This is a genomic window from Pseudomonas sp. C6002 (genome assembly GCF_013385805.1).
In the GTDB taxonomy this organism is placed as follows: domain Bacteria; phylum Pseudomonadota; class Gammaproteobacteria; order Pseudomonadales; family Pseudomonadaceae; genus Aquipseudomonas.
Map to the genome: position 1 here is coordinate 110,075 of NZ_JACAPH010000018.1, position 95,059 is coordinate 205,133.

General features: G+C 60.7%; 92 protein-coding genes and 1 riboswitch (1 of these 93 only partly in view). Of the genes, 57 read left to right on the forward strand and 35 right to left on the reverse strand.

Translation table 11 applies throughout. The features are described from left to right. The 6 genes from HX817_RS12910 to HX817_RS31310 form a co-directional block, all read left to right on the forward strand. Positions 1–612, forward strand: the 3' portion of a protein-coding gene (locus tag HX817_RS12910; protein WP_003210665.1) for a class I SAM-dependent methyltransferase. It extends 39 nt beyond the left edge of the window; the window shows 612 of its 651 coding nt (coding positions 40–651); the start codon falls outside the window, past its left edge; its stop codon occupies positions 610–612. A 122-nt stretch (positions 613–734) separates the two neighbouring features. Further along, positions 735–1,868, forward strand: a complete 1,134-nt coding sequence (rnd, locus tag HX817_RS12915; protein ID WP_177040334.1) for a ribonuclease D — start codon at positions 735–737, stop codon at positions 1,866–1,868. After that, entirely contained in the window at positions 1,865–2,158 is a 294-nt protein-coding gene (locus tag HX817_RS12920; protein WP_003210667.1) for a YcgL domain-containing protein, read from the forward strand. The genes rnd and HX817_RS12920 overlap by 4 nt, the downstream gene beginning before the upstream one ends. 117 nt (positions 2,159–2,275) lie before the next feature. After that, positions 2,276–3,208 carry a D-2-hydroxyacid dehydrogenase gene (locus HX817_RS12925; protein ID WP_003210668.1) on the forward strand — a complete coding sequence of 311 codons (933 nt, stop codon included), beginning with the start codon at positions 2,276–2,278 and terminating at the stop codon, positions 3,206–3,208. A 209-nt stretch (positions 3,209–3,417) separates the two neighbouring features. Next, a complete protein-coding gene (locus tag HX817_RS31305; protein ID WP_256348726.1) occupies positions 3,418–5,457 on the forward strand; it encodes a hypothetical protein in 2,040 nt (679 codons plus the stop codon). Beyond that, positions 5,427–6,803 carry a hypothetical protein gene (locus HX817_RS31310; protein WP_256348727.1) on the forward strand — a complete coding sequence of 459 codons (1,377 nt, stop codon included), beginning with the start codon at positions 5,427–5,429 and terminating at the stop codon, positions 6,801–6,803. Before HX817_RS31305 ends, HX817_RS31310 begins: the two co-directional genes overlap by 31 nt. A gap of 80 nt (positions 6,804–6,883) precedes the next feature. On the opposite strand, the gene HX817_RS12935 is transcribed toward HX817_RS31310, so the two are convergent. Then, positions 6,884–7,483, reverse strand: a complete 600-nt coding sequence (locus tag HX817_RS12935; RefSeq protein WP_008437924.1) for a nitroreductase family protein — start codon at positions 7,481–7,483, stop codon at positions 6,884–6,886. Between the two features lie 153 nt (positions 7,484–7,636). Here HX817_RS12935 and HX817_RS12940 point away from each other — a divergent pair, with 153 nt between their 5' ends. Beyond that, positions 7,637–8,086, forward strand: a complete 450-nt coding sequence (locus HX817_RS12940) for a YcgN family cysteine cluster protein (RefSeq protein ID WP_003210671.1) — start codon at positions 7,637–7,639, stop codon at positions 8,084–8,086. 12 nt (positions 8,087–8,098) lie between these two features. Next, positions 8,099–9,337 (forward strand): hypothetical protein, encoded by a 1,239-nt coding sequence (locus HX817_RS12945; RefSeq protein ID WP_177040335.1) that lies wholly within the window; start codon positions 8,099–8,101, stop codon positions 9,335–9,337. 106 nt (positions 9,338–9,443) lie between these two features. On the opposite strand, the gene HX817_RS12950 is transcribed toward HX817_RS12945, so the two are convergent. The 3 genes from HX817_RS12950 to HX817_RS12960 all read right to left on the reverse strand — a co-directional run bounded on the left by HX817_RS12950 (position 9,444) and on the right by HX817_RS12960 (position 10,941). Beyond that, positions 9,444–9,794 (reverse strand): DUF2892 domain-containing protein, encoded by a 351-nt coding sequence (locus HX817_RS12950; RefSeq protein ID WP_003210673.1) that lies wholly within the window; start codon positions 9,792–9,794, stop codon positions 9,444–9,446. Between the two features lie 69 nt (positions 9,795–9,863). Beyond that, positions 9,864–10,331 (reverse strand): RNA methyltransferase, encoded by a 468-nt coding sequence (locus tag HX817_RS12955; protein ID WP_003210674.1) that lies wholly within the window; start codon positions 10,329–10,331, stop codon positions 9,864–9,866. Positions 10,332–10,566: 235 nt separating this feature from the next. After that, positions 10,567–10,941 carry a YajD family HNH nuclease gene (locus tag HX817_RS12960; protein WP_003210675.1) on the reverse strand — a complete coding sequence of 125 codons (375 nt, stop codon included), beginning with the start codon at positions 10,939–10,941 and terminating at the stop codon, positions 10,567–10,569. Positions 10,942–11,089: 148 nt separating this feature from the next. Here HX817_RS12960 and HX817_RS12965 point away from each other — a divergent pair, with 148 nt between their 5' ends. Then, entirely contained in the window at positions 11,090–12,004 is a 915-nt protein-coding gene (locus tag HX817_RS12965; RefSeq protein ID WP_177040336.1) for a ParB/Srx family N-terminal domain-containing protein, read from the forward strand. Positions 12,005–12,577: 573 nt separating this feature from the next. Beyond that, the gene (gene rarD / locus HX817_RS12970) at positions 12,578–13,462 is read left to right on the forward strand and encodes an EamA family transporter RarD (RefSeq protein ID WP_023659097.1); all 885 of its coding nucleotides are present in this window, start codon (positions 12,578–12,580) and stop codon (positions 13,460–13,462) included. A gap of 22 nt (positions 13,463–13,484) precedes the next feature. Here rarD and HX817_RS12975 read toward each other — a convergent pair whose 3' ends face one another. After that, positions 13,485–14,171 carry a spermidine synthase gene (locus HX817_RS12975; protein ID WP_003210678.1) on the reverse strand — a complete coding sequence of 229 codons (687 nt, stop codon included), beginning with the start codon at positions 14,169–14,171 and terminating at the stop codon, positions 13,485–13,487. A gap of 78 nt (positions 14,172–14,249) precedes the next feature. Between HX817_RS12975 and HX817_RS12980 the strand changes: the two genes are divergently transcribed. Beyond that, positions 14,250–14,537 (forward strand): hypothetical protein, encoded by a 288-nt coding sequence (locus HX817_RS12980; RefSeq protein WP_003210679.1) that lies wholly within the window; start codon positions 14,250–14,252, stop codon positions 14,535–14,537. Here HX817_RS12980 and HX817_RS12985 read toward each other — a convergent pair. Continuing rightward, positions 14,534–15,007, reverse strand: a complete 474-nt coding sequence (locus tag HX817_RS12985) for a cyclic nucleotide-binding domain-containing protein (RefSeq protein WP_177040337.1) — start codon at positions 15,005–15,007, stop codon at positions 14,534–14,536. The two genes, HX817_RS12980 and HX817_RS12985, sit on opposite strands and share 4 nt — an antisense overlap. 82 nt (positions 15,008–15,089) lie before the next feature. Then, on the reverse strand, positions 15,090–17,144 hold the full coding sequence (locus HX817_RS12990) for a S9 family peptidase (protein WP_177040338.1): 2,055 nt from the start codon (positions 17,142–17,144) through the stop codon (positions 15,090–15,092). Between the two features lie 21 nt (positions 17,145–17,165). Here HX817_RS12990 and HX817_RS12995 point away from each other — a divergent pair, with 21 nt between their 5' ends. From HX817_RS12995 to HX817_RS13005, 3 genes are read left to right on the forward strand one after another with little or no spacing between them, the layout of a single operon-like run. After that, entirely contained in the window at positions 17,166–17,714 is a 549-nt protein-coding gene (locus tag HX817_RS12995) for a hypothetical protein (protein ID WP_003210682.1), read from the forward strand. Between the two features lie 30 nt (positions 17,715–17,744). Continuing rightward, positions 17,745–18,521, forward strand: coding sequence for a class II glutamine amidotransferase (locus tag HX817_RS13000; protein ID WP_003210683.1), 777 nt, complete (start codon positions 17,745–17,747; stop codon positions 18,519–18,521). Positions 18,522–18,532: 11 nt separating this feature from the next. Then, positions 18,533–19,075, forward strand: coding sequence for a DUF2937 family protein (locus HX817_RS13005; protein ID WP_177040339.1), 543 nt, complete (start codon positions 18,533–18,535; stop codon positions 19,073–19,075). 110 nt (positions 19,076–19,185) lie between these two features. Here the strand turns inward: HX817_RS13005 and HX817_RS13010 are convergent, their stop codons facing one another. Beyond that, on the reverse strand, positions 19,186–20,124 hold the full coding sequence (locus tag HX817_RS13010; RefSeq protein ID WP_008437943.1) for a LysR family transcriptional regulator: 939 nt from the start codon (positions 20,122–20,124) through the stop codon (positions 19,186–19,188). A gap of 176 nt (positions 20,125–20,300) precedes the next feature. On the opposite strand from HX817_RS13010, the gene HX817_RS13015 reads away from it, so the two are divergent. The 3 genes from HX817_RS13015 to HX817_RS13025 are packed head-to-tail and all read left to right on the forward strand — an operon-like array spanning position 20,301 to position 22,665. Further along, positions 20,301–21,044, forward strand: a complete 744-nt coding sequence (locus tag HX817_RS13015) for a 5-oxoprolinase subunit PxpA (protein WP_102368327.1) — start codon at positions 20,301–20,303, stop codon at positions 21,042–21,044. Further along, positions 21,041–21,745 carry a 5-oxoprolinase subunit PxpB gene (pxpB, locus tag HX817_RS13020; protein ID WP_177040340.1) on the forward strand — a complete coding sequence of 235 codons (705 nt, stop codon included), beginning with the start codon at positions 21,041–21,043 and terminating at the stop codon, positions 21,743–21,745. Before HX817_RS13015 ends, pxpB begins: the two co-directional genes overlap by 4 nt. Beyond that, entirely contained in the window at positions 21,742–22,665 is a 924-nt protein-coding gene (locus tag HX817_RS13025; RefSeq protein ID WP_177008940.1) for a biotin-dependent carboxyltransferase family protein, read from the forward strand. The genes pxpB and HX817_RS13025 overlap by 4 nt, the downstream gene beginning before the upstream one ends. 136 nt (positions 22,666–22,801) lie before the next feature. Here the strand turns inward: HX817_RS13025 and HX817_RS13030 are convergent, their stop codons facing one another. The 3 genes from HX817_RS13030 to HX817_RS13040 form a co-directional block, all read right to left on the reverse strand. Beyond that, a complete protein-coding gene (locus tag HX817_RS13030) occupies positions 22,802–23,980 on the reverse strand; it encodes a VWA domain-containing protein (RefSeq protein ID WP_003210689.1) in 1,179 nt (392 codons plus the stop codon). Between the two features lie 11 nt (positions 23,981–23,991). Further along, complete coding sequence (locus tag HX817_RS13035) at positions 23,992–24,837, reverse strand: MoxR family ATPase (RefSeq protein ID WP_003210690.1); 846 nt, start codon at positions 24,835–24,837, stop codon at positions 23,992–23,994. 142 nt (positions 24,838–24,979) lie between these two features. Continuing rightward, positions 24,980–26,056 (reverse strand): DUF748 domain-containing protein, encoded by a 1,077-nt coding sequence (locus tag HX817_RS13040; protein ID WP_134325912.1) that lies wholly within the window; start codon positions 26,054–26,056, stop codon positions 24,980–24,982. Positions 26,057–26,179: 123 nt separating this feature from the next. On the opposite strand from HX817_RS13040, the gene cysK reads away from it, so the two are divergent. From cysK to HX817_RS13055, 3 genes are all read left to right on the forward strand, one after another. Continuing rightward, positions 26,180–27,154: a cysteine synthase A gene (gene cysK, locus HX817_RS13045; RefSeq protein WP_008437962.1), complete on the forward strand. Its 975-nt coding sequence runs from the start codon at positions 26,180–26,182 to the stop codon at positions 27,152–27,154. A gap of 186 nt (positions 27,155–27,340) precedes the next feature. After that, entirely contained in the window at positions 27,341–28,279 is a 939-nt protein-coding gene (locus tag HX817_RS13050) for an aspartyl/asparaginyl beta-hydroxylase domain-containing protein (RefSeq protein WP_003210693.1), read from the forward strand. A gap of 416 nt (positions 28,280–28,695) precedes the next feature. Next, complete coding sequence (locus HX817_RS13055) at positions 28,696–29,556, forward strand: DMT family transporter (protein WP_023659095.1); 861 nt, start codon at positions 28,696–28,698, stop codon at positions 29,554–29,556. A 31-nt stretch (positions 29,557–29,587) separates the two neighbouring features. Here the strand turns inward: HX817_RS13055 and HX817_RS13060 are convergent, their stop codons facing one another. Together HX817_RS13060 and HX817_RS13065 are read right to left on the reverse strand one after the other, a co-directional pair. Further along, positions 29,588–30,484, reverse strand: coding sequence for a DMT family transporter (locus HX817_RS13060; RefSeq protein WP_177040341.1), 897 nt, complete (start codon positions 30,482–30,484; stop codon positions 29,588–29,590). Positions 30,485–30,556: 72 nt separating this feature from the next. Next, on the reverse strand, positions 30,557–32,182 hold the full coding sequence (locus HX817_RS13065) for a methyl-accepting chemotaxis protein (protein WP_177040342.1): 1,626 nt from the start codon (positions 32,180–32,182) through the stop codon (positions 30,557–30,559). Positions 32,183–32,593: 411 nt separating this feature from the next. On the opposite strand from HX817_RS13065, the gene aceK reads away from it, so the two are divergent. From aceK to HX817_RS13095, 6 genes are all read left to right on the forward strand, one after another. Further along, positions 32,594–34,315 carry a bifunctional isocitrate dehydrogenase kinase/phosphatase gene (aceK, locus tag HX817_RS13070; RefSeq protein ID WP_177035901.1) on the forward strand — a complete coding sequence of 574 codons (1,722 nt, stop codon included), beginning with the start codon at positions 32,594–32,596 and terminating at the stop codon, positions 34,313–34,315. A 70-nt stretch (positions 34,316–34,385) separates the two neighbouring features. After that, positions 34,386–38,297 (forward strand): ATP-dependent RNA helicase HrpA, encoded by a 3,912-nt coding sequence (gene hrpA / locus HX817_RS13075; RefSeq protein WP_008437986.1) that lies wholly within the window; start codon positions 34,386–34,388, stop codon positions 38,295–38,297. 355 nt (positions 38,298–38,652) lie between these two features. Then, entirely contained in the window at positions 38,653–39,774 is a 1,122-nt protein-coding gene (locus HX817_RS13080) for a beta-ketoacyl-ACP synthase III (protein ID WP_003210699.1), read from the forward strand. Between the two features lie 25 nt (positions 39,775–39,799). Then, positions 39,800–40,414, forward strand: coding sequence for an RNA polymerase sigma factor (locus tag HX817_RS13085; protein WP_008437987.1), 615 nt, complete (start codon positions 39,800–39,802; stop codon positions 40,412–40,414). Further along, a complete protein-coding gene (locus tag HX817_RS13090; protein WP_003210701.1) occupies positions 40,408–40,641 on the forward strand; it encodes an anti-sigma factor in 234 nt (77 codons plus the stop codon). Before HX817_RS13085 ends, HX817_RS13090 begins: the two co-directional genes overlap by 7 nt. A 339-nt stretch (positions 40,642–40,980) precedes the next feature. Then, entirely contained in the window at positions 40,981–42,315 is a 1,335-nt protein-coding gene (locus tag HX817_RS13095; protein WP_177040343.1) for an OprO/OprP family phosphate-selective porin, read from the forward strand. 34 nt (positions 42,316–42,349) lie between these two features. Here HX817_RS13095 and HX817_RS31315 read toward each other — a convergent pair whose 3' ends face one another. Beyond that, positions 42,350–42,505: a hypothetical protein gene (locus tag HX817_RS31315; RefSeq protein ID WP_157222855.1), complete on the reverse strand. Its 156-nt coding sequence runs from the start codon at positions 42,503–42,505 to the stop codon at positions 42,350–42,352. A 39-nt stretch (positions 42,506–42,544) separates the two neighbouring features. On the opposite strand from HX817_RS31315, the gene HX817_RS13105 reads away from it, so the two are divergent. Continuing rightward, complete coding sequence (locus HX817_RS13105) at positions 42,545–43,669, forward strand: GNAT family N-acetyltransferase (protein ID WP_177022936.1); 1,125 nt, start codon at positions 42,545–42,547, stop codon at positions 43,667–43,669. Between the two features lie 11 nt (positions 43,670–43,680). Here the strand turns inward: HX817_RS13105 and aqpZ are convergent, their stop codons facing one another. The 5 genes from aqpZ to HX817_RS13130 form a co-directional block, all read right to left on the reverse strand. Then, a complete protein-coding gene (gene aqpZ / locus HX817_RS13110; RefSeq protein ID WP_087692558.1) occupies positions 43,681–44,379 on the reverse strand; it encodes an aquaporin Z in 699 nt (232 codons plus the stop codon). Positions 44,380–44,558: 179 nt separating this feature from the next. Beyond that, positions 44,559–46,391, reverse strand: a complete 1,833-nt coding sequence (locus HX817_RS13115; RefSeq protein WP_003210707.1) for an ABC transporter ATP-binding protein — start codon at positions 46,389–46,391, stop codon at positions 44,559–44,561. An 83-nt stretch (positions 46,392–46,474) separates the two neighbouring features. Next, the gene (locus HX817_RS13120) at positions 46,475–47,038 is read right to left on the reverse strand and encodes a peptidylprolyl isomerase A (RefSeq protein WP_003210708.1); all 564 of its coding nucleotides are present in this window, start codon (positions 47,036–47,038) and stop codon (positions 46,475–46,477) included. Positions 47,039–47,041: 3 nt separating this feature from the next. Beyond that, positions 47,042–47,845, reverse strand: coding sequence for an alpha/beta fold hydrolase (locus HX817_RS13125; protein WP_008437992.1), 804 nt, complete (start codon positions 47,843–47,845; stop codon positions 47,042–47,044). A gap of 13 nt (positions 47,846–47,858) precedes the next feature. Continuing rightward, a complete protein-coding gene (locus tag HX817_RS13130; RefSeq protein ID WP_003210710.1) occupies positions 47,859–48,782 on the reverse strand; it encodes a LysR family transcriptional regulator in 924 nt (307 codons plus the stop codon). Positions 48,783–48,831: 49 nt separating this feature from the next. Here HX817_RS13130 and HX817_RS13135 point away from each other — a divergent pair, with 49 nt between their 5' ends. The 3 genes from HX817_RS13135 to HX817_RS13145 all read left to right on the forward strand — a co-directional run bounded on the left by HX817_RS13135 (position 48,832) and on the right by HX817_RS13145 (position 50,982). Then, positions 48,832–49,146 carry a hypothetical protein gene (locus HX817_RS13135; RefSeq protein WP_032899698.1) on the forward strand — a complete coding sequence of 105 codons (315 nt, stop codon included), beginning with the start codon at positions 48,832–48,834 and terminating at the stop codon, positions 49,144–49,146. 151 nt (positions 49,147–49,297) lie between these two features. After that, positions 49,298–49,897 carry an FMN-dependent NADH-azoreductase gene (locus tag HX817_RS13140; protein WP_003210712.1) on the forward strand — a complete coding sequence of 200 codons (600 nt, stop codon included), beginning with the start codon at positions 49,298–49,300 and terminating at the stop codon, positions 49,895–49,897. 203 nt (positions 49,898–50,100) lie between these two features. Further along, positions 50,101–50,982: a carboxylate/amino acid/amine transporter gene (locus HX817_RS13145; protein WP_177040344.1), complete on the forward strand. Its 882-nt coding sequence runs from the start codon at positions 50,101–50,103 to the stop codon at positions 50,980–50,982. Here the strand turns inward: HX817_RS13145 and HX817_RS13150 are convergent. After that, positions 50,927–51,832 carry a LysR family transcriptional regulator gene (locus HX817_RS13150; protein ID WP_177040345.1) on the reverse strand — a complete coding sequence of 302 codons (906 nt, stop codon included), beginning with the start codon at positions 51,830–51,832 and terminating at the stop codon, positions 50,927–50,929. The two genes, HX817_RS13145 and HX817_RS13150, sit on opposite strands and share 56 nt — an antisense overlap. A gap of 153 nt (positions 51,833–51,985) precedes the next feature. Here HX817_RS13150 and HX817_RS13155 point away from each other — a divergent pair, with 153 nt between their 5' ends. Next, positions 51,986–52,630 carry a hydrolase gene (locus HX817_RS13155; protein WP_008437999.1) on the forward strand — a complete coding sequence of 215 codons (645 nt, stop codon included), beginning with the start codon at positions 51,986–51,988 and terminating at the stop codon, positions 52,628–52,630. 50 nt (positions 52,631–52,680) lie between these two features. On the opposite strand, the gene HX817_RS13160 is transcribed toward HX817_RS13155, so the two are convergent. Then, entirely contained in the window at positions 52,681–53,979 is a 1,299-nt protein-coding gene (locus HX817_RS13160) for a mechanosensitive ion channel family protein (RefSeq protein WP_003210716.1), read from the reverse strand. A gap of 193 nt (positions 53,980–54,172) precedes the next feature. On the opposite strand from HX817_RS13160, the gene HX817_RS13165 reads away from it, so the two are divergent. After that, positions 54,173–55,519, forward strand: a complete 1,347-nt coding sequence (locus HX817_RS13165) for a DEAD/DEAH box helicase (protein WP_063034035.1) — start codon at positions 54,173–54,175, stop codon at positions 55,517–55,519. Between the two features lie 46 nt (positions 55,520–55,565). On the opposite strand, the gene HX817_RS13170 is transcribed toward HX817_RS13165, so the two are convergent. After that, positions 55,566–55,841 carry a hypothetical protein gene (locus HX817_RS13170; protein WP_102368338.1) on the reverse strand — a complete coding sequence of 92 codons (276 nt, stop codon included), beginning with the start codon at positions 55,839–55,841 and terminating at the stop codon, positions 55,566–55,568. 154 nt (positions 55,842–55,995) lie between these two features. Here HX817_RS13170 and HX817_RS13175 point away from each other — a divergent pair, with 154 nt between their 5' ends. After that, positions 55,996–56,385, forward strand: a complete 390-nt coding sequence (locus HX817_RS13175; protein WP_003210719.1) for a hypothetical protein — start codon at positions 55,996–55,998, stop codon at positions 56,383–56,385. Positions 56,386–56,388: 3 nt separating this feature from the next. Here the strand turns inward: HX817_RS13175 and HX817_RS13180 are convergent, their stop codons facing one another. The 3 genes from HX817_RS13180 to HX817_RS13190 all read right to left on the reverse strand — a co-directional run bounded on the left by HX817_RS13180 (position 56,389) and on the right by HX817_RS13190 (position 58,435). Further along, positions 56,389–57,255 carry a DUF6279 family lipoprotein gene (locus HX817_RS13180; protein WP_003210720.1) on the reverse strand — a complete coding sequence of 289 codons (867 nt, stop codon included), beginning with the start codon at positions 57,253–57,255 and terminating at the stop codon, positions 56,389–56,391. A 66-nt stretch (positions 57,256–57,321) separates the two neighbouring features. After that, a complete protein-coding gene (locus HX817_RS13185) occupies positions 57,322–58,047 on the reverse strand; it encodes a TorF family putative porin (RefSeq protein WP_003210721.1) in 726 nt (241 codons plus the stop codon). Positions 58,048–58,255: 208 nt separating this feature from the next. After that, on the reverse strand, positions 58,256–58,435 hold the full coding sequence (locus HX817_RS13190) for a hypothetical protein (protein WP_003210722.1): 180 nt from the start codon (positions 58,433–58,435) through the stop codon (positions 58,256–58,258). A 323-nt stretch (positions 58,436–58,758) separates the two neighbouring features. Between HX817_RS13190 and HX817_RS13195 the strand changes: the two genes are divergently transcribed. The 3 genes from HX817_RS13195 (at position 58,759) to HX817_RS13205 (ending at position 61,710) form a co-directional block, all read left to right on the forward strand. Then, on the forward strand, positions 58,759–59,595 hold the full coding sequence (locus HX817_RS13195) for a S1 RNA-binding domain-containing protein (RefSeq protein WP_008438162.1): 837 nt from the start codon (positions 58,759–58,761) through the stop codon (positions 59,593–59,595). A 53-nt stretch (positions 59,596–59,648) separates the two neighbouring features. Beyond that, entirely contained in the window at positions 59,649–60,056 is a 408-nt protein-coding gene (locus tag HX817_RS13200; protein ID WP_177040369.1) for a DUF2177 family protein, read from the forward strand. Between the two features lie 211 nt (positions 60,057–60,267). After that, positions 60,268–61,710, forward strand: a complete 1,443-nt coding sequence (locus tag HX817_RS13205; RefSeq protein ID WP_008438164.1) for an NCS1 family nucleobase:cation symporter-1 — start codon at positions 60,268–60,270, stop codon at positions 61,708–61,710. Here HX817_RS13205 and HX817_RS13210 read toward each other — a convergent pair. Continuing rightward, a complete protein-coding gene (locus tag HX817_RS13210; RefSeq protein ID WP_177040346.1) occupies positions 61,622–62,830 on the reverse strand; it encodes an MFS transporter in 1,209 nt (402 codons plus the stop codon). The genes HX817_RS13205 and HX817_RS13210 overlap by 89 nt on opposite strands. Before the next feature lie 104 nt (positions 62,831–62,934). On the opposite strand from HX817_RS13210, the gene HX817_RS13215 reads away from it, so the two are divergent. From HX817_RS13215 to HX817_RS13220, 3 genes are all read left to right on the forward strand, one after another. Beyond that, positions 62,935–63,828 carry a LysR family transcriptional regulator gene (locus HX817_RS13215; RefSeq protein ID WP_003210727.1) on the forward strand — a complete coding sequence of 298 codons (894 nt, stop codon included), beginning with the start codon at positions 62,935–62,937 and terminating at the stop codon, positions 63,826–63,828. A gap of 137 nt (positions 63,829–63,965) precedes the next feature. Further along, the gene (locus HX817_RS31320; protein WP_003210728.1) at positions 63,966–64,088 is read left to right on the forward strand and encodes a PA1414 family protein; all 123 of its coding nucleotides are present in this window, start codon (positions 63,966–63,968) and stop codon (positions 64,086–64,088) included. A gap of 441 nt (positions 64,089–64,529) precedes the next feature. Next, positions 64,530–66,629 (forward strand): FAD-dependent oxidoreductase, encoded by a 2,100-nt coding sequence (locus HX817_RS13220; protein ID WP_177040347.1) that lies wholly within the window; start codon positions 64,530–64,532, stop codon positions 66,627–66,629. 60 nt (positions 66,630–66,689) lie between these two features. Here the strand turns inward: HX817_RS13220 and HX817_RS13225 are convergent, their stop codons facing one another. The 4 genes from HX817_RS13225 to speB form a co-directional block, all read right to left on the reverse strand. Beyond that, the gene (locus HX817_RS13225; protein WP_003210730.1) at positions 66,690–68,072 is read right to left on the reverse strand and encodes a sodium:solute symporter; all 1,383 of its coding nucleotides are present in this window, start codon (positions 68,070–68,072) and stop codon (positions 66,690–66,692) included. 111 nt (positions 68,073–68,183) lie between these two features. Further along, the gene (locus tag HX817_RS13230; RefSeq protein ID WP_177028531.1) at positions 68,184–69,689 is read right to left on the reverse strand and encodes a cytosine permease; all 1,506 of its coding nucleotides are present in this window, start codon (positions 69,687–69,689) and stop codon (positions 68,184–68,186) included. A gap of 21 nt (positions 69,690–69,710) precedes the next feature. Then, on the reverse strand, positions 69,711–70,136 hold the full coding sequence (locus HX817_RS13235) for a nuclear transport factor 2 family protein (RefSeq protein WP_003210732.1): 426 nt from the start codon (positions 70,134–70,136) through the stop codon (positions 69,711–69,713). Continuing rightward, on the reverse strand, positions 70,136–71,086 hold the full coding sequence (speB, locus tag HX817_RS13240; protein ID WP_003210733.1) for an agmatinase: 951 nt from the start codon (positions 71,084–71,086) through the stop codon (positions 70,136–70,138). Before speB ends, HX817_RS13235 begins: the two co-directional genes overlap by 1 nt. Before the next feature lie 244 nt (positions 71,087–71,330). Between speB and HX817_RS13245 the strand changes: the two genes are divergently transcribed. The 7 genes from HX817_RS13245 (at position 71,331) to HX817_RS13275 (ending at position 79,120) form a co-directional block, all read left to right on the forward strand. Continuing rightward, on the forward strand, positions 71,331–72,224 hold the full coding sequence (locus tag HX817_RS13245) for a LysR family transcriptional regulator (protein WP_003210734.1): 894 nt from the start codon (positions 71,331–71,333) through the stop codon (positions 72,222–72,224). Between the two features lie 6 nt (positions 72,225–72,230). Beyond that, entirely contained in the window at positions 72,231–72,827 is a 597-nt protein-coding gene (locus HX817_RS13250) for a tRNA-uridine aminocarboxypropyltransferase (protein WP_003210735.1), read from the forward strand. A 100-nt stretch (positions 72,828–72,927) separates the two neighbouring features. Then, positions 72,928–73,830 carry a cysteine synthase CysM gene (cysM, locus tag HX817_RS13255; RefSeq protein ID WP_003210736.1) on the forward strand — a complete coding sequence of 301 codons (903 nt, stop codon included), beginning with the start codon at positions 72,928–72,930 and terminating at the stop codon, positions 73,828–73,830. Then, the gene (gene rlmD / locus HX817_RS13260; RefSeq protein WP_008438175.1) at positions 73,830–75,182 is read left to right on the forward strand and encodes a 23S rRNA (uracil(1939)-C(5))-methyltransferase RlmD; all 1,353 of its coding nucleotides are present in this window, start codon (positions 73,830–73,832) and stop codon (positions 75,180–75,182) included. Before cysM ends, rlmD begins: the two co-directional genes overlap by 1 nt. Positions 75,183–75,318: 136 nt before the next feature. After that, positions 75,319–77,562 carry a GTP diphosphokinase gene (gene relA, locus HX817_RS13265; RefSeq protein ID WP_003210738.1) on the forward strand — a complete coding sequence of 748 codons (2,244 nt, stop codon included), beginning with the start codon at positions 75,319–75,321 and terminating at the stop codon, positions 77,560–77,562. A 153-nt stretch (positions 77,563–77,715) separates the two neighbouring features. Next, positions 77,716–78,549 carry a nucleoside triphosphate pyrophosphohydrolase gene (gene mazG / locus HX817_RS13270; RefSeq protein WP_177040348.1) on the forward strand — a complete coding sequence of 278 codons (834 nt, stop codon included), beginning with the start codon at positions 77,716–77,718 and terminating at the stop codon, positions 78,547–78,549. 25 nt (positions 78,550–78,574) lie between these two features. Next, positions 78,575–79,120, forward strand: a complete 546-nt coding sequence (locus HX817_RS13275; RefSeq protein ID WP_177040349.1) for a DUF2058 domain-containing protein — start codon at positions 78,575–78,577, stop codon at positions 79,118–79,120. A gap of 204 nt (positions 79,121–79,324) precedes the next feature. Here the strand turns inward: HX817_RS13275 and HX817_RS13280 are convergent, their stop codons facing one another. The 4 genes from HX817_RS13280 to purM form a co-directional block, all read right to left on the reverse strand. Continuing rightward, positions 79,325–79,513, reverse strand: a complete 189-nt coding sequence (locus HX817_RS13280) for a hypothetical protein (protein WP_003210741.1) — start codon at positions 79,511–79,513, stop codon at positions 79,325–79,327. A gap of 253 nt (positions 79,514–79,766) precedes the next feature. Next, positions 79,767–80,480 (reverse strand): DUF3108 domain-containing protein, encoded by a 714-nt coding sequence (locus HX817_RS13285; RefSeq protein WP_003210742.1) that lies wholly within the window; start codon positions 80,478–80,480, stop codon positions 79,767–79,769. Positions 80,481–80,488: 8 nt separating this feature from the next. Further along, positions 80,489–81,139 (reverse strand): phosphoribosylglycinamide formyltransferase, encoded by a 651-nt coding sequence (purN, locus tag HX817_RS13290; RefSeq protein WP_087694819.1) that lies wholly within the window; start codon positions 81,137–81,139, stop codon positions 80,489–80,491. Then, positions 81,139–82,197 (reverse strand): phosphoribosylformylglycinamidine cyclo-ligase, encoded by a 1,059-nt coding sequence (gene purM / locus HX817_RS13295; RefSeq protein ID WP_008438191.1) that lies wholly within the window; start codon positions 82,195–82,197, stop codon positions 81,139–81,141. The genes purN and purM overlap by 1 nt, the downstream gene beginning before the upstream one ends. A gap of 359 nt (positions 82,198–82,556) precedes the next feature. Between purM and HX817_RS13300 the strand changes: the two genes are divergently transcribed. From HX817_RS13300 to HX817_RS13320, 5 genes are all read left to right on the forward strand, one after another. After that, on the forward strand, positions 82,557–83,597 hold the full coding sequence (locus HX817_RS13300) for a DUF2066 domain-containing protein (protein WP_003210745.1): 1,041 nt from the start codon (positions 82,557–82,559) through the stop codon (positions 83,595–83,597). A 53-nt stretch (positions 83,598–83,650) separates the two neighbouring features. Then, positions 83,651–84,724 carry an AI-2E family transporter gene (locus tag HX817_RS13305; RefSeq protein ID WP_003210746.1) on the forward strand — a complete coding sequence of 358 codons (1,074 nt, stop codon included), beginning with the start codon at positions 83,651–83,653 and terminating at the stop codon, positions 84,722–84,724. Between the two features lie 217 nt (positions 84,725–84,941). Beyond that, positions 84,942–85,646 carry a DnaA regulatory inactivator Hda gene (hda, locus tag HX817_RS13310; RefSeq protein ID WP_003210747.1) on the forward strand — a complete coding sequence of 235 codons (705 nt, stop codon included), beginning with the start codon at positions 84,942–84,944 and terminating at the stop codon, positions 85,644–85,646. 213 nt (positions 85,647–85,859) lie between these two features. Then, positions 85,860–86,489, forward strand: coding sequence for a C40 family peptidase (locus tag HX817_RS13315; RefSeq protein ID WP_003210748.1), 630 nt, complete (start codon positions 85,860–85,862; stop codon positions 86,487–86,489). Between the two features lie 144 nt (positions 86,490–86,633). Beyond that, entirely contained in the window at positions 86,634–87,176 is a 543-nt protein-coding gene (locus HX817_RS13320; protein ID WP_003210749.1) for a C40 family peptidase, read from the forward strand. 133 nt (positions 87,177–87,309) lie between these two features. On the opposite strand, the gene HX817_RS13325 is transcribed toward HX817_RS13320, so the two are convergent. Continuing rightward, complete coding sequence (locus HX817_RS13325) at positions 87,310–88,623, reverse strand: sorbosone dehydrogenase family protein (protein WP_177040350.1); 1,314 nt, start codon at positions 88,621–88,623, stop codon at positions 87,310–87,312. A 99-nt stretch (positions 88,624–88,722) separates the two neighbouring features. Continuing rightward, positions 88,723–88,960: riboswitch (cobalamin riboswitch) on the forward strand. A gap of 79 nt (positions 88,961–89,039) precedes the next feature. Here HX817_RS13325 and cobO point away from each other — a divergent pair. The 6 genes from cobO to HX817_RS13355 are packed head-to-tail and all read left to right on the forward strand — an operon-like array spanning position 89,040 to position 95,021. Continuing rightward, positions 89,040–89,651, forward strand: a complete 612-nt coding sequence (gene cobO / locus HX817_RS13330) for a cob(I)yrinic acid a,c-diamide adenosyltransferase (RefSeq protein WP_003210751.1) — start codon at positions 89,040–89,042, stop codon at positions 89,649–89,651. Further along, complete coding sequence (locus tag HX817_RS13335) at positions 89,648–91,039, forward strand: cobyrinate a,c-diamide synthase (protein ID WP_177040351.1); 1,392 nt, start codon at positions 89,648–89,650, stop codon at positions 91,037–91,039. Before cobO ends, HX817_RS13335 begins: the two co-directional genes overlap by 4 nt. Then, positions 91,036–91,686 carry a 5,6-dimethylbenzimidazole synthase gene (gene bluB, locus HX817_RS13340; RefSeq protein WP_003210753.1) on the forward strand — a complete coding sequence of 217 codons (651 nt, stop codon included), beginning with the start codon at positions 91,036–91,038 and terminating at the stop codon, positions 91,684–91,686. Before HX817_RS13335 ends, bluB begins: the two co-directional genes overlap by 4 nt. Beyond that, positions 91,683–92,591 (forward strand): adenosylcobinamide-phosphate synthase CbiB, encoded by a 909-nt coding sequence (gene cbiB, locus HX817_RS13345; RefSeq protein WP_177040352.1) that lies wholly within the window; start codon positions 91,683–91,685, stop codon positions 92,589–92,591. The genes bluB and cbiB overlap by 4 nt, the downstream gene beginning before the upstream one ends. Beyond that, complete coding sequence (cobD, locus tag HX817_RS13350) at positions 92,584–93,573, forward strand: threonine-phosphate decarboxylase CobD (RefSeq protein WP_177040353.1); 990 nt, start codon at positions 92,584–92,586, stop codon at positions 93,571–93,573. The genes cbiB and cobD overlap by 8 nt, the downstream gene beginning before the upstream one ends. Further along, entirely contained in the window at positions 93,570–95,021 is a 1,452-nt protein-coding gene (locus HX817_RS13355; RefSeq protein ID WP_177040354.1) for a cobyric acid synthase, read from the forward strand. Before cobD ends, HX817_RS13355 begins: the two co-directional genes overlap by 4 nt. Positions 95,022–95,059: the final 38 nt, after the last annotated feature.

A 95,059-nucleotide genomic window follows, 5' to 3' on the forward strand; every position in this document is an offset into this window, starting at 1 on the left:
GCCGAACGCGCTGGCCAGCAGCATGCCCTGGTCTGCGCCGACACGCGTCCGCCGGGGCTGTTGCGGCGCCTGGGGTTGTGGCGCGATGAGCAATTGGTGCGCCGTGCACTGAAGATCGCCGGCGAGCCAGGGCTGATTCTCGACCTGGCGTGCGGCTCCGGGCGCTTTTGGCCGGTGCTGGCCGAGCACAGCAACCGGGTGATCCTGGCGTCGGACAATTCCCAGGACATGCTCGACCACGCCCGTACCCACCACGCGCCGGGCTTGCTCAAGCGGATCAAGACCTTTCAGGGCTCGGCATTTTCCATCGGCCTTTCGGCCAACGCGGTGGACTGCATTTTTTGCCTGGAGTTGTTTCGCCATGTGCCAACGGCAGAAGGGCGCCTGGCCCTGCTCGGTGAGTTTCATCGGGTAAGCCGCGACACGGTAATTGTTTCGGTCAACAGCGACAGCGGCTACCGGGCGTTGCAGCCTGGCCCGGCGGCAGTTGCCAGCCACCGGGCGCAAGTGGAGGCGGAGTTTCGCCTGGCGGGTTTCAAGGTCCTCGGTCAACAGGAGTTCATGCCCGGCTCAGCCATGTGGCGGGTGTATGTCCTGCGTAAGAGAGGATAAGTACCGACTGTCGGACTATTCTTCAGCTCCTATAAGAGTTTTCATGGCGGATGCTGTACTGCGAATGCTCGCAACTCCCTTTCGCGATATATACTGCGCGCCATTCTTCAAGGGAGAGCCGTGTGGCCATCGATATTCACTGGATCTGCGACAACGATAGCCTCGGCCAGCACTGCGCCAAATGGCAGCAGTTGCCATTCGTCGCCCTCGACACCGAATTCATGCGGGTCGACACCTTTTATCCCATTGCCGGGCTGATCCAGATCGGTGATGGCGTGCGCGCTTACCTGATCGACCCCCTGACCATCGACAACTGGCAACCCCTGGCCGCCTTGCTGGAGAACCCGGCGGTGATCAAGGTGGTACACGCGTGCAGCGAAGACCTGGAAGTGTTGCTGCGCCTGACCGGCAGCCTGCCGGTGCCGTTGTTCGACACGCAACTGGCGGCGGCCTACCTGAACCTCGGTTTCTCCATGGGCTATTCGCGGTTGGTGCAAGCCGTCCTCGATATCGAGTTGCCCAAGGGCGAGACCCGCTCCGACTGGTTGCAGCGGCCATTGTCCGAGACGCAAATCAGCTACGCCGCCGAAGACGCGGTGCACCTGGCAGAAGTCTACACACGCCTGCGCCCGAAGCTTTCCGACGACAAATACGCCTGGGTCCTGGAAGACGGTGCCGAACTGGTGGCCAACCTGCGCCGCGAAGTCGACCCGTACGAGGTTTATCGCGACGCCAAGCTCGCCTGGAAACTCTCCCGTGCCCAGCTCGCCGTATTGCGCGAACTGTGCGCCTGGCGCGAACAGCAAGCCCGTGCCCGTGACCTGCCGCGCAACCGGATCATCCGTGAGCACTCGTTATGGCCCCTGGCCAAATCCCAGCCGGATAACCTCGCCGCGCTGGGCAAGATCGAAGACATGCACCCGCGCACCGTGCGCCAGGACGGCGAGTTCCTGCTGGGCCTGATCAAGCGCGCCGGCAGCGTGCCCATGGACCAGTGGCCACCGGCGGTTGCCGAGCCATTGCCGGTGGACGCCGCCACGCTGATCAAGCAACTGCGCGCCCTGGGCCAGGCCGAGGCCGAACGCCTGGACATGGCGCCGGAACTGATGCTGCGCAAGAAAACCCTTGAAGCCCTGGTCAAGAGCGGCTACCCCGAGGGGCCTTACCAATTGCCAGATTCGCTGCGTGGCTGGCGCCGCGAACTGATGGGCCAGGCGCTGCTGGACAGCCTGGCCACTGCCGGAGAACAGCCTTGAAACGTATCTGCTCCATCTATCGCAGCCTCAAACGAAACGAGATGTACCTCTACGTGCTGAAAAGCGATGCACTGGAGCGCGTGCCGGAAAGTCTGCTGGCCGCCTTCGGCAAGCCGCACCACGCCTTCGACCTGGTGCTGAGCCCGGAGCGCAAGCTGTCCCGCGAGGACATCACCGTGGTTCTGGAGAACCTCGAAAAGCAGGGTTACCACCTGCAAATGCCGCCGGCCGAGGACGAGTACATCGAACACTTGCCCGAAGAGCTGCTGCGACGCAATGACCCGATGTGATCGGTCAGTGCCCCGTCCGGGGCACATTCATCAATGGAATTCAATTTTTGGCGGCGGCCGCACGGTACAGTGAACTGGACCGGCGGCCGCCTGCAGTGTTTTTGAAAGGTTTGAACCATGCGCGTTCTGATTGCTGAACACGATCACCCGCTGTACGCCCGGCTGCTGCGCGAAGCGGCGCCGGACCTTGAGGTCATGACCAGCGGCGACTCCGCCGAATTGTCGCGCCTGGCGGCCGATTGCCCGGTGTGGCTGGGCCAGCCGGATCTTCTGGCCACCTTGCTGCGCCAGGGGCACCAGCCACAATGGCTGCAATCCACCTGGGCCGGCATTACGCCGCTGCTGGCCGACGGCCTGCCGCGGGATTACCGCCTGACCCGCGCCGTGGGCATTTTTGGCCAGGTGATGGCCGAATACGTGCTGACTTACATGCTTGGCCATGAGCGTGAAGTGCTGGCGCGGCTGGTCAGCCAGGTCGAGCGCAAGTGGGATAACCGCATGGGCCAGAGCCTGGCGGGGCGCAAAGTGCTGATCGTCGGTACCGGTGATATCGGCCGCAGCGTTGCGCAATTCCTGCAGCCGTTTGGCGTTGAGCTGTACGGCATTGCCAGTGAGGCCCGTGAGCAGGCGCCGTTTGTCGAAGTTGCCGGCCTCGACGCGTTGCCGCGCCTGGTGGGTGAGGTGGACTACGTGGTCAACCTGCTGCCTAACACACCGAACACCCACGATTTGTACAATGCGGCGCTGTTCAAGCAATTCAAGCCGACCGGGTTGTTCATCAACGTCGGGCGCGGCGTGGCGGTGGTCGATGCAGACCTGGTGGAAGCGTTGAAGGAAGGCCATCTGGCCGGCGCGGTGATTGACGTTTGCCGTCAGGAACCATTGCCCCAGCGCCATCCGTTCTGGACCGCCTGGGGCTTGCTGCTGACCGGGCACAGCTCGGCGCCGACTTCGCCGGGGATGATGGTGCAATTATTTGTCGAGAATTTGCGCGCGTACCAGGCGCAGGAAACGTTGCGCGGCGAAGTGAGTTTCGAGCGCGGTTACTGACAGCGCGAAGGCCCGGCAACGCGTGTTGCCGGGCGCTTACAAATTTCTGCAAACACTAATCAGATGTTCGTTTCGCAGGCCGTATGTGAGGCTCGTACCCCTCTCCAGATGGGTACATTCTCATGTTGAATGCTGGCACTGTGTCTCTCCCTCCACGGGTAACTCCGCAACTTTCCCCGCTTTCTACCGAGCCGGCGGCGCTCCCTCTATTGCCCTCTGCTCTGGGTGCTACGGCCGATCGCAATACGCAGGCCCTCGCTCCAGTCCCCCGGCAATCCGGTCTCACCGCGGCGTTGGGCGACCGCGAGAATCTGCGGACACTGGGCCAGAAGCTCAACGAAATCGCCAGCCGTCTTGGGGTGAATGCCAGCCCTCAAGCGGTGCTGGCCGCGCTGCAAACGACACCGATGCAAATACACCCCGACTCGTCCTACCCGACCCAGGCGGGTAAAGCGGCGACGGTAGAGACCTTTCTCGGAAGTATCGGCTTGGGGTTGCCCACCAATCATTTTCAGCTGACCGGTCATGCCCATGCGGTGAGTGACAGGGCACTGGAGCATCCGCTCGGCAATTTTGGCGGTGGGTTGTCCTGGCCTGTTCCCTTGAGCGCCGCTGAACAGCGCAGGGTACTGGCGGCGGCTACCGACTATGGCAGCCAGAACCCCAATGCACCACACATCGGCGCAAGCGTGGGTGTACTGGAATATCTGAACGCGAACCAGCCGTTGTCGGGCGAGGCATTGGCTGATCCTGCCAAGGCACTCGAAACCCTCGTCGGCTCCACCCGCGGGCAGGCACTGGGGCAAGCCATCCGGGATCAGCTCGGGGGCGTCGCCACCGATGCCAGCGTGAACGAATACGTACTGAGCGCAATCCACCTGCTGCTGGATCCCGAGTCCATTACGGCGCCGCACCGTAACCGTGTGGCAGGTTTCGACCTCGCGCAACACGCCCACTGGGGCAGGCCGGCTTCGGCAGTGCTCGAGCGCCTGAGCACTTTCCTGCACGAAAATCACCAGACCAGTCCCGAGATGGCCAAGGCCGGCGCCTATTTGTTACTGGCACGAAAGGCGCCCGAGTTTTTGATCAAGGACATCCCCGACCGCGTGACCTACGGCAGCCCGGCCTGGGTAAGTCTCGCGGTCGCAGCGGCGGCCATAGAGGCGCAGTTCCCCGGAAAGGTGGCGCACATGACCTTTGCCCAAGTCATGTCCAGCGCGGAAAACGCGATCCTGACGAATCGAGCCGCCGCCGAACATGCACAAAAGGCGGCATTGGTGGACTGGGCCGTGGTCAACGGGATCGTCACATGCCAGCCAGGTGATCGTTACAGCGACGATGAGATAGACCGTGCAAGGACGGCATTCAACGCACAACTGAAGTCGACGCTTGCGGCTACCGGTTTGTTGGAAGCGGAGATTCCAAGCCGTAAAGACATTGCGTTGGCCCATTTGAAGGAGCGGTTTGGCGAACACGTACCTTTTGAAGAGAAACGACTGAAGGTCGTTGACTCGAAACAACCGTCAGCCCAACCACTTTATGATCCGAACCGGGCGCCCGGCGGGCTTTTCTCGTTGTTGGACATCGCCATGAGCGGACTTGGCCAATACCCATGGGAAACCAGGGACCCGAGCATTGCCGAGGCAATCAAAGGCAAGAGCCTGGATTTCAGCGTGAACAAAATCTTCAACGAAGAATTTGAACAAGCAATCACTTCTCGCCAGCAAGGGGTTCGCAGCGTCATCAGGCACCTTGTCGCAACACTGCCCTTGGTTGACCGGGAAAACCTGGAGTTTGCAAAGCTCGAGTTTTTTCAGAAAAACACTTATGAACTGGGCCTCGACTTCACCTCTAAAAAACGCCAGGGCGCGGAAAACAAACTGTGGGTCAAGGCCACCGGAAGGAATGGCAACACTGTTTATGAAATTGATTTGAACGCAGGTGCAATCAAGTCGGTGCCGACCTCGGAGTTAACAACAAAACGCGAGCGGCAGGCCAACAAGGAGTTCAAGACGGAGCCCTTCAAGCCCAAGACCGTGAGCGAGGCTGCCCTTGGCCAAAAGAGCCAGGACGGCTTGTCAACGCCGCCCCCCAGTTTTTCCAGTGCGCGAACCCAGCACATCGCCGATGCCTTTGTTGAGCATCTTGATCTCGACAGTGATGATATAAAAACCTATGCCCGGGGTGTCACCTCATTCGATAAACAAATGGCAACCGAGTGGAACGTCACCCACTTTTTCTTGACCTGATTCCGCTCAGGTCAGCCATCGTGAATTTTTCCAGGGGCAACCACCTGGAAGGGGCCAGTGACCTGGCGCTGGATGTCTTTGGTTTTGTCACGGCGGGCGCGGGTGTGGCGGCGAAAGTCACGAAGGCGGGAGCCAAGGTCGCGAGCGCCGCCGCCAAGGCCATTCAAGTGGCAAAAGTCATCGGTGTGGCTGCCATTCAAGCATTCAACCCATTGGATGGCTTCAGCGAACTGGTCGCGGGCGGTGCCCGGTTGCTGGGCAAAGGCGCCAACTTTGTACGCGCCACGGGTGCAGAGGTGGTCAACAAGCTCAGGGGCGCGAGCGGCAGCTATGACCTGTTGAAGGCTGCCAGTAAACACTATGACGCAGCAGCGACGGGTACCTTCAAGGTCGCCGGGCAAAGCGTTGATGGAGGCGCGGTACTCCAGAACGGTCGATGGTATGCGTTTGATGTGGACAGGATCCGGCCTTACGGCAGCCCTCTTGAAGGCTTCACCGCAAAAACGAGTGCGATGGATGGGGCGATCATCACCACGCCTGCCGAGCCGGGCAGCGCCCTGAACAACCGGTTGCTTGGCGACTACAGCGTGGCCGAATCGAAAATAGCCGGGCTTGCGCGCAACAGTCAGGGGATCTATGTGGCGGCGGACGGTCACTTGTCCCACATCCGCCATACCGATACTGCCGGCAACACTGCGGTCTACGAAGTGCGGCAAGTGACTCGCACCGCCGACGGTGCCGTACAGGCGCAGATTTATCACAACAACCGGCAAACGCCGTTGCTGGTGCAGCACCTTCAGGGGGACCAATGGCAGCGCCTGGGGGCACGCGGCGGTAACCGGCCTTCTGTGGCATCAGACCTGGGGCCGGAAATTGGCGGGGGCGGTGAGGGGACGATCTACGACAGTCTCGACGGGAAAAGTGTCTATAAGGACTATGGCCCTTCATCCATGACTTCTGCCGACGACTTTGTCGATAACGAGACCCTGTGCCTGAACAGCTATTACGGTGACGGCTTTGCAACCACGATATTTGAAAATGGTCGCCGTTATTTGAAAATGGGCAAGCTGGACGGGGTGGATGTAAATACCCTGGCAAGGGGAAGTTTGCCCCCAGAGGCCAGGCTTTTACTGGATGACGCATTTCGGCGCATGGAACAGAAAAATCTTTACCACAACGATCTGCAGTTAAGTAATTTCCTGTATTCAGCGAGGGATAATAAAATCTATCCAGTGGACTTGAACGCAAACGGTCTTGAAGACATGACACCGTTTCTCGCCAGTATGTACAAGCGTGATCGAGACGAGCTGCGCAGGGCCTATTACGCGCTGATCGCCAAGGCATAGCTGCACTTGTGGCGGGTGTACCCTGCTGTGATCGCAGCAGCAGGGTTTTGACGTGACCGTCAACGACTGCCAGAGCGTGTTCAGTCCTGGTGGTTGAAGTCGCCTTCGGACACCAGCTCGTTCAATGGACGACGCGGGCTCGGGGTTTCCCGGGCTTGCAGGTAGTCGGCCAGGGTCGATTTGTCGCCGAGCTTGCCAATCGCCACCGCAGCGTGCAGGGCGTAACCTTCAGGAATCTTCAGTTCCTTGCGGGTCAGTTCCTGGTCGAAACCGGCCATGCCGTGGGTGTGCCAGCCGCTGAGGCTGGCTTGCAGCGCCAGGTGGCCCCAGGCCGAGCCGGTGTCAAAGGTGTGCCACAGGGCCGGGGTTTCTTCGGTGGCACCAGGCACGGCAAAGGTCGTCTTCGACGCGACGATCACCAGGGCCGAGGCATGCTGTGCCCAGCCACGGTTGAATTCGTTCAGCAGGCCCAGGAAACGTTCCCAGTTCGGCGTGTCGCGGCGCGCATAGAGAAAACGCCATGGCTGCGAGTTGTAGGCCGAAGGTGACCAGCGCGCGGCTTCGAAGAAGCTCAACAGGGTGTCCACCGGGATGCTTTCGCCGGTGAAGGCGCGCGGCGACCAGCGGTCGGTGAATTGTGGGTGGATCGGATAGTCGGCGACGCGTGGGTTGCTGCTCATTGGGCTGATCCTGATGAAAAACCGGGGTTCAAAACTACTTCGCCGCCGGGTGGCTGACAAGTCTTGTTCTACCGACAGTCGTAAGCGCTTGGCCCCGGGGGCCATGGGCACTAGACTGGCGGCCTTTTAACATACCGATATTGATGTAGAGCCATGGCCGCCAAAGTCGAACCTTTCTGGATCCGCAAAACCCTCGAACAACTCGACCAGGATGAGTGGGAGTCGTTGTGCGACGGCTGCGGCCTGTGCTGCCTGCAAAAGCTCGAGGATGAAGACGACAACAGCGTCTACTACACGCGCATCGCCTGCAAACTGCTGGACCTGAAAACCTGCCAGTGCACCGATTACCCCAACCGTCGCGCCTCGGTGCCCGATTGCATCCAGCTCACTCCGGGCCAGGCCGACCAGTTCAAATGGCTGCCGCCCACCTGCGGTTACCGGCTGGTCAGCGAGCGCAAGGACTTGCCGCTGTGGCACCACCTGGTCTGCGGCGATCGCGACGCTGTGCACCAGGAACGCATTTCCCAGTCCGGGCGCATGCTCAGCGAAGGCAGCGTGCCCGAGGATGACTGGGAGGATTACCTGATTTTTCGAGCAGGCTGAGAAGGAGTGTGTATGACGGTTGGAGCCAGGCTGGCGGCGAGCCTGCTGTTGTTGGTATTGAGTGCGCCGGCGTGGGCGGCGAAGAAAGTTGACCTGGACTATCACGTCAAGCTGTTGCCCCAAAGTGATCAGGCAGAAGTGCGCCTGAGCCTGTCCCAGGGCTCGGCGGTGCGCAGCCTCAACTTCGACCTGGGCCGCGACGGCGACTACAGCGACTTCAAGGCCGATGGCCAGTGGCAAGTGTTGCCGGGCAATACCCCGGGTGACAGCCGCGGCCTGTGGCAACCGAGTGCCGACAAGGCCAGCCTGACCTACCGTGTACGCCTCACCCACGCCCGCAAGAAAGGCGTCTATGAAGCGCGGATGACCCCGAGTTGGGCGCTGTTTCGCGGCGAAGACCTGGTGCCCACTGCACGTCTGGATCAACAGGACGGTATTGAACTGGTGTCGCGCCTGGTGTTTGAACTGCCTGCCGGCTGGAAAAGCGTCGAGACGTCCTGGCCGCGCATCGGCAAGAACAAATTCCGCATCGATAACGTTTCCCGCCTGTTTGACCGGCCCACCGGCTGGATGCTCGCGGGTACGCTGGGCAGTCGCAGGATGCGCCTGGGGGAAACCGAAATCACCGTGGCGTCGCCCAAAGGGCAAGGCATGCATCGCATGGATGTGCTGACCTTGCTGACGTTTGTCTGGCCGCAAGTGCAAGCGGCATTCCCACGGCACCCGGCGAAATTGCTGGTGGTGGGCGCCAGTGACCCGATGCGCCGCGGTGCGTATTCGGCGCGGGACTCGATCTACCTCAACAGCCGTACGCCGTTGGTCAGCGAGAACGGCAGCAGCCCGTTGATCCGTGAAGTGGTGCAGGCTATCGGCCGCTTCAACGACCATCAGGGCAGCGATTGGATCAGCGAGGGCTTGGCGCAGTACTACGCCATTGAGCTGATGCGCCGCGCAGGGGGGATCAGCGAAGATCGTTATGCCGCCCTGCAGGCCCGGCTGGCCAGCGAAGGCAAGGACGTGACCACCCTGCGGGTCGAGCACGCCAATAGCGCGACCGTCTCACGAGCGGTGGTGTTGTTGCAGGAGCTGGACCGCGAGATTCGTGTGAAAACCCACAACAAGCGTTCGCTGGATGATTTGACCCAGGCGGTGATGCGCCTGAACAGCATCAGCACCAAGGAATTCGTGCAGCTGGGGGAGAGCATTATTGGCGAGTCGTCGGTAGTACTCGATACCAAACTGCTGCACTGAAACCAAGGTGGGAGCGGGCTTGCTCGCGAAAGCGGTGTATCAGAAACACAGTCAGTGACTGACACTCCGCTTTCGCGAGCAAGCCCGCTCCCACTTTTGATCGGGGTTAACCCACAGTTTTGCTGGCGTTTTCAGCCGCCACTTCAGCCTTGGTCTTGAGGTTTTTCAGTTCCTCACCGGCGCGTTCGATCTTGGTTCGCACGCTGTTCATTTCCTGGCGGCTGCGCTCCAGCAACTCTTTCGCCGAGCTATGCCCGCTGATCCCGCGTGCCAGCGCTACGCCGCCAATCGCCACCTGGATCAAACCGAAAAAGCCGCCACGGCGCAGGCCTTTGCCCATCATCACCACACCGCCAGCCAGGGAGCCGATGCGTTCCCAGCCCTGGACGTTTTGCGTGGGTTGGGGCTCGAACGGGGTGGACCGGATAACGGGTCGCAGGGTTTTGCTGTCGCTCATGATCTGTCTCCAACAAGGGCTGATTGATATGCAGCTGACTGCACACAGGCCGCGGATGTTCCCAAAAAATCAGTATTTGGGGCCCGAACGGGTGTTGTTGCCCTTGGCCAGACGGTCGTAAAGCACCACGTTGACGGTGGCGGCGAGGTTCATGCAACCGGTGGTCGGGATGTAGATCACGTCTTCACACCAGTCGCGAATCTCTTTGTCGAGGGAGCCGTCTTCCGGACCGAAGATATACAGCGCACGGTCCGGATGGGTGTATTCGGGGAGAGGGCGGGCGCCTTCCACCAGCTCGACGGCGACCGGGATGCAGCCCAGGGGCAGGATCTTTTTCAGGTCGTCGATACCGATCAGCGGAATGTCGTGGTGGACCTTCTTGGTGTCGGTAATAAAGTCCCGGGCCCGCTCATAGCGCTTGCCGGTGTAGAACACCGAGGCCACGCCGTAGCAGCCGGCGGCGCGCATCACCGAGCCGACGTTTTCGGGGGATTTGGGGTTGTACAGACCGATGCAGCTGTAGCGTTTATTGCCCACGGGAAAGGGTGCCTTCGAGAAAAACCGCGATTATACGGGGATTGCTCGAAAGGCGGTCAGTTTGAGCGGCACGTGTTGCAACACTGTGGCGAGGGAGCTTGCTCCCGCTGGAGTGCGAAGCGCTCCCAAAAAACGTGGGGCCGCTACGCAGCCCAGCGGGAGCAAGCTCCCTCGCCACAACAAGCCTTCTCCCACTGCGAGCCATCTCCCACAGCAGGTCGTTCATTACATCGCTTCAGTCGTCTTTCTTCATCAACCCGGCCAACGCCGCAAACGGGTTGTGCGTCGCCTTGGCGATCGTCGGGCTGCTGGTGGAGCCTTCGCCGAAATACTGCTGGTCGGTATAACGCGAGTGTTCGTTGTCGTGGCAATACAGGCACAGCAACTCCCAGTTGGAGCCGTCCTGGGGGTTGTCGTCATGGTTGTGGTTGCGGTGGTGCACGGTCAGTTCGCTCAGGCGCTTGCCGGCGAATTCACGGGCGCAGCGGCCACACACGTGGGGGTACATCTTCAGGGCTTTGTCGCGGTAGCCCATTTCCCGGTCGCGCTGGGCATCGGCGAGGATGCGGTCCAGCTTGGCGGTGTGGGAGGGCGGGTTGGTCGAGCTCATCATGGCTCCTGTCTTTTAGTGGATCACGGATAGCGTTGATTCTAGCTGCTTGCGGGCTAATAAACCTCCGGCTTTTTCAGGCGCAGTCATGCCGGTGAGGGGGATTGTTTGTAGTATCGACGAACTGAATTCATAAGGAGCGGTACTCATGCGGATGCATTCATGGTTGTGGGCGCTGCTGTTGTGCGCCGTCAGTGTTCAGGTCCAGGCGTTTTCCACGCCCCAGCCAGGCCAGGTGATCAATGTGGCGCTGGAGCAGCTCCACCCTACCCAGGCCGTCATCGGTTTTGATCAGATACATTACAAGCTGGGGGTATTTGCCGAGTCGCCCAAAAAAGTGTTCGACGAATACTGTGAAACCAACGGCCAGGGCGGTGTCGACAAGGTGCCTGAAGATGCCGATCTGCATAAGCCGGGCAGCTTCACCTGCAAAGACCCGGTAGGCGCCCACCCGGCGGACATGAAAACCGTGGTGGTCGGCCCCGCTGGCCAGTTGTACCTCACTGACGGCCACCACTCGTTCAGTACCTTGTGGGAGCAGCCAGGTGCCGGCGCCAAACTGAAGATGTGGGTGCGGGTCACCGATAACTTCAGCGACAGTCCCGACCTGGTGACTTTCTGGAAACGTATGGAGCAGGGCCGCAAGGTCTGGCTCAAGGACGGCCAGGGCAAGACCATCACGCCTGAGCAAATTCCGACACACCTGGGCTTCAAGGACCTCGGCGACGATATGTTCCGCAGCCTGGTTTACTTCTCCCGCAAGGCGTCCTACGGCAAGCCGACCTCTGGTGAGGTGGTGCCGGAATTCCTGGAGTTTTACTGGGGAGGGTGGTTGCGCACGCAGATTGACCTCGGCGCGTTCAACCTGAACAAGCAAGGCGGGTATGAAAAGGCAATCGAGGCGGTAGCCAAGCGCATGGTCAGCCTGGCGCCCGAGGCACCGGTAGGAGACAGCGGCTTCAGCGCCCGGCAGTTGGGCGGCTTCACGTCACTTGACCGCAAAGAACTGAACGATACGTTCAAGAAGAAAGTGCCCTACGTTATCGACAGTAGAAGTAACTAAGTGACGAACCGGCAGGGGCGGCCTTGTGCTGTTTCTGTCGGGCGTATAACGGCTGAATATACAGTAAAGATCCGGCAGATATCGATTTAAATGCCGTGGGGCATTTAATTGGCTTCAGGGTGATAAAGTGTTGGACTAACTTTGCCAGTTTGTTTAATGTGGCGCCTCTTGGCCTACTGCCGTTAGTGTGTTCTGTGGTGGCGTCAGGTAGTCAATACGTCAGGTCTTTCCTGGCGACTGTCAGTTTCCCGCAAGCCGGGCTTTCCTTTCACGATATCAACCCCCATGGTTGACGTTGTGGCGTTTCAAATCAGAAGCGCTCATCCAGAGCGTACTGCTTCCAATAACCGAAGTCGGGTGGTTGAAGTGTCTGATGATCGTCGTGCAAATAATAAAAAATCGACGCGTTACCCTGTTGTTATAACTTGATGATTCGGGATAAGTGTCCTGTGCAAGTTATAAGTTTATGGTGCCCGTTAATAAACTTCTGATGTTCATCTCGCTGACATTCACACTGCGTGAATGCAACGGCCCGCTTCAATTGAATACATGCAATTTTTTGTAGAGGCTGTTGTGTCTAAAGGCGTTGTTCTGGCGGTTTCCGCTTCCTTCCTGTTTGGTGTGCTGTATTTCTTTACCTCCCTTCTTGAACCCTTGAATGGCCAGCAGATATTTGGCTGGCGAATGCTCATCTCGTTGCCCTTCATGACGTTGCTGCTGTGCCTCTCCGGAGACTGGAAGTGGGTGCCGTTGATCTACAAGCGTCTGCGGGAGAAACCCGCATTGCTGCCTTGTGTCGTGCTCACCAGTGCCCTGGTGGGTGTGCAGTTGTGGATCTTCATGTGGGCGCCCCTCAATGGCCACGGCCTGGATGTGTCGCTGGGCTATTTCCTGTTACCGCTGACCATGGTCATCACCGGGCGCATCGTTTACGGCGAACGCCTTTCCCATCTGCAAAAAATTGCCGCTGCGCTGGCGGCGGTGGGCGTGGCCAACGAGCTGTATCGCACGGGCGGGTTCTCCTGGACCACCCTGGTGGTGTGCGTCGGTTATCCGCTGTATTTCGTGCTGCGCAGGCGTTGTGGCACCGACAACCTCGGCGGGCTGTGGCTGGACATGATGCTGATGATTCCGGTCGCGCTGTGGTTCGTCCTCGGTAGTGAGCCCATCAACGAGACCCTGGCGCAGCGCCCGGCGCTCTATTGGCTGGTGCCACTCATGGGGTTGGTCAGCGCGGCGGCGGGTTATTCCTACATCCTGGCCAGCCGGCTGTTGCCGTTCAGCCTGTTCGGTTTGCTCAGTTACGCGGAACCGGTGCTGCTGGTGGCCGTGTCGCTGATGCTGGGAGACGCTCTCAAACCGGGCCAATGGATGACCTACCTGCCGATCTGGCTGGCGGTGGTGGTGTTGGTGCTGGAAGGCTTGAGGCATTTGAATCGACTGCGCCGGTCGATCTGACTTCAACCCACGCAGTTAATGCTTAGCCCTTGAGCTTTTCAGCAATCCAGATGGTATGCCGCGTGCCCTTGTTGCCATGGGCAAACACTTGCACTTCCTCGGCCTTGAAGCCGGCCTTGCGCAGTTTGTCGCTGAACTGCTTGTCGGCGCTGGCCGACCATACCGCCAGCACGCCCTTGGGCCGTAGCGCCTTGGCGCAGGCGCTTAGGCCACCGGCGGAATACAGCCAGCTGTTGGCTTTTTGCGTCAGGCCTTCGGGGCCGTTGTCGACGTCCAGCATGATCGCGTCAAACCCCTGGGGCTCGGCCTGCAGCACCTTGGCCACGTCTTCCAGACGGATCACGGTGCGCGGGTCCAGCAGCGGGCGGCCGGACTTTTCCCCCAGGGGCCCGCGATTCCACTCGACCACGCCGGGCACCAGCTCGGCAACCACCACTTCGGCAGTCTTGCCCAAATGCTTGAGCGCTGCCGCCAGGGTAAAACCCATGCCCAGGCCGCCAATCAACACCCTGGAGCCGGGCCGACCGGCGACTTTGCGGCACGGAATCTCCGCCAGCGCATCCTCGGAACCGTGCATGCGCGTGTTCATCAACTGGCCACCGTCACCGCCCTGAATCTTGATGACAAAATCCTCACCGTATTCGAACAGGCACAAGGCACCGCCGTTGTCGGGGATCGGGGTGGTGTCCAGCAGAACGAAACGTTTCATGGAAATCTCATTGGGAAGGGCATTCTTGCGCGGTTGGGAGTAGCCTTACGACTTTACGGTCAGGCCATGGAGCCATCGATGAAGTGCAGCATTCTAACGGTCATTGTGTGGAGCGCGCTCGCCCTTGGCGGTGTGGCCCAGGCTCAGGAGTCGCAAACCGTGCCGATTACCCCCGCGCCCACGGCGGGTTCACCGGGTACTGCAACGCCCACGCCTTACCCGCAAGTCACGCCACCGGCGACACCAAAGGCGGCCGGCAGCGGTGAGCCATTGTTGGCGCCGATCGTGCTGCCCGCGCCGCCGAAGGACCAGACGATCCCCGGCTTGCAGCAAAACGACATCAAGCCCAAGACCCCAGGCGGCTAAAACTGCTGGGACAGCAATTGCCCGTCTGCCATGCGCAGGCGCCTGGACAGGGCGATAGCAATCGCACGAATGATCTTGGCCGCGATTTTCGGTGCATCGTTGAGCATCTTTTCCAGGGAATCCTTGCCCAGGTTCAACAGCACGCAATCGCTGGCCGCCATACAGCTGGCGGAGCGGCGCTCGCCGTCCAGCACAGCCATCTCGCCAAAGGTCCGCCCGCTGCGCAAGGTGGCGATAGTCAGGCGCTGGCCTGCATGGTTGGTCTTCTGCACCGCCACCTGGCCTGAGTGAATGATGCACATGAAGGTGCCCGCGTCGCCCTCGAGGAAAATCACCTCATCGCGGGCGATGCTGCTGATGTTTAAATAGCCCGCCGCTACGTGGAAGTCTTCCGGCAGCAACGGGTCGAACAGGCCGCAATCCATCAGCATGTCGCGGATTTCGTTATTGAGTAAGGTCGGTTCTGGCATGAGGCTTACAGTCTTTGTCCATAAATCGTGCAGGGCGCGCCCGGCGGTCAAGTGTTCAGACCGGCCCGCCAGGCGGAGTTCCTTAAATCAGCCCCAGCGCCTTGAAAACAAATGCATATTCGAGTGCTACGTCACGTAATCCCTGGTAACGACCACTCATGCCGCCGTGGCCGGCGCCCAGCTCGGTCTTGAGCAGCAACAGGTTGTCGTCGGTCCTGGTGTCGCGCAGCTTGGCCACCCACTTCGCCGCTTCCCAGTACTGCACGCGGCTGTCGTTGTAGCCGGCGATCACCAGCGTGGCCGGATAGGCCTGGGCGCTGACGTTTTCGTACGGCGCGTAGGCCTTGATCCGCTCATACACCTCCGGCTCTTCAGGGTTACCCCATTCGTCGTATTCGGTGATGGTCAGCGGCAACTCGGGGTCGAGCATGGTGTTGAGCACATCGACGAACGGCACTTCGGCAATCGCCGCCTGGAACAGCTCCGGGCGTTGATTGAGCACCGCGCCGATCAACAGGCCACCGGCGCTGCCGCCGCTGATGGCCAGTTGCTTGGAGGTGGTCAGGCCCTGGGCGATCAAGTGTTCGGCGCACGCGATAAAGTCGCTGAAGGTGTTTTGCTTGTGCTCCTGCTTGCCGCCGCGATACCAGGCCTCACCCAGTTCGCCACCGCCGCGTACATGGGCAATGGCGAAGGCCACGCCACGGTCCAGCAGGCTCAGGCGGGCGTGGGAGAACCACGGGTCGAGGCTGTGGCCGTAGGCGCCGTAGCCGTACAGATACAGGGGCGTCGGCTTACCCAACTGATCGCGTCGGACGACAAGACTGATCGGCACCTGAGTGCCATCGGCCGACGTTGCCCACAGGCGTTGGCTGACGTAGTCGTCGGCGTTGAACACACCCAGCACCGGGGTTTCCTTGAGCACTTGTTGTGCGCCGCCGGCCAGTTCCAGCTGACGAACCTGGGCCGGGCGGTTCAGGGCCTCATAGCGCAGGCGGATCTTGTCGCTGGCAAATTCCAGGCTGTTTTGCACATAGAGGCTGTAGGCCGCGTCCGGTAACTCCACGCGATAAGCGGCTTGCCCCTGTGGGTGCACTTCGATGATCGGCAGGCCGCCGATCCGCAGGCTCAGGGTCATGGCCCGGGCATTGAGGCTTACGCCATCGAGCATTACCGCGTCGTCGTGGGGGATCAGGTTCAGCCAGTCGTCCTGGGTCGGCACACTGCCGGTGTCGGCCGCCTGGAACAGCGCAAAGTTGATGCCGTCACGGTTGCTGCGGATAAACCAGGTCCACTGGTCGTCCAGCTTGCCGTGGTCGACGTCATATTCATGGCCTTCGACCCGTGGCGCCATGCAGGTAAACGCCTGCTGCGGCTTTTCGGCGTCCAGGGCCCAGATCTCGCTGGTGGTCTTGCTGCCCAGGGCCAGCAGCAACTGACGCTCGGAGCTGGAGCGGTAGCAGTGCAGGAAGAAACGTCCGTCAGGCTCGTGGAACACTTCTTCGGCGGCAGTGCCGTCCAGGCGATAGCGATACAGCTTGTGCGGGCGATGGGTGTCGTCCAGTTCGGTGAAGAACAGGGTCAGGCTGTCGTTGGCCCAGGTCATGCTGCCATCGCAGTCTTCAAACTCCAGTTCGCTGACCTTGCCGGTGGCCAATTCCTTCACGTAGAGGGTGTAGATCTCTTCGCCGCTGGTATCCAGGCTGTAGGCCAGGCGCTGGTGGTCCGGGCTGATGCTGAAGGCGCCGAGGGAGAAAAAGCCGCCATTGGCCAGTACGTTCGGGTCCAGCAGCAGCTCTTCCGCGCTTTCGTCGACCTGTTGGCTGTCGTCCGCCGGGCGCGGGCAGCGGTAGTGGCGGGCGTATTCGTCGCCGGCGGTGGTGCGGGTGTAATACAGGTACGGGCCCCAGGGCGAGGGCAGGGACAGGTCGGTTTCGAGAATGCGGCCCTTGATCTCCTCGAACAGGGTCTCGCGCAGCGCCTGCTGGTCGGACAATTGTGCTTCTTGCCAGGCATTTTCCGCCTTGAGGTAATCGAGCACCTCGGCGCTGTCACGCGCTTGCAGCCAGGCATACGGGTCGGTGCCTGGGGCCTTGCGGGCGATCGGGGCGGCAGTGATGTGGGTCGATGGGGGCATGGATCACTCTCTGTCTGGCGGTTGGCCGACGGCATTGCAGCCTCGGCACTGAAAAGCCGTTATCATAGCGGCCTGTTTGCCTACCTTGCCATGGACACCATGACCGAGAACGACTATCTGATCGCTTGGGGCCTCTACGCCTTCGCAGCCCTGGGTTGCCTGTTGGTGTGGTTTGCCATGACCCGCTGGATGTGGCGCTGGCTGCGCGAGCCACTGCGGTTGCTGGTGGCGGTGCTGCTGTTCAGCCCGACCATCGTCGATCCGGTGAAGACCCAGTTCGCCCCGGCCGTGGCCATCACCGCCCTGGACCTGGTGCTCAAGGTCGGCAACAACGCCTGGCGGGCGATTTCCGATCTGTTCATGTATTGCATGATCGCGTTCGGCGTGTACCTGGTGTTCGTGCTGATCCGCTGGCCCATCGAGCGTGCCGCCAGGGTTCGTCGTGAGCAGAAGGCCGCCGCTGCGGCAGCCGCTGCTGCCGAGCCGGAGGATGACGACGAACCCTTCGCCGATGAGCGTTACGGTCGCCCGGCACCTGTCAGCGGTATGCGGGTCGAACCGCGCCTTTAACGTTGTACGCCCTGTATCGAGAAGCCTGGCATGTGTGAATTATTGGGCATGAGTGCCAACGTACCGACCGATATCGTCTTCAGCTTCACCGGGCTGATGCAGCGCGGCGGACGTACCGGGCCCCACCGCGACGGTTGGGGCATCGCCTTCTACGAGGGCCGTGGCCTGCGGTTGTTCCAGGACCCGGCGGCCAGCAGCGAATCGGAAGTCGCGCTGCTGGTGCAGCGTTATCCCATCAAGAGTGAAGTGGTGATTGGCCATATCCGCCAGGCCAATGTGGGCAAGGTGTGCCTGTCCAATACCCATCCGTTCGTCCGTGAACTGTGGGGCCGCAACTGGTGCTTTGCCCATAACGGTCAACTGGCGGACTTCAACCCCCGCGCCACGTTCTACCGCCCGGTGGGCGATACCGACAGCGAAGCGGCGTTCTGCGATTTGCTCAACCGAGTCCGTGAAGCGTTCCCGGAACCGGTGGACATCGAACAGGTGCTGCCGGACCTGATCGCCGCCTGCAGCGAATACCGCAGCAAGGGCGTGTTCAACTGCCTGCTCAGCGACGGTGACTGGCTGTTCTGCTATTGCTCGACCAAACTGGCACAGATCACCCGGCGTGCGCCATTTGGCCCTGCACGGTTGAAAGATGTCGACGTGATCGTCGATTTTCAGGCCGAAACCACCCCCAATGACGTGGTGACGGTAATTGCCACCGAACCCCTGACCGAAAACGAGACCTGGACCCGCTACGAACCGGGCCAGTGGAGCCTGTGGCGACGCGGCGAATGTGTCAGCCAAGGTAAAACGGAATAAGGACGTCGAATATGTTGCTCAGCTATTTGCGACTGGTGTTGTTTGCCGTGGGGCTGTTGGTCGGTGTGCAGGTGCCGGGGTTTATCAGCGACTACGCCAAGCGCGTCGAAGCCCACTTGATCGAAGCCCAGACCGGCTTGCGCGGCTTCGATGCCACGGCGCAACAGTTCTTCAACGGTGACTTGCAGGCGCTGGTGGCCCATTACCGTGCCAGTGACGACCCGGTGTTTCGCAGCGATGCCAACAGCCTGGGCACCTTGCTCGACCGCCAGGCAGCGCTGGATAAGCAGTTCCAGGCGATGCAGGGCCCGTGGTACATCCGCGCGCTGCAAGTGGCGGTGGCCGCCGACCCGGCGATTCGCCAGGAAACCTGGAACGGCTACAGCTACATGCTGTTGCTGACCCCGGAAGCCATGGGCTGGGGCCTGGGCGGGGCGATGTTGTTGTCGTTCGGCATCGAGTGCCTGTTCCGCCTGATCGACTGGGTGGTGTTGGGCGGCAAGCGCCTGCGCCAGAGCCGACCGATTGAAGAGCGGGACCTCAAGGGGCTTTAAAGGCTGACGCGGTCAAATTGTGGGAGCGGGCTTGCTCGCGAATGCGGTGCGTCAGTGACATAGGGGTTGGCTGGCACACCGCATTCGCGCGCAAGCCCGCTCCCACAGTTTTAAATCGGTTCCTTCAGTGGCATGGGTTTGCTCAACACCATCAAGTCCTCGCCCACCTTCTGCGCATACTGCTGCACCACGCTCTGGCACAGCGCCACAATCTCCTCCACCAACTCCACGCCCACTCGCCACGACACCACCACCTGCAGGTTCGGCGGCCGTTGTTCCATGGGCAGCATGGTCAACTCACCTCGTGCCAGCTCTTCACTGACCAATACGGGCGGGAACGCACCAATCCCGAACCCGTCCCGCAGCAGGCGGGTGATCGCTGACACCGAGTTCACACAGTTCATCCGTGGGGCGGATACGCCGTTAGCCTGCATCAGGCTGAGCACGTCCTGGTGCGGACAGGAGTTTTTCGAGTAGGTGATGATGCGCTCCTGGGCCAGTTCGGCGAGGGACGCGTAGTCGCGGTTGTAGATCGAGTGGCTGGCGACGATCCAGCCCATGGGGTGGCTGGCCAGTTCCAGGCTGCGCAAGGTTTCCTGGCGCAGCAGGTCGGTTTGCAGGATCAGGTCGAGAAAGCCTTTTTGCAACTGATCGCTGAGGTTCAGCGCGGTATCGGCGACCAACTCGATTTCTACCCGCGGAAAGTTGTCCGTCAGTTCTGCCACCAGCGCGCTCAGCCAGGTGTGGATCACCGTGTCCATCACTCCGATGCGGATACGCCCGACCTTGCTGCTGGTGGTTTCCAGGGACTGCTTGAGCCCTTGCATGGTCGCCATCATCTGCTCGGCATAATCGAGCACCTTCAAGCCTTCCGGCGTCAGGCTCACACCTCGGGAATCGCGCAGGAACAGCTTCACCCCCAACTCGCTTTCCAGCACGGCGATGCGGCTGGAGATCGAGGCCTGGGTGGTGAACAGCTTCTCTGCCGTGAGGCGAAAGCTCTTGAGCTTGGCCACCCAGACGAAGGTTTCGAGGAACTTCAAATTCATGGGATCAACTTTTCTTATGCATGGATTGTTTTTTATTAGTTGGACGCAGCGTGCCGCAACCGCCAAAAATCGAGCTGTCTCACGATAAGCGTCGTTGGGGCTCGGGACAACATCGTTGCGAGATCTTGGTAAAAGATCCCACACTACAAAAAAATAAAGCCTACAGGAGCCCTACCGTGAGCCGCCTGCTATTGAACTGCGACATCGGCGAAAGCTTTGGCAACTGGACCTTGGGTCTGGACGCCGAAGTCATGCCGTTCATTGATTGCGCCAACGTAGCCTGCGGTTTCCACGCCGGCGACCCGAGCATCATGCGCAAGACCGTCAGCCTGGCCTTCGAGCATGGCGTGCAGGTGGGCGCGCACCCGGCGTACCAGGACCTGCAGGGTTTCGGCCGCCGCTCCATGGCCTACACCCCGCAGGAAATCCAGGACCTGTTGCACTACCAGGTCGGTGCCCTCGACGGTATTTGCCGGGCCCAGGGCGGGCGGGTCAGCTACGTCAAACCCCATGGCGCGATGTACAACGACATGATGGCCAAGCCTGCGCAATTGCGAGCGGTGATCCAGGCCGTCGCGGCCTACGACGCCAGCCTGCCATTGATGCTGATGGCCACCCGTGACAACAGCGCCGCCCAGGCCCTGGGTGACGAATATGGCGTGACCCTGTGGTTCGAAGCCTTTGCCGACCGTGCCTACGACAGCGCCGGCCATCTGGTCTCCCGCCAGTTGCCGGGCGCGGTGCATCATGACCCGGAAAAGATCATCCAGCAGGCCTTGATCATCGCCCGGGGAGAACAGTTGGTCGCCAGTGATGGCAGTCCGTTGCACCTGCAAGCCAATACCTTGTGCGTGCATGGCGATAACACCAGCTCAGTGGCTGCCGTGCAGCGCATCCGCGAGGCGTTGACCCCAGCATGAAGCCACGGATTGAAGTGGTGGCCATCGACTGCCTGATGGTGCGCCTGTTTGAGGTGATCGCCGAAGACAACATGCCCTGGATGCTCGCCGCCACCCGCCGTTTGCGCGAAGGTTTTGGCCCGGCGCTGGTGGACCTGGTGCCGTCCTACACGACCCTGATGGTGCACTACGACCTGCTGGCGCTGGACCCTGGCCAGGCACGGGCGTTGATCGACCAGGCGCTCAAGGAATTGCAGCCCGAACCCAAGGGCAGCGGGCGATGCCATGTGTTGCCGGTCTGGTATGACCTGAGTGTCGGCCCGGAGTTGGCGTTGCTGGCGCAGCGCAGTGGCCTGGCAGTGGAGGAGGTGATTCGCCGTCACAGCCAGCATGAGTACCAGGTATTCGCCTTGGGCTTCGCCCCGGGGTTTGCTTTTATGGGGCTGGTGGATGAACAGCTCGCGACACCGCGGCTCAACACCCCGCGCAAGCGGGTGGCGGCGGGCAGCGTGGGCATCGCCGAGCGGCAGACGGCGGCTTATCCGGTGGTCTCGCCAGGCGGCTGGAACCTGATTGGCCGCACGCCGGCCAAGCTGTTTGACCGTGAACGCGAGGGCTACAGCCTGATGCAGCCGGGGGATACCGTGCGCTACGAAGCGGTCAGCCATCGCGAATTCATCAACCTGGGCGGCGATGACACGCCGTTGGAGGCGCAGGCATGAGCCGCTTGCTGATCGAGGCCAGCACGCCGCTGTGCCTGTTGCAGGACGCCGGACGTTTTGGCGTCAGGCATTTGGGCGTGACCCAGGGCGGCGCGCTGGATTGGGTGTCGATGTCGTGGGCCAATTGGTTGCTGGGCAATGCCCTGGATGCGCCGGTGGTGGAAATCACCTTGGGTGGCTTCACCGTGCAGGCCGAGGCCTATTGCCTGCTGGCGCTGGCCGGGGCGGACTTGGGCGCGTATGTCGACGAGCGCGCGATCAGCCCGGGGCGCAGCTTTATTCTGCAAAAGGGCCAGCGCTTGCGTTTTACCCAGCCTTTCAGCGGTGCGCGGGCTTACCTGGCAGCGCCGGGCGGGTTTGATGCGCCGCAGGTGCTGGGCAGTTGCGCCACGGTGGGCCGTGAAGAACTGGGCGGGCTGGATGGCTTTGGCCGGTCACTGGCCGAAGGTGCGCAATTGACCTATTCGGGCGTGGGCGGTGCGATGCAGGTGTTGTCCGCCGGGCAATTGCCGAAGCTGGATTCCAAGGCGCCACTGGAGGTGATCCTCGGGGCGCAGATCGGTCAGTTTGGCGGGCAGAGTCTGTTTGATGTGTTCAACAGCGAGTGGACCCTCGACAGCCGTGCCGACCGCATGGGCATGCGCTTGCTTGGCATGCCGCTGGAGTATCAGGGGCCGTCGCTGATCTCGGAAGGCATCCCGTTGGGGGCGATCCAGGTGCCGCCGGACGGGCAGCCGATTGTGTTGCTCAATGACCGGCAGACCATTGGCGGCTATCCGCGACTGGGGGCGTTGACGCCATTGGCGTTGGCGCGGCTGGCGCAGTGCTTGCCGGGGGAGAAGGTGAGGTTGGCGCCGGTGGTGCAGGAGACGGCGCATCGCCAGCAAGTGGAGTATTTGCAGTACCTTGCCAGAAACTAAAGACCGCCGCAGGACAAAATGTGGGAGCGGGCTTGCTCGCGAAGGCGGTGTATCAGCCAATATATTCGGTGACTGACACTGCGCTTTCGCGAGCAAGCCCGCTCCCACATTTGATCGTGGTTGTCTGGGAAACAACTTACTTCGACAAAAAGCGCATCCCTTCCTCAAGCCCACGCAACGTCAACGGAAACATCTGGTCTTCGATCAAATCCCGGACAATCCCGGTGGACGCCGTATAGCCCCAGGTATCCTTCGGGTACGGATTAATCCAGATCAGCTTCTTGTACTTCTCCATGAACCGCTGCATCCACACATACCCGGGCTCTTCATTCCAGTGCTCGACGCTGCCGCCGGCCTGGGTGATTTCATACGGCGCCATGGCCGCATCGCCGATAAAGATCACTTTGTAGTCGGCACCGTACTTGTGCAGCAAATCCTGGGTCGAGGTGCGTTCCGAGCCCCGGCGCATGTTGTTCTTCCACACCGATTCATAAATGAAATTGTGGAAGTAGAAATACTCCAGGTGCTTGAACTCGGTCTTGCACGCCGAGAACAACTCTTCGCAAGTCTTCACATGGGCATCCATCGAGCCGCCGATGTCGAACAGCAGCAACAGCTTGATGGTGTTGCGCCGCTCCGGGCGCATCTGGATATTCAGCAGCCCGGCATCGCGGGCCGTATGGTCGATGGTGCCGTCAATGTCGAGCTCTTCCGCCGCACCCTGGCGTGCGAACTTGCGCAGGCGGCGCAGGGCGATCTTGATGTTGCGCGTGCCCAGCTCCACCGAGTCATCGAGGTTCTTGTACTCGCGCTGGTCCCAGACCTTGACGGCCTTGCCCTGGCGCTTGCCGGCATCCCCCACGCGTATGCCTTCGGGGTTGAAGCCGCCGGAGCCGAAGGGGCTGGTACCGCCGGTGCCGATCCACTTGTTGCCGCCGGCGTGGCGTTCTTTCTGTTCTTCCAGACGTTTCTTGAATTCTTCGATCAGCTTGTCCAGCCCGCCGAGGGACTGGATCTGTGCGCGCTCTTCGTCGGTCAGCGAGCGTTCGAATTCCTTGCGCAGCCAGTCTTCGGGGATCAGCGCCTGCAGGTGATCGTCGAGTTTTTCCAGGCCATTGAAGTAGGCGCCGAAGGCCCGGTCGAACTTGTCGAAATGCCGTTCGTCCTTCACCAGGATCGCCCGGGCCAGGTAGTAGAACTCGTCCATGTCGGCGAAGGTCACGCGCTGTTTCAGCGCGTTGATCAGGTCCAGCAGCTCACGCACCGACACCGGCACCTTGGCTGCACGCATTTCATTGAACAGGTTGAGCAGCATGGCAATCGCCCTTATCGGTTACCGCGACGGCTCATGAACGCCAGGCGTTCCAGCAACTGCACGTCCTGCTCGTTCTTCACCAGGGCACCGGCCAGGGGCGGGATGGCCTTGGTGGGGTCGCGCTCGCGCAGCACCGCTTCGCCGATGTTGTCGGCCATCAGCAGTTTCAGCCAGTCCACCAGTTCGGAGGTGGACGGTTTTTTCTTCAGGCCCGGTACTTTGCGCACGTCAAAGAATACGTCGAGGGCTTCGCTGACCAGGTCTTTCTTGATGTCCGGGTAGTGCACGTCGACGATCTTTTGCAGGGTGGTGCGGTCCGGGAAGGCGATGTAGTGGAAGAAGCAGCGGCGCAGGAACGCGTCCGGCAGCTCTTTTTCGTTGTTGGAGGTAATGATGATGATCGGGCGCTTCTTGGCCTTGATGGTCTCGTCGATTTCGTAGACGTAGAACTCCATCTTGTCGAGTTCTTGCAGCAGGTCGTTGGGGAACTCGATGTCGGCCTTGTCGATTTCGTCGATCAGCAGGATGACCCGCTCCTCGGACTCGAAGGCTTCCCAGAGCTTGCCCTTTTTCAGGTAGTTGCGTACGTCGTGCACCTTGTCCACGCCCAGTTGCGAGTCTCGCAGGCGGCTCACCGCGTCGTACTCGTACAGGCCCTGGTGCGCCTTAGTGGTGGACTTGATGTGCCAGGTGATCAGCTTGGCGCCAAAGGATTCGGCCAGTTGCTCGGCGAGCATGGTCTTGCCGGTGCCCGGTTCGCCCTTGACCAGCAGTGGCCGCTCCAAGGTGATGGCGGCGTTGACGGCCAGTTTCAGGTCATCGGTGGCAACGTAGGCCTGGGTGCCTTCGAACTTCATCTATCAATCCTCGAACGTGACGCCGAACGGTGCAGGACCGAAGCGGGCGAGTAATCAGCTTGGCCCGACTATACCGCGCAGCCCCGGCGACTGTGAACGCAGACGGGCTATTCAGTCTCTGAATGGGCAGTCACGTTGAAGATCAATCTGTCGAGGGCTTGGGTTGTTCATAGCGGGCGTTGAAGGCCTGGACAAAACCATTGCGCAAAATCTGCAAAAACGCCTGGAACGCGCTGATATCTTGCTGGTGCACGTTGCCGCTGAGCTCCACGCGGGTGGCGAACTGGTTTTTCTGCTGGTTCTTCAGCACGGTTTCGCTGACGCCAACCACCGCCTCCCAGATCGACCGGAAGATGCCCTTGTCCTTGTTCTCGACATCCTGCTGCCAGTTGAACACTTCGACATTGCGCAGCAAAGGCTTGATGTAGCCGGTCAACTGGCCTTTTTCGGCCTGGGCTTCCACCACCAGGTCGCCGGTGCCGGCATTGAAGTCGAACTTGCCGTAGGCCGAGGCGAAGTCATTCATGCGCTTGAGTTCGATATCCCGGGCCCGGAAGCGGAATTCGAAGTTTTCGAAATTGCTCAAGGGGTCGAACGTGGCGGTGGCTTCCAGCGGTGCCTGGCCCAGGAACAGCGCCTTGCCGTCGAAGCGCGCGTCGCGCTGGCCTTTGACATCCACCACGTTGGTCAGGTTGTAGAAGCTGGCGTTGACCTGGGTCGCGTACATATTGACCGGCGGTTTCGAACTGAAGTTATGGAACGCGATCTTGCCGTCGTTGATGCGCACCTCATTGAGGGTGATCGGCAACAGTTTGCTCAGTTGGGCCCGCCAGTCGGTGCCCTGACCGGTCTGGGACGCCTGTTTGTTGGTGCCGCCGTCGACGAAGTTCAGCTCCGGCTTGATGAACTGTGCCTCGGCCACCACCGCGTGGTCGTACCACAGCGAATGCCAGCTGACCGACAGGTCGATCACCGGCGCCTTGACGAACGGTACCGGCACCTTGCCGTCGACCTTGACGATCTGCAGGCCGTTGATCCGATAGGCGCCGCGCCACAGTGCGAGGTCGACATCGGTGACCTGGCCGCGGTAATCGCCCATGTCGGCGAGTTTGTCATTCAGGTAATTGCGCACCAGATAGGGCAGGGCGATATCCAGGACGACCAGCAGTACCACGACCCCGACGAGGGTCCAGAGCGGCCAACTGTAGCGACGTTTCATAGGAAAATTCTCCATCCGTGTAGGCGATTGACTGCTGGCGCCGCCGGACGTTCGCTTGACTGGACGCCTTGCAACACGAGGCATACCCTTGGGGCCTTCCTGAAATTGCCTTAAGGACCCGTCATGAGCCGCATTTTTGCAGACAACGCGCACTCCATCGGTAACACGCCCCTGGTTCAGATCAACCGTATCGCGCCGCGTGGCGTGACTATCCTGGCCAAGATCGAAGGGCGTAACCCGGGGTATTCGGTGAAGTGCCGGATTGGCGCAAACATGATCTGGGATGCCGAAGGCAGCGGCAAACTCAAGCCGGGCATGACCATTGTCGAGCCGACTTCCGGCAACACCGGGATCGGCCTGGCATTTGTTGCCGCCGCCCGTGGTTACAAGCTGTTGCTGACCATGCCCGCCTCCATGAGCATCGAGCGCCGCAAGGTGCTCAAGGCCCTCGGTGCCGAACTGGTGTTGACCGAGCCGGCCAAGGGCATGAAGGGCGCGATTGAAAAAGCCGGCGAAATCCTTGCCAGCGACCCGGCCAGGTACTTTATGCCGGCCCAGTTCGAAAACCCGGCCAACCCGGCGATCCACGAGAAAACCACCGGTCCGGAAATCTGGAATGACACTGATGGCGCGGTCGACGTGCTGGTAGCGGGCGTGGGCACTGGCGGCACCATCACCGGGGTGTCGCGCTATATCAAGAACATCCAGGGCAAGCCGATCCTGTCGGTGGCGGTGGAGCCGATCAGTTCGCCGGTGATTACCCAGGCGCTGGCCGGTGAAGAGATCAAGCCCAGCCCCCACAAGATCCAGGGTATCGGCGCCGGTTTTGTGCCGAAGAACCTCGACCTGTCGATGGTCGACCGGGTCGAACTGGTCAGCGACGAAGAATCCAAGGCCATGGCGTTGCGCCTGATGCAGGAGGAGGGGATTCTGTGTGGTATCTCCTGCGGCGCGGCGATGGCCGTGGCGGTGCGACTGGCGCAGAAGCCGGAAATGCAGGGCAAGACCATCGTCGTGGTGCTGCCGGACTCCGGTGAACGCTACCTGTCGAGCATGCTGTTCGCCGATTTGTTCACCGATCAGGAAAACCAGGCTTGATTCAAATCAGCGCGATGGCGTGGCCCTTATGCATAATTGGCCCGTTATCGCGCACCGCTAGATGCTGATTGTTGGAGTGCGCGGGTTTTTCCCGAGGCCCGGAGTGTTTATCATGGCCGGCTGCTACGTCTGGTTTCCCCTTAACGGGAGGCTAATGGCCAGACGCCTATTTCCAGGAGTTGCTGCATGACCTTTTCTTTGGCCGCCAAACTGTCGGTGTTGCTGCTGTTTATCGGCAGCACGCTGTATGTGCATTTGCGTGGCAAGGCCCGTTTGCCGATGTTGCGTCAGTTCGTCAACCATTCAGCGCTGTTCGCCCCGTACAACGCCTTGATGTACATCTTCTCCGCCGTGCCGTCCAAGCCGTACCTGGACCGCAGCAAGTTCCCGGAGCTGGACGTGCTCAAGGACAACTGGGAAGTGATTCGCGAAGAGGCCATGCACCTGTTCGACGAGGGCTACATCCGCGCCGCGGAGAAGAACAACGACGCCGGTTTCGGCTCGTTCTTCAAGAAGGGCTGGAAGCGTTTCTACCTCAAGTGGTACGACAAACCGTTGCCGTCGGCTGAACTGCTGTGCCCGAAAACCGTGGCCCTGGTCAGCAGTATTCCCAACGTCAAGGGCGCGATGTTCGCCCTGTTGCCAGGTGGCAGCCACCTCAACCCGCACCGTGACCCGTTTGCCGGTTCCCTGCGTTATCACCTGGGGCTGTCCACGCCGAACTCCGACGACTGCCGTATTTTCGTCGACGGCCAGGTGTACGCCTGGCGCGACGGTGAAGATGTAATGTTCGACGAGACCTACGTGCACTGGGTGAAGAACGAAACCGAGCACACCCGGGTGATCCTGTTCTGCGACATCGAACGCCCGCTGAGCAACCGCCTGATGACCCGCATCAACCGTTGGGTCAGCGCGCAACTGGGGCGCGCCACCGCACCGCAGAACCTGGATGACGAACGCGTTGGCGGGATCAACCAGGCGTATGCCTGGAGCAAGCGCTTCAGCGACAGCTTCAGTGGCGTGGTCAAGCAGTGGAAGCGCAAGCATCCGAAGGCTTATCGCATCCTGCGGCCAGTGCTGGCGGTGGTGGTGCTGACGGCGCTGGGGTATTGGTTGTTTGGTTAAGGCTTTTGCTGGCACGAAAAAACCGCTCCGATGAGCGGTTTTTTTATGCGCTGGATTTGTGCGGGCGAAGTTATTGCAAAGCATGTCCCCAGCTGGTTATAGTCGGCCGCAGGTGTTTCAAGACACCTTGTTCATCCCTTCATAAAAGATCAGCACATGCCAGCTTCCCTGCGCATAGCGGTAGTCGATTCAGCGGTCAACGCTGCGGTCGTGCCGTGCGGGAGCCAGCAGCCTGCGCAGATCAGTCACTACCCCCCACCTGTCAGTAGCACGCCGGTGTACGCAGTCGTATCACCGCCGGGTGTTGGCATTTCGGGCTGATCAGCTGATGGCTGTTCCCCTGTGCCCGCCTGAAAAAACCTACTGAATTTCAGCTGTTGCTGAGTTGGCTTTTTGCCTGATCACAGGTGGTATCCATGTCTGTTCTTTCGAAACAATCCGTGGCCGCGGCGGCCTCGACGAGCCTGTTTGTCTTGCTGTGGAGCAGCGGGGCGATTTTCTCCAAATGGGGCCTGGCCCACGCTTCACCCTTTGCGTTTCTGCTGATCCGTTTCGCCATCGCCCTGGCGGGGTTGGTGATACTGGTACCGATCCTCAAGCTGAAGTTGCCGCGTCCCGGCAAGCCGATGCTTTACGCGGCGGCTACCGGGCTGGTGCTGTTGGGGGCCTACCAGATTTTCTATCTGCTGGCCCTGGACCTCAAAGTCACGCCCGGCATGATGGCAACCATCATGGGCGTGCAGCCGATCCTGACCGTGGTGTTGATGGAGCGCCGGCGCTCCTGGAGCCGGATGTTCGGCCTCGCGCTGGGATTGGCGGGGTTGATCATGGTGGTGTACCAGGGCATCGGGATGTCCGGCATGTCCCTGGCAGGCATGCTTTTTGGCCTGTTGGCCCTGGCCAGCATGACCTTTGGTTCGATCATGCAGAAGCGCATCACCGATAACCCGTTGGGCACGCTGCCTGTGCAATACCTGGCAGGCTTGCTGTTGTGCTCGGTGTTTGTGCCGTTCCAGCCGTTCCACTTTGAACACAACACCGGCTTTTTCGTGCCGGTGCTGTGGATGGGGCTGGTGGTGTCGTTGCTGGCGACGCTGTTGCTGTACCGGCTGATTGCCCGGGGCAACCTGGTGAATGTCACCAGCTTGTTCTACCTGGTGCCCGCGGTGACGGCGGTGATGGACTACCTGATCTTCGGCAACAAGCTGGCAATGTTGAGCTTGCTGGGGATGGGCTTGATCATCGTCGGATTGGCTTTTGTGTTCCGTAAGGGCTGATAAACCCAATGCTGTAGGAGCCAAAAAGCTCCTACAGCTTGCTGGCCAATTTCCCCGGCCGAAGCACCAGCCACAACGCCCCCGCAATCAACAACCCGCCATACAGATGCGCCATGGACAACGGCTCATCCAGCAGCAACGCGCCCCACAACACCCCGAATGGCGGAATCATGAAGGTCACGGTCATCGACTTCACCGGGCCGATGGACGTCAGCAAGCGGAAGTACAGGATGTAGGCAAACGCCGTGCATACCAGCCCCAACCCCAGCAGCGACAACCAAACAGGCCAGCCACCCCAGCTGACCGGTGGATGGCTGATGGCACTCCAGGCAAACAGTGGAAACAGGAACAGCGTGGCCCCGAGCATGCTGCCCAGGGCCGCCAGGCGACTGTCCAGCCCGCCCTGTTGATCGAGCCAGCGGCGTGCCAAAAAGCCGGCAAAGCCATAGCAGGTGGTCGCCAACAGGCATGCCAGCGCACCCATCAACAATTCCATGTCGAAGGCCACCGGCCCGGCGCGGGTCAGGATGCCAACGCCGAACAGGCCCAGGCATACCCCGGCGATTTTCGATGGCGTGAGGCGCTCACTGAAGAACAACCCGCCAATCAGCACGCCCATCAGTGGCGTCGTGGCATTGAAGATCGCCGAGTAACCGGCCGGCAGCACTTGGGCCGCCACTGAATACATGGTCGCGGGAATGCCCGAGTTGATCACCCCGAGCAACAGGACTGTCTTGAACTTGCCCTGGAAATCCCAACTCACCCGCATCATGGCGAGGATCACCAGCAGGCCGGTGGCAGCAATCGACACCCGGAAAAACGCGGTAGGAAGGGTGCCGATTTCCGGCGCGATAATTCGCATGAACAAAAAACTCGCGCCCCAGATAGCGGCCAGCACCAACAGGTGCAGGGTGTCGACAGGTCTCACGGAGGAACTCCAGTTTGATAAGGGCGGAAGTGTTGCCCACCGACCTGTCTGACACAATCGCTAATACATGTTTTACAGCACGAAACGCGTCACCAAGCCATTGAGGTCCACCGCCAGCCGCGACAGTTCCTGGCTGGCCGCCGAGGTCTGGGTGGCACCGGCGGCGGTTTGCGTCGACAGGTCCCGGATGTTCACCAGGCTGCGGTCCACCTCACGAGCCACCAACGCTTGCTGCTCGGCGGCGCTGGCGATCACCAGGTTGCGCTGGCTGATCTGCGAGATCGCCGCCGTGATTTTCTCCAGTGCACTGCCGGCGCTGTTGGCCCGCTGCAAGGTCTGGCCGGCGTGTTCGGCGCTGCTGTTCAGGGCGCCGACGGTGTCCTGGGTACCTTGCTGGATACCGTTGATCATCTGCTCGATTTCTTCGGTGGAGTCCTGGGTGCGTTGTGCCAGGGAGCGCACTTCGTCAGCCACCACGGCAAAACCACGACCGGCCTCGCCCGCGCGGGCCGCCTCAATCGCCGCGTTGAGTGCCAGCAGGTTGGTCTGCCCGGCAATCCCGCGAATCACTTCAAGCACCTTGCTGATGTCCTGGGCCTGCGCCGCCAGGCCCTCGGCCTTGGTCGAGGCACCGAGGACTTCGTCCACCAGGTTCTGGATCGAGCTGATGGTTTCGCTGATCTGGTAGTGACCGTGCTTGCTGTCTTCGTCGGAGGCCTTGGAGGCTTCGGCGCTGGAAACCGCATTGCCCGCCACTTCATCGACTGCTGCGCTCATCTGCGTCACGGCGGTGGCAGCCTGTTCGATCTCGTCGTTCTGCGCTTGCAGGCCGCGGGTGCTCTGCTCCATTACCGAACTCATCTCTTCCGCCGCCGAGGCCAACTGCTGCGACGATTCGCTGATGCCACGGATGGTTTCCTGCAGGTTGGCCTGCATGGTGGCCAGCGCGGTGAGCAGTTGCGCCGGCTCATCCTTGCCCTCCACGACGATCGGCCGGCTCAGATCGCCGGAGGCGATGGTGCGGGCCACTGTCAGTGCCTGACCAATGGGCGCGGTGATGCTGCGGGTCAGCAGCCAGGCCAGCAGCAAAGTTGCCATCAGGGCGGTGACGATGATGGTGCCGACCACCCATTGGGCGCTGGTGTACATCTGCGCCGCCGATGTTGCGGCGTCTTCCACACCTTTTTGGTTGAAGGTGATCATGTCTTCCAGGCTTTTGTTGAGGACCATGCCTTGGGGAGCGAGGCGGCTGTTGAGCAGGTCCATGGCGTTTTGCTGCTGGTCCTGGTCGACCAGTTGAATCATCTGGCCGACGATCGTCATATAGCTCGCAACGTTGGCTTTCAACTGTTTGAGCAGGTCGCGTTCCTGCTCGTTGCTCAGCAGGGTTTCGTGACGGTTCAGCAGTTCTTCAAGGTCGCCACGCTGGCGGGTGATCAGGTTTTTGCTGTTGTCACGCACCCGGGACTCATCGGTGGTGAGCAAGCGCAACGCTTCCAGACGGATGCTGGCGACGTAGGCGGCGCTGTCGTGAATGTTTTCAATACTCGGCATCCACGCCTCTTCGATGATCAGTGCGCTTTCCCGCAGCTTGGCCATCTGGCCTAAACCAAACAGGCCGACCACGATCAACAGGCTGGCCAAAACCCCAAAACTCAGACTGGCGCGCAGGCCGATCCCCATATTCCTCAATGACATCTCAATGCTCCTTTGGCGGTTAGAACCTGTTCCCGGATCGGTCTTCTGACCTTGTTAGGTGGGAGAGGGCGCGCTATATAGCAAAGTGCCACTATCTAGGGTAGTCAGGGTTTCCCTTACGTTGGATCCAATGGTCGAGAAGCCACCAGTACCGGAGCAGTAGAGCAAAGACTCTTATTTACCCCGGCTCGCACAGGCAGGCCACGTCACACAAGGCCTGTAGATGAAACGTTTAATGCCGGGAGGGTGACGCGCGGGTTTTTTGTTGACCAGTTAGTCGAATTAAATAAAGAGTAAATAAATGTACGAAATGAACAATCTTGTACAAGTCTGAATGAAAAATGATCCTTCTCCTGTTCCCGCACACTGGCTAAGCTCAGCTCACTCCAAATGCCCGCAGAGGTTTCCCGAATGCCGCAGCCAACGCCCGCCCTCGACATTGCGCAGATGATCCTCGACGGCTTCGACGACTACCGCGAGCACTTCCGCCAGATCACCGACGGCGCCCGGGAGCGCTTTGAAAAGGCGCAGTGGCAGCAAGGGCAGGCGGCATCGGCTGCGCGCATCAATCTTTACGAAGAGAAGGTCAGCGAAGTCACGGCGCGGCTGCGGGCGGCTTTCGATGAAGCCGTGTTGCTCGACATTGCCGCCTGGCCGCTGGTGAAAAGTGCCTACATCAGCCTGATCGACCTGCGGTTTGACGATGAGCTGTCCGAGACCTGGTACAACTCGACGTTTTGCGGCCTGTTCAGCCATGACCTGATCAGCGATGGCTGCATGTTCATCCACACCACCCGGCCCAGCCTGCGCCGCGCCCGGGCGGCGCAAACCCGCACCTACAAGCCGGGCGGCAAGCTGGCGGGCATGCTGGAGCAGATTTTCGCCGACTACAGCTTCAGCGAACCCTACGCCGACTTGCCCGCCGACCTGCGCCGCCTGGAGGCGCAATTGCGCGAAAACCTGCCGGACTGGGTGTGCAAGGACCCGGACCTCAACGTCGAACTGTTTTCCTCGGTGCTGTACCGCAACAAAGGCGCGTACCTCGTCGGACGCATCTACACCCGCGACGAACAGTGGCCGCTGGTGATCCCGCTGCTGCACCGCGAAGGGCGCGGCATCCAGATCGACGCGCTGATCACCGACGAGGCCGATGTGTCGATCATCTTCTCGTTCACCCGCTCCTATTTCATGGTGGACGTGCCGGTGCCGGCGGAGTTTATCGGCTTCCTCAAGCGCATCCTGCCGGGCAAGCACATCGCCGAGTTGTACACCTCCATCGGCTTCTACAAACACGGCAAATCCGAATTCTACCGGGCGCTGATCAACCACCTTGCCACCACCGATGACCAGTTCATCATGGCGCCGGGCGTGCGCGGCATGGTCATGAGCGTGTTTACCCTGCCGGGCTTCAATACCGTGTTCAAGATCATCAAGGACCGGTTTTCACCGTCGAAAAACGTCAACCGCGCCACCGTGATCGAGAAGTACCGGTTGGTGAAAAGTGTCGACCGGGTAGGGCGCATGGCCGACACCCAGGAGTTCGCCGACTTCCGTTTTCCGTTGAGCAAATTCGAGCCTGAATGCCTGGCCGAACTGCTGGAAGTCGCCGCCGGTACCGTCGAAGTCGAAGGCGATACGGTACTGATCCGCCACTGCTGGACCGAGCGGCGCATGACCCCGCTGAACCTCTACCTGGAAAACGCCAACGAAGCCCAGGTGCGCGAAGCCCTGGAAGACTACGGCCTGGCGATCAAGCAACTGGCGGCGGCGAATATTTTCCCGGGCGACATGCTGCTGAAGAATTTTGGCGTCACCCGCCACGGTCGCGTGGTGTTCTACGACTATGACGAAATCTGTTTCCTGACCGAGGCCAACTTCCGCCACATCCCGGCGCCGCGTACCCCGGAAGATGAAATGGCCTCCGAGCCCTGGTATTCCATCGGTCCGCTGGACGTGTTCCCCGAGGAGTTCCCGCCATTCCTGTTTGCTGATTCCGGCCAGCGCCGCCTGTTCGACGAACTGCACGGCGAGTTGTACAACGCCGACTACTGGAAAGGCCTGCAAGAGGCGATTCGCGCCGGCAAGGTAATCGATGTGTTTCCTTACCGGCGCAAGGGCCTGGACAATGAATGAGGGGAGCGCGCGGCGGCGCTTTTCTGCGACAATCCGCCCCCTGCCTACATAGACGACCTTTGCGTACCTGATGACTGACCAAGCGCCCGCTATCGACCAACTGCTGAAAAACCTCGATCACGCCATGCTCGCCGACCGCCACCGCTTGCGGCGGCAGCTGCTTGAGCTGCGCAAGAAACCCGATGAGGAAAAACTTGCGCAGTGGGTGACGCGGATGCAGGCCTCCTGCGCCCAGGTGACGGCGCGGCGCGCCAGCCTGCCGGTGATTCGCTACGACGACAGCCTGCCGATCGCCGCCAAGCGTGACGAGATCAAGGAAGCGTTGCTCAAGCATCAGGTGCTGATCATTGCCGGTGAGACCGGTTCGGGTAAAACCACCCAGTTGCCGAAAATCTGCCTGGAAATCGGCCGCGGCCAATACGGCCTGATCGGCCACACCCAGCCGCGGCGGATTGCGGCGCGCAGCGTGGCGAGCCGGGTCGCGGAAGAGTTGGCGACGCCGCTGGGTTCCCTGGTGGGTTATCAGGTGCGGTTTGAAGACCAGAGTGATTCCAACACCCTGATCAAGCTGATGACCGACGGTATCCTGCTGGCCGAAACCCAGAACGACCGCTACCTCGAACGCTACGACACGATCATCGTCGACGAAGCCCACGAACGCAGCCTGAACATCGACTTCCTGCTGGGTTATCTGAAAACCCTGCTGCCGCGTCGCCCGGATCTCAAGGTCATCATCACCTCGGCCACCATCGACCTGGAGCGCTTTTCCAAGCACTTCGACGATGCGCCGATTGTCGAGGTGTCGGGCCGCACCTTCCCGGTGGAAACCTGGTATCGCCCGCTGACCCTGGAGCAGGACGAGGAGGGCAACCGCGTCGAGGACGACCTGACCGTCGACCAGGCGATTCTCGCCACTCTCGATGAGATCGCCGCCTTCGAGCGCAGCGAGCGCAAGAGCCCCGGCGATGTGCTGGTGTTCCTGCCCGGCGAGCGCGAGATTCGCGACGCCGCCGACATGCTGCGCAAGGCCCAGCTCAAGCACACTGAAATCCTGCCGCTGTATGCGCGCCTGTCGCCGGCGGAGCAGCAGCGGATCTTCCAGTCGCACCCGGGCCGGCGTGTGGTGCTGGCGACCAACGTCGCGGAAACCTCGCTGACCGTGCCAGGCATTCGTTATGTGATCGACAGCGGCACCGCGCGCATCAGCCGCTACAGCTACCGGGCCAAGGTGCAGCGACTGCCGATCGAAGCGATTTCCCAGGCCAGTGCCAACCAGCGTAAAGGCCGGTGCGGGCGGGTCGAACCCGGTATCTGCGTGCGCTTGTACAGCGAAGAGGATTTTATCGGGCGCCCGGAATTTACCGACCCCGAGATTCTTCGCACAAACCTCGCGGCCGTAATCCTGCAGATGCTGCACCTGCGCCTGGGCGAGATCACCGATTTCCCGTTTATCGAGCCGCCGGACGGCAAGGCCATCAGCGACGGTTTCAACCTGCTGCAAGAGTTGTCCGCCGTTGACCGCAACAGCCAGCTGACACCGATGGGCCGCCAGTTGGCGCGTCTGCCGGTGGACCCACGCATGGGCCGCATGTTGCTGGAGGCGGCCAAGCTTGGCAGCTTGCAGGAAGTGCTGATCGTCGCCAGCGCCATGTCGATCCAGGACCCGCGCGAGCGTCCGCCGGAGCGCCAGCAAGCCGCCGACCAGGCTCACGCACAATGGAAGGACGCGGATTCGGACTTCGCCGGGTTGGTGAACCTGTGGCGTGGTTTTGAAGAGCAGCGCCAGGAATTGACCGCCAGCCCGCTGCGCAATTGGTGCCGCAAGAATTTCCTGAACTACCTGCGCCTGCGGGAGTGGCGTGACTCCCACCGCCAGTTGAGCCTGATCTGTCGCGACATGCAGTTGACCGTCAACAAAGAACCGGCGGACTTCCCCAAACTGCACAAGGCGGTGCTGTCCGGCCTGCTCAGCCAGATTGGCCAGAAGACCGAAGAGGGCGATTACCTCGGCGCGCGTCAGCGGCGTTTCTGGATTCACCCGTCGTCGGGTATTGGCAAGAAGCGTCCGCAATGGCTGATGACCGCCGAGCTGGTGGAAACCACCAAGCTGTACGCGCGGATGGTGGCCAAGATCGACGCCGACTGGATCGAGCCGTTGGCCGGGCACCTGATCAAGAAAAACCACTTCGAACCCCATTGGGAAAAGAAGCGCGGCCAAGTGGTGGCGTTTGAGCAGATCACCCTGTTCGGGTTGATCATCGTCGGGCGCCGGCCGGTGCATTACGGGCCGATTGATCCGGTGACGTCTCGCGAGCTGTTTATCCGCGAAGGCCTGGTGCGCGGCGAGATCCAGTCCCGGGCCCGCTGCCTGACGGCCAACCAGCAATTGCTGGAGCAGCTTGACGAACTGGAAGCCAAGGCCCGCCGGCGCGACATCCTGGCGGACGAGGAAACGCTGTACGCCTTCTACGATGCGCGCCTGCCGGCGGAGATTCACCAGACTGCGACCTTCGACAGTTGGTACAAGGTCAACAGCCAGAAAGACCCGCAACTGTTGATCATGCGCGAAGAAGACGTACTGGCCCGCGAGGCCAGTGAAGTCACCGCCGCCCATTACCCCGACACCTTGCACCTGGGCGACCTGGCCCTGGCCTTGAGTTATCACTTCGAACCCAACCATCCACGGGACGGTGTGACCCTGCGCGTGCCGGCGCCGCTGTTGCCGGCCTTGCCACCCGAGCGCCTGGAATGGCTGGTGCCGGGTGTGATCGAGGCCAAGTGCATTGCCCTGGTGCGCAACTTGCCCAAGGCCCTGCGCAAGAACTTCGTGCCGGTGCCGGATTTCGTCAAGGCGGCGTTGCAACGTATCGAGTTCGGCCAAGGCTCGTTGCCTCAGGCCTTGGGGCGTGAGCTGCTGCGCATGACCGGGGCACGGGTCAGCGATGAAGCCTGGGCCGAGGCTGCGCAGCAGGTGGAGAGCCACCTGAAGATGAACCTGGAAGTAGTCGACGGCCAGGGCAAGTTCCTCGGTGAAGGCCGCGACCTGGCCGAGTTGACCGCGCGTTTCGCCGAGGCCAGCCAAGCAGCGTTGGCGGTGCCGCAGACTGCGAAGAGCCAGCAGCCGGTGGAGGCCAAGGTGTTCGCGGCGGTGGCCGAGAAAACCCAGCAAAACATCGCCGGGCTTTCGATGACGGTGTATCCGGCCTTGGTCGAAGAAAACGGCACGGTCAAGGAAGGGCGTTTCTCTACCGCTGCCGAGGCTGAGTTCCAGCACCGTCGAGCCTTGCAGCGCCTGCTGCTGCAACAACTGGCCGAGCCGGCAAAGTTCCTGCGGGGCAAATTGCCGGGCCTGACCGAGTTGGGGTTGATGTACCGCGAGCTGGGGCGTATCGAAGCCCTGGTGGAAGACATTCTGTTGGCCAGCCTCGACAGTTGCGTGCTGGAAGGCGAAGCCAGCCTGCCGCGGGACGGCGCCGGCCTGGCCGCCCTGGCCGAGCGCAAGCGTGGCAGTTGGACCGAGCACGCCGAGCGCCAGGCGCGCCTGACCCTCGAAATTTTGAAATTGTGGCATGGCCTGCAAAAACGCTTCAAGGGCAAGATTGACCTGGCCCAGGCGGTGGCGCTGAATGATATCAAGCAGCAACTGAGCAATCTGGTGTACCCCGGTTTCGTACGGGAAACCCCGGCGCAATGGTTCAAGGAACTGCCGCGCTTCCTCAAGGCCATCGAGCTGCGCCTGGAGAAATTGCCAAGCCAGGTGCAGAAGGACCGGGTCTGGAGTACCGAGTTGGGCGGCTTGTGGAGCCAGTATCAGAACCGCCTGAACAAACACGCCCAGGAAGGTAAGCGCGACCCTCAGCTGGAGCTGTATCGCTGGTGGCTGGAGGAATACCGGGTATCGCTGTTTGCCCAGCAGTTGGGCACCAAGGTACCGATTTCCGACAAGCGCCTGAGCAAGCAATGGAGCCTGGTCGAAGCGTGACCGACGTGCGGCAAGCAACGGTGGCGAGCGAGCTTGCTCGCGCTGGGCTGCGAAGCAGCCCCATAAGGTCTCTCTGAAACACCCGGGTCACTTTATTGGGGCCGCTTCGCGATCCAGCGCGAGCAAGCTCGCTCGCCACAGGGAAGGTGTTTGCGCGGGATAGGCGCCAAGTGTCCGATGTTGTGGCAAACTTCGCGGTTATAAATGCCGGGATCGTCGAGTTGGGCTGGTGCAGCCGTGGCGCGATGGAATAAAGCGTTTCCAGTTTGAAGGCCGCTGGGCGGCATAAAACTACTTACGGTTTGGTACGACGGTACCAATACCCTTCTGCCTGAACAGATTTAGAGGAACGACCGTGCATAACGTCGTCATCAGCGGCACAGGCCTGTACACCCCGGCCAACAGCATCTCCAACGAAGAGCTGGTGCAGTCTTTCAATGCTTACGTGCAACAGTTCAACCTGGATAACGCCGCCGCCATTGAACGCGGTGACGTGGAGGCCCTGACCGAATCCAGCGCCGCCTTTATCGAGAAGGCCTCGGGCATCAAGAGCCGCTTTGTCATGGACAAGGCCGGCATTCTCGACCCGCAACGCATGGCGCCACGCCTGCCCGAGCGCTCCAACGACGAATGGTCGATCCTCTGCCAGATGGCCGTCAGTGCTGCCGAGCAAGCCTTGCAGCGCGCCGGCAAGACCGCCGCCGATATCGACGGTGTGATCGTCGCCTGTTCCAACCTGCAGCGGGCGTACCCGGCGATTGCCATCGAAGTCCAGGAAGCGCTGGGTATCCAGGGTTTTGGCTTTGACATGAACGTGGCGTGTTCCTCGGCGACCTTCGGTATCCAGAACGCCGCCAACAGCATCCAGCTGGGCCAGGCGCGGGCGATCCTGATGGTCAACCCGGAGATCTGCACCGGCCACCTGAATTTCCGCGACCGCGACAGCCATTTCATCTTTGGCGATGCGGCTACCGCCGTGATCCTGGAGCGGGCCGACCTGGCCACTTCCGAGCATCAGTTCGACGTGGTGAGCACCAAGTTGCTGACCAAGTTCTCCAACAACATCCGCAATAACTTCGGCTTCCTCAACCGCGCGGCGGAAGAGGGGATTGGTGCCCCGGACAAGCTGTTCGTGCAGGAAGGCCGCAAGGTCTTCCGTGATGTCTGCCCGATGGTCGCCGAGTTGATCGGCAAGCACCTGTCGGAAAACCAGCTGAATGTTGGCGATGTGAAGCGTTTCTGGCTGCACCAGGCCAACCTCAGCATGAATCACCTGATCGTGAAGAAACTGCTGGGCCGCGAGGCTTCTGTGGAAGAGGCGCCGGTGATCCTCGATACTTACGCCAACACCAGTTCGGCGGGTTCGGTGATTGCGTTCCACACCTACCAGGACGACTTGCCCAAGGGCGCTGTGGCTGTGCTTAGCTCGTTTGGCGCAGGGTATTCGATTGGTAGCGTGATCCTGCGCAAACGCTGATCATGTTTTGAAATCGAGGTCTTGAATGGCAGCAGCGGACGACGCGCACCTGCTTGAACGATTGCTCAAGGGTGAGCAGCGGGCCTACAAGGAGTTGGTCACCACCTACCAGAGCGCGATGCGTGCCGTGGCCTATGCCATCGTTGGCCAGCGCCATGCCGATGAGGTGGTGCAGGACGCTTGGCTGTCGGTGGTGCGTAACCTGGCGAAGTTCGAGGGGCGTTCCAGCCTCAAGACCTGGCTGCTGACCATCACGGCCAACTCGGCAAAGGGCCGCTACAAGCAGAACCGCCGGGAAGTACTGCTCGATGACTTGCCGGCGCCCCATGGCACCATCGGTGATGATCGCTTTGTGCCCGACGATGGCCACTGGGCGGTCGCGCCGTTTGCCTGGCATCAGGACACTCCCGAAGCGCTGCTTACCGAAGACGAACTGCGTAATTGCCTGGAGCACACGCTGGCCAGTCTTTCCGAACTGCAAAGCAGCGTACTGCTGCTGCGTGAGCGCCAGGGGCTGGAGTTGGAGGAGATTTGTAATCTTCTGACGCTATCGCTCTCCAATGTTCGTGTGCTGTTGCATCGAGCACGGCTTAAAGTCTTCGCCACGGTGGAGCATTTTGAGGAAACCGGCGAATGTTGACCTGTAAGGAACAAGTGGCACGTTCCAGTGACTATCTCGATGGGCAACTGACCTTTCGCGAGCGCCTGCTGGTGCGCCATCACCTGATGTTCTGCCCCAACTGCCGGCGCTTTATCCGGCAGATGCGCTTGATGCAGGCGACGCTGAAGATCCTGCCCGAGCCGCCTATCGCCGATGTTGATGCGTTGGCCGAACGCCTGGCCGCCGAGCGCTCCCGCGACCAATAATATCCATCACTTTTCACACTTAAACGAAGCCCGCATCGACAAAAGATGCGGGCTTTTTTTTGCTCAAAAAACAACCAAGATGAAAAATATTTCATTTTTATCAGATGTTTTTACATTTTGTATCATCTGCCATTTTCACCAGTTTTCAGGGCTGTAGCCTTGATTTCCGTAGACTCTGGCTTATTTCGAATGGCTATTAAAAAGTTCCCAAGTAACAAAATCTTTATGTTCCGGCAACCCAGCTGAAATATCCCCTCGCCAAGATCGCCCCCCAACACCAGCGGCTCTAAACCGCGTGTTTTACCAATGCACAAGACCATCAATTAGGGGAATTCTTCGATGATCCGCAAGCACTTCGCCGGTTTCGCGGCCAGCGCCTTGGCCCTGGCTGTCACCGCCCAGGCTTTCGCCGGTACTGTCACAACTGACGGCGCCGATATCGTTGTCAAAACCAAGGGCGGCCTTGAGGTTGCAACCACCGACCAGAATTTCAGCTTCAAGCTGGGTGGTCGTTTGCAGGCCGATTACGGCACGTTTGATGGCTTTTACACCAAGAATGGCAACTCGGCTGACGCCACATACTTCCGACGTGCCTACCTCGAATTGGGCGGCACGGTGTACAAGGACTGGAAATACCAGATCAACTACGACTTTTCCCACAACTCCGGCAATGCCGATGATGGCTACTTCGACGAAGCGTCCTTCTCGTACGTAGGCTTCAAGCCAGTGGTGATCCGCGCGGGTCGTTTCGACCAGGACTTCGGCCTGGAAAAAGCCACCAGTTCCAAATGGGTGACCGCCATCGAGCGTAACCTCGGTTATGAAGTCGCCGACTGGATCAACTCCCACGAGAACGGCATGGGCCTGCAGGTCAGCGCCGTGGTGGCTGACATGGCCTACCTGTCCTCCAGCGTGTCGTCCAAGGACATCAACGACAAGGACGGCAAAGGCGTGAAGCAGTTCAACGGCCGTGCCGTGTTTGCGCCGATGCACGACAGCGGCAACGTCTTGCACCTGGGTGTGGACGTGGCGGTGCGTGACCTGAAGGACACCTCGTTCGACTCGCGGATCCGTCCTCGCCTGGACGCTCGTGGCGTTGCCACCAACGGCGGTAACGATGCCGGGGCCAACGGCAACCGTGCGACCTTCGGCGGCGGTGTAGGGCTGGACTCCGGCAACCTGACCGCGAACGACGCCTACGACACCGACACGGTGTTCGGCGGCGAATTTGCCTTCGCCCGCGGTCCGCTGTCCCTGCAGGCCGAATACCTGAACCGCAAGATGAAGGCCGACAGCAGCGCTTATCAGGATGTGAAGGTCACGGGTTTCTACGGCCAGGTGGCCTACACGCTGACCGGCGAGTCCCGGGTCTACAAACTCGACGGCGCCAAGTTCGACACCATCAAGCCGCAGAACAAGCAGTTCGGTGCGTGGGAAGTGTTCTACCGCTACGACAACATCAGCGTTGACGACAAAAACGTAGTGCGTAACAGCGCGACCCGTGAAGTGGGTGACGCCAAGGCAAGCCTGAACACCATCGGTGTCAACTGGTACGCCAACGAAGCGGTGAAGGTGTCTGCCAACTACCTCAAGGTCAGCACTGACAAGATCCAGAACGCCAATGGCGACGACAGCGGCGACGCCATCGTGGCCCGCGTGCAATACGTGTTCTAGGCAACCTGTAATACCGCTCCAAAGCGCTCTTTCCTCATCCGTCAAAGCGCTCCTCATTTGGTTTGCCCCGCCGTTTGGCGGGGCTTTTTTTTGCGCCGTGTCCTGTAGGCGCGAGCTTGCTCGCGAAGAACCCGAGATCACCGCGTTCTGTCAGAATGGTCGCGTTGTCGTTAACGATCATCGCGAGCACGCTCGCTCCTACACAAAGCCGTGACCGTCGGGGAATGGGATGCCGTTACAACGTTTGAATAACCTGTCCGAGATTGCGCCCGATGAATGGAACGCGTTGGTCCCCGTCGATCAGCCGTTTCTGCGCCATGCGTTCCTCAGTGCCCTGGAAGACAGCGCCAGCATCGGCCCGCACTCCGGCTGGCAGCCCGAGCATTTGCTGCATTATGAAGGTGGACGGCTGATTGCCGCGTTGCCCAGCTATCGCAAATGGCATTCCTATGGCGAGTACGTGTTCGACCACGGTTGGGCCGATGCCTGCGAGCGGGCGGGCATCGACTACTACCCGAAATTGCTGACGGCCGTGCCCTTCAGCCCGGTCAGCGGCCCGCGCCTGTTGGCCGCCAGCGCCGAGGACGGTTTCGAATTGCTTAAAAGCCTGCCCGGTTACCTGGAAATCGAAGGCCTTTCCAGCGCCCATATCAACTTTACCGACGCCCTCGCAGACACCGCACTGGCCCGGCAGCCGGGTTGGCTGCAACGCCTGGGCTGCCAGTTTCATTGGCAAAACCGCGGCTACCGCGACTTCCAGGACTTTCTCGACGCGCTGAGTTCGCGCAAGCGCAAACAGATGCGCAAGGAGCGCGAGCAAGTGGCGGGGCAGGGCATCGATTTCGAGTGGCTGCAAGGCCATGAGTTGAGCGAGGCACAGTGGGATTTTGTCTACGCCTGTTACGCCAATACCTACGCCATACGCCGACAATCGCCCTACCTGTCCCGGAATTTTTTCAGCCTGCTGGCCGAGCGCATGCCCGAGGCGATTCGCGTGGTGCTGGCCAAGCAAGGTTCACGGCCGGTGGCCATGGCCTTCAGCCTGATCGGCGGCGACAGCTTTTATGGGCGTTACTGGGGCTGCCTGGCCGAGTTCGACCGGCTGCATTTCGAGACTTGCTTCTACCAAGGCATGGATTACGCGATTGCCCATGGCCTGCAGCGTTTCGACGCCGGCGCCCAGGGCGAGCACAAGTTGATTCGCGGGTTTGAGCCGGTGATCACGCACTCCTGGCATTACCTGCGACACCCGGGATTGAAGACCGCCGTGGCGGATTTCCTGGAGCGCGAAAGCGTGGGGATCCTGGCATATGCCGAGGAGGCGAGGGCAGCCCTGCCTTATCGGCAGGGCTGAACCTGTCTGGCTCAGGCGGTTTTTTCCGTGCCGAGCCATCGATAGGTAATGCCGCCGACCACTGCACCGAGGATCGGCGCCAGCCAGAACATCCACAACTGCTGCAGCGCCCAACCGCCGACAATCAGCGCCGGGCCGGTACTGCGGGCCGGGTTGACCGAGGTGTTGGTGACCGGGATCGAGATCAGGTGGATCAGCGTCAGCGCCAGGCCAATGGCAATGGGCGCGAAGCCCGTCGGCACACGACGGTCGGTGGCGCCGAGGATGATCAGCACGAACATGGCCGTCATCACCAACTCGCACACAAACCCCGCTGCCATCGAATAACCACCAGGCGAATGCTCGCCGTAGCCGTTGCTGGCCAGGCCCGAAGCCAGTTCGAACCCCGGCTTGCCGCTGGCTATGAAGTACAACAATGCAGCGGCAACGACGCCGCCGATTACCTGGGACACGATGTACGCCGGTAACTCCCTGGCCGGAAATCTTCCGCCCACTACCAGCCCCACCGACACTGCAGGGTTCAGGTGACAACCGCTGATGTGCCCGATGGCAAATGCCATGGTCAGCACCGTGAGCCCGAACGCCAGGGCCACACCGAGCACACCGATCCCGACCGGGGACGATGCGGCCAGTACCGCACTGCCGCAGCCACCCAACACCAGCCAAAACGTACCCAGTCCTTCCGTAACGGAACGTTTGAACAGTGACATGAACACATCCTTAATAGATTGCTCTATCTGATTAACGGGTCTGTGATGCATCCCTGCTGCCTTAAATCAGGGCCCTCCTGGGGCCTGATTGGAGTACAGCAGGATTGTGTCGCAAGACCAGCGGGATAGAGAAAACTGTCAGAATTGTTCGGAATTGAGGTTGCAGTTAACCAACGGAATCAGTCTATTCCGACGAAGCCACCGGTCTGGTGTTGCCACAATCGCGCATACAAACCGCCGTGTGCGAGCAATTCGGCATGGCTGCCGGTCTCGGCGATCTGGCCTTTTTCCAGCACCACCAGCCTGTCCATTCTGGCAATGGTGGACAGCCGGTGGGCGATGGCGATCACTGTCTTGCCCTGCATCAGGGTTTCCAGGCTTTCCTGGATCGCCGCTTCGACTTCCGAATCCAGCGCCGAGGTGGCTTCGTCCATGATCAGGATTGGCGCATCCTTGAGCAGCACTCGCGCGATGGCGATGCGCTGGCGTTGCCCGCCGGAGAGTTTCACCCCGCGTTCGCCTACGTGGGCGTCGAGGCCGGTGCGGCCCTCGGCGTCCGACAGCAATGGGATGAACTCGTCGGCGCGGGCCTTGTGCACGGCGGCCCAAAGCTCTTCGTCGGTGGCGTCCGGCTTGCCATACAGCAAGTTGTCGCGGATCGAACGGTGCAGCAGCGAGGTGTCCTGGGTGATCATGCCGATCTGTTCGCGCAGGGTTTCCTGGGCGACGTCGGCGATGTTCTGGCCGTCGATCAGGATACGGCCGCCTTGCAGGTCGTACAGGCGCAACAGCAGGTTGACCAGGGTGGATTTGCCCGCGCCGGACGGACCGATCAGGCCGATCTTTTCACCCGGTTTAATCGCCAGGTTCAAGCCGCTGATGATCCCGCTCTTCTTGCCGTAGTGGAAATCCACCTGATCGAACCGCACCTCGCCATGGGGCACTTCCAGGCGCGGGGCATTTTCCCGGTCGGTCACTGCCAGCGGCTGGGCGATGGTTTTCAGGCCGTCCTGGACCATGCCGATGTTTTCGAAAATGCCGTTGACCACCCACATGATCCAGCCGGACATGTTGACGATACGAATCACCAGGCCGGTGGCCAGGGCGATGGCGCCCACCGAAATCAGGGATTGGGTCCACAGCCACAGGGCAAGGCCGGTGGTGGTGACAATCAGCAGGCCGTTCATGGTGGTAATCACGATGTCCATGCTGGTCACGACGCGGCTGGCCAACTGGGTTTTCTCGGTCTGCTCGACAATGGCTTCCCTGGCGTAGTTCTGCTCGAAATTGGTATGAGCGAACAGCTTCAAGGTGGTGATGTTGGTGTAGCCGTCGACGATCCGCCCCATCAGTTTTGAGCGTGCCTCGGAGGAGATGACCGAGCGCTCCTTGACCCGTGGCACGAAGTACCGCAGGGCCAGGCTGTAGGCGACGATCCAGGTGATCAGCGGGATCATCAGGCGCCAGTCGGCTTCGGCGAACAGCACCAGGGCGCTGATGGCGTAGATCGCCACGTGCCAGATCGCGTCCACGGCGGCCACTGCGGAGTCGCGCAGGGAGTTGCCGGTTTGCATGATGCGCTGGGCAATGCGCCCGGCGAAATCGTTCTGGAAGAAGTTCAGACTCTGTTTGAGCACATAGCTGTGGTTTTGCCAGCGGATCAGGCTGGTCATGCCGGGGCTGATGGTCTGGTGCACCAGCAGGTCATGCAGGGCGCCGAAGATCGGGCGCAACAGCAGGGCGACCACGGCCATCCAGATCAGCTCGGTGGCGTGGATCTGGAAGAAGTTGGCGGGCGGCGTGCCCTGGGCCAGGTCGATGATGCGGCTCAGGTAGCTGAACAGCGCCACTTCGATCAGCGCGCCGATCAGGCCCACCACCAGCAAGGCGGCAAAGCTTGGCCATACCTGGCGCAGGTAATAGACGTAGAAGGGTAGGACTTTGTCTGGAGGGGCCGCGCTGGGAGGTTCGCGGAAGATGTCGATCAGTTGTTCAAAACGACGATAGAGCATTAGGTCTGACGCCCGCGCGGCGGGCTCTCCTGTTCAAATGCGCGCGACGCCTTGCGGGCCCCGCGCGAAACTCCCTGTAGCCTTCAGTCGATGCGCTTGGCCGACTTGATCAGGACAGGATCGATTGGCACGTTCTGCATGCCCTGTTTGGTGGTGGTCTGCGAGTTGACGATGATGTCGACCACGTCCATGCCCTTGACCACTTTGGCGAACACCGCGTAACCGGCATCACGGCCCGGGTCGAGGAAGGCATTGTCCGCAACGTTGATGAAGAATTGGCTGGTGGCGGAGTTCGGGTCGTTGGTACGCGCCATCGACAGGGTGCCGCGCACGTTATGCAGGCCGTTGCTGGCTTCGTTCTTGATCGGTGCTTCGGTCGGCTTTTGCGACATTTGCTGGGTAAAACCACCGCCCTGCACCATGAAGCCCGGGATTACCCGGTGAAAAATGGTGTTGGTGTAGAAGCCCTTGTCGACATAGGCCAGGAAGTTCTTGGTACTGATCGGGGCCTTGACCGGGTCCAGTTCGATCTCGATGTCGCCATTGGTGGTGGTGATCAAGACGTGGGGTGCCTTGGCGGGTTCGGCCGCCATCAGGTTGGCAGCGAACAGTACGGAACCGGCAAAGAAGGCGATTTTTTTCAGCATGGGTCAGTGATCCTGGGTTGTGGTTTCGACTGTCTTGAGAAAATCGAGCAGGGTGTTGTTGAAGCGTTCGGGTTGGTCCAGCGGCGTGGCATGGCGGGAATCCTCGATCACCACCAGCCGCGCATCGGGCAGCAGTTTTACATAGATTTCTTTCTGCGCCACGGGGGTGTAGTCGTGGTCGGCGCTGATGACCAGGGTTGGACAGGATATTTTCGAAAGTTGTTCCTGTACGCCCCAGCCAACAATCGCATCGAAGCTGGCGAGGTAAGCACGTTTGTCGTTTTTTGCCCAGCGTTCGGCCATCTTGCGCCGCAGTTCGGCCTGTTCGGGCTTGGGAAACAGCAGGCTGCCCAGGGCTTTGCCGATGGTGGTCAGGCTGAGGATGCGCGCCAGGCTCCAGCGCTTGGCCCACTGCCAATAGTCGCTGGCGCTGCGAACCTTGACCTGGGGCGCACTGTTGACGATGCACAGGCTCTTGAGCATTTGCGGCTCATCCACTGCCAGTTGAAAGGCGATCATGCCACCCATGGACAGGCCGACCACGTGGGCCGGCGGCAAATGCAGGTGTTCGATCAAGGCCACCAGGTCGGCGGTGAAGCCGGCGATGCTGTAGCGCTCACGGGGTTTGTCGGAGCGGCCGTGACCGCGCACATCCACCACCACCAGGCGATAGTGTTGGGACAGCACGGGCACTTGCAGTTCCCAGTCCAGGCAACTGGAGCCCAGGCCGTGGATCAGGATCAGCGGCGCGCCGTGGCCATATTCCTCGTAATGCAGGGTGCAACCTTCATGTTCGAAATAGGCCACGTGAACTCCTTGTTCAGGCTTGCTGCGGTGCGGCGAATGGCGCGTCCAGTGGTGCAGTGTCGAAGGTGCGCAGCAACTCGACGAGAATCTGCGTGGCCGGGCCCAGGGGTTTGTCCTTGTTCGAGTAAAGATAGAAGGTCGGGTTGCGGCTGCCACCCCGTTCCAGGGGCAGTAGCTTGAGCAGGCCTTCCTTGAGTTCGCGTTCGATCAAGTGTCGCGGCAGCCAGGCGAAGCCCAGGCCGCTGCTGACGAAGGTGGCGGCGGTGGGCAGGCTGCCGACGGTCCAGCGCTGCTCGGCGCCGAGCCAGCCGACGTCCCGTGGCTGCTGGCGGCCGGAGTCGCGGATCACCACCTGCATGTGGCTTTCCAGATCCTGGAAGCTCAGTTCGCGGTGCAATTGATGCAGCGGATGTTCGGGGTGGGCCACGGCGACAAATTCGACGTCGCTCATTTCCGTACCGAGGTAACCGGGAATGATGAACCCGCTGATGGCGAGGTCGGCCATGCCGTCCATCAACAGCTCTTCGACGCCGGACAACACCTCTTCGCGCAAACGCACCCGGCAGCCACGGCTTTGCGGCATAAAGGCAGTGAGGGCGCGCACCAGGCGGGCGTTGGGGTAAGCGGCATCGACCACCAGCCGCACCTCGGCTTCCCAGCCTTGTTCCATATGGTGGGCCAGGTCTTCCAGTTGGCTGGCGTTTTTCACCAGTTGCCGGGAGCGGCGCAGCAGCACTTCACCGGCTTCGGTGAGCACGGCCTTGCGCCCGTCAATGCGCAGCAGCGGCACGCCGAGCTGATCCTGCATGCGGGCCACGGTGTAGCTCACCGAGGATTGCGAGCGGTGCAGCGCTTCGGCCGCCTGGGCGAAGCCGCCATGGTCGACCACGGCTTGCAAGGTGCGCCATTGATCAAGGGTAACGCGGGGCGCTTTCAAGATGAGCTCCTCTTGTCCTAAGCTGGCGGTCCTTATTGGAGACTGCCGAATGAGAAAATTCTGTTGTGTGCTGCTGGCGTTGCTGCCGTTGAGTGCGTTTGCATTCAGTACCGATGTGACGAAAGACATTCAGGGCGTGAAGATCGATTACAGCGCGTCAGACGTCGACAGCAATATCAGTTCGATCCAACTCACCAACTACGGCCCCAATGACGCGGAGTGCAAGGTACGCTTTACCAATGGTCCGGAAGCCCCGCGTACGCGCAAGGTCACGGTCGCGGCAGGGAAAACCACCAACACCACGGCCAATTTCAGCCGTGCCATCATCAAGATGCGTATCCAGCTGACATGCGCACCGAAATAAGGCAAAAGCGGAGCTTGCGTACAGCAATACTCCGCTTATAAACAAATTTCTAGATGGGTTATAGCAGTTTTTTACGCTTTTTAATCGAACGGACCCTGTCTAACCTTTACTCCATCGCCTTACAGCATTCACCGATGGAGCTTACATAATCATGGCCCGTGTTCTGATCATCGAAAGCAGCGCCCGTCAGCAGGACTCAATCTCCCGCCAGCTGACCCAACAATTCATCAGCCAATGGAAAGTCGCCCATCCGGCTGATCAGATCACCGTACGAGACCTCGCCATCAACCCGGTTCCGCACCTGGATGCCAATCTGTTGGGCGGCTGGATGAAACCTGCCGAGCAGCGCAGCACGGTTGAACAGGCCTCCCTGGACCGTTCCAACGAACTGACCGATGAGTTGCTGGCCGCCGATGTGTTGGTGATGGCCGCGCCGATGTACAACTTCGCGATTCCCAGCACCCTCAAAGCCTGGCTCGACCATGTGCTGCGTGCCGGTGTGACCTTCAAGTACACCGCCACCGGCCCCCAGGGCCTGTTGACCGACAAGCGTGCCTTTGTGCTGACCGCCCGCGGCGGCATCCACGCCGGTGGCAGCACCGACCACCAGGAACCGTACCTGCGTCAGGTCATGGGCTTTATCGGCATCCATGACGTCACGTTCATTCATGCCGAAGGGGTGAACCTGGGCGGTGATTTCCAGGAGAAGGGTTTGAACCAGGCCAAGGCGTTGTTGGCCCAAGTGGCGTGAGATGTTAATCGTCAGATAATCGCCCGCTGTTTAGATAGCTCCACGCAACCCTTCAAGTACGCGTATCGAACCTCCCTTTGCACTTTTTGCTCCTGAGTGCTCCCGCCCGACTGACGCTTTTAGCGAGGTCGGGTTTTTTTTGCCTTGAGTTTCGTAACGCGCGGAAAACCGCTAATGTCGCGCCCATTCAAAATGAGGCGAGCATGGGCTATCTACTTGTTGTGACGCTGATCCAGGCGTTTTCCTTCAGCTTGATCGGCGAATACCTGGCCGGTCACGTCGACAGTTATTTCGCGGTGCTGGTGCGTGTACTGTTGGCCGGGCTGGTGTTTATCCCGCTGACCCGCTGGCGCTCGGTGAAGCCGGCGTTCATGCGCGGCATGCTGTTGATCGGCGCACTGCAGTTCGGCGTGACCTACGTGTGCCTGTACCTGAGCTTTCGCGTACTGACGGTGCCGGAGGTGTTGCTGTTCACCATCCTGACACCGTTGCACGTGACCTTGATCGAAGACGCCCTGAACCGCCGCTTCAACCCGTGGGCGCTGGTGGCCGCACTGGTGGCGGTGGCGGGGGCAGCGGTGATTCGCTTCGACCAGATCACCCCGAACTTCTTCATGGGCTTCCTGCTGCTGCAACTGGCCAACTTCACCTACGCCGCCGGGCAGGTGCTTTATAAGCATCTGGTGGCCCGTCATCCGAGCGATCTGCCGCATTACCGGCGCTTTGGCTACTTCTACCTCGGCGCGTTGGCGGTGGCGTTGCCGGCGTTCCTGATGTTCGGCAAGGCCAACTACCTGCCGGAAGCGCCGTTGCAGTGGGGCGTGCTGGTATTCCTCGGGCTGGTCAGCACGGCACTGGGCATGTACTGGTGGAACAAGGGCGCTTGCCTGGTCAACGGTGGCACATTGGCGGTGATGAACAACCTGCATGTGCCGGTGGGGTTGTTGCTGAACTTGCTGATCTGGAATCAGCATGAACCGTTGGGCAGGTTGCTGCTGGGCGGGTTGGTGATTCTCGGGGCGGTGTGGATCAGCCGGCTGGGCCTGCGGTCGTCGGCGCCAATTGCGTCAGCAAAAAATCAATGAATGCGCGGGTCTTTTGCGGCACGCGTCGCGCTGACGAATAAACCGCATTGATGGTGATTGCCGGCGCCTGCCATTCGCAGAGCACCGGCACCAGGCGCCCGGCGCTCAGGGCGTCTTCGACGATAAAGTCCGGCAACAGCGCGATGCCCATCCCGGCCTCTGCCGCCTGGGCCAGCAGGTCGCCGTTGTTGGCGTGCAGAGGGCCGGTAACGTTGACCCGCTGGGTTTCCTGGCCCTTGCTCAATTGCAGGCTGACGCCGCTTTGCAGATACCCATAATTGAGGCACTGGTGGTGGCGCAGGTCTTGCGGGGTCTGCGGTGTGCCCGCGCGTGCCAGGTAGGCTGGCGCAGCCACCATGATCCGTGGCGCAGGTGCCAACTGGCGGGCGATCATCGTTGAGTCGGGCATGCTGGCGATGCGGATGGTCACGTCGAAACCACCGCGTACCGGGTCCACCTGCTGGTCGCTGAGCACCAGTTGCAGTTCGATATGCGGATGCTGTTCATGGAACAGCGGAATCAACCGCCCCAGGCGATGCAGCCCGAACGACATCGGCGCATTGACCCGCAACACGCCCCGTAACTCCCCGATGCCGTCTCTGGCTCGCTGTTCGGCCTCGTCCAGGGCGGCCAGTACTTCACGCGCCGCTTCAAAATACTCGGCCCCGGCCTCCGTCAAATGCAGGCTGCGGGTGGTGCGCTGAAGCAGTTGCACGCCTATGGCTTCTTCCAGCGCCTGAATCTGTTTGCTGACTTTTGAGCGCGGTACGTCCATGGCTCGCGCGGCGGCCGCGAAGCCGTTCTCGCCGACCGTGACGACAAACGCCCGCATGCATTCGATACGGTCCATGATTGTCCCTTTTTTAGAATCAATGATTCTCTATTTTAGGTAATTGTCTCGATTTTATCCATCCCATAAAGTTACTTCCAAGCCGCCAGCCAAGCTTCACAGCGGCGCTGAACGCACCCCTTACCGAATCGAAACCATTAAAAGGAAGTCACCATGTCTATTCGCGAATTGCTCAACCCAGCCAACTCCACCCTGATCCTGATCGACCACCAGCCGCAGATGGCCTTTGGCGTGCAGTCGATCGATCGCCAGACCCTGAAGAACAACACGGTGGCGCTGGCCAAGGCGGCGAAGATCTTCAACGTGCCGACCATCCTGACCTCGGTTGAGACCAAGAGCTTCAGCGGCTACATCTGGCCGGAACTGCTGGACGTGTTCCCGGACCAGCAGCCGATCGAGCGCACCTCGATGAACTCCTGGGAAGACAAGGCGCTGGTGGCTGCGGTGAAGGCCACCGGGCGCAAGAAGCTGATCATGGCGGCCCTGTGGACCGAGGTGTGCCTGAACTTCCCGGCCCTGGAAGCCCTGGCCGAAGGCTACGAGGTGTACATCGTCACCGACGCCTCCGGCGGCACCAGCAAAGAAGCGCATGACATGTCGGTGCAACGGATGATTCAGGCGGGCGCGGTACCGGTCACCTGGCAGCAAGTGCTGTTGGAATACCAGCGTGACTGGGCTCACAAGGAAACCTACGACGCGGTGATGGGCCTGGTCCAGGAGCACAGCGGCGCTTACGGCATGGGCGTGGATTACGCCTACACCATGGTTCACGGCGCGCCGCAGCGTCAGGTCAAGTAAGGTCCAACGCAAAAAAAACGGCACAACTCGGGTTGTGCCGTTTTTTGTTGTTACATCACTGCCTTTTCCGCCGGGGGCAGGTGACTGGCCCCCAGCACCGCCGGCAACATCCCCGCCCGCAAGTCACCGCCGCTCGGCTGCTGGTACAGGCTCAAACCAAATTCCGGCAGCACCGCCAGCAGGTAGTCGAAGATATCGCCCTGGATCCGCTCGTAGTCGGCCCACGCGGTGGTGCGGGTGAAGCAGTAGATCTCCAGCGGAATGCCCTGGGCGGTGGTCTGCATCTGCCGCACCATGCAGGTCATGTTCGGCTGGATCTCCGGATGGCTTTTCAGATAGGCCAGGGCATACGCGCGGAAGGTGCCGATATTGGTCATGCGTCGGCGGTTGGCGGACATCGCCGCGACATTGCCCTGGGCTTCGTTCCAGGCCTTGAGCTCGGCCTTCTTGCGGCTCATGTAGTCGGTCAGCAGGTGTACCTGGGTGAGCTTCAGCTCTTCGTCGTCGCGGATGAAACGCACGCCGCTGGCGTCGATATACAGGCTGCGCTTGATCCGCCGGCCACCGGAGGCCTGCATGCCGCGCCAGTTCTTGAACGACTCGGACATCAGGCGCCAGGTGGGAATCGAGACGATGGTCTTGTCGAAGTTCTGCACTTTGACGGTGTGCAGGGTGATGTCGACCACGTCACCGTCGGCGCCGACCTGGGGCATTTCGATCCAGTCGCCGACCCGCAGCATGTCGTTGCTGGTCAGTTGCACACTGGCGACGAACGACAGCAGGGTGTCCTTGTAGACCAACAGAATCACCGCCGACATTGCACCCAGACCGGAAAGCAGCAGCAGTGGCGAGCGGTCGATCAACGTGGCGACGATGATGATGGCGCCAAACACGAACAGCACCATCTTCGCCAACTGCACATAGCCCTTGATCGAGCGGGTGCGGGCGTGTTCGGTGCGGGCATAGATGTCCAGCAGGGCGTTGAGCAGTGCACTGATCGCCAGCACCATGAACAGAATGGTGAACGCCAGGGCGACATTGCCGATGAACAGGGTGGCGGTCTTGCTCAGGTCCGGCACCAGGTACAGGCCGAACTGGATCACCAGTGACGGCGTCATCTGCGCCAGGCGATGGAAGACTTTGTTGTGCCGCAGGTCATTGAGCCAGTGCAGCGCGGGTTGCCGGCCCAGCAGCTTGACGGCGTGCAGGATGAGGTAGCGGGCCACTCGTCCGAGCAGCAATGCCACTACCAGCAACACCATCAGCGCGAGGCTGGAATGCAGCAGCGGGTGTTCGTCGAGGGTGCCCCAAAGGTCTTTGACGTTGAGCCAGAGCTGTTTGATATCCATGGGTAAACGCGATTCTTCTGTAAGACGTGACGGGCCGATTAGAGCATTTAAGTACGTCAAAGTTGTGGTTGTGGACAAATCCCCTGACAAAAAAGCGCCTGATTAACCCAGTTCGCGTAAAGAAACTCGGCCTCGGCGCCCGAAACCGTTACCCTATGCAGCTGTTTTTTTGTATTTCTTCGAGGTAGCACCCGTGTTTTCCCAATTCGCCCTGCACGAACGCCTGCTCAAAGCCGTGGCCGAGCTTAAATTTGTCGAGCCAACGCCTGTGCAAGCAGCGGCCATCCCGCTCGCGCTCGAAGGGCGTGACCTGCGGGTGACGGCTCAAACCGGGAGTGGCAAGACCGCCGCTTTCGTCCTGCCGATTCTTAACCGTCTGATCGGCCCGGCGAAAGTTCGTGTCAGCATCAAGACCCTGATCCTGCTGCCGACCCGCGAACTGGCCCAACAGACCCTGAAGGAAGTGGAGCGCTTCTCGCAGTTCACTTTCATCAAGTCCGGCCTGATCACCGGCGGCGAAGACTTCAAGGTCCAGGCCGCCATGCTGCGCAAGGTGCCGGACATCCTGATCGGCACCCCGGGCCGGATGATCGAACAACTGAACGCCGGCAACCTGGACCTCAAGGAAGTTGAAGTGCTGGTGCTCGACGAAGCCGACCGCATGCTCGACATGGGCTTTGCCGACGACGTGCAGCGCCTGGTGCAAGAGTGCGTCAACCGCCAGCAGACCATGCTGTTCTCGGCCACCACCGGTGGTTCGACCCTGCGCGACATGGTCGCCAAGGTCCTGAACAACCCTGAGCACCTGCAGGTCAACAACGTCAGCGACCTGAACTCGACCACCCGTCAGCAGATCATCACTGCTGACCACAACGTGCACAAAGAGCAGATCCTCAACTGGTTGCTGGCCAACGAGACCTATCAGAAGGCTATCGTGTTCACCAACACCCGGGCCATGGCCGACCGCATCTACGGTCGCCTGGTGGCTCAGGAGTACAAGGCGTTCGTCCTGCACGGTGAGAAAGACCAGAAGGACCGCAAGCTGGCCATCGACCGCCTCAAGCAAGGCGGCGTGAAGATCCTGGTCGCCACCGACGTTGCCGCCCGCGGCCTGGACGTGGATGGCCTGGACATGGTGATCAACTTTGATATGCCCCGCAGCGGCGACGAATACGTGCACCGTATCGGTCGTACCGGGCGTGCCGGCAACGATGGCCTGGCGATCTCGCTGATCTGCCATGGCGACTGGAACCTGATGTCGAGCATCGAGCGCTACTTGAAGCAGTCGTTCGAGCGCCGCACCATCAAGGAAGTCAAAGGCACCTACGGCGGGCCGAAGAAGGTCAAGGCATCGGGCAAGGCCGTTGGCGTGAAGAAGAAAAAGGTCGACGCCAAGGGCGACAAGAAGAAGGCCGGTGCCAAGTCGCCGACCAAGCGCAAGATTGCCAACCGTCCAAAGACCGACAACCTGTCGTTGGTCAGCAAGGACGGCATGGCGCCTCTGAAGCGCCGCAAGCCGGAAGCACCGGCTGCCGAGTAAGGCTTGAGCCATAAAAAAACCGGACAATGTCCGGTTTTTTTTCGCCTCAGTTTTTAGTTTTGTCGGTCGCCTCATTGAGTTCCGTGAGGCGCTGGTCGATCAGTTGGCACTTGTCGGGCAGGTCTGCGCTGGCGGTTTCCAGCTTCATGTTCTGCAGTTCTTCGTTGATCTCCTTGGCCTTCTCTGGATTCTGTTGGGTGAGCTCGGTCACCTTCTTGGCCAGTTGCTCACGTTTGGCGGTGGCTTCTTCCGGCGTGCAGGCCCAGGCGGGCAGGGCGGCAAGCAGCGTGGCGGCGACGGCCATATTCAGCAGGGTTTTCATGATTCGGACCTCCATGGCGGTGATGAACGGTTGAGGGCCGTGAGCACTGAAAAGTTCAGCGAAATCGCGTCCGTCCGCTAGGCTGAACGGACGACGGGTCCGGCATGTCACACCTTTGAAGGGCCTATTTCGTGTGCCTTCAGGAGGAATCAGGATGACGACTTACGATTGGGATTTGATCGAACGACTGCTGCATGAGGTACAGAACGGTGGCGCCAGCTTCGCCCCACGCAAATACGCCGAGGAAGAAGCGACTAAAAGGGCCGCCGCCGGAGAGCCCATCGGTAATCTCGATGAATTTAAAAAGCTCGCGGCGGATTACGAGGCGTTGTTGTTCAAGCACGGCTTTATTGAGTCGCGGTCAGAGGAAGAGTGCGGCAATGGTGAGAACTTCAAATTGACCCAGCGCGGCTCACAGTTGCTGAGCCTGATCGACAGCTGTATCCCCGGTGATAATCACCCGCGTCAGGTGCTGGACGAGCAGGCGGATGCTCTGGATCCGGCGACGTTTGATGAACTGGCTTCCAAACCACAGATTGCCTGATGACTATGGGGTGCCAGCCTTCAGGCATTTAAGGGCCTTGAAGTCGCTGCGCACCTTGTCGATCTTTTGTGTCAGCTTCTGGCGTTGTTGCACGGTGCTTTCCGCCATCAGGTCGACGATCAGGCTGCGGGCAGCGGCTTCGGTCTGGGCGTAGGCCTGGCGATATTCAGGAGTCCACAGGCTTTCGCGATTCACCAGCAGTTGCTCGATCTTCTGTGGGAAATCGCTGCTGTGGCGGTCTTTGACGGCTGCGATAAATAGTGTTTGCCAGTGGGCGCGGTTGCCAATCCATTGTTGGTTCTGCTCACCCAAGGCGATCGACCAGGCGGTGACGCGATTCTGCTGGCTGGCACTTAACGGCCCGAGCCACGCATCGAGGCGCTTGTTCATGCGCTCGGCGCGTTCCTTGATCTGCTGCTCGAGGGGCGGTTTCAGGTATTCGTCCTGACGCTTGCGCAGGTCCTTGGCGAACGCTTGCTCCATATCCTGTACTTGCTGATCGTCCAGCCCCTGCAGTAGCTCGACGGCGGACGGCGTGATCGCCCGGGCGCTCTCGGCAATAGCTTGTTTGGCTTCGGCGGTACGGGTTTGCAGGGCGGCGTCGGTCACCTGGTTGGTGTCGACCATCTGTTGCAGGCGATCGAGCCAGTCCAGGTAGCCCGGCAATTGTGTGGTGCAATGCCAGGCCAGGTGTTCCTTGAGTGTGTCGTTGAACCAGCTCTTCTGCCCGGCGTTCATTTCCAGGTAGTCGCTGAGGGTCCAGGGGATGATCACATCCAGATTGCGATAGGCCAGGCCCACCCGATTGCAGCCGGCAAGCACCAGGCTGAGGGTCAGCAACATCACCAGAAATTTTAACCGACGCAGCATGAGCGAGTCCTTGCGCAGACGAGAGTATTGCATCTGAACCCGTCAGGGCAGCGACAGTTCAGCCCATCAATAAAACGCCCGCTCGGCCTTCAGGGTCAACAGCCCGTCGCATTGCGAGTTGTGTCCGGAGTAGGCCGAGCAATCGCCGCCGCTGAGGCTGGAGTCGCTGTAGATCAGGTTCAGGTCGACGCCCATCCATGGCCTGGAAAATTGTACCGACCAGTCGCTGAAGCTGCGGATCGAGCTGCCATCGGCCACCGAGACCGGGGTGCCGAGCTGGTGGGTGGTGTATTTCATGCTGACGCCGATGCCGAACGGCTTGGTGCCGCCGAGGTCGGCGAACAGGGTGCTGTCCTGCCGGTCCGGGTCGTTGCTGAAGGAGGCGCCGAAGCGATTGCCCAGCAAGGTCAGGCCGCCGTAGAACTCCTGGCTGTCGAGGGGGCTCAGCTTGGGATAGCTGTAGTGAATCATCCCCAGTTCATAACCCAGGGTCTGGTCGAAGGGGCGTTTGAAACCCAGGTAGGAGTCGACTTCCAGGTTGCTGGTCGGGGAAATGCCCATGCTCGGTGAGAATTGGCCGAGGTACAGGCCGCTGCCGTGGCTCAGGTCCAGGCCGCCATGGAACGAGTCGCTCCCGGGCGCCGTGGGCTTTACCAGGCCTTGAGCCATGCTTCGGCTGGGTGTCGTGCCCAATTTCAGGTCGAAATCACCCAATTCACGCTGGAAAACCTGCGCTTCGGCGAGGGGGCTGGCCAACAGGGCACCGGCCAGGAATATGCAGGATTTGAGCATGCTTCACTCCATGAAAAGCGAGGAGCAGTAACGGGGAATATCAGGCAAATGCCCGATCTAGACGTGTGCAAGCATACCGGCGATGGTTCGCAGATGAGGCCCGTTCGTCGATTGGCGTAATAAAGGGGTGTATCAGGGGGTAGTGCGGGCTCTAGTCCTAGCGCCTTGAAAGGCAAAGCGCATAGGGACCAGGTGTAATGCGCGAGTCTTACTTTTTACCCAGGGTGATCTGCTTGGACGGGCCGAAAGTCTGGCCGCTTACGCCTTTGGCAATCTGCTGGATTTCGCCGCCCTGCTTGAGGAATGCAGCAATTTGGCTGTTGATCGATTCGCTGGTTTCAACGGCGGGAGCTGGCTTTGCTTTGCTGTTGGATGCTTTTACGCGCATGGCGGCCACTAACCTGTAGAGAATTAACTTGGCCATGCATCGTACATGAAATGCTTGACAATTGCTTGGCAAATATCCCCCTGAAATATACGCAGGGTTTATGAATCGCCTGTATTATTAAGTGAAATACTCACCTAACTTGCTGTTTTAACTCGAATCCCTCGAGGAAATCCGGCCGTGGGTACTGGCCGGACTCAGCCCGATGACCTGACGAGCGGGGCGCTTCTCGGCAAACCCATGATTTTTCAGGCCTGTACGCCGGTACGCGGGACCGCCGTCGTCAACTCGGGTAGAATGCCGCCCACGCAATGAGGGTATTTGAGATGGCTTTAGTCGGGCGCTACAACAGCTTGCAAGTGGTTAAACACACTAACTTTGGTTTGTACCTGGATGGTGATCAAGAGGGCGAAATCCTCTTGCCCAACCGATATATCCCCAAAGATATTCCCAGTGAAGATGAAGACTGGCTCAACGTTTTCATTTATCTGGACAGCGATGACAAACTTATCGCGACCACCGAAAAACCAAAAGTACAGGTGGGTGAATTTGCCAGTCTGAAAGTGGTTGAAGTCAACAGTATCGGTGTATTCCTCGATTGGGGCCTGCCCAAGGACCTGCTGCTGCCTTATTCCGAAGAAAAGCGCCAGCTGACCGCCGGTGAGTATTGCGTGGTACACGTCTACCTCGACAAACACACCAAGCGCATCACTGCCACCGCGCGCCTTGACCGCTACCTGGACAAGACTCCGGCCACCTACAAGGTCGGCCAGGAAGTTGACTTGCTGGTGGCCGAAGCCACCGACATGGGCTTCAAGGCCATCATCAACAACAAGCACTGGGGCCTGATCCACAAGAACGAAGTGTTCAAGTTCCTGCGCCCGGGCAAGGAAGAGAAAGGCTTCATCAAGGAAATTCGCGCCGACGGCAATATCAGCCTGAGTCTGCAGCCTGTGGGTGAAGAAGCGGCCTCCAGCCTGAACTCGAAGATCCTCGCCAAGTTGCGCGACAACAACGGCACCTTGCCGGTCAGCGATAAAAGCGACCCGGCACTGATCAGCAGTTTGTTCGGTGTCAGCAAAGGCAACTTCAAGAAGGCCATCGGCGCCCTCTACAAGCAGGGTCAGATTGTGATCCACGCGGATCGCATTGAACTAAGCTGATCGCGGTTTGCTCTTCTGTAGGAGCACGCTTGCTCCTGCAGAAGGCCGCCTCAATGTCTAGAAAAACGCTTTTCGCCTACCTCGGTACGTTGCTTGCCTTTCTGATTCTTGACGGCCTGTGGCTCGGTGTCCTCATGGGCCCGACCTACAAAGCGCTGCTCGGCCCGTTGATGCTTGATCAGCCGCGCCTGTTCCCAGCCGTGGCGTTCTATCTCCTCTATGTATTCGGTTGTGTGGTGCTTGTCGTCCTGCCTGCGTTGGCGAGCGGCGGCTGGCAGCGTGCCGCGCGGCTTGGTGCACTCCTGGGATTGGTAGCCTACGGCACCTATGACCTGAGCAATTGGGCAACCCTGCAGGGCTGGTCGGTCGGTTTGGCCTTCATGGACATCGCCTGGGGCACCTTCCTGACTGCCGTTTGCTGCACCGTGGGCTATCAATGTGCGCGCAGGGTGCACAATTGATTGTGTACAGGATTGCCCTGCACCATCCCTGAGCGAATCACCACCGTTCAATTGTCTCTACGCCTCCTGAAGAGCCAAGCTCCACGGGAGATTGTGCCGAGTTTTATTGCATTGGCACGCATTCTGCTCAACAACTCGTATACAAACCATGTCGCCTCCCGTACGCACTCCCGTCGCGGGTGGCAGGCCGGTATTTACGAGGAGCCCTGCGATGACCGAACAATTGCCCAAAGGCTACAGCCCGCGCCTGTACAACCAGGACCTGGGACCGCTGCCGCAAAAATGGAACTGGTACAACATCTTCGCCTTCTGGATGAGCGACGTGCACAGCGTCGGCGGCTACGTATTCGCCGCCAGCCTGTTCGCCCTGGGGCTGGCCAGTTGGCAGGTATTGATCGCCTTGCTCGCCGGGATTTGCATTGTGCAATTGATCGCCAACCTGGTGGCCAAGCCGAGCCAGCAGGCGGCAGTGCCGTACCCGGTAATCTGCCGGTTGGCCTTTGGGGTATTCGGGGCGAATATCCCGGCGGTGATTCGTGGGTTGATCGCAGTGGCCTGGTACGGGATCCAGACATACCTGGCGTCCAGTGCATTGATCATCGTGGTGCTGCGCTTTTTCCCACAGATGGCGGTATACGCAGAACCGCACTTTGCCGGCCTGTCGTACCTGGGCTGGTTCGGTTTCCTCAGCCTGTGGACGCTCCAGGCGCTGGTGTTCTGGGCGGGCATGGAGTCCATCCGTCGTTTCATCGACTGGGCGGGGCCTGTGGTCTATGCGGTGATGTTTGCCCTGGCAGGCTGGATCGTCTGGAAGGCTGGCTGGGCCAATATCAGCTTCACCCTGGCGGAAAAATCCCTATCAGGCTGGCAGGCGTTTGGCCAAATCATCGTGGCAACCGCGTTGGTGGTGTCGTACTTTTCCGGGCCGACCTTGAACTTCGGTGATTTCAGCCGCTACTGCCGCACGATGAAAGACGTGCGTCGCGGAAATTTCTGGGGCTTGCCAGTAAATTTCCTGGCGTTCTCCCTGGTCACCGTGGTGATCGTCTCGGGCACCTTGCCGGTGTTCGGCGAAATGCTCCACGACCCGATTGCCACCGTTTCGCGCATCGACAATGACATGGCTGTGTTGCTGGGGGCGTTCGCCTTTGTCACTGCGACTATCGGCATCAACATCGTGGCCAACTTCGTCTCGCCGGCCTTTGACTTCGCCAACGTGGCACCGAGCAAAATCAGCTGGCGTGCCGGTGGAATGATTGCGGCGGTGGCCTCGATCTTCATCACCCCATGGAACCTGTTCAACAACCCGCTGATGATCCACTACACCCTCGATATCCTCGCCGCGTTTATCGGGCCGTTGTTCGGGATTCTGCTGGTGGATTTCTACCTGATCAAAAAACAGAAGATCGACGTGGATGCGCTGTTCGATGACAGCCCGAGCGGGCGCTACTACTTTGACGGCGGCGTGAACTGGACGGCGGTCAAGGCGCTGGTGCCCGCGACGCTGGTAGGCGTCGCGATCACCTTCACCCCGGCGCTGCAGGGCATGGCCAATTTCGCCTGGTTTACCGGCTGCTTCCTGGGTGGGCTGTTTTTCCTGGTGTTGGCGCGGCGTGAACAGGTTCGCGCGCCTGTGTCGATGGTTGCCGGCTGACCAGCACCGATCCGGCCACCAACAAGCCGGCGCCTGCTACCACCAGCGCCGGTTGCAGGCCACCGCTGAGGTGGCTGCTCACCGACGCCAGCAACGGACCGCTCAATTGGCCGATCGCAAAGCTGGCGGTCAGCAACCCGGTGCTGCGCTGGTAGCCGTGGGGGGCGACCTCACGCAAGCGCGCCATCACCAGTTGCATGCACGCCAGGAATGGCCCACCGCACAGCAACACCCCCAGCGCCAGCCCCCAACCGTTGCCCAGCAGGCAGGCAAACACGCCGGCCGCTTGCAGCCAAAGGGTTGTCATCAGCCAGCGACGGGTGGTGTCCGGGTCCTTGCGGCGCAAACTTGCCGCCACCACGCCAATCGCGGCAGCCAGGCCAAAGCAGGGCCAGAACAGGTCTGCTTGCCATGCGCCCTTGAATTGCGCGCTGGCCATCTGTGACAGGAATGTCGCCGGGATGATGTAGCCAAGGCCATACAACACGTAGATCCAGCACAGGTGTGTGATGCTGCCGTTGCTGGCCACGTCGGTGTGGCTGGCAGCGGGCGAGTCGGGAGCGGAAGGCTTGGGCAGGAACGGCAGGATTGCCAGCAGCATGACCAGGGCGACTACCCCATACACCAGCCACAAGGTTGCAGAGTCTTGCCCCAACAGGTTGGAGCCCAGCGCCAGCAACCCGGTCAACAGAATTCCCAGCCCCGGCCCCGCAAATACCAGCGCACCCAGGCGTGGGCGCCCGGCCGCAATGGCCAGCGGCTGGCTTAGGCTGGTAATCATCACCAGCGCCCAGGCACTGGCTACACCGGTACCAAAGCGCAATAACAGATGCGGCCAGAACCCGTGGGCCCAGTACGACGCCAGGGTCAGCAGCACACACAGCCACAGCCCACCGTACAAACGCCCGCGTACATGATGATGGCTGCGGGCAAAGATCGAATCCACCGCACCGACGAAATAACCCAGGTAGTTGGCCGCCGCAATCAGGCCGGCGCCGGTCAGGTCGATCTGCCCTTCACTGAGCAAATGCGGCATTTGCGGGGTGAGCGCGAATCGACCTATGCCCATGGCCATCATCAGGGCGATAAAGCTGGCGAGTAAGCGGATCAGCGGTGACATGGTGGTTTTTCCTGGGAGCAGCGAGTGACCATCAGGCTAAAGCGGATTGACTTTCTTTAAAAATGAATAATAGTGAGTAACTTGTTCAGTTTTGGAGAATGGTGATGGAGTTCAGTCAATTGCGGATTTTCCAGGCCGTGGCCGAGGAAGGCTCCATCACCCGTGCCGCTGAGCGCTTGCACCGGGTGCCGTCCAACCTGTCGACCCGGCTTAAACAGATGGAAGAACAACTGGGCGTCGAACTGTTCGTGCGCGAGCGCCAGCGCTTGCAGCTTTCTCCTGCAGGCAAAGTGCTGCTGGACTACAGTGCGCGCCTGCTGGCCCTGCATGACGAAGCCCATGGCGCGGTGCAAGGCGGGCAACCGGCTGGAGACTTTGTGCTCGGCAGCATGTACAGCACGGCGGCGATTCATTTGCCCAAGCTGCTGGCGCGTTACCACAAGGCGTATCCGATGGTGAACCTGCAGGTGCAGTCAGCTCCCAGCGGTGAACTGCTGGAAGGCTTGATCACCGGGCGCCTGGACGCCGCATTGGTGGATGGGCCGTTGACCCTGGCCACCCTCGACGGCGTGCCGCTGTGCGAAGAGCGCCTGCTGCTGATCTGCGAGGCGGATCATCCGCCGGTGCGTGGGCCGCAGGATGTTGCCGGCCGTTCGGTGTTCACTTTCCGACGCAGTTGTTCTTATCGGGCGCGCCTGGAAGCCTGGTTTTCCCACGATCGCGTGGCCATGGGCCGGGCCATCGAGATCGAGTCCTACCAGGGCATGCTGGCCTGTGTAATCGCCGGTTCCGGCGTGGCGTTGATGTCGGAATCGATGCTCGACAGCCTGCCGGGCAAGGACAGCGTGTCCATTCATCCGCTGGCCGAGCCTTTTGCCAGCGCCACCACCTGGTTGATGTGGCGCAAGGGCATGCTCGGCGCTAACCTCAATGCGTGGATTGACCTGCAGCAGGAGGGCAAGGTGCTACCGGAAACCGAAACCCGAGCGATTGCTTGAACGATCCGTCAGGATTTTGATCAATTCAGTAATAGTTCGTTGTGGTTTCGTTCAAGCAATACGTAAGACTTAAGACTACTATCTGTAGGAAGCGGCCACAGAATTCCAGCCGCTCGGCATTACCCCAAGGGGGCACCATGAAAGAGAAACTGCAAAACTGGCTGCACGACCTCGGCGTCGCACTCGGCTTGATCGAGCCACCGTTGCAACCGGTGCCAATCCGCACCGATGACGAGCAGCGTCGCCCGCGTCGCAGGTAAGTCCTGGAAAGCGCTCAAGCATGTTTGTTTGGGCGCGGCCAGGAGGTTTGCCTATGTATTGGAGTCATGATTGATCATGACCCGTTGCTGTGTACTTCAATTCTTCGTCTGGCTTTGGCCGGACGTTTTCATTTCCGGGGTTTGGTGATTTTCTCAAGACACCTGCTTTCGGAATAATCCTTCAAATATTTAATTTAACAATGCCACGGTAATACCGATTGGTAGTCCGGACGTGTGCGCGTCAGTCGAGTTTTGCCATTAAGTATCGGAATTGGACTACCTGTTTGTCAGAGTCGACCGGCTTATTTGATTATTAGGATAGGCGTAGGTTGAGTTTCATCACGAAAAGATTTGTATCGTTTGCAGTTCTTACAAGCCCCCAACTTCATTGAGTTGCGCTCTCCGGAGTATGAGCCAGTCAGAACTGTTGGAGACAAAACCATGATGTTCTCTTCCGTTCCGCCAGTCGCCGCGTCACTTATTGCCACCACCGAAAACATCTTGCATATCGCCCCTGCATCGCGTGGCTGGAAAGCTGATGCACCCAGCAACGTGGTGTTTTTCCCGCCGACGTTAACCAAGCAGGCTCTGCTTATACAGATTGCACTGCTGCGCCCATCAACGATCATTGTCGCAGACCAGGTTATTGATGCCGACGTCATCAACCAATGGCGTATATCCCACCCATTTGGCGAACTCTGTTTGGTCCGCAGAGGTACAAGTCTGGATAAGATCCGATTGGATCTGTGCGAGCGCAACAATGTTCGAGTGATTAACACGCCAGGGGTCAATGCGCCGCATGTTGCTGCCTATATTGCGCACTGGCTGACGCTGGCCGATGGCTCCTTGCCCCATGACATCTGTGTACTGGGATACGGCAATGTAGGGAAAGAGCTTGTTAAGTTGTTGCTTGCTCGAGATCCGGATGTTCGGATTAAGGTGTTGGATCGACGCGATCGAGTGTCGGACAGTTTCGGGAAAGCCTCTTCCGATTGTAGGGTTTCATTGGTTGACGACTGGCTTGAGGCGCTCGAGGGGGCCAATGCAGTCGCCCTATGCTTATCCCTGAATGATGAATCCATTTATCGCATTGATCGGACCCTCATTCAGTGCCTGCACAGAAAGGCTCGCCTTGTCTGTGTCGCCAAGCCGGATGTCTTTAGCGACGATGCGTTGCAGACCCTGGCAATCTCCGAAGACATCCAGCTCATATTGGACTACGGCCCCAGGACACTGGATGCGTTTCGGGTGCGCACACAAGCGCTCGGCTGCAGTGTCTCCACGTGGTACAAGCCGGCGACGCTGACCACACAGGCGGCCACCACCGAAGCCTGCCATTGCGACCTCGACTATGCGGTCTCGGTGCAACTGAGCTTGATGGCCTTGCGCGGCCTTGTCCGGCGCAAACTCGCACACTCATTGGCGATCCCCTCTCGGCAAGCCGATGCCGGTGCGCCGCGTGTGTCGATCATCGGCAGAGGTATCAACGGGCTGCTCCAAGCCGTGATGTTCCGCCTGGCAAATTATCAGGTCACGGTTTATGGAGGAAATCAGCAGCGCGATGGTGCCAGTCACAAGCAGGTGAACATGCGTCATCTGTCAGCAACGGAGACGACTGCAAAACCGCTGCCTAACGATTACCTGACTCCCGCAAATCAGTACCTGGCCATTGAGTGCAATCGCGCAGGCATCGAGCTGTTTGAAAAATTCCTGGCCGACAACCCATCGCTGGCACGATTTGCACGATCGCGAATTGTACGAGCCTATGTGGACGACTCCAGTGGCACGGAGGCCGCGATCCGCGAGCAACGGGATATTGAAAACAGGCCTTGGCCGAGTGGCAAGCCGGGGCGAGAGCTTGCAGAGATCAGTCAGCTGCAATTCCAGGCAATGTATGGAGTTCCCGAGGTCGGGCGGGCGATTGAGGTGTCGGGCTACGATCTGGAATTTATCCATTTAATGGATGAGATGGTGACGCTTTTGCAGCGCTCAGGGGTTGAGTTCCTGCCACGGCACCTGAGTCCGGTCCAAATTGCCGATCTGAGTAGAGAGCACTTTGTCGTCACGGCCATGGGGGTGGACGAGCCAGAGGTCATCCCGATCATTGGCTGGTTTTTCAAGCTGCGCGCCGTTGATGATGAAGGTGTCGACATGCGCGGACTCAAGCTGCAGTACGACCTGCCAATCGGCGTCATGAATTGCCGCCTGGACGGGAACTGCATCCTTGTCTCCGCCGGGCAGGTGCCGCCCGATTCGACGCCGCAGTACAAGGAGCAGATACGGGCGGCGTGCCTGGCTGCCGTTTCTCGACACTTTCCAAAGTCCTGCAGCCGTGCGATCGAACGTGGCGACTTGCAACAAATCGAATGTGCCAGGCCCGGCACCGCAGATGGACTTTCAATCGTGCATTGGTCCGCCTACAACCGCATTGTCGCGGGGGCAACTTATGCCGGGGGCACCACGCAGGGATTGGTATGGGCTTCTTTGGTCCAGGAAGTCATCCAGGCCAGAGCGCCGGGGGTTTCGGCAGTGTGGGAATAAAAAAACGGGTGCGACATCCGACGTCGCACCCGCTGAAGAAAGCTACTTTCAACTATTCGTTCAGATCGCCCGAGCCGCAACAGCCTCCGGACGACGGGACAGCAAACTCACCAGCACAAAACTCACCAGGCCCACACCCAGGCTGTAGTAGATCGGCGTATTGGCGTCCAAACCATCCTTGATCATGAACACCAGCGCGGTCACAAAACCCAGGGTCATGGAGGTGATCGCCCCGGAAGTCGTCGCACGTTTCCAGAAAATCGCCCCGATCAGCGGGATCAACATGCCGCCCACCAACAGGTTGTACGCCAGGGTCAGTGCGCTGATCACATCACTCACCACCAGCGCGATACCCAACACAGCGATACCGGTCAGCAAGGTAAACAGACGGTTGATCTTCAAGCTTGACTGCTTGCCACCACGCAGGCGCGGCAGCAGGTCTTCGGTCAATACGGTGGAAGCGGCGAGCAAGCCGGCGCTGGCGGTGGACATCATCGCAGCCAGTGCAGCGGCGATCACCAGGCCGCGGATACCGTCGGGCAGCGAGACTTTGACGATGGCGGCGAACGCATTGTTGACGTTGTCCAGGTCCGGGATCAGTACGTGGGCGGCCATGCCGATCAGCGCACAGGCCAGGCCGTAGAGGATGCAGTAGAAACCGGCGAAGGTGCCTGCGTACTGGGCGACCTTTTCGTCACGGGCGGTGAACACCCGTTGCCAGATGTCCTGGCCGATCAGGATGCCGAAGAAGTAGATCATGAAGTAGGTGATGATGGTGTCCCAGCCGATTTCAGTGAAGCTGAAATTCGACGCGGGCAGCTTGGCCACCAATTCATCCCAACCGCCGACGCGGTACAGACAGATTGGCAGCAGGATAAACATCAGGCCGACCGTCTTGATCACGAACTGCACGATGTCGGTCAGGGTCAGCGACCACATGCCGCCAATGGTCGAGTACACCACCACCACGCCACCGCCTACCAATACCGACATCCAGAACGGCAGGTCGAACAACACTTGCAGCACGGTGCCGATGGCCAGGATCGAGGTCACGCCGATCATCAGCGCGTAGGCCAGCATGATCACCGCACTGGCCTGGCGGGCCATGGGGTTGTAGCGTTTCTCCAGGACCTGGGTCACGGTGAAGATTTTCAGTTTCAGCAGCGGCTTGGCCAGGAACAGGTTCAGCGCAATGATCCCCGCGCCCAGCGCGGCGCACAGCCAGAAACCGGAAATACCATGTACATAGCCCAGGCGCACGGTGCCGACGGTGGACGCACCGCCCAGCACCGTGGCAGCCATGGTGCCCATGTACAGCGTCGGGCCGAGGTTGCGGCCGGCCACCAGGTAGTCTTCATGGGTCTTGGCGCGGCGCATGCCGTAGTAGCCGAGCACCAGCATGCCGGCGGCGTAGATGAGGACGACGAATAGATCTAAGGCCATGACGGCGAGTCTCCGATTATCTTTTTTATGTGGGGCTAAAGGGGGCTGTGTGGCGAGGGAGCGTGCTCCCGCTGGGCTGCATTGCAGCCCCAATCCATTCCACGCAATTCATCAGGCAGCCTCGCGACTGCTGCGCAGTCGAACGGGAGCAGGCTCCCTCGCCACAGTCGGTCCGTAGACGGCAGCCGGTTCAGGGAACACGCGAAGCAGTGTCAGGTACACCAGCGAGGCCAGGCCCAGGGTCACCGGCAAGCTGATGTCGATGCCGTCGGCGAGGTTGCCCAGCGGCCCGACAAACTGCCCCGGCAGGTTGACGAAGCACAGGCCCACCAGCGCACTCGGGATCCAGGCCCCCAGGCCGCGCCAGTTCCAGCCATGGCTGAACCAGTAGCGCCCGCCGGTTTCGCCGCGAGTGAACACTTGCAGGTCATCCGGGCAGTAGTAACCCCGGCGCACGATCAGGCCGATGATCATCATCACCATCCACGGCGTGGTGCAGGTGATGATCAGCACGGCGAAGGTCGACACGCTCTGCACCAGGTTGGCGGCGAAACGTCCGATAAAGATGAAGGCAATCGACATCACCCCGATCAGCAGCGTCGCCTTGACCCGGGACAGCAGGCGCGGGAACACGCTGGACATGTCCAGGCCGGTGCCATACAGCGAGGTGGTGCCGGTGGACATGCCGCCGATCACCGCGATCAGGCACACTGGCAGGAAGAACCAGCTCGGTGCCACCGCCAGCAGGCCGCCGACGTAGTTGTTGGCCGCGATATAGTCCGGTGCCTTGACTGCCACGATGGTCGCGGTGGCCAAGCCGAACAGGAACGGGATCAGGGTGGCGATCTGCGCGAACACCACCGCCAGCATGATCCGCACCTTCGAGGTTTCCCGCGGGATGTAGCGCGACCAGTCACCGAGGAACGCGCCGAAGGAAATCGGGTTGCTCATGGCCACCAGTGCTGCACCGATAAACGCCGCCCAGAAGCCGGTCTGGCCGAGGGCAACGGTGCCGGCGAAGTGGCTGTCGAACGCCGGCGCGAAGGCGAAGATCCCCAGCAGGAACAGCAGGCTCGCCGCCCACACTGCGATGCGGTTGACCCACAGCATGAAGCGAAAGCCGTAGATGCACACAGTCAGCACCAGAATGGCGAAGACGCCGTAGGCCAGGCCCAGGGTCAGGTCGGTTTCCGGCAAGCCCACCAGACGTTTCGCACCGCCCACCAGCGCATCGCCTGAACTCCACACCGACAGTGAGAAGAACGCAATAGCGGTCAGCAGCGACAGGAACGAGCCGACAATCCGCCCGTGCACACCAAAGTGCGCACCGGAAGACACGGCGTTGTTGGTGCCATTGATCGGACCGAACAGACCCATGGGGGCGAGGATCACCGCACCCACCAGCACGCCCAGCACAATCGCCCAGACGCCGGCCTGGAACGACAAGCCAAACAGCACCGGAAAGCTCCCCAGCACGGCGGTGGCGAAGGTGTTGGCACCGCCGAAAATCAGGCGAAACAAATCCTTCGGCCCGGCGGTACGTTCGTGGTCCGGGATCTGTTCGACGCCGTTGGTTTCTATGTTGCGAATACTGTTTTCGTTGTTTTTATTATTCATGATCTGCTCCGATCACATTGGCTAATGGGGCGGCAGCCCTTCCGGCATAGCGGACAAATGTTCGTGACAGGCCAGCCACAGGCCTTCTTTTTGTTGTGTGCGATCCCCTTGCCGCTTGAAGACAATGGTCTCGCGTTCCTGGCTAAAGAATTGCTCCCCGTTCATGCGCAGCTCGGTGGCCACGTCATGCACAAATACCGCGACGTCACCGTGCAGGCTGACGAAAGCGTTGCTTGAGGTGCAGGAAAGCACCTCAAATCCCTCGTCCCGGCGCCAGCTGTCCCACAACACCTGGTAGGCATCGCGACTCAGCAGCGGCTGGGGGAGGGTGTAGAACACGAAGCTGGCATCGGCACTGAACGCACCGAAGTAGGCGTCGCGATCATTGCGGGCGAAGGCCGACACCAGGTCGGCCGCGGCTTTTAATACCTCGGCCTGGGCGCTCATCAGCGGTGCGCCACGCCCGGCAATACGCAGAGCATTTCGTACAGCAGGTTGGCGCCCAGCAGCGAGGTGTTGCCGGTGGTGTCGTACGGCGGCGAAACTTCTACCAGGTCGCAACCAATCAGATCCAGGCCTTGGCAGCCGCGGATGATTTCAATCGCCTGGATCGTGGTCAAGCCACCGATTTCCGGGGTGCCGGTGCCGGGCGCCCAGGCTGGGTCGATGCCGTCGATATCGAAGCTCAGGTACACCGGGCCACCGCCGACTTTCTCGCGCACTTCAGCCATCAGGGGCGCCAGCGAGTGATGCCAGCATTCTTCGGCCTGGACCACACGGAAGCCCTGTTTGCGGCTCCAGTTGAAGTCTTCGGCGGTGTAGCCCTGGGCGCGCAGGCCGATTTGCACCACGCGGTCGCAATCCAGCAAGCCTTCTTCCACCGCGCGGCGGAAGGTGGTGCCGTGGGCGATTTTCTCGCCGAACATGTGGTCGTTGACGTCGGCGTGGGCATCGATGTGCACCAGCCCGACCTTGCCGTGTTTCTTGTGGATCGCCCGCAGGATCGGCAGGGTGATGGTGTGGTCACCGCCCAGGGTCATCGGGATCACATTGTGTTCGAGGATCTCGTCGTAGGCTTCTTCGATGATGCGCACGGCGTCCAGCAGGTTGAAGGTGTTGATCGCCACGTCGCCGATGTCGGCAACCGACAGCGAGTCAAACGGCGCGGCGCCGGTGGCCATGTTGTAAGGGCGGATCATCACCGATTCGGCGCGAATTTCCCGCGGCCCGAAACGGGTGCCGGCACGCAGGGAGGTGCCGATGTCCAGGGGCACGCCGACGAAGGCGGCATCCAGGCCCTTGGCCGATTGCAGATGGGGAAGACGCATCATGGTGGCGATGCCGGCGAAGCGCGGCATTTCGTTGCCGCCCAGTGGTTGGTGGAAAATCTTGTCCACGGGATTGCCTCATCGTTTTGTTTATTAGAAGCCGATTCTGCGAAATGCATGGGAAGGGAAGAATCGGCAGGGGCAAATACTTAGTTCAGATTTTTCTAAACTAATGCCTGAGGTAAACTCGGTTCAAATGTGGGAGCGGGCTTGCTTGCGAATACGGTGTGTCAGTCACGGAGGGTTCGATTGATCCACCGCATTCGCGAGCAAGCCCGCTCCCACAGGTTTTATGTTTGCCTCTGGAGAGCCCATGGCCAACGCCTTGCCCGACCTGAAACTCCTGCGCATCTTCGTCAGCGTCGTGCGGCACCAGGGTTTCGCCAATGCCCAGCACGAACTCAACCTGTCGACCTCGGCCATCAGCACTTACATGAGCCAGCTGGAAGCCGCGTTGGGCCTGGTGCTGTGCCATCGCGGGCGGGGCGGGTTCAGCCTCACCAGCAAGGGCGAGTTGTTCCATCAGGAAACCCTGCGCCTGCTGGGCGAGCTGGAAGGCTTCGAGCAATACGCCGCCGCGCTCAAAGGCGAACTGCGCGGCACCCTGAAACTCGGCGTACTCGACTCCACCGTCAGCGACAAGGCCTTGCCGTTTGCCGAAGTGATCGGCGCCTACAGTCAGGAACACCCGGCGGTGCATTTGCACCTGTCGGTGATGAGTCCTTACGAGTTGCAACTCGGCGTCCAGGATAATCGCCTGGACCTGGCCATCGGTGCGTTTTCCAACCGGATGAGCGGGCTGATCTATATGCCGCTGTACCGCGAACAGCACTGGCTGTATTGCAGCACCCGTCACCCATTGTTCAACGAGCGGCGCATTCCCGAACAAGTCATCACCCAGCAACGCATGGTCGGTCGTGGTTACTGGAGCCAGGCCGAACTGGCGCGTCACGGCTTCAAGCACAGCGCCGCCACGGTGGAAAGTATGGAGGCGCAATTGATCCTGGTGCTGTCCGGCGCCTACATCGGCTACCTCCCGGAGCACTACGCCCAGGCCTGGGCCGACAAAGGGGATTTGCGGGTACTGCTGCCGGCAACCTTTGGTTACCAGGCGCCGTTCTCGATGATCATGCGCCGGGGCCGCAGCCGCGAACCCCTGATCCAGACCTTCCGCGATTTACTCAAAGCCCAGCTCAACCAGGCCTGAAAACCCATGTCCAGACCCCAATGCTCCCGCTGCCTGCGGCCCACCACTCACTGCCTGTGCGCGCTGATTCCCCGGCTGGATAGCCGAACCCGGGTGTTGCTGTTGCAGCATCCGAGTGAGGTCAATCACGCCTTGAATACCGCGCGGTTGGCGGCGCTGGGCTTGGTGAATGCGCAGTTGGTGGTGGGGGAGGTGTTTGAGGATTTGCAGGCGTTGTTGAATCCGCCGGGTTATCAGGCGCGTCTGTTGTTTCCGGACGAAAATGCCCAACCCTTGCAGGCCTACACGCCATCCGACGAACCGTTGCTGCTGGTGGTGCCGGACGGCACCTGGCGCAAGGCGCGCAAGTTGCTGCACCTCAATCCTTTATTGGCGGCGCTGCCTCGGGTGACGCTGGCGGAAGGCGCCGTGTCCCGTTATCGGCTGCGCAAGGCACCGGGGCCCGGAGCGTTGTCGACGGTGGAGGCCATCGTGCAGGCGTTGCAGGTGCTTGAAGCGCCCACCTCATTTGAGCCGCTGCTGAAACCGTTCGAGGCATTGATCGAAGGACAGATTGCCGCGATGGGCGATGAAGTGTTCCAGAGAAACCACGGCCCCGCCTGACTTATTCCATTAAGCGATAAGCACCACACTTTGCGTGATATGGCCCGCCAGCCTTTCCCGGTATGATAGTCGCCCCCGCAGTCTGGATTGCGAATACGCCATGACCTTGCAGTACCCCACCATCGCCGATTGCGTCGGCAACACCCCGCTGGTCCGCTTGCAGCGCCTGCCGGGCAACACCAGCAATACCTTGTTGCTCAAGCTCGAAGGGAACAACCCGGCCGGCTCGGTCAAGGACCGCCCGGCGTTGTCGATGATCACCCGCGCCGAGTTGCGTGGGCAGATCAAGCCCGGCGACACCCTGATCGAAGCCACCTCCGGTAACACCGGGATTGCCCTGGCCATGGCCGCGGCGATCAAGGGCTACAAGATGGTCCTGATCATGCCCGACAACGGCAGCGCCGAGCGCAAGGCGGCGATGACCGCCTACGGCGCCGAGTTGATCCTGGTCACCCAGGAAGAAGGCATGGAAGGCGCCCGCGACCTCGCCGAGCGTATGGCTGCCGAAGGCCGTGGCCTGGTGCTGGACCAGTTCGCCAACGGCGACAACCCCGAGGCGCACTACACCACCACTGGCCCGGAAATCTGGCGCCAGACCCAGGGCACCATCACTCACTTCGTGAGTTCGATGGGCACCACCGGCACCATCATGGGCAATTCGCGCTACCTCAAGGAGCAGAATCCCGAGATCCAGATCGTCGGCCTGCAACCGATGGAAGGCGCAGCGATCCCGGGGATCCGTCGTTGGCCCGAAGAGTACTTGCCGAAGATCTACAACGCGGCTCGCGTCGATCGCATCATCGACATGGCCCAGCGTGAAGCCGAAGACACCACCCGCCGCCTGGCCCGTGAAGAAGGCATCTTCTGCGGCGTGTCGTCCGGTGGCGCCGTGGCCGGGATGTTGCGCTTGTCCCAGGAGTTGGAAAACGCGGTGATCGTCGCGATCATCTGTGACCGTGGCGACCGTTACCTGTCGACCGGCATTTTCGACGCGCCCAACTGATGGCCAAGCACGAGAGAGGCCTGCGCTTCCAACCGACGGGCGGCAGCCGGGCCCCACAGATTCCTGTAGGCAAGAAGCAGCGCCTGACCATCGAGCGCCTGGCCAACGACGGCCGCGGCATTGTGTTCTTTGAAGGCCGCACCTGGTTTGTCGTGGGTGCGCTGGCCGGTGAAGAGGTGGAAGCGCGGGTGTTGGGCGCCCACGGCAAAGTGGTCGAGGCGCGCACCGAGCGCGTATTTACCGCCAGCGAACTGCGCCGTCCGGCACCCTGTGTGCACGCCGGCCGCTGTGGCGGTTGCAGCCTGCAACACTTGCCCCATGACGAACAACTCGCCCTGAAACAGCGCATGCTCGCCGAGCAATTATCCCGTGTGGCCGGTGTCGAACCCCAGGAGTGGGCCGCGCCTTTGAGCGGGCCGGAATTCGGCTATCGTCGCCGCGCCCGCGTGGCCGTGCGCTGGGATGCCAAGGCGAAGAAACTCGAGGTCGGCTTTCGTGCCGTGGCCAGCCAGGACATCGTCGCCATCGACGATTGCCCGGTGCTGGTACAGGCCTTGCAACCGATCATGCAGCGTTTGCCCAACATGCTGCGGCGCTTGAGCAAGCCTCAGGCATTGGGGCATGTGGAATTATTCAGTGGTTCGTCGATTGCCGTGTTGTTGCGACACATGGCGCCCTTGTCCGAAGCGGACCTGACGATCCTGCAGGAATTTTGCACGTTCCATGAAGCCCAACTGTGGCTGCATGGCGAGGGCCAGCCGCAACCGGTCGAACCAGACCAGGCCTTGGGCTATCGTCTGGAACCGTGGGATTTGCAGTTGGCGTACCGCCCGGGAGACTTTGTGCAGGTCAACGCCGGGGTCAACCAGGCGATGGTCGCCCAGGCGCTGGATTGGCTGGCGCCAAAGCCCGACGAGCGGGTGCTGGATTTGTTTTGTGGCTTGGGCAACTTCGCCTTGCCGCTGGCCCGCCAAGTGCGGGAAGTGGTGGCGGTGGAAGGCGTGCAGGCCATGGTGGACCGGGCGGCACAGAATGCCGTCAGCAATAATTTGCATAATGTTCAGTTTTTTCAGGCCGATTTGTCCCAGCCTTTGACCGACGCGGAATGGGCCAAACAGGGCTTTTCTGCGGTACTCTTGGACCCACCCCGCGATGGTGCCCTGGAGGTTGTGCGCAAGCTCGCTACCCTGGGGGCTGATCGCCTGGTGTATGTGTCCTGCAATCCGGCAACGCTGGCGCGGGACACGGTCGAGTTGGTCAAGCAAGGCTACCGGCTAAAACGTGCCGGGATCCTCGACATGTTTCCCCAGACGGCCCATGTCGAGGCCATGGCGTTATTTGAAGCGGGCTAGGATGCCCGTTTAATCCGACTGGCCTGCATCTCCTGGGCCTGTGACCTGCCAGGGAGCGTGCACAAGCTTTTTTTGTAAAGCAGGTCAGCGATGATTTTGACGCACTAAAAGGTGCGTCGTAGGGAAGGTAAGCAAGATGGTACAGGTGAGAGCACACCAGCCGATCAACACCGACGGCAGTATCAATCTCGAGGCATGGCTGGATCATGCCATCAGTGTCGACCCGGCACTGGACCGTGAAGCCTTGAAAGCAGCCTGCGAGTTCGCTCGTGAGTCTGAACAGCAAGACAATGCGGCGAAGAACCTGTGGGCCGAAGGCACTTCAAGCTTTCGCACCGGGTTGGAAATCGCCGAGATCCTCGCCGATCTCAAGCTCGATCAGGATTCGCTGATCGCGGCGGTGCTGTATCGCGGCGTGCGTGAGGGGCATATTCAACTGCCCACCGTCAGCCAGCGTTTCGGCACCGTGGTGGCCAAGCTGATCGACGGCGTGCTGCGCATGGCGGCGATCAGTGCCAGCCTCAGCCCGCGCCAGTCGATGGTGCTGGGCACCCAGGGCCAGGTGGAAAACCTGCGCAAGATGCTGGTGGCGATGGTCGACGACGTGCGCGTCGCCTTGATCAAGCTGGCCGAGCGTACCTGCGCGATTCGGGCGGTGAAAACCGCCGACGACGAAAAGCGCAACCGCGTCGCCCGCGAGGTGTTCGACATCTACGCGCCGCTGGCCCACCGCCTGGGCATCGGCCATATCAAGTGGGAACTGGAGGACTTGTCCTTCCGTTACCTCGAACCCGATCAATACAAACAGATTGCCACGCTGCTCCATGAGCGGCGGCTGGACCGTGAGCGCTTTATCGCCGACGTGATGAGCCAGTTACGCACGGAATTGCAGGCCACCGGGGTTGAAGCCGACATCAGCGGCCGGGCCAAACACATCTATTCCATCTGGCGCAAAATGCAGCGCAAGGGCCTGGCCTTCAGCCAGATCTACGACGTGCGCGCCGTGCGTGTGCTGGTGCCGGAAATGCGCGACTGCTACACCGCGCTGGGTATCGTGCACACGCTGTGGCGGCACATCCCCAAGGAATTCGACGACTACATCGCCAACCCCAAGGAAAACGGTTACCGCTCATTGCACACGGCAGTGATCGGCCCCGAGGGCAAGGTACTGGAAGTACAGATCCGCACCCACGCGATGCACGAAGAGGCGGAGCTGGGCGTATGCGCTCACTGGCGCTACAAGGGCACCGACGTCAAGGCCGGGTCGAACCAGTACGAAGAGAAAATCTCCTGGTTGCGCCAGGTGCTGGAGTGGCACGAAGAGCTGGGCGACATCGGCGGTTTGGCCGACCAGCTGCGGGTGGATATCGAACCTGACCGGGTCTACATCTTCACCCCCGACGGCCACGCGATCGACCTGCCCAAGGGCGCCACACCGCTGGATTTTGCGTACCGGGTGCACACCGAGATCGGCCACAACTGCCGTGGCGCCAAGATCAACGGGCGCATCGTGCCGCTCAACTACAGCCTGCAGACCGGTGAACAGGTCGAGATCATTACCAGCAAGCACGGTACGCCGAGCCGCGACTGGCTGAACCCGAACCTGGGCTACATCACCACGTCCAGGGCGCGGGCGAAGATCGTCCATTGGTTCAAGTTGCAGGCGCGCGACCAGAACGTCGCCGCCGGCAAGACCTTGCTCGAGCGCGAATTGGCACGCCTGGGCCTGCCGCAGGTGGACTTCGACAAGCTGGCCGAAAAGGCCAACATGAAGATCGCCGAAGACATGTTCGCCGCCCTCGGTGCCGGCGATCTGCGCCTGGCGCAGTTGGTCAACCTGGCCCAGCAACTGGTTGAGCCGGAGCGGGGCAGCGAGCAGCTGGAACTGATTCCACGCAAGGCCACCGGCTACAAGCCGGGCAAGCGCGGCGATATCCAGATCCAGGGCGTCGGCAACCTGATGACGCAAATGGCCGGCTGCTGCCAGCCATTGCCGGGCGACGCCATCGTCGGTTACATCACTCAGGGCCGCGGGGTGAGCATTCACCGCCAGGACTGTGCCTCGGTGTTGCAACTGGGCGGGCGCGAGCCGGAGCGGATCATCCAGGTCAGTTGGGGCCCGGTGCCGGTGTTGACCTATCCGGTGGACATCATCATTCGTGCCTACGACCGTTCCGGGCTGCTGCGTGATGTGTCGCAGGTGCTGCTCAATGAGCGGATCAACGTGCTGGCGGTCAACACCCGCTCGAACAAAGAGGACAACACGGCGCTGATGTCCCTGACCATCGAGATTCCGGGGCTGGACGCGTTGGGTCGGTTGCTGGGGCGTATTTCCCAGTTGCCGAACATTATTGAGACCCGGCGTAATCGCACGCCATGAGTAGCTGGACGAGCGCGGACTGAAATGTGGGAGCGGGCTTGCTCGCGAAGGCGATGTGTCTGTCAAATATCAGGCAACTGACACGACGCCTTCGCGAGCAAGCCCGCTCCCACATTTGATCCTCAGCGTTCCCACTTCTGCGGAAAGAGACTGATGTATTCACTTGAAGACCTGTTGCACCTGATGAACCGCCTGCGCGACCCGCAATACGGTTGCCCGTGGGACATCAAGCAAACCTACGCCACCATCGTCCCCCACACCCTGGAAGAAGCCTACGAAGTCGCCGATGCGATCGAGCGCGGGGATTTTGATCACCTGCAAGGTGAGCGGGGCGACCTGTTGTTCCAGGTGGTGTATTACAGCCAGCTGGCGCGGGAAGAAGGGCGCTTCGAATTCGCCGGGGTGATCGACAGCATTACCCGCAAGTTGATTCGCCGTCACCCGCATGTGTTTCCCACGGGAGACTTGTACGCGCCGCTGGATATTCCGCAGCTGAGCCAAGAGCAGGTCAAGCAGCGTTGGGAAGAAATAAAGGCCGAGGAGCGTGCGGAAAAGTCCGACGTCCCACAGCAGTTATCCCTGCTGGATGATGTGCCCACGGCCTTGCCGGCGCTTTCCCGCGCCGCCAAATTGCAAAAGCGTGCCGGGCAGGTGGGTTTCGACTGGCCGGCCGCGTTGCCCGTGGTGGATAACGTGCGCGAAGAGCTGGATGAAGTGCTCGAAGCCATGGCCGATAACGACCCGGCAGCCATCGCCGATGAAGTAGGTGACCTGCTGTTTGCGGCGGTCAACCTGGCCCGTCACCTCCAGGTCGACCCGGAAGCAGCCTTGCGTTTAGCCAACGCTAAATTCGAACGACGTTTCCGATTTATCGAACAGGCATTGCGCGAGACCCACCGTCCCATAGAAGATTGCACCCTCGAAGAGTTGGACGCCCTGTGGGGCGAAGCCAAACGCCAGGAAAAGAATCTGTCCAGCTGCGGCTGAGCCGTTGCCCAAGTGAGTAAGCACCATGAGCATTTCCCTTCGCGACCAGTTGCTCAAAGCAGGCCTGGTCAACCAAAAGCAGGCCAAGCAGGTCGGCAAAGAGAAACAGAAACAGCAGCGCCTGGTGCATAAAGGCCAGGCCGACGCGGACGATAGCCAGGCGCGCCTGGCCATCCAGGCGCATGCCGAAAAGGTCAAGCGCGACCAGGAGCTGAACCGTCAGCAGCAGGAAAAAGCCGAGGCCAAGGCCCGCGTTGCGCAGGTCAAGCAATTGATCGAAACCTCGCGCCTGCCCAAGCTGACCACCGAGGACTACTACAACTTCGTGGATGACAAGAAGGTCAAGCGCCTGTCGGTCAACACGCTGATGCGTAACAAGCTGAGCAACGGCTCCCTGGCGATCGTGCATCACGGTGGCGGTTACGAGGTGATCCCGCGCGAAGCCGCGCTGAAGATCCAGGAGCGGGCGCCAGAGCGCATCGTCCAGATGAACGTGCTGACCGAAAGCCAGGTGCCGGATGAGGACGATCCGTACGCCGCCTACCAGATCCCTGATGACCTGATGTGGTAATGCGTTAGAAACTCCATTGTGGCAAGGGAGCTTATTGTGGTGAGTGAGCTTGTTGTGGCGAGGGAGCTTGCTCCCGCTGGGGCGCGAAGCGCCCCCAAAATCCCAATCCCAACCCCAAAAACACAAACCCCGCTCAAAAGGCGGGGTTTGTGTTTATAGACACTCCAGCTGCGTGGGGCTGGTTATCTACAGGATTTCAGAGTTTCAGGAGCTTTGCGCCTGGCGTTTCATCTCAAGGGTCTCGAGCTCGTTTTTATAATTATGAGCTTCGGCCTCGTCGTGAAACATGCCGACCAGCAGGTCTTGCTGGTGTACATCCCAGATGTGAATCCCGTGGGCTACTGCTTCGTGGGACATATGTTCATCGTCGCGTTCAGTTACTTTTACAGTCATCTGCTTGCTCCAATCTCTGGTTGATCTGCGGCAAGGCGTCGCAGGCCTTTGTTATATGATTTGTTAGCTTGCTAAGTAAATAACCAGGAATTGCAACACACCTTTACAGGAAATGGAGTAATCCCGCGAGCCCACGGAAACCGCGACATTGCGTCGCAGGGCGCTGAGTTTTATGACAAAAGTTTCATGTTGGCGTCAGGCGACAGGCGAAAAAAAGCCCCGCGTACGCGAGGCTCTTTCATTGCGCAGAGGATCAGCTGCCTTTGACAGCCTTGCCGTCAACGGTACCGTCTTGCAGCATGATGTTGTATTCCTTGCCGTCAGTCTCGACCTGGCGCAGGGCAACCAGGATGCCGCCCCAGTCCTTGGCAAACCACATTTGGGTAATGCGCTTGCTTTGAGTCGGGTCACGCACGCGCTCGACCTTGATCGCATCGATGGAGCCGGCTTTGGTCTGGACCTTTTCCGGGCCGATCACGCGGAAGTCGTAGGTATCGACATCAGTGCCTTCGACGACGTTGTAGCTCATGCTTTTCTTGCCTGCTGCCACATCGCGCTGCAATGCCAGCTGGTAGGTCGACTTGTCGAGCATGCCGCTTTGAAGGGCCACGTTGACCGGGTCCTTGTTTTCAAAGCCGGTGACTTTCTTGGCCGTCTGATCGAAGTCGAGGTTGATCTTCTTCGTCTTGCCCAGGCCACCGCGTTCGAAGGTGTAGCTCACCGGTTGCAGGGCGTCTTTGTCGAAGCGGATCACGCTGGTTTCAGTCAGGCTGGCGATCATCATGGAAGCCTTGAAATTCAAGGTCCAGCTGCCGTTGTCATTCTTGGTCAGGCTGCGTTCTGCCGAACCACTCATGGGCAACTGTTTCCAGTCGGCGGTGTAGCTGGCGGAGAAAGGGTGAAGGTCTGCCGCTTGCACGGCAGGCAAGGCGAACAGCGCAAAAGCGAAGAGCAGGGCGCGACGCATAAAGTCTCCTAGGTTCGAATCAAGTGGCCGCTGGCCGCAAGTAACTGACCGTCCAATAATGCACCGTGGTCGCCAAGAATCAACCGTCCCTCAGCGAACCAGCGAACAGCCAGCGGGTAAATCCTGTGTTCCTGGGCGTGAACCCGTTGCGCAAGCGTCTGCGCAGAGTCCGCAGACTCTACCGGAACTACTGCCTGTACGACCAGAGGCCCGCCATCGAGTTCCTCGGTGACAAAGTGCACGCTGCAGCCGTGCTCGGTGTCGCCGGCCTCCAGGGCACGCTGGTGGGTGTGTAACCCTTTGTATTTTGGCAGCAGGGACGGGTGGATATTCAGCAGACGCCCGTTGTAGTGACGCACGAAGTCAGCGCTGAGAATGCGCATGAAGCCGGCCAGTACCACGAGTTTGGGGTTGAAGGCGTCGATCAGTTCGATCAAGGCGCTGTCGAAGGCCTCGCGGCCTTCAAAAGCCTTGTGATCCAGGGAGCGGGTGTCGATACCTGCGTCCCTGGCGCGTTGCAGGCCGTAGGCGTCGCTGCGGTTGGAAATCACCGCAGCGATGCGCACCGGGCTGTCGCCGGCGCGCGTGCTGTCGATCAGGGCCTGCAAGTTACTGCCGGTGCCGGAGAGCAGCACCACGACATCACAGGTTGCAGGCATCAGTGCGCCTTAAGGTTCTTCAGTTCAACCTGAGCCGCGCCTTCAGGGGCGGTAGCGATCTGGCCGATGACCCAAGGCTGTTCGCCGGCTTCACGCAATACGTTCAGCGCGCTTTCAACGTGCTCTTGAGCCACGCAGATGACCATGCCCACGCCGCAGTTCAGCACGCGGTGCATCTCGGTTTCGTTGACGTTGCCTTTCTCTTGCAGCCAGTCGAAGACTGCCGGGCGCTGCCAGCTGGCCACGTCGACAATCGCCTGGGCGCCTTTAGGCAGTACGCGCGGGATGTTGTCCAGCAGGCCGCCACCGGTGATGTGGGCCATGGCCTTGACCGCGCCGGTGTCCTTGATCAGCTTGAGCAACGGCTTCACGTAGATGCGGGTCGGGGCCATCAGCAGGTCGGTCAAGGGCTTGCCGTCGAGCTGGATGGTTTCGATGTCGGCGCCGGACACTTCGATGATCTTGCGGATCAGCGAGTAGCCGTTGGAGTGCGGGCCGGACGATGGCAGGGCCAGCAGGGCGTCACCGGCAGCCACCTTGGAACCGTCGATGATTTCGGATTTTTCGACAACGCCGACGCAGAAACCGGCCAGGTCGTAGTCTTCGCCTTCGTACATGCCTGGCATTTCAGCGGTTTCGCCGCCGACCAGGGAGCAGCCGGACAGTTCGCAGCCAGCGCCAATGCCGGTGACCACCTGGGTAGCGGTCTCGACGTTGAGCTTGCCGGTGGCGTAGTAGTCAAGGAAGAACAGAGGCTCGGCGCCGCACACCACCAGGTCGTTCACGCACATGGCAACCAGGTCGATGCCGATGCTGTCGTGCTTGTTCAGGTTCAGTGCCAGGCGCAGCTTGGTGCCCACACCGTCGGTGCCGGAGACCAATACAGGCTGCTTGTAGCCGGCCGGGATCTCGCAGAGGGCGCCAAAACCGCCCAGGCCGCCCATGACTTCGGGGCGCGCAGTGCGCTTGGCGACGCTCTTGATGCGTTCGACCAATGCTTCACCGGCGTCGATGTCTACACCGGCGTCCTTGTAGCTCAGGGAGGGTTGCTTGCTCATGATCCAGGCCTTTAGGGGGGATTCAGGGGTAACGACCGAATGCGGCGGGTGTACCGAAACCTGAAGTTTCAGCACGGCCTGCCATTGACGGTCTGCGAAGGCGCGCGATTTTATCAGGCTTGAGGGGCAGCGGCCATCCTCGGGCCGACGGGCAGGGGCAATAGCTGTTAAAAAAATCGCTAATCGAGTCGGTCACAGGCCCTATTAAGGTATAGCCTTTAACTCGCTATCGTTATGACAGTACAAAAACTTGCCGAGACCCTGTGAATGTTTTGCCGGTCGCTGTGGTCACAGCCTTGCTCAACAGTGTTCACGCGGTCTGTTCCAACCGCTTATTTGCCGTTCGGGAATCTTCTTTCATGGGTCTGAGTAAATATTTTTTTGTGGGCTGCTTGTCGTTGGTCAGCCTGGCGAGTCATGCCGAAACCCTCAATGGTCTCTATCAAGTGCTGGAGCCGGTCAGCAGTCAGTCTCCCCAGGAGCGCGACCAGGCGACCCAGCGTGCCCTGCAAACCCTGGTGATCCGCCTGACCGGCGACGCCAAGGCCGCCGATGGCCCGGGCCTGGCGGCGATCCGCAAAGACCCGCAACAAATCATCAGTCAGTATGGCTACGACGCCGGCCCGCCGGAAAGCCTGCAGGTGGATTTCGACCCGGTCAGCACCGACCGCGCGTTGCGTGGCGCGGGCCTGGCGCTGTGGGGCAGCAATCGGCCATCGATCCTCGGTTGGTGGCTGAACGACTCCGTGGAAGGCAGCAGCCTGGTCGGTGATGGCCAGGCCGTCGCCCAGCCGCTGCGCCGCGCGGCCCAGCATCGTGGTTTGCCGCTGCGTCTGCCATTGGGTGACCTGGACGAACAGATCGTCGCCACCGCCCCGAATCTTGAAAGCCCTGACGCCACACCGCTGCGCGCCGCGTCCGAGCGTTATGGGGCCGATGCCTTGCTGGCGGTGCATGCTCGCGAAGATGGCGGCCAATGGTCGGCCAAATGGCGCCTGTGGCTGGGGGATAAAAGCGAGCAGGGCACCGCCACCGGCACTGATACTGCCGCATTGGCTGACGCCGTGCTGCTGGCCGTCAGCGAACGCCTGGCACCACGCTTTGCGGTCAAGGCCGGCGCTGCCACCAGTGATCAGTTGCTGGAAGTGCAGGGCATGAATCTCGAGCATTACGCCGCCCTCGGCCATCTGCTGGAACCGTTCGGTGCCCAGCCAGTGCGCGTGGACGGCACTCGCATCGTTTATCGGGTGAATGGCAGCGCCGAGCAGCTGCGCACCCAGTTGAGCCTGGCCAAGTTGCAGGAAATCCCGGCAGGTGAAGCTCCGGCTCCGCAGCCGGTGGTAGAAGGCGCGCAACCGGCACCGGTCGAGCCGACGCCGCAGCTACGTTTTCATTGGTAAGTGTTCTTCCTTCTTATATAGAAGCAGGAAGCAAATAACAGAGGGAGTGGTTTATGGCGGATACGCGTCGTTGGGTGTGGCTTGGCGGGATTGTCCTGCTGTGCGTTTTTGTGTTCCTGCTGCATTCGATCCTGACGCCGTTCCTGGTCGCGTTACTGCTGGCCTACCTGTTCGATCCGGTGGTGGATCGCCTGGAAAAGATCGGCCTGTCACGTACCTGGGGCGTGGTGGCGGTGTTTGCGTTGTTCACCTTGATCATCACGGCGCTGGTCCTGGTGCTGGTGCCGATGTTGGCCAAGCAGCTGTTCAAGCTCTATGAGCTGGCGCCGCAGATGCTCGACTGGCTGCAACACACGGCCATGCCGTGGGCGCAGGCCAAGCTGGGGCTGGCAGACGGCTTCTGGAAGTTCGACAAGGTCAAGGCGGCCATCAGCGAGCACATGGGCCAGACCACCGACATTGTCGGCGTGGTGCTGAGCCAGGCGACGGCGTCGAGCCTGGCGCTGATTGGCTGGCTGACCAACCTGGTGCTGATCCCGGTCGTGGCGTTCTACCTGCTGCGGGACTGGGACATCATGATGGCCAAGATCCGCGGCCTGCTGCCGCGCGACCGTGAGGAGCGCATTGTCTCCCTGGCCGAGGAGTGTCATGAGGTGCTCGGCGCCTTCGTCCGTGGCCAGTTGCTGGTGATGCTGGCGCTGGGGATCATCTACGCGGCGGGGTTGATGGCGATCGGCCTGGAACTGGGGCTGTTGATCGGCCTGATCGCCGGCCTGGCAGCCATCGTGCCTTATATGGGCTTCGTGATTGGTATCGGTGCGGCGCTGGTGGCCGGGTTGTTCCAGTTCCACGGCGACCTGTACCCGATGCTCGGGATTGTCGCGGTGTTCATGGTCGGCCAGGCCCTGGAAGGCATGGTGCTGACGCCGTTGCTGGTGGGCGACCGGATCGGCCTGCACCCGGTGGCGGTGATCTTTGCGATCCTGGCGGGCGGCGAGCTGTTCGGCTTTACCGGCATTCTGCTGGCACTGCCGGTGGCGGCGGTGATCATGGTGCTGGTGCGCCATGTGCACGACTTGTACAAGGACTCGGACATGTACGCCGGAACCGACGAACCGGAGTTATAACCGCAGCATCACAAACCCGGCTCAAGGCCGGGTTTGTCATTTATCGGCTCTGGCGTTTCGCCATTGCGTCAAACATTCCTCACCAAATCCAACAAGTTAACGCAAACCTTTGATTTTGCTTGTGGTCTGCTGCATTGTGCGCCCGGCGTCACGGGTATAAACTTTGCAAACTTTACACAGAGGTCACTAACGGTTCGATTGGAACCGTTCAGTCAGCATGAAACCGATTCAGCTGCCCCTAGGTGTGCGTCTGCGTGACGACGCCACCTTTATCAATTACTACCCAGGCGCCAATGCCGCTGCACTCGGCTATGTCGAGCGGCTCTGCGAAGCCGACGCCGGGTGGACCGAAAGCTTGATCTACCTCTGGGGCAAGCACGGCGTGGGGCGTACCCACTTGTTACAGGCCGCTTGCCTGCGCTTCGAACAGATGGGTGAACCGGCGGTGTACCTGCCGCTGGCGGAGCTGCTGGACCGCGGTATCGAGATCCTCGACAACCTTGAACAATACGAACTGGTCTGCCTGGACGATTTGCAGGCAGTGGCGGGGCGGGCAGATTGGGAAGAGGCACTGTTCCATCTGTTCAACCGCTTGCGTGACAGCGGCCGGCGTTTGTTGATTGCCGCCTCCACCTCGCCGCGTGAGCTGCCGGTGAAGCTGGCGGACTTGAAGTCGCGGCTGACCCTGGCGCTGATTTTCCAGATGCGCCCGTTGTCCGACGAAGACAAACTGCGGGCCCTGCAACTGCGTGCTTCGCGCCGCGGGTTGCACCTGACCGATGAAGTCGGGCATTTTATTCTCACTCGCGGTACACGCAGCATGAGCGCACTGTTCGACTTGCTCGAACAGCTCGACCAGGCTTCCTTGCAAGCCCAGCGCAAGCTGACTATTCCCTTCCTCAAAGAAACCCTGGGCTGGTAGGCAGCCCTTTAAAACCGGGGCTTTCGGCAAATTACAGGCGCCAGAAAACCTGCGTTTGGGCCGTTTTGGCCACGCAAATGGCTGGCATAGGGTGTTAAGGGCTTAGATGTCATAGTCCAAACAAGAAGTCACATAGATCACGATTGAATTTGCAAATCGATGTGATAGAAGGCATAGTCTCGGCTTCTTTACACATCAGCCACGGTCGTGCCCATGCTAAATCGCTTCGCACCCCTCGTGCCTCTCGCACTCGTTACCCTGTTGTTTGGTTGCGCCACCCACACTCAAAACGTGGCTGAGCAGCAAAAACCAGTACAGCAGTCCCAGGCAAAATTCGTTGCGTCGCAGTCTTCCACTGTTTATCAGGAAGAGATCGCAACTGAAAAAGAACTCGCCGACTTCGCCGGCGCCAAGCCTTACCAGCTTCCCGTTCTGGCCGACAGCATTCTCGAACGCGGCATGTCCCTGATCGGTACCCGTTACCGTTTCGGCGGTACCTCTGAAGCCGGTTTCGACTGCAGCGGTTTCATCGGCTACCTGTTCCGCGAGGAAGCCGGCATGAATCTGCCGCGTTCCACCCGCGAAATGATCAACGTGGATGCACCGTTGGTCGCGCGGAACAACCTCAAGCCCGGTGATCTGCTTTTCTTTAGTACGGCTGGCCGTGGTCGTGTCAGCCACGCCGGTATCTACCTGGGCGACAACCAGTTTATCCACTCCAGCAGCCGCCGCAGCGGTGGTGTGCGAGTCGACAACCTGGGTGACAGCTACTGGAGCAAAACCTTCATCGAAGCCAAGCGCGCCCTGGCGATGGCCCCGACTACCGTTACCGCCAGCAAGTAAAGTTAAAGTGATACTTGAAGTTTGACGTGTAAGCGCTAGAATCCCTGGACATTGTTGTAAATTGATCGCGCGAGCTTTGCTTGCGCGTTCTGTTTTTCAACGTTCGGCAGCGAAAGCCGCATCCAGATCAGGATTGTTCTGCCCATGTCGACCTCGGCCCGCCTAATTCTTCTCGTTTGCGCCGCGCTGCTGAGCGCCTGCGCAAGTCGTCCTCCGCCTGCTCCCGTGGCCGTCAAGCCCAAGCCGGTGTTCAACACCTATGCCACCCAAAGTTTCTCGCCTGCGGCCGAAGACGTGCTTTTTCGTGCGCTGGGCCTGGTCGGCACGCCTTATCGCTGGGGCGGCAATACGCCGGACTCGGGGTTTGATTGCAGTGGCTTGATCGGTTTCGTCTACCGTGACGCGGCGGGCATCTCCTTGCCACGTACCACCCGCGAGCTGATCGTGATGCGCGCCCAGGACGTGAGCGAAAACAACCTGCAGACCGGTGACCTGATCTTCTTCGCCACGGGTGGCGGCTCGCAGGTCAGCCACGCCGGGATCTACGTGGGAGAAGGGCGCTTTGTGCATGCGCCGCAAACCGGCGGTACGGTGAAGCTGGACACGCTGTCCAAAGCCTATTGGCAAAACGCCTACCTGAGCGCCAAGCGCGTGTTGCCAGCCGAGCATCTGGCACGAAACCCCTAGGAAAACACGAAACCAAATGTGGGAGCGGGCTTGCTCGCGAATGCGGTGGATCAGTCGACAACAAGCTGACTGACACACTGCATTCGCGAGCAAGCCCGCGCCCACATTTGTTTTGCGGTGTTTGCGAAGCTGGCTATTTAGCCGCCGACACTCGCCACACCTTGTTCCCCACGTCATCCGCCACCAGCAAATCCCCTTGCTTGTCGATCACCACGCCGACCGGGCGGCCCATGGCTTTCTCATCGCTATTGAGGAACCCGGTCAGCACATCCACCGGCTGGCCTTTGGGTTTGCCGCCTTCAAACGGCACGAAGATCACCTTGTAGCCACTGTGGGGCTTGCGGTTCCAAGAACCATGCTGGCCGATAAACGCGCCATTGCTGAATTGTGCCGGTAGCTTGCTGCCCTCGGCAAAGGTCAGTCCCAGGGAGGCTGTGTGCGGGCCCACCGCGTAGTCCGGGGCAATCGCCTTGGCTACCAGTTCCGGGTTCTGCGGACTCACCCGCACATCCACGTGCTGCCCGTAGTAACTGAAGGGCCAGCCATAGAACGCGCCATCCTTGACCGAGGTGATGTAGTCCGGCACCAGGTCGCTGCCGATTTCATCGCGCTCATTCACCGCCGTCCACAGCCTGCCGCTTTGCGGTTCCCAGGCCATGCCGTTGGGGTTGCGCAGGCCGGAGGCGAAGATACGGTGCTGGCCGGTAGCACGGTCCACTTCCCAGATCGCGGCGCGGCCTTGTTCGGCTTCCAGGCCGTTTTCCGCGACGTTGCTGTTGGAGCCCACGCTGACGTACAACTTGCTGCCGTCCTGGCTGGCGACCACGTTCTTGGTCCAGTGATGGTTGATACTGCCGCCCGGCAAGTCGGTCACCGTGGTGCCGGCTTCCTTGATCGACGTTTCGCCTGGCTGATAGGGGAAGCGCAGCAGCTTGTCCGAATCGGCCACATACAGGTCGCTGCCCACCAGTGTCATGCCGAACGGCGAGTTCAGGTTCTCCAGGAACACCGTGCGGGTTTCGGCTATGCCGTCGTGGTCGGCGTCCCGCAGCAGGGTGATGCGGTTGGGGCTCGGCACGGCGGCCCCGGCGCGGCCCATGACTTTCTCCATCACCCAGCCACGAATACCCTTGGAATCGTCCGGTTTGGGCGGCGCATTGGTTTCTGCCACCAGCACATCGCCATTGGGCAGCACATACAGCCAGCGCGGATGGTCCAGGCCTTCGGCAAACGCCGCTACTTGAGTGCCTGCCGCCGCCGTTGGCTTGGTGCCTTCGGGCCAGCCGATGGCCGGGGCGATATTCACCGTGGGGATCAGGGTTTTATTCGGTTCCGGCAGTTTGGGCGAGGGCCCGGTGCCGTCGGACACTTGCAGGGTAGAGCTTTCGCCGCAGGCGGCGAGGGTGCCGGCGAGCATGATCAGTAGGGCAAGTCGGGTCTTGTGCATGGTTTTCTCCTTAATACCTGTAGCGGTAGAGGCACGCAGCGGCCCGATGGTTCACGCGCATGTCCGGCTTTAATTGACGCTCCACCCCCAACCCACTAACCTTCGCGGCTTGTTTCAGGTGCTCTGTGGCGTACGCGCCGACTGAGTGAAACAGGGAAGCCGGTGAGTGAGCGCATTTTTCTACAGTGCTGCCACGATCCCGGCGCTGCCCCCGCAACGGTAAATGAGTCAAGACGGTGCCTTAAGCCACTGTATCGCCCGCGATATGGGAAGGCGCACCTTCGGCATCCAATGCCACTCATGAGCCCGGAGACCGGCCTGATCCATCCAACAGCATCACGGTGGGCGATGCTTGGCTGTCTGTATGTGTCTTTTTCCTGCCCGCCGTTTTTGTCCAGCCCCAACGGAGAGCTGCCATGACTGAATCCCCCGATCGTGACGAACGCCACCTGGCGCGCATGCTGCGCAAAAAAGCCGTGATTGACGAGCGCATTGCCAATTCACCGAACGAGTGCGGGTTGCTGCTGGTGCTTACTGGCAATGGCAAAGGCAAGAGCAGCTCGGCCTTTGGCATGCTCGCCCGGGCCATGGGCCACGGCATGCAGTGTGGCGTGGTGCAGTTCATCAAGGGCCGCAACAGCACTGGCGAAGAACTGTTCTTCCGCCGTTTCCCCGAGCAGGTGCGCTTCCACGTGATGGGCGAAGGTTTTACCTGGGAAACCCAGGACCGCGCCCGCGACATCGTGGCCGCCGAAGCCGCCTGGGCGGTCTCCCGGGAAATGCTGCAGAACCCGGCCATCGGCCTGGTGGTGCTGGATGAACTGAATATCGCCCTCAAGCACGGCTACCTCGACCTGGACCAGGTACTCAGCGACCTGCAGGCGCGCCCGCCGATGCAACACGTGCTGGTCACCGGCCGTGGCGCGAAACCCGAATTGATCGAAATGGCCGACACCGTGACTGAAATGGGCATGCTCAAGCATGCATTCCAGGCGGGTATCAAGGCGCAGAAAGGCATCGAACTTTGAATCAGCCCCGTCACTGTCCTGCTGTGCTGATCGCCGCACCGGCGTCCGGCCAGGGCAAAACCACCGTCACCGCCGCGCTCGCCCGTTTGCACCGCAACCTGGGGCGCAAGGTGCGAGTGTTCAAATGCGGCCCGGACTTTCTCGACCCGATGATCCACGAGCGCGCCAGTGGTGCGCCGGTCTATCAATTGGACATGTGGATGGTCGGCGAGCAGGAAAGTCGCCGATTGCTGTGGGAAGCGGCGGGGGAAGCCGACCTGATCCTGATCGAAGGCGTAATGGGCCTGTTCGACGGCACGCCGTCCAGCGCCGACCTGGCGCGGCATTTTGGCGTGCCGGTACTGGCGGTCATCGATGGCACGGCCATGGCCCAGACCTTCGGTGCCCTGGCATTGGGCCTGGCGCGTTACCAGCCGGACCTGCCGTTTGCCGGCGTGCTGGCCAACCGCGTCGGCACGCTGCGCCATGCGCAACTGCTTGAAGGCAGCCTGACCGAAGGCCTGCGCTGGTACGGCGCACTGTCCCGGGAAACCGGGATCGAATTGCCCAGCCGCCACCTTGGCCTGGTGCAGGCCAGCGAATTGAACGACCTCGACCTGCGCCTCGACGCCGCCGCCCAGGCCCTGGGCAGCAGCTGTGAGGTAGCGCTGCCACCGCCGGTGGAATTCGCTGCGCCCGAGGTGATCGAGGCCCAACCGTTGCTGGCCGGCGTGCGCATCGCCGTGGCTCGCGACGAAGCCTTCGCGTTTACCTACGGCGCCAGCCTCGACCTGTTGCGAGCGATGGGCGCCGAGCTGCGCTTCTTCTCGCCGATTCGTGACCGCGCATTGCCCGAAGCTGACAGCCTCTACTTGCCCGGCGGTTATCCGGAATTGCATCACCAGGCGCTGTCGGAAAATACCGCGATGCTCGACGCCATCCGCGCCCACCACGCTGCTGGCAAGCCACTGCTGGCCGAATGCGGCGGCATGCTCTATCTGCTGGACTCACTCACCGATGTCGACGGCACCCGTGCCGAACTGGTCGGCCTGCTCCAGGGCGACGCCGTGATGCAAAAGCGTCTGGCGGCACTGGCCCTGCAAAACGTCGAACTGCCCGAAGGCCTCTTGCGCGGTCACACCTACCATCACTCGCTGACCAGCACCGAGTGGCAGCCGATTGCCCGGGGCCTGAGCCCGAATGGCGGGCGCGGTGCCGAGGCGGTTTATCGTCAGGGCCGGATGACGGCTTCCTACGTGCACTTTTACTTCCCGTCCAACCCGATGGCGGTGGCTGCCTTGTTTGCGCCAAGCCTTGAGACCGCCATCGCAGGCAAGCCAGCTCCCACACTTGACCGAGTTGAAACGCAATCCAATGTGGGAGCGGGCTTGCTCGCGAAGAGGCCATGACTGACAACGCCTTTCCGGAAGCCGACCGCGAAGCCGTCTACCGCGCCATCGCCGAACGCCGCGACATGCGGCACTTCAGTGGTGGCAGCGTGGCGCCGCAATTGCTCCATCGCCTGCTGCAAGCCGCGCACCAGGCGCCGAGCGTCGGCTTGATGCAGCCCTGGCGTTTTATCCGCATCAGCGACCGCAACCTGCGCGGCCAGATCCAGCAGCTAGTGGAAGAAGAACGCGTACGCACCGCCGAGGCTCTCGGCGAGCGCTCCGACCAGTTCATGAAGCTCAAGGTCGAAGGCATCAACGACTGCGCCGAAGTGCTGGTGGCTGCCTTGATGGACGACCGCGAGCGGCATATCTTCGGGCGCCGCACCTTGCCGGAAATGGACATGGCATCGTTGTCCTGCGCGATTCAGAATCTATGGCTGGCGGCTCGTGTCGAAGGGCTGGGCATGGGCTGGGTCTCGCTGTTCGAGCCCCAGGCCCTGGCCGATCTGCTGGGCCTGCCGCCCGGTGCCAAGCCGTTGGCCGTGTTGTGCCTGGGCCCGGTGGCCGAGTTCTACCCGGCACCGATGTTGCAGCTCGAAGGCTGGACCGAACCACGGCCGCTGAGTGACATGTTGTACGAGAATGTTTGGGGAGTGAGTCAATGAGTGTGGCCTTGCTGAGTGTCGCTGCCGTGGCGCTGGATGCGCTGCTGGGCGAGCCCAGGCGCTGGCATCCGCTGGTGGCGTTCGGCAATTTTGCCGAGCGCATCGAGCAACGATTCAACTCCGGCGGTCGGGGCTGGCGCAGCCATGGCGTCACCGCCTGGGTGATTGCGGTGGTGCCGCTGACCCTGCTGGCCACGGCCCTCTCGTGGGCGCCTTACATCGGTTGGGTCCTGGAAATCCTCGCGCTGTATTGCGCCCTCGGCATGCGCAGCCTCGGCGAACACGTGCTGCCGGTGGCGCAAGCGTTACGCAGTGATGATCTGGACGAGGCCCGCAAGCGTGTCAGCTATCTGGTGAGCCGCCAGACCAGCGAGCTGGATCGCACCGAAGTCGCCCGTGCAGCCACCGAATCGGTGCTGGAAAACGGCAGCGACGCGGTATTTGCCGCCTTGTTCTGGTTTGTGGTCGCTGGCGTGCCCGGCGTGGTGCTCTATCGCCTGAGCAACACCCTGGATGCCATGTGGGGCTATCGCAATGAACGCTTTGAGCGTTTCGGCTGGGCCGCAGCAAAGATCGATGACGTGCTCAACTACATTCCGGCGCGCCTGGTGGCGTTGACCTACGCGCTGCTGGGCAAAACCCGCCTGGCTCTCAAATGCTGGCGCACCCAGGGCCCGACCTGGGACAGCCCCAACGCCGGCCCGGTGATGGCTGCGGGTGCCGGTGCCCTTGGCGTGGAGTTGGGCGGTGCAGCGATTTATCACGGTGAGCTGCACCAGCGCCCGCCACTGGGCGAAGGCCCGCCGGCGGATGCGGATTCCATCGAGCGTGGCTGGCAACTGGTGCAACGCGGTGTGTGGCTGTGGTTGCTGATCCTGTGTGTGGGGGCTGAGTTTTATGCTTGAGCACGGTGGCCGCTTGCGCAAGGCGGCGATGCAGTACGGCATTCCAGAAGCAGACTGGCTGGACCTGTCCAGCGGCCTGGCGCCGTGGCCGTTCCCGATTCCGGAAATCCCGCTGCGGGCCTGGGCACGCCTGCCTGAAAACGATGACGGCCTGGAGCAGGCTGCCTGTGAATATTACGGCACGCCCCATGTATTGCCGGTGGCCGGCTCCCAGGCCGCGATCCAGTTATTGCCGCGCCTGCGCCGGGCCGGCAAGGTCGGTGTGCTGTCGCCGTGTTACGCCGAACACGCAGAAGCCTGGCGTCGCGCCGGCTACATCGTGCGCGAAGTGCTGGAGCAGGAAGTCGACTTCTTCCTCGACAGCCTCGACGTGCTGGTGGTGGTCAACCCCAACAACCCCACCGGCCTGAGCCTGACGCCGCAACGCCTGCTGGACTGGCATGCCCGCCTGGCCCAACGCGGCGGCTGGCTGGTGGTGGATGAAGCCTTCATGGACATCACCCCGCAACTGAGCCTGGCGGGCCAGGCCCATCAAGTCGGCCTGATCGTGCTGCGCTCGTTCGGCAAATTCTTCGGCCTGGCCGGAGTGCGGCTGGGGTTCGTGCTGGCCGAGCGCAAGCTGCTCAAGCTGCTCGCCGAACAGGTGGGGCCGTGGGCCGTCAGCGGGCCGACGCGGGTGCTTGGGCAAGTATGCCTGCGCGATACGGCCGGCCATGCGCAACAGCGGCTGCGTTGCGAATCGGCCAGCCAGCGCCTGTTTGATGTGCTTGAACGCCACGACTTGCGGCCCCAGGGCGGCTGCGCGTTGTTCCAGTGGATGATCACGGACCGGGCTGAGCAGTTGCATGAATTCATGGCCCAGCGCGGCATTCTGCTGCGTTTGTTTGTCGACAACAGCAGCCTGCGTTTCGGCCTGCCGGATACCGAGGCCGACTGGTTGCGGCTGGAACAGGCACTGAAGGCCTACAAGGAAGCCTTATGAGTACCTTGATGGTGCAGGGCACCACCTCTGACGCCGGCAAAAGCACGCTGGTGACCGCACTCTGCCGCTGGCTGGTGCGCCAGGGCATCCCGGTGGTGCCCTTCAAGCCGCAGAACATGGCGCTCAACAGCGCCGTGACCGCCGAAGGTGGCGAGATCGGCCGGGCCCAGGCGGTGCAGGCCCAGGCCGCGAACCTGGCGCCCCATACCGACATGAACCCGGTATTGCTCAAGCCCAACAGTGACACGGGCTCCCAGGTGATTATCCATGGGCGCGCCGTGACCACCATGAATGCCGTGGCTTATCACGATTACAAAGCCATCGCGATGCAAGCGGTGCTGGCCTCTCATGCGCGGTTGAGTGCGGCTTACCCGGTGGTGATGGTCGAGGGTGCGGGTTCGCCGGCCGAGATCAACCTGCGGGCGAATGATATTGCCAACATGGGCTTTGCCGAGGCGGTGGACTGCCCGGTACTGCTGATTGCCGACATCAATCGTGGCGGGGTGTTTGCGCACCTGGTGGGTACGCTGGAATTGTTGTCGCCGACCGAACAGGCGCGGGTCAAAGGCTTCATCATCAACCGGTTTCGCGGGGATATTGCGCTGTTGCAGCCGGGGCTGGATTGGCTGGAAGCGCGCACGGGCAAGCCGGTGGTGGGGGTGTTGCCGTATGTGATGGATTTGCACCTGGAGGCCGAGGACGGCATCGACCAGCGCCAGACCGACAAGGCGGCGCAGGTGCTCAAGGTGGTGGTGCCGGTGTTGCCGCGGATCAGTAATCACACGGATTTTGATCCGTTGCGCTTGCACCCGCAGGTAGATTTGCAGTTTGTGGGGCCGGGGCAGGCGATTCCTGCGGCGGACCTGATTATTTTGCCGGGCTCGAAGAGTGTGCGCAGTGATTTGGCGTATTTGCGGGCCAATGGGTGGGACACGGCCGTGGCGCGGCACCTGCGTTATGGCGGGAAGGTGCTGGGGATTTGTGGTGGGTTGCAGATGCTCGGCGAGCAGGTGCACGACCCGCTGGGGTTGGAAGGGCCTTGTGGTTCTAGCGCTGGGCTGGGGTTGTTGGCGTTCAGTACGACCCTGGAGGAGGAGAAGCAGCTGCGTAACGTGCGGGGGCGGTTGTTGCTGGAGGAGGCCGAGGTGAGTGGGTATGAGATCCACGCGGGTGTAACCAGTGGCGCTGGCTTGGTGCGGGCTGCGGTGCAGTTGGACGATGGGCGCCTGGATGGGGCTCAGAGTGAGGATGGGCAGGTTCTCGGGACCTATCTGCATGGGGTGTTTGAGACGCCGGCTGCGTGTAGTGCGTTGTTGCGGTGGGCGGGGTTGGAGGATGTGCAGGAGGTGGATTATCACGGGTTGCGGGAGCGGGATATTGAGCGGTTGGCGGACTTGGTAGAGCGGCATCTGGATACCGGGTTGCTGCGTTCGTTGTGTGGGGTTTGAGTTGGTTGTAATGGACCGTGTACATATCCGTTGCTGCG

Excerpts from the sequence above, each read along its gene's own strand:
- HX817_RS13140 (WP_003210712.1), top strand. The coding sequence starts at position 49,298 with ATGGCCCGTGTTCTGATCATCGAAAGCAGCGCCCGTCAGCAGGACTCA.
- mazG (WP_177040348.1), top strand. The coding sequence starts at position 77,716 with ATGTATTCACTTGAAGACCTGTTGCACCTGATGAACCGCCTGCGCGAC.
- HX817_RS13095 (WP_177040343.1), top strand. The coding sequence starts at position 40,981 with ATGATCCGCAAGCACTTCGCCGGTTTCGCGGCCAGCGCCTTGGCCCTG.
- HX817_RS13355 (WP_177040354.1), top strand. The coding sequence starts at position 93,570 with ATGAGTACCTTGATGGTGCAGGGCACCACCTCTGACGCCGGCAAAAGC.
- HX817_RS13105 (WP_177022936.1), top strand. The coding sequence starts at position 42,545 with ATGCCGTTACAACGTTTGAATAACCTGTCCGAGATTGCGCCCGATGAA.
- HX817_RS13175 (WP_003210719.1), top strand. The coding sequence starts at position 55,996 with ATGACGACTTACGATTGGGATTTGATCGAACGACTGCTGCATGAGGTA.
- HX817_RS13155 (WP_008437999.1), top strand. The coding sequence starts at position 51,986 with ATGTCTATTCGCGAATTGCTCAACCCAGCCAACTCCACCCTGATCCTG.
- HX817_RS13090 (WP_003210701.1), top strand. The coding sequence starts at position 40,408 with ATGTTGACCTGTAAGGAACAAGTGGCACGTTCCAGTGACTATCTCGAT.
- HX817_RS13285 (WP_003210742.1), bottom strand. The coding sequence starts at position 80,480 with ATGCGTCGCGCCCTGCTCTTCGCTTTTGCGCTGTTCGCCTTGCCTGCC.
- HX817_RS12950 (WP_003210673.1), bottom strand. The coding sequence starts at position 9,794 with ATGAGCGACAGCAAAACCCTGCGACCCGTTATCCGGTCCACCCCGTTC.
- bluB (WP_003210753.1), top strand. The coding sequence starts at position 91,036 with ATGACTGACAACGCCTTTCCGGAAGCCGACCGCGAAGCCGTCTACCGC.
- HX817_RS13235 (WP_003210732.1), bottom strand. The coding sequence starts at position 70,136 with ATGAGCGCCCAGGCCGAGGTATTAAAAGCCGCGGCCGACCTGGTGTCG.
- relA (WP_003210738.1), top strand. The coding sequence starts at position 75,319 with ATGGTACAGGTGAGAGCACACCAGCCGATCAACACCGACGGCAGTATC.
- HX817_RS12975 (WP_003210678.1), bottom strand. The coding sequence starts at position 14,171 with ATGAAACGTTTCGTTCTGCTGGACACCACCCCGATCCCCGACAACGGC.
- HX817_RS13275 (WP_177040349.1), top strand. The coding sequence starts at position 78,575 with ATGAGCATTTCCCTTCGCGACCAGTTGCTCAAAGCAGGCCTGGTCAAC.
- HX817_RS13305 (WP_003210746.1), top strand. The coding sequence starts at position 83,651 with ATGGCGGATACGCGTCGTTGGGTGTGGCTTGGCGGGATTGTCCTGCTG.
- HX817_RS13010 (WP_008437943.1), bottom strand. The coding sequence starts at position 20,124 with ATGAATTTGAAGTTCCTCGAAACCTTCGTCTGGGTGGCCAAGCTCAAG.
- HX817_RS13205 (WP_008438164.1), top strand. The coding sequence starts at position 60,268 with ATGACCGAACAATTGCCCAAAGGCTACAGCCCGCGCCTGTACAACCAG.
- HX817_RS13145 (WP_177040344.1), top strand. The coding sequence starts at position 50,101 with ATGGGCTATCTACTTGTTGTGACGCTGATCCAGGCGTTTTCCTTCAGC.
- HX817_RS13215 (WP_003210727.1), top strand. The coding sequence starts at position 62,935 with ATGGAGTTCAGTCAATTGCGGATTTTCCAGGCCGTGGCCGAGGAAGGC.
- HX817_RS12980 (WP_003210679.1), top strand. The coding sequence starts at position 14,250 with ATGAAGTGCAGCATTCTAACGGTCATTGTGTGGAGCGCGCTCGCCCTT.
- HX817_RS12965 (WP_177040336.1), top strand. The coding sequence starts at position 11,090 with ATGCGGATGCATTCATGGTTGTGGGCGCTGCTGTTGTGCGCCGTCAGT.
- hda (WP_003210747.1), top strand. The coding sequence starts at position 84,942 with ATGAAACCGATTCAGCTGCCCCTAGGTGTGCGTCTGCGTGACGACGCC.
- HX817_RS12990 (WP_177040338.1), bottom strand. The coding sequence starts at position 17,144 with ATGCCCCCATCGACCCACATCACTGCCGCCCCGATCGCCCGCAAGGCC.
- HX817_RS13150 (WP_177040345.1), bottom strand. The coding sequence starts at position 51,832 with ATGGACCGTATCGAATGCATGCGGGCGTTTGTCGTCACGGTCGGCGAG.
- HX817_RS12940 (WP_003210671.1), top strand. The coding sequence starts at position 7,637 with ATGGCCGCCAAAGTCGAACCTTTCTGGATCCGCAAAACCCTCGAACAA.
- hrpA (WP_008437986.1), top strand. The coding sequence starts at position 34,386 with ATGACTGACCAAGCGCCCGCTATCGACCAACTGCTGAAAAACCTCGAT.
- aceK (WP_177035901.1), top strand. The coding sequence starts at position 32,594 with ATGCCGCAGCCAACGCCCGCCCTCGACATTGCGCAGATGATCCTCGAC.
- HX817_RS13065 (WP_177040342.1), bottom strand. The coding sequence starts at position 32,182 with ATGTCATTGAGGAATATGGGGATCGGCCTGCGCGCCAGTCTGAGTTTT.
- HX817_RS13050 (WP_003210693.1), top strand. The coding sequence starts at position 27,341 with ATGACCTTTTCTTTGGCCGCCAAACTGTCGGTGTTGCTGCTGTTTATC.
- HX817_RS12945 (WP_177040335.1), top strand. The coding sequence starts at position 8,099 with ATGACGGTTGGAGCCAGGCTGGCGGCGAGCCTGCTGTTGTTGGTATTG.
- cobO (WP_003210751.1), top strand. The coding sequence starts at position 89,040 with ATGACTGAATCCCCCGATCGTGACGAACGCCACCTGGCGCGCATGCTG.
- cobD (WP_177040353.1), top strand. The coding sequence starts at position 92,584 with ATGCTTGAGCACGGTGGCCGCTTGCGCAAGGCGGCGATGCAGTACGGC.
- HX817_RS13190 (WP_003210722.1), bottom strand. The coding sequence starts at position 58,435 with ATGCGCGTAAAAGCATCCAACAGCAAAGCAAAGCCAGCTCCCGCCGTT.
- cbiB (WP_177040352.1), top strand. The coding sequence starts at position 91,683 with ATGAGTGTGGCCTTGCTGAGTGTCGCTGCCGTGGCGCTGGATGCGCTG.
- HX817_RS13135 (WP_032899698.1), top strand. The coding sequence starts at position 48,832 with ATGAGAAAATTCTGTTGTGTGCTGCTGGCGTTGCTGCCGTTGAGTGCG.
- HX817_RS13210 (WP_177040346.1), bottom strand. The coding sequence starts at position 62,830 with ATGTCACCGCTGATCCGCTTACTCGCCAGCTTTATCGCCCTGATGATG.
- cysK (WP_008437962.1), top strand. The coding sequence starts at position 26,180 with ATGAGCCGCATTTTTGCAGACAACGCGCACTCCATCGGTAACACGCCC.
- HX817_RS13325 (WP_177040350.1), bottom strand. The coding sequence starts at position 88,623 with ATGCACAAGACCCGACTTGCCCTACTGATCATGCTCGCCGGCACCCTC.
- HX817_RS13000 (WP_003210683.1), top strand. The coding sequence starts at position 17,745 with ATGTGTGAATTATTGGGCATGAGTGCCAACGTACCGACCGATATCGTC.
- purM (WP_008438191.1), bottom strand. The coding sequence starts at position 82,197 with ATGAGCAAGCAACCCTCCCTGAGCTACAAGGACGCCGGTGTAGACATC.
- HX817_RS12985 (WP_177040337.1), bottom strand. The coding sequence starts at position 15,007 with ATGCCAGAACCGACCTTACTCAATAACGAAATCCGCGACATGCTGATG.
- rlmD (WP_008438175.1), top strand. The coding sequence starts at position 73,830 with ATGGCCAAGCACGAGAGAGGCCTGCGCTTCCAACCGACGGGCGGCAGC.
- HX817_RS13185 (WP_003210721.1), bottom strand. The coding sequence starts at position 58,047 with ATGCTCAAATCCTGCATATTCCTGGCCGGTGCCCTGTTGGCCAGCCCC.
- HX817_RS13245 (WP_003210734.1), top strand. The coding sequence starts at position 71,331 with ATGGCCAACGCCTTGCCCGACCTGAAACTCCTGCGCATCTTCGTCAGC.
- HX817_RS13315 (WP_003210748.1), top strand. The coding sequence starts at position 85,860 with ATGCTAAATCGCTTCGCACCCCTCGTGCCTCTCGCACTCGTTACCCTG.
- HX817_RS13055 (WP_023659095.1), top strand. The coding sequence starts at position 28,696 with ATGTCTGTTCTTTCGAAACAATCCGTGGCCGCGGCGGCCTCGACGAGC.
- HX817_RS13180 (WP_003210720.1), bottom strand. The coding sequence starts at position 57,255 with ATGCTGCGTCGGTTAAAATTTCTGGTGATGTTGCTGACCCTCAGCCTG.
- purN (WP_087694819.1), bottom strand. The coding sequence starts at position 81,139 with ATGCCTGCAACCTGTGATGTCGTGGTGCTGCTCTCCGGCACCGGCAGT.
- cysM (WP_003210736.1), top strand. The coding sequence starts at position 72,928 with ATGACCTTGCAGTACCCCACCATCGCCGATTGCGTCGGCAACACCCCG.
- HX817_RS13200 (WP_177040369.1), top strand. The coding sequence starts at position 59,649 with ATGTCTAGAAAAACGCTTTTCGCCTACCTCGGTACGTTGCTTGCCTTT.
- HX817_RS13195 (WP_008438162.1), top strand. The coding sequence starts at position 58,759 with ATGGCTTTAGTCGGGCGCTACAACAGCTTGCAAGTGGTTAAACACACT.
- HX817_RS12935 (WP_008437924.1), bottom strand. The coding sequence starts at position 7,483 with ATGAGCAGCAACCCACGCGTCGCCGACTATCCGATCCACCCACAATTC.
- HX817_RS13230 (WP_177028531.1), bottom strand. The coding sequence starts at position 69,689 with ATGAATAATAAAAACAACGAAAACAGTATTCGCAACATAGAAACCAAC.
- HX817_RS13280 (WP_003210741.1), bottom strand. The coding sequence starts at position 79,513 with ATGACTGTAAAAGTAACTGAACGCGACGATGAACATATGTCCCACGAA.
- HX817_RS13035 (WP_003210690.1), bottom strand. The coding sequence starts at position 24,837 with ATGAAGTTCGAAGGCACCCAGGCCTACGTTGCCACCGATGACCTGAAA.
- HX817_RS13300 (WP_003210745.1), top strand. The coding sequence starts at position 82,557 with ATGGGTCTGAGTAAATATTTTTTTGTGGGCTGCTTGTCGTTGGTCAGC.
- HX817_RS13250 (WP_003210735.1), top strand. The coding sequence starts at position 72,231 with ATGTCCAGACCCCAATGCTCCCGCTGCCTGCGGCCCACCACTCACTGC.
- HX817_RS13220 (WP_177040347.1), top strand. The coding sequence starts at position 64,530 with ATGATGTTCTCTTCCGTTCCGCCAGTCGCCGCGTCACTTATTGCCACC.
- HX817_RS13170 (WP_102368338.1), bottom strand. The coding sequence starts at position 55,841 with ATGAAAACCCTGCTGAATATGGCCGTCGCCGCCACGCTGCTTGCCGCC.
- HX817_RS13320 (WP_003210749.1), top strand. The coding sequence starts at position 86,634 with ATGTCGACCTCGGCCCGCCTAATTCTTCTCGTTTGCGCCGCGCTGCTG.
- HX817_RS13025 (WP_177008940.1), top strand. The coding sequence starts at position 21,742 with ATGAGCCGCTTGCTGATCGAGGCCAGCACGCCGCTGTGCCTGTTGCAG.
- HX817_RS13160 (WP_003210716.1), bottom strand. The coding sequence starts at position 53,979 with ATGGATATCAAACAGCTCTGGCTCAACGTCAAAGACCTTTGGGGCACC.
- HX817_RS13115 (WP_003210707.1), bottom strand. The coding sequence starts at position 46,391 with ATGCTCTATCGTCGTTTTGAACAACTGATCGACATCTTCCGCGAACCT.
- HX817_RS13040 (WP_134325912.1), bottom strand. The coding sequence starts at position 26,056 with ATGAAACGTCGCTACAGTTGGCCGCTCTGGACCCTCGTCGGGGTCGTG.
- HX817_RS13085 (WP_008437987.1), top strand. The coding sequence starts at position 39,800 with ATGGCAGCAGCGGACGACGCGCACCTGCTTGAACGATTGCTCAAGGGT.
- pxpB (WP_177040340.1), top strand. The coding sequence starts at position 21,041 with ATGAAGCCACGGATTGAAGTGGTGGCCATCGACTGCCTGATGGTGCGC.
- HX817_RS13005 (WP_177040339.1), top strand. The coding sequence starts at position 18,533 with ATGTTGCTCAGCTATTTGCGACTGGTGTTGTTTGCCGTGGGGCTGTTG.
- HX817_RS31320 (WP_003210728.1), top strand. The coding sequence starts at position 63,966 with ATGAAAGAGAAACTGCAAAACTGGCTGCACGACCTCGGCGTCGCACTC.
- HX817_RS13120 (WP_003210708.1), bottom strand. The coding sequence starts at position 47,038 with ATGCTGAAAAAAATCGCCTTCTTTGCCGGTTCCGTACTGTTCGCTGCC.
- aqpZ (WP_087692558.1), bottom strand. The coding sequence starts at position 44,379 with ATGTCACTGTTCAAACGTTCCGTTACGGAAGGACTGGGTACGTTTTGG.
- HX817_RS12960 (WP_003210675.1), bottom strand. The coding sequence starts at position 10,941 with ATGAGCTCGACCAACCCGCCCTCCCACACCGCCAAGCTGGACCGCATC.
- HX817_RS12925 (WP_003210668.1), top strand. The coding sequence starts at position 2,276 with ATGCGCGTTCTGATTGCTGAACACGATCACCCGCTGTACGCCCGGCTG.
- HX817_RS13225 (WP_003210730.1), bottom strand. The coding sequence starts at position 68,072 with ATGGCCTTAGATCTATTCGTCGTCCTCATCTACGCCGCCGGCATGCTG.
- HX817_RS13030 (WP_003210689.1), bottom strand. The coding sequence starts at position 23,980 with ATGCTGCTCAACCTGTTCAATGAAATGCGTGCAGCCAAGGTGCCGGTG.